This window comes from Enterococcus sp. DIV1758, assembly GCF_051711985.1.
In the GTDB taxonomy this organism is placed as follows: Bacteria; Bacillota; Bacilli; order Lactobacillales; family Enterococcaceae; genus Enterococcus; species Enterococcus faecalis.
The window spans coordinates 1,185,858-1,301,200 of the sequence record NZ_JBIOOA010000001.1 but is presented as its reverse complement, the minus strand read 5'-3'; the positions used below and the strand labels follow the sequence as shown (position 1 = coordinate 1,301,200).

Below are 115,343 nucleotides of genomic sequence, written 5' to 3'. Positions count from 1 at the left end.
CATTGGCCATTTTTGTGAGTGGTTAAAGTGTTCAATTATGCGAAACTTTCTAAGGCTATTATAAATAAAAATCTGTAGAGCAAGCGATTTTGAATTACTGGCTCTACAGACACTAATATTTTCAAAGAATACAAAAAAGGGCTGCCTTACGGCTAGCCCTTTTTTACTTTTATTTTACGGTAACATTTCCGATTACATCATTTATTGAAGTCGTTTGACCTGCTTTTTGTAAATCGTATTGAGCAACGATATCTTGATTTGTGAAAACAACAATTAAATCTGATTTTTTGCCAGCTTGTTCTAATGCGGCTAAATCAATGGTTGCAATTTTATCGCCTTGTTTTACAACTTGGCCTTCTTCAACATGTAATGTAAATGGTCCACCTTGTAACTCAACAGTATCTAGACCCATGTGTAATAATACTTCAATGCCTGAATCTGTTTGGATACCTAACGCATGTTTTGTTGGGAAAATGCTAGTAATTTTACCAGCAACGGGTGTTGAAACTTCGCTGTCTGTTGGAACGACAGCAAAACCGTCACCCATCATTTTTGCTGAGAAAACATCATCTGGTACTTCAGAAATAGGAATAACTTTCCCATTCGCTACAGAATATAATTCAGTTTCTTTCGTTGAAACTGGCGCTTTTTCTTCAACAACTGGTTTAGAAACAGGTGTTTCTTTGACTGGTGTTGCTGGCGCTTGGTGGTTATATAATCGTTGCATTTCGTCAGCAACAAATTGTACTTCCGTACCAACAATCACTTGGATATTGGTGTCATCAATGACTTTCACACCAGGAACCCCAGTTGCTTTAATTTTTGCTTGATCCACTTTGCCTGTATCTTTCACTGTTAAGCGTAAACGAGTTGTACAGTTATCAATAGAAGTTACATTAGCATCAGCGCCTAAACCATCATAAATACGACGAGCTAGAGAAGCAAATTTGTTGTCACCTTCTGCAACATCTGGCGTTTCTTCGCCATCGCCTTCTTCACGTCCTGGTGTCATTAAGTTAAACTTAGTGATTGCAAAACGGAAACCGAAGTAGTAAATTGCTGCAAAGACAAGTCCTTGAACCACCAACATCATTGGATGATTCGCGACTGGGTTTTTCAAACTTAAGAAGAAGTCTACAAAACCTGCACTAAAGGCAAAGCCAGCTGTCCAATGCATAAACGCAGCGAATGCTAAAGAAATACCTGTAAAGACCGCATGTAAAACATATAAAGGCCAAGCAACGAACATAAATGAGAATTCTAAAGGTTCAGTTACGCCTGTAAAGAAAGCCGCAAAACCAGCAGCTAACATTAATGAAGCTGTAACTTTTTTCTTCTCAGGACGTGCACATTGATAAATAGCAAACGCGCCTGCTGGTAAACCAAACATCATTACTGGGAAGAAACCAGCTTGATACATCCCTGTTTGTCCTACAATTGCTTTACCAGTATCTAACGCTTGTTGACCAGCTAAAAAGTTCCCAATATCATTGATACCAGCAACATCAAACCAGAAAACAGAATTCAAGGCATGGTGTAAGCCTGTTGGAATTAATAGTCGGTTAAAGAAACCATACAAGCCAGCTCCTACGAAACCTAAGCTAGAGATTCCTTTACCAAAAGCAACTAATCCGTTATAAACAACTGGCCAGAAGAAGAATAAGACAGCTGAGATTACTAACATCGAAATAGCTGACATAATAGGAACTAAACGTTTTCCACTAAAGAATGATAAAGCCATTGGCAATTTCACACCAGAGAAACGATTATACATTGCCGCGGCAACTAAACCAGCGACAATCCCGACAAAGACATTGTTGTCCATGCTGTTGAAGGCTGGGTTTACTTCAGCAATATCCTTGAAGCCTTTAATGGCTTGGATAGAAGCAGGCGCTAAAACAGTTTTTGGCACTAAATAAGCGACTAAACCAGCTAATGCTGCCGATCCATCTTTATCTTTTGACATTCCTAACGCTAAACCAACCGCAAATAATAATGCTAAGTTGTTTAAGATAGCCAAACCACCATTCATTAGAAAAGTTGTGGCTGGACTAGCGCCGATTGTTCCCACGATCCAGTTAGCAATACCGACTAATAAAGAAGCCGCCGGTAATACAGCAACTGGTAACATTAACGAACGTCCCATTCTTTGCATATACGCTTTCATTATACGTAACTCCTCACATAAACTATTTAATTTTTATTATTTGGTCATTCTTAATCGTTCAATGTGAATCGATAAATAACCAAGTTCTTCATTTGGTACTTGATAATGAAAATTTCTCATTAATAAGACTTGTACTTTTTTTGAGATTTCATAGCTTTCAGCATACTTTTTCTTTACGACTTCCAAAATTTCTTCATCTAAAACAGCATATTGATTTTGTTGGAAGCGATGAATAAACAAACGTAAATGATTCACCAAACGTGAATAACTGAGACTATTTTTATCATCATGAATATCAATAGCCAATTCCTGCTCGATTAAATGAATAATTTCAGAAACGATTGTAACTTCACGGATACTTTTACTATTATCAGTACGCCCGCTGCGAGCACTATGGATATGAATTGCAATATATCCCGCTTCATCATAACTAAATGGAATTTCTAAGGTTTGTGTTAAATATTCTACAGCCCATTGAGCAATAGCAAATTCTTCACTATATAAAATCTCAATTTCACTTAAAAGCTTGTTCCGAACAATAATATTATTTTGAATATTTTCAGCTGCAAAAGCAATGTGATCACTCAACCCAATATTAATATGTTCATTCAACTTTTCACCCAATACCGTTTCAGCATGTTGGATAATTTCTTCACTCGCTAAAAAGTATTTGTCTTCAATTTGTGATAGCAATACTTGAAGTTTTTTCAGTCCTTCTGGCTCCATCACAAACATCCGCTCCACCAATTGTCGAGATAAGACATCATTTTTAGTCTTATTAAACCCGACGCCTTTACCGACAGCTACTTTCTCCTGTCCTTCGTCAAGAACAAGTACAGCATTTTGATTTAGCACCTTTTTAATTTTCATAAATGACCCTCTTCTGCAGAAGTAATTCTAACATTTTCAGTGAAAACAACAAAAAAAGCATAGAACAATCCCGTTAAACATGTTGCATAACCATTGTACACCACATTGTATTACGAAATTCTTCCATGCCTAGTATTATCTAGTCACATGAAAACGCTATTCATTTGTTAACAGTGCTTATTCTAACGAGTATCATTATTTTTGTCAACCTTTTTCAATTATTTTTTTATTAATTGTTGACTATTAACAAAAAAGAAGCTCTTATCGGGAAGAGGTCGGAACAGAAGTGTTTAACTCCGAGAACCAAGTAGGTACTGTTCAACATCTATTTGCTTTGCAAATAGTGTTTTTCAGCAATAAGAAGGAATTTCCGAAAATTGTCATAAAACACAACGAGGAACGAGTTGATGTTGCATGATACACTACACTCCGTTTCGTTCGCATCAATTTCTACGCATGGAACATGCTAGAATTGAAGGACCTGGTGTTCTTTAATTTTTGGAGACCAAGTCCTTCAATTCTTAGTGATTTATCACTTAGAGATTGATGAGATCGGAGCTCTGCGAAGTAGGTATTGTTCATCATCGAATCACTACGTTCTTCGTGATTCTCAACACTTGGAAGGATTAAGATACGCCGAACACTTGTGTGAGAAAGTCAATTTCGGCTTATTGTTTTCTCGCCAAAGGCTCGTCACAGTTTTATACTTGTAAGTTCCGAAGGACCTTCACCAAGTAGGTACGATGATTTCATCTGTTCATGCTTCACAGTGAAACATCGTAACTCTTAGAGCTGTAGCTCTTTTGAAGGCTGTACTGTGACGAGACGCATGTCGAGAAAACACCTTAGAAGTTATTGAGATCGGAGCAACGCGTAGTGTTGCTTCTGTTCCCGCCGTTTATCAGTTTTTGAGCGTGGAGCAAAAATCCAAAGTGATTTTTGTCCCACGCTCGTTCACTAATTTATTCTTTATAGGCATACTTATATGTGCTCGTTGCACCGAAGTTATGATACTGAATACCTTTGACACCTGGTCGTACAAGCTGACTACGGGCCTCTTGGTATAAAGGAATTAAAGCGGCATCTTCTTCCACCAATACTTTTTCAGCTTTAATTAATGTTTGCCAACGAGTTTCAGGCTCATTTGCGTATTTAGTTGTTGCTTCTTCAATTAGTTGATCAAACGTTGGGCTAGAATAGTTCATACGGTTCCCACTAACTGAGCTTTCTAAGAAAGTCATTGGATCCTGATAATCGGGTCCCCACATGCCAACAGACAATTCATAATCCCCTTTTCTCATTAATTCAATCGCATTATTTAAAGGAACTGTTTTGACATTAATAGTGAGACCTGGCAACGTTTCTTGTAACTGGCCTTGGATAAATTCAGCAACTTTTCGGTCACTATCACCATCTCTTGAAAGAAGTTCAATGGCTACATCTCCGTTTAGCTCTGCTTTTGCTTTAGCTAAATACTCTTTGGCTTTTTTAGCATCTGTTTTGACAAGAGCGCCTGCTTCTTGACGAAAATCTTCATTCGTTTCTGGGTTATATACAAATTTTTCTGGAATGTACCCATAAATTTCTTTTGAACCATCTGCTAAAATATTATCGACTAAACTTTTTTTATCCAAAGCATAAGCTAAAGCTTTGCGGACATTCTCATTTGCAAAAATGGATGGTTTTTCGTTTCTTTTTTGGTTTAAACGTAAGGAATAGACTTTTGACCGTTCGATTGCTTCATAGTCTGGGTTGTCTCGATTTTGTTTAGCAAAATCTCCTGTTAAGACAGCCACATCTAATTCACCTGATTCGTACAAATTGTAAACGGTATTTGTTTCTTTAAGAACTTCAAAATGAATCGTTTCTGATTTTACTTTTTCTTTATCGTAATAGTCGGGATTACGCACAAAATCCCACGACATCGCTGACTGATCCCAATTTTTCATTAAAAATGGACCATTAGATACAATCATTTCACTAGAAGTGCCATAGGCTTGTCCTTTTTCTTTCACGAATGCTTCGTTTTGTGGGAAAAATGGAGAAAATGCCAATAAGGACGTAAAATATGGTACAGGCTTTTCTAAAGTAACCTCCAAAGTATAATCATCAAGCGCTTTGACACCCAATTCCTCTGGTGCTTTTTCCTCTTTTGTAATAGCTGTTCCGTTCAGAATCGTTCCCTCTAACAAGAAAAAGTAATTGGCTTGGTTTTTGGGATTCGCTAATTTACGCCAAGCAAAAACGAAATCATTGGCTGTTACAGCATCACCATTGGACCACTTGCCATCTTCTCTTAGTTTAATGGTATATCGTTTGCCATCCTCAGAAATTTCAGGCATCTCTTTAGCGGCAGCTGGTATTAGTTGATCTTTTTCATCCAATTGATATAACCCTTCAAAGACATTGGACTGTGCGTTAATACTGGCTTCATCTTGTGTAAAAATAGAATCCATTGAACCGATTTCCGAGTTCTCCATTAAATTTAAAACTTTTTTCGAGACACTGGTTTTCTCAGTTACTTTCTCGTCTATTTTTGTTTCTGCTGTTGTGCCACAACCTACCAAGACCGTACTAACAAATAACATAATCCCCATCATTTTTAACTTTTTCATACTATTCCCCCTATGTGTCAATCAAAAGGCAACTCTTCCATGGAAAGCCGTTCTTGCGAAACTATCAAGCATGCGTAGGGCAAGCCCTCATTTTCGTACTCAAATTCTCCCCGCTGGTTGTCAATTGGGTCTGCACGCAATTGCATTTTTGCCGGCTGAAAGTCTGCCTGGATTTCACTATTTGCGACCATTCTAAAAACATCTAAATTGCCGAAATAATGATTCCACCGCTGTCTATCCCCGTCTCGGTAAGCACCACCACCAAAAGATAAATCCGCAAAGAGCCAGCCGTACGGTTCTATATAAAATTGTGCCCAATCATGACAGCCTGTATAATGTGTAGAAACATATAATCCCGATTGCCATTTGGCTGGTATCCCTGTAATCCGACAAAGCGTGATAAACAAAATCGCTTGCACGCCGCAGTCACCTTTTAAATTAGTTGCAGCATACTCTGAAATATTGGAAATTGTAAAATATTCACGCATGAATGAATAATGAATCTTTGTCGTCACAAAGTCATAAATCAAGCGTGCCTTTTTTAAGGGATTACTTTCATCGCCCACAATCTCATCTGCTAAATTTCTTAAATAAGGCGTGAATCGAATATGCGGTAACTGTTCCTCTAAATCAAAGCTTGGTTGCATTTTGTCTACGTTACTTTCTTCTAACTGTTGGTAAACCATCCGATTAACATAACAATATTCAACTGTAAACGTTTGATTTTCTTTTAAGATTGTTTCAAAACACAGTGTTCGTTGAGGCGCATCTTCTGCCGCAATATAGGTTGCCTCAGGTGACGTAGCTAGGATTTCAATTTCTGATTGTTGTTGACACGCTTTGGGTAGCGGCAAATGGACACGAACACGTTCACCTGGACGCTCAAATTCTTTTTTCACCTGAATGGTGGCTTTAATTGTTGTTCTCACTTTTCTACCACCGTTTTTTTGCATTTGTTCGATGTTCTCTTTTAGTTCTTTTTTGCGGAGAATTTCTAATTGATTGCTTTCTGCTTCCCGCAAACGTGCAACATATGCCGCATTTGTTTTAATTAAATTGGCCAAAAATCGAAGTTGGAAATACGGTTCACCGTCAATATAAACCCAGTCCACTAAACCCGTTTCTTTTAAACGAATTAATTCCTCTGTTTGATAATCCTGAAAAGTATCTCTCATCATTTGATCAGCTTTTGCAAAGCTATGAGGATACTCATTCATACACATCATTTTAATGACATCTTTTTCAATTATCAAACGTTCTTTTAATGCCTGCGGAAGTTCTTTTGTCAACCAAAAATCAATGGCAGTATCCGCACTTGCAAAATCGCCAAATTCTTTCACCCTTTGAATTTCCTCAGGCAAAGGGACACTAAGATACTTTAAATCATACTTCATTAGCTTTACTCCTTTTTTAATGAGAAATGCCTAATCCAGCTACTTCTCCTAATTCCAATAATGGTTTTGCTTCTAAGGATACACCCCCATTTACGGGCGCAGTTTCTAAACCGAATGTCGCATCTAAATCTGCTCGTGTGATATTCTTTTGAGCAGCAGCTAAATGGGCAGCAGCCGTGATGCCAATGGTTGTTTCTTCTGCCATACACCCAATCATGCATTCGATACCTGCTGTTTCACAAATCTGATTAATCTTCAGCGCTTCATGAATGCCGCCACACTTCATTAATTTTATATTGATAACATCGACTGTGCCTTTTTTAACCAATTCCAACGCATCTTGGGCATCAAAACAGCTTTCATCAGCCATAATTGTCGTATTGACTTGTGAGGTAACGTATTTTAGACCTTCTAAATTGCGCCTTTTAACTGGCTGTTCCACTAATTCAATTTGATAGTCTGCCAATTCTTGAATTGCTTTAACAGCATCTTTGGGCGTCCAAGCCTGATTTGCATCTAAGCGGAGCTTGATATCAAAGCCAACTGCTTCACGAATCGCTTTTACTCTTGCAATATCAGCTTCAATTCCTGTTCCGACTTTAATTTTTAACGTATCAAAACCTAGTTTGACTTTTTCGACGGCTTTTTGTGCCATCACATTTGGTTCATCAATGCCTAGTGTAATATCCGTTATTACTTGGTTATCATAGCCACCTAACAATTGATAAAGAGGCAGTTGGGCTTTCTGACCCATCAAATCATAACAAGCAATATCGATAGCTGCTTTTGCCGCTGGAGCGAAAGCAGATATTTTATTCATCACTTCATGAATTTTCTCAATATTAAAAGGGTTTAAGCCAATGATTGCTTGGCCAAATAATTCGATCGTTTCAAGCGTGCCAGCTAACGTTTCACCGGTAATAAAAATGCCTGGGCCTCCTTCCCCATATCCAATAAGGCCCTCTTCTGTTTCAATTTCCACAATTGCACTATCCGCGGATTCAATCGTCCCCAAAGCGATTGTAAATGTTTCTTTCAGCTTGATTTTCGATGCCCTAACATGTACCTGCTTAATTTTCATAAAATCCTCCCTTTGATATTTTCAATTGATTGAAAATTCAGTTTTTTAAAAATATCCAAAAATTAAATTTAGATTGTTATCGATCATTCTAAACTCATTGTTTTCTAATGTCAACAAAATAATGAGATTTCGATTAAAATAAAATGAATTTCCAATTTTACGAGCTTTTTTATAAATCAGTAAATTCCATGACATGTGAGATACTTCTCATTTACAAACATTCTTAAAAAAGGTATGATAGTAAAGAGGCAACTTGCAAAGGAGTAGAAGACGAATGAGTGAACAACCTCAACAACGCTCAACCGAAGAAGTTGAAGCAATTAAAGAAGATATTTTAACTGCATTAGAAACAGTGATTGACCCTGAATTAGGCATCGATATTGTAAATTTAGGACTAATTTATGAAGTTGAATTTGCAGAAAAAACTGGTGATACTGTCATCAAAATGACCTTAACCACAATGGGTTGTCCGTTAGCAGATGTTTTAACAGAACAAATCCATGGTGTTTTAAAAGATATTCCTGAAGTGAATAATATCGAAGTAAAATTAGTCTGGTACCCTGCTTGGACAACGGACAAAATGAGCCGTTACGCACGAATTGCTTTGGGTATTCGCTAGTTATTTCGAGACTTTGATTAATGATAAAAACCGCCTGAAAGAACTGACTGATTAGTTTTTTTATGTGGTTTTTTGTTTAGCTAATAGTTTGCTAGTCCAACTTTATTATTTTTCTTTTTAAGCACTTTAAATTTAGCTAAACGAGTCAGACAAAAAAAAGACATGGAATCATGAAAATCCATGTCTTTTTTAGTCGGATATTATTTTTACTGCAGGACAGTTTTCTTCCAAAAATTCAAAAATACTACTGTAATAATTTTCAGGTTCGTAGACACTTGAAGATAAATGTGGTGCTTTAGCAACAATGAGACCTTTTTTTATCCCCTGAGTTGCCGCTAAATTTTCTTCAAACATTGTCATTGGAACAAAGCGATCACCTGTACCGTGAATAAAAAATGTCGGCAACGTATTTTTGTGTAATTGTCTCACGGAAGAAGCGGTTTTCAATTGAAAGCCATAGTTATTTAATGCTAATTGATTAGCAATCGTTAAAATAGGAAAAGCGGGTAAATGAAAAGATTCATGTAGGACATATTTAAATTCATCATAGACAGAAGTGTAGCCACAATCCACTATTAATCCGCGGACATTCGTTGGTAACTTTTCACCACTTGCCATCATGACAGTAGCCGCTCCCATGGAACCGCCCACTAAAATAATTTCTGCTTCCATATCAATAGCAAGAACTTCACTAATCCAACTTAATAAATCTAACCGATCCAGCCATCCCATCCCAATTTTATTCCCTGAACTTTTCCCGTGCGCACGCAAATCGGGAACTAAAACATTGTAGCCTTCTTCTGCAAAACGTAATGCAGTATATGCCATATCGCGTTTTCCGTTTGAACGATAACCATGCACACAAATCGCCCAACGATGGTTATCTGGATAAGGAGTAAAACACCGTGCATACAATGTTTCATCTTTAATTTTCAACCAACGATCTTCAGCAAAAGACTCTATCCAAAAAGCTTCGCCTTCTTGTTTTTGTTGTTCTTCTATTTTAGTATATCTTGTTTCTCGTTCTTGAAAATTATCAGGATTTAATAACCGATGCCCTTTTTTATGATACCAAGGGTTGTCTTTAAGCAACGCGATTTTCAAAAAATAATTGGCAATGTAAAAAGAAAAAACAACGCCAATCATTGCAAAAATGATCAGTAACACGAGGAGCCATTTCATCTGCAAATCACACCCTCTTCTAAAGTATTTCCTTCTTCATTTAATATACTATGGATTTTTCATTTCTGAAAGAAATCACCCTTACATTTTGTTATTTTTTGAAAAAAAAAGCAGCCGTCTCAAAAAGAGGCGGCTACTTTTAATCTATCAACAATCCAACGTTGTCATATCTTCATATGTCTCACGGCGAGCAACTAATTTTGCTTGTCCATCTTCGACAAAAACCACCGCTGGTCGAGGATTTCGGTTGTAATTACTTGCCATTGAATAACCGTAAGCCCCCGTACTACTAATGGCCAATAAATCCCCTGCTTTAACTTCTGGCAATAAAATATCTCGAAGTAAGACATCTCCTGATTCGCAATATTTACCAACCACTGTGACTTTCTTGACTGAATCATGCCCCTCACGATTCGCTAAAAATCCATCATAAACCGCTTGATACAAAGCAGGCCGTATATTATCACCCATGCCACCATCTACGGAAACAAAATGACGAACACTAGGAACCTCTTTTTGTGCGCCAACTGTATAAATCGTTGTGCCCGCTTCGGCAATTAAACTGCGGCCTGGTTCAATCCAAAGCTCAGGCAGTGGATAACCTAATTGTTCACAATGACCTTTCAAGGAATAAACAATTTTTTCAACAAATGTTGCTGGTGCTAATGGCTCATCTTGCTGCGTGTACTGCACACCAAAACCACCACCCATATTTAAAACACGTGCTGTAAATTGATGGACTTGCCGCCAGTCTTCTAAAATAGTGAACATTTTTTCAACAGCAGCTAAAAAGCCTTCCACAGCAAAAATTTGCGAGCCAATATGGCAATGGACCCCTTGTACATCAAAAGAGGGGTTTGATAAAAGGCGAACGAGCGCTTCTGTTGCCTGGCCACTTGCAACATCAAAACCAAATTTTGAATCTTCTTGGCCTGTCAAAATGTAATCATGTGTTTCTGCATCCACGCCAGGACTCACCCGAAAAAGAACTTTTTGTGTTTGGTTTCGTGTAGCTAATAATTCTTCCAACAAGTCAATTTCGTAAAAATTATCAATGACAATTGTACCTATTTTGTTATCCAAAGCATAACGTAATTCTTCAGGGGTTTTATTATTTCCATGGAACTCAATTTCCGTTGGTTCCATGCCCCCTTTTAAAGCTGTGAATAGTTCTCCACCAGAGACAACATCACAAGCAATATCTTCTTCCTTTAACACTTGATAAATAGCTAAACAACTAAATGCTTTACTTGCATAAACCACTTTATTTTTGATACCTAATTGATTTAACGTTTGTTTAAAACCACGTGCCTGCGCGCGAATATGAGCGACATCATAGACAAATAACGGCGTCCCGAATTTTTGCGCCAACATTACGGTGTCACAACCACCGATTTCTAAATGATTTTCCCGATTCATTTTTGCTGTACCAAATAACATGTTTTCCCGCCCCTTCATTTTGTTTTATTAAAAATCATAGCATAAAACCCAGTAGCTTCCTATAATTTTCCACATTTTTCTCTGACTTTCTCCTGTTGCTTTTTTTCGCCAAATAGCCTACAATAATTGGCATACGAATAAAAAACCTTTATTATCAACACTTTAATCTTTTAAATTAAAATTGGTATATACAAAAAAAGAAAGAAGGCAGATGACTTGGCTACACTGAACCGCGATCAACAAATTGAAGAAATTATTAATTTGGAAGCAATTTTGAATTTACCGAAAGGAACAGAACATTTTGTCAGTGATTTACATGGTGAATTTGAAGCTTTTGACCATATTTTAAGAAATGGTTCTGGGCGAATCCGAGAAAAAGTTCAATTTTTATTTAAACAAGAATTAAATGCCCATCAGATGGACGAGCTTTGTTTTATTATCTACTATCCAGAAGAAAAATTAACACTTTTAGAAAATGAAAGCGCCCTCTCTTATGAATGGTGGCTATTAACGATTCGCCGTCTGGTTGAAATCGTCCGTTCTTCTTCGATGAAGTACACACGTTCTAAAGTTCGCAAAGCCCTTCCTGAAACCTATGGGTATATTCTCGAAGAATTGATTTATCAATATGATGAAACAACAACCAAAAACGGTTACTATCAACAAATTATTGAAAAAATTATTTTACTAGGTGAAGCCAAACGTTTCGTGACAGAATTAGCTTATCTAATCCAACGTCTGATTATCGATCACCTACATGTTATTGGGGATATCTATGACCGGGGGCCAGCACCAGATAAAATTATGGACCGATTAATGTCCTATCACTCCTTGGATATTCAACTAGGCAATCATGATATGATTTGGCTGGCTGCTTATAGTGGTTCACTGGCTTGTTTAGCCAATGTAGTACGTATTTGTGCTCGCTATGGAAATTTAGATTTGTTAGAAGAACGTTATGCTATCGATTTAACCGCCTTAAAAAAATTTAGTTTAGAAACATATAAAGAAAATCCTGCTTTTGCACCCAAGAAAAATCCCTATCGTGCGTTAACTGAAGCTGAAAAACAAGTAGCGATGCGTGTGCAACAAGCCATTGCCATTATTCAAGAAAAACTAGAAGGGCAAATTATTGGTCGACGCCCTGATTTTAACTTGGCACATCGGCTACGCTTAGATAAGATTCAAGGGGAAACTATTACTTTTGACGAATGTCGTTATACATTAATTAACAGCTGTTTCCAAACCGTTTCTGAAGAGCAGCCTTACCAATTAACACGTGAGGAAAAACAGATAATTGATGATTTATTAACGCAATTTCAGTCTTCGCCGCGGTTAACAAAACACATGCGCTTTCTAATGGAAAAAGCTTCTCTTTACCTTGTGTATAATCAAAATTTATTGATTCATGGCTGTCTGCCTCTGAATGCGGACGGTACTTTTCAAGCTTATACATTTAAAGGCCACTCCTATTCAGGAAAAGCTTTAGTTGACTTCTTTCAGGAAATGTTAGAAGAAGCTTACGCTCAGCCTGCTATTACAGATGACTATGCGACAGATTGTTTATGTTATCTTTGGTGTGGCGAAGGCTCCTCATTATTTGGTAAACGAGCTATGAAAACCTTTGAGCGTTATTTTCTCGCTGAAAAAGAAACACATCATGAAGAAAAGAATCCTTACTACTCTTTGCGTGATACGGTTGAAGTTTGTGAAAGAATCCTAGATGAATTTGAAGTGACTGGTGAAAATCGACATATCATTAATGGCCATACACCAGTTAAACGAACAAAAGGCGAATCGCCAATCAAAGCAAATGGCACGCTTCTCGTAATTGACGGCGGCTTTTCAAAATCTTATCAGACAATTACTGGAATTGCTGGTTATACATTGTTGTACAACTCGTTCGGGTTACAACTGACCGCGCATAAATCTTTTTCTAGTAAAGAAACAGCCATTTTAAATAATCAAGACATTCATTCCATCAAACAAGTCATCGATCGCCCCTTACAGCGGCTATTAGTGAAAGATACCACTATCGGCAAAGAGCTATTAAAGCAATCGCAAGCACTCCAAAAACAAATGAAACAAAACCAGTAGTGCCATTAAAAAGACGCTTGCGCTCTTATCCGAAAAATGATTAAATGGAGGAGTTGAGAAAATATCTATTAGAGAAACGGAAAGGGTTTTACATTGAAGAAACAGCAACTCTCACTTTACGGCACCATTTTCTTTCTTTGCTTTTTCCTAATTGTGGGCTTCTTCTTCTCAAGTCGTGGCGAAGATTATGCCAAAGAATCTGAACAAAAAGTTACAATTGATTCCGCCAAACATGAGAAACATACGAAAGACAAGGAAGAAAATAATTCAGCAAATACAGTATTTTTTGATAAAATAAATGACCTGCTCGTCGCTTCTGTCAAAGAATTTGAAGGAACGGTCGGGATTAGTTATTTAGATTTGGAAACTGGCGAACAACGTTCCGTGAATGGCCAACATGAATTTTATACAGCTAGCACTATTAAAGTGCCACTGACGATGCTAGTCGCCGACACGGTTGCTTCTGGTCAAAAAAAATGGACAGACCTGATTCCCTATAACGCCGAAGAAGATTATGAAGAAGGAACTGGGATCATTGCCTATAATATCCAACCAGAATATCCATTAAAAACGTTACAAGAATATGCCATCACCTATTCTGATAATATCGCTAAAAATATGCTCTATGACACATTGGGTGGTGATGCAAAAGCAAAACGAGAAATGTATCAGCGTTATTTGCACAAGACACCTTCGATTGAAGAGCCACAATTTTCTTCGGAAGATGCGCTTGTTATTCTACAAAAATTATATACTGAAAAAGCAACAAAACCAGATTACCAAGCGATTTATGATTCTATGAAACAAAGTGTTTTCCATGAAAGAATGGAAACTCCCACAACTCAAGGAAAAGTTGCTCATAAAATTGGTTCCTATGATGAATTTATTCATGATATGGGGATTTTAGAAACACCTCACCCCTTTGCTTTAGCAATTTTTACTAAAGGACCTGATAATGCTAAGAGTGCTGCGTTTATTGCTTCAGTGACAGATAAGTTATGGCAATTACAGGTGTCTGAATATCCTAATCAATAACAGTTAAAAAATACCCTTGGTTTATTAAGACGACTTAATAAACCAAGGGTATTTTTATTGTTTGTTATTATTATCCGTTTGTACAGACAACAACTTCGTAAAACGTTCTGCCAACATTTGGTGGGCATCAATTTTTTTGGTTCCTTGTGCTTTTGTTGCAAAACTAGCAAAGTTTAAGCCAGCCCCAAATAGTTGTAACGCACCGTTGCCTAAATCTCCCTTTTTAAGAGCTTCAAGCCCATCTTCGATAAATTGGTTACTTTCATCTAAATGACACTCAGGAAGATATTTCACGCCGTGATGATATCGTTTTACATTCAGAATAATTTGCTTCGCGGCTTCTTCTGAAATAGCCGCTCCCAAGTTTAACAGTAGCTCATTGATTGGTTCCACCAAGCGAGCATAGTCACTTTCGTATTTTTGACAATTCAGTGCAATCACTTTGCGGCGTTCTTCATTTTTCATTTTTTCCACTCCCTTTTTTATTAAAAACGAGCACGAAAGCTACCAACTGGCTTCGCACTCGTTCTTTCTAACCATTAATTTTCTTTGTTCATGCTTTTAATTTTAATTAGACGTGTAATTTCGCCACGTTCATTTTCTTCTAATTTCATTTGAATGTAGTAAATTGTTTCTTCTAATTGTGGAATCGTCATATACTCTAAGGCGTTGACACGACGACGCGTTTTTTCAATTTCTTTTGATAATAATTGGCACGTCTTTTCAACATTTGCAAGTGCTAATAATTTCGGTAAAATGCTTGAAATTTTAGCAAAAGCTTGATCAAGCTCGCTGTTTGAATTTACGTAGCCATAATCTAAGGGTGCTTCTTGAACCGATTCATCGTAATCAAAAATCATTTTAGGAACTGGCACACTTAAGATGTTCTGTTCAATAATTTCTAATTCAACTTTTTCTGCTGGAATTGCCACTAACTCTTCAATAAAGGCTTCGTTCAACGTTGCGTTTGCCAATACAAAATTTGATAACGCATCCGTCACTTCTTGTTCAACCTGAATACGTAACTCATTGTTTTCTTTGACTAGAGCAATAAACCGTCGCATCAATTCATCTTGTTTGTCTTTCAGCAACTTATGACCTCTCGTGGCCGTAGTTAACTGTTTTTTCAATCGGGAAAGTTCCATACGGGTTGGATTAACATTTAATCGAGCCATTTTTCTACTTCCCTTCAGTTAAGTATTGATCGAGCATATCCTCTTTAATTCGTTTTAGTTCTGTTCTCGGTAGCATACTTAATAGTTCCCACCCAAGATCTAACGTTTCTTCAATCGAACGGTTTGTATCGAATCCTTGGTTGACATATTCTTCTTCAAAACGTTGGGCAAAAGCTGCGTAAATTTTATCGACATCGGAAAGAGCTGATTCTCCTAAAATGACAGCTAATTCTTTGGCTTGTTTCCCTTGTGCATAGGCTGAGAACAATTGATTCATCGTCGCTGCATGATCCCCGCGCGTTTTGCCTTCGCCAGTTCCTTTGTCTTTAAGACGGGAAAGTGATGGCAATACATCAATTGGTGGTTGGATACCGCTCTTATATAGTTCCCGGGACAAGATAATTTGCCCTTCTGTAATATAGCCAGTTAAATCGGGAATTGGATGTGTTTTATCCTCCTCTGGCATTGTTAAAATAGGAATCTGTGTTACGGAACCTTTTGAGCCACGAATTCGTCCTGCCCGTTCATACAACGTTGCTAAGTTCGTGTAAAGATAACCTGGGTAACCACGACGTCCTGGAACTTCACGGCGTGCTGCTGAAATTTCTCGCAACGCTTCGCAATAATTGGTCATATCCGTCATGATAACTAAGACATGCATGCCCTTTTCATAAGCTAAATATTCAGCAGCTGTCAAAGCCATTCTAGGTGTTGCAATCCGTTCAATGGCTGGATCATTCGCTAAGTTCATAAACAAGACTGAACGATCAATTGCGCCTGTTTGACGGAAATCTTCCATAAAATATTCCGCTTCTTCAAAGGTAATCCCAATGGCCGCAAAAACTACGGCAAATTCTTCTTCACTATTTAACACGTTGGCTTGTCTGGCAATTTGTGCTGCTAATTCTTTATGAGGTAAGCCAGATGCTGAAAAAACAGGTAATTTTTGACCACGAACTAAGGTATTTAAATGGTCAATCGCTGAAATCCCTGTTTGGATGAACTCATCGGGATAATCACGAGCGACTGGATTGATAACTTCGCCGTTAATATCTAATTTTTTCTCAGGTAATAATTCTGGTCCATTATCTTTTAAGCGACCTAAGCCGTCAAAAACGCGCCCCATCATATCTGGCGAAACCCCTAATTCTAAAGGATGTCCCAGAAAGCGAACTTTTGAATCACGAATATTGATGTTACTCGTTCCTTCAAATATTTGGACCATCGCTTTATCTCCATTGATTTCTAAAACTTGCCCTTGGCGAATTTCGCCATTTTGCATGCGTACTTCAATTAATTCTTCGTACTTTACGCCTGCCACTTTTTCAACAATCATCAGAGGACCAACGACTTCATTGATTGTGCGATATTCTTTAATCATTCGTCATTCCTCCTTCAGCAATGATTTCTTTTATCGTTGTTTTAATTTCTGCTTGTAAACGATCCAATTTTTCTAATTCTTCTTCTGGTAAATACTTGCTACGAGCAATGCGATCACGGATTTCAACTGTTCCCGCCATTAACTCAGAGAAATAAGTGCCTAAACTTAAGGCTTTTTGACCTTCTTCACCAAAAGTTAGAATCAATTGCAACATTTTCGCTTGTTTGGTTCGAGAAGTGAACGTATCCACGTCATCAAAAGCATTTTGTTGCAAATAGTCTTCCCGTAATGATTTGGCTGTTTCCAATGTTAAACGGTCTTTATCCGACAAGGAATCAATCCCAACCAAACGAACAATTTCTTCCAATTGAGATTCCTCTTGTAAAATCCGCATCCCTTCAGCTACCATAGCGGCCCAGTTCCCTTGCAATTCCAAGTCTAAATATTGCCCTACTTCTGTGGAGTAAAGAGAATAACTTTGCAACCAGTTAATAGAAGGAAAATGACGCTTTTGTGCTAATTGAGAATCTAAGCCCCAGAATACTTTAACAACGCGTAACGTATTTTGGGTGACAGGTTCTGATATATCCCCACCAGATGGCGAAACCGCACTAATCGCTGTAATGCTTCCTTCACGATGATCTTTTCCTAACGCGATGACTTGTCCTGCTCGTTCATAATATTCAGCTAAGCGGCTACCTAAATAGGCTGGATAGCCTTCATCACCAGGCATTTCTTCTAACCGGCCACTCATTTCTCGTAACGCTTCTGCCCAACGAGAAGTAGAATCTGCCATAATTGCGACTGAGTAACCCATATCACGGAAATATTCTGCAATGGTAATCCCTGTATAAATCGAGGCTTCCCGTGCCGCTACCGGCATATTTGACGTATTCGCAATTAAAATCGTCCGATTCATCAAAGACTCACCAGTTGTTGGATCAATTAATTCTGGAAATTCATTTAAAACATCTGTCATTTCATTCCCGCGTTCCCCACAACCAACGTAAACGACTAAGTCGACATCGGCCCACTTAGCAATTTGGTGCTGAACGACTGTTTTTCCAGCGCCAAATGGTCCTGGAACTGCTGCCGCTCCGCCTTTCGTAATTGGGAAAAAGGTATCAATTACGCGTTGTCCGGTCACCATCGGTACTTTGGGACTTAGTTTTTCTAAAATGGGACGTCCCCGCCGAACGGGCCATTTTTGCATCATGCTAAAACTTTCTGTTCCTTTAGCCGTTTCCACTGAATAAACTGTTTCATCAATGGCAAAATCCCCTGCTTTAATTTCGGCAATCGTTCCTGAAACGCCGAAAGGCACCATAATTTTATGTTGAATAATCGCTGTTTCTTGAACCACACCAACGATGTCACCTGCCGACACTTCTTCACCAACTGCCACAGTCGGTTCAAACGTCCATTTTTTCTCACGATCTAACGCATCAATTTTAACGCCACGGCCTAAAAAGTTACTGTGGGTTACTTCTTGAAATGTATCCAATGGTCGTTGAATACCATCAAACATTTCGGCAATTAAACCTGGGGCTAATTCAACAGATAATGGTTCTCCTGTTGAAATAACTGGTTCTCCTGGTCCAATGCCTGTTGTTTCTTCATATACTTGAATCGAAGCGACGTCGCCTCGCATTTCAATAATCTCTCCGATAACGCCTAAATCTCCTACATGACAAATGTCTTGGATACTAGCATCTGACATGTTTTCAGCTAAAATCAAAGGACCTGAAACTTTGACAATTTTTCCAATTTGCACGCTCATTCTCCTTTGCATTATAAAATATTTTGTCCAATTGCTTTTTCAACATTTTTTTCAATCTCACTTAAACCGATTCCGATTGTACCATTATGACTTGGGATTAAAATAATCGCTGGTGTCACTTGTTCTTTGTATCGTTCAATCGTTTCTTCTGCTAAAGTAGAGGCTTCTTCCGTTATGAAAATGACACCAAACTTATTTTTCGCCATAGTTTCAATGGATTCTCTAACTTGCATTTCTGAAATGGCATGATGGACCTCAAAGCCAAACAGTTTAAATGGTAAGATTGAATTTTTGTCTCCAATGACACCAATTTTATACCCCATTGACTTTTCGCATCCTTTCTCGAATTTTTTCATTTGAAAACCCACTATGTTTTCCGACCAAAATTAAACGTAGATTTTTCCATTCAACCTCTTTCGCATTCAAAAAGGCTAGTAATGGGAGCGGCCCAAAAGCAACCGTTCGACCGTTTTCATACATTGAGGTCAGGTAATCATCTTTGAGTTTTTCAAAAGCCAATAAATTTAATTCATTGGTTTCTTTATTGATAATCTTTTCTAATAGTTGTCCGTAATTCGTTGTTCTGACAAATGCTGTAAATTCTACAAGTGACTTTTCCGCATAGGTCAACAGTTCTTTCTTTGAGATACTGCCAGCGCTAGAAAGCACGGTTGATAAAAAGTTACTGTTTTGATGTTGAACAATCCCTCTAGCCATCGTTGATAGATTGGTTAAATCAATAAAAGCGATGACTTCCTTCGTTAACTCTTCATAGCCCAATTCATCCGCTAATTTTCGCTGTTGCTGTAAAAATGCTCGATCATAAAGGATATCAATTGCTTGTGGCAAACCGCCTTCTTCCAGATAGGCAAAAACATCACGGATCACTTCTAATAATGCTGGCTCAAGTTCGGAAGAGTTTTTTGTATGAATGGCGCTTTTGACTGTGTTTAGAGAATAACGACCATCCTCTAAATAAAGATAATCAAAATCTTTACCTGTTTGCTCAGCTTTCGTCAAAATTTTCAAGTTATGGAAGGTAAAACGCATCGTATACAACGTTACTACAGCTGGTTCTGGAGCCATTTCATATAACCAGCGATAAAGATTTCCCAGCGCTTCAGAAGAATGGTAGTCAAATTTTTCTTCAAAAGTTTCGGTTAAATAAGGTTGATAAACCGTACTTTTTAACATATTTTTAACGTCTTCAACTGTTTCCGCTTCTAAAAGTTGTTGAAACTGTTGCTCAGAAAGCAGCTCCGTTTCTTTTAAACGAATCAGCGGATTAATTTGATGATACGTTGGTTTTCTCATGCTACGTCCTCCCTTCTTAACTGAAAAGTTTTTCTGCTACTTTAAAGCCTTCTGTTTTTTGAATCTCTTCAACTAATGCTGAAAAGAGAAAATTATAATCCAAACCGTCTTTTGCAACGATAAAGCCACTTTCTTTTGGAACAACTTCCTCTGAAAGCTCCCATTGAACAGTAGCATCAGAAAGAGCGGTCAGCCATTCTTGCGTCACTTTCGTTTGAGAATACTCGCCTAAAAGAATGGTTGCTTTTCCTGTTAATTCAAGTGAGCCTAATTGTGCTTTCATAAATTGTTGAAATTCTTCCGCTGACCATTCACTCATCTTTAAGACCACTTCGTCAAATAATTGGTTAAGATATGCTTGTTTTTTATTTAATGCATCTTGACGAATTTCTAGTGTTTGCCGTTGTTGGCGTTGTTTAAATTCTTTTAATAATTGTTGTTGTCGTTTTTCTATTTCATGTTCTTGCTTCAGCAAAATTTCTTGTTGTGCTGCTTGGAATTCTTGATCGATGCGCGTTTGTTCACTGGTGACATAGGCTTCGACTTCTTGCTTTCCTTGCTGCTTAATTTCACTGATGATTTTTTCAATGGCATCCATCCATCTGCCTCCTCAATTATTTGACGTTCAATACAAGTAAGAAGGAAATTACGAACCCTAAGATGGCATAAGTTTCAACCATGGCAGCATAGATAATTCCTTTTGTTGCATGTTCTGGTTTCTTCGCTAAAATTTGGATCCCCGCAGCGGCTACACGACCTTGGGCAATCCCAGAGAACAATCCAGCAAAGGCAATTGGTAAAGCTGCTACAAAATAGTTCAATCCTTGAACCATACTCATATCGTTTCCTAAGTTAATATAAATTAAGAAAGCAATAACGAAACCGTATAGTCCTTGTGTACCTGGTAATAACTGTAAAATCAACGCTTGACCAAATTTTTCTGGCTGCTCCGTCGTTAAAGCTGCTGCTGCTTCCCCAGTAAAGCCAACACCTTTGGCTGATCCAATCCCAGCAAAAATTGTTGCCATCGCCATTCCTAATACTGCAAAAACAATTCCACCATTATTATTAATTAAGTAATCCATCATCTCTATTTTCCTCCAATAAATAATTTTCTATTTTTTCTCAACATTGACATACTTTTCTTTTGTTTTTAGCGGATTAAACGCCCGGCCACCGCCTGTGTAAAATTTTCCAAAGAACTCAACATATTGCAAACGTGCGCCATGAACATACGCACCTAATAACGATAAGAATATGTTTAACGCATGTAAAACAATTAACAGCAAGATCCCCACGCTAAAACGGGCAACTGGCGGCATGAACTCAACGAGCATATTAAACGCTGAAGCAATACTTCCCCCAGCAATTCCTAACGCCATCAAACGTGTATAACTAACTAGGTCACCGACATAACCTGTCACGCCGTATAATCCATACAGTCCTTTGGCTAAGCCTTTTAATTTGGTCTTCGATTGAATCATTGGAATCACAATAATTGCAATGGCAGAAAGGCTAGCTAAAATCGCACCTGCTGTAAATAAGCCTTCATTTTTAACCACTAATTTACCAACGACTAACAATGCTAAACCAAACAAAATCCCTAACCAAGCGTAACTTTCGTTAATGCTATCTAAATAGCGCTTTTGTTTTGATAACTGAATCCCATTAATCATTAGACCGACAACCAATTGGATAAACCCAAAAATAACCGATAAAATAAGAATCGTATTTACATCTTCGGTCGTTGATAAAATCGGAAATGGTGATTTGATTCCAAACATTGTTGGCGGTAATGCTGCACCGAAAAACGAACCGTAAATGAAGCCCCAAATAATTGTTGGAAATGATAAAATCAAGAAAAAGTCGGCAAAACGTTTCATGCCTCTCGGTAAAACAAATGCTTTCAACGCAATAATAGACAAGAGTAGCATCAGTAAGCCATAGCCAATATCCGCTACCATCATGCCAAAAAAGACTAGATAAAACGGCATCATCGCAGGTGTCGGATCAACTTCTTCATATTTTGGTAAGCTATACATCTCTGTTAACATTTCAAACGGCTGCACCAATTTATTATTCGCTAGTTTAACTGGTATATCTGTCTCAATTTCCGCCTTCGTAGGATTTTCAAAAGTAAGAGCTATTTCGTCCTTAGGAACTTTTTCTTCAATCGCTGTCAAAATATCGGCTTTTTCTTCGACTGGAATCCACGTTTGCAAGATGAAAAATGATGAAGCATTTAACAAATGTTGACGTGCTTGTTCTCTTTGGATAACCGCCAATAAGACTTCTTCAGCCAAGCAAAACGTTTCATAGAAATCATGATAAGAAGCCAGTTGTTGCTTTAAGGCTTTTTCTTCTTTTTGTAAAATTTCATATCGTTCTTTGACTTGTTGATATGCCTCTTTAGGCGGAACATCATAACGGTATTGGAGTGGTTCAAAACTATATTGGTTTAATAACTCGGTTACACTCTGCTGATGTTTCTTCAGGTAAACGAGTGTAAAATAACTATGATGCATACTTTGATAAATTTCTTCAAAATAAACCGTTGGCCATTGAGACAAAGCGCTCAAGAAACTGGCTTTATTGGCTAGATTTATCGAACCATGAACGACATGACTACTTTTTAACTGCTGTTTGTGTGGTAGAACATCCAGATATTGCCAGCGGCCTAATAATTCTTCTTCTGCTTCTAACCCTTGACGATCCGTTTGAATTTGTTTCAAAGATTCTTGAATATTCTTTAATTCCGTCAAATAGCTTTGTAATGTTTTTTCATCAAAGGTTTGTTCCAACTCTTCTAAGGTATAGACTTTTCTTTTTATCTTTAACCCTTTTCCTGAAGAGCGTGTCAAAAATAAAAGAAGCTCTTGCAATTGTTGTAGCATCGTTTCATATTTACGTAGCTGTTCAGTTGACTGTTCTGCTTGTAAAAAAGAATATTGACTCTTTAAGGCTTGTTCTTCTTCAGGCGAATGAAAAATCCGTTTTACTTCGACAATTTGCAAGCCTTGAATGGCTTGTAGAATTGCTGCTTCTTTTTCGGCAGCGGCAATTATTGTCATTTTTTCCATTTTACTAACTGCCATAAACGTCTTTCACCCTCTCAATAATTGAATCAATGACTTGTTCTTTGTTCGCTTCATAACGTTCGTGAAGCGCTTGTTCAGTGCGCTTTGTTTCATCTAAAAGTTGTTCTTTTTCAAGTTGTAACATCTTTTCTTGCGTTGCTAGTGAATCCGTCAGCACTTTTTCAACAGCTTCTTCACTCTCTTGACGTAGTTCAGCTAAACGTTCTTGCTTCTGTTCTTCATATAAACGACAATTCATCTTAGCTTGTTGCCGATGCTCTTCCACCGCATCCTCCGCTGCCTTGATTTGCTCTAGTACTTCTTGTACCATTGTCTCCACCTCCTTAGTTTTTACACCTTTAGCATATAAGAAAAAGGACTAGCGAAATAGAGATACGCTCAGCCCTTTTGTTTTAGGTATGCAAAAAGGCGCAAACTCAAAAATTGTTCTTCTCACCCCTTGAAGAACTGAATCCTTGAAGCTTTCGCCCAACCATTCTTTATTCAATACTCTACCATCTTAGCAAAGTTTTTCGCAAAATTCAATACTTACCCAAATGAATTAAAATAACAAATTTTCACTTTTATAATAGGTAATAAAAAGGCATTATTTTTTTCGCTTTATAATTATTGATCTTGAATTTTTTTCACATAGATGTGCTATACTTACGTAAACAATTAAATTTATTTGGAGGGATCTCTGATGAATATACGATATATTTCAATCTCTGGTAATACACGCTCATTTGTTCAACATTTAACAGCTTATGCCGAAGAGCAACATCAGCACAACGAAAAAAATCCTACGATTACTTTCAAAGAAATTTCGGAAAATTCTCCGTTAGAAGTAGAAACAGAACCATTTTTTACTTTTGTGCCTACCTATTTAGATGGTGGCGATGGCATCAACAACGGCAATACCGAAATTTTAACAGAAGTCATGCGAGAATATCTTACTTTTGAAAATAATTATCGTTATTGCTCTGGCGTGGTGGGCAGCGGCAATAAAAACTTTAACCACCAATACTGCCTGACAGCTAAACAGTATGCGGAACAATTTAACTTTCCCTTCTTAGCTGACTATGAATTAAGAGGTACTCAAGCGGATATTGAACGAATTTATGCTATTTTAAAGAAAAACCAATAAGCAAGTTTCATTACTAAAAAGCTCACCTATGATAGACTACATTTTGAGGTGAAAAAAATGAGAAATACATGGTTAGCAGAACAACTTCAGTCAATCAGCGAAGAACCCAATTCTTTTATTATCGAGGAAACCATCAAATATATTGAACAATTAGAAGATGATAATGAAAGTCTTCAAGTTGCATTGGAAGGAACTATTTGGAGTCCTAAAAAATGGAACGAACCATTGGAAAAATAATTTAAACAGAAGAAAAGAGCCAGAAACACTTACGTTTCTGGCTCTTTTCTTCTGTTATTTACAAATTATAGGCGTGCATTTAAATCTTTTGCTAATTCTTCAAAACCTGGTTTACCTAATAAAGCGAACATGTTGCGTTTGTAAGCTTCAACACCTGGTTGGTCAAATGGATTAACCCCATTTAAGTAACCTGAGATGCCCACCGCAATTTCGAAGAAGTACATAACATAACCTAATGAATAAGCATCCATTGTTGGCACTTTAACGATCATGTTTGGCACACCACCATCTGTGTGAGCAAGCAACGTACCTTCGAACGCTTTTGTATTGACGAAGTCGATTTCTTTTCCTTGTAAATAGCCTAGGCCATCTAGATCTTCATTTTGTTCTGGAATTGAAATGCTATGGCGTGGATTTTCAATTTTAACCACTGTTTCAAATAAGTTACGCATGCCTTCTTGAACATATTGACCCATAGAATGTAAGTCAGTTGAAAAATCTGCGGCTGCTGGGAAAATACCTTTGCCATCTTTACCTTCTGATTCACCGTATAATTGTTTCCACCATTCAGAGAAATAGTGCATGCCAGGCTCATAGTTAATTAACATTTCAGTTGTTTTGCCTTTACGATATAAAATATTACGTAACGCAGCATATTGATAGGCTTGGTTTTCTTTTAAGTCGCTCGTTGCGCCGTATTCTTTACGTGCATCATTTGCACCTTCCATTAAACGATCAATATCCGCGCCGCTAACAGCGATTGGTAAAAGACCTACTGGCGTTAAAACAGTGAAACGGCCGCCCACATCATCAGGAATCACAAATGTTTCCCAACCTTCCGCATCAGCTTCAACTTTTACTGCTCCTTTAGCACGGTCAGTTGTCGCATAAATACGTTTATTGGCTTCTTCTTTGCCATATTTATTAATTAATAACTCTTTAAAGACGCGGAAAGCAATCGCTGGTTCTGTCGTAGTTCCAGATTTTGAAATAACGTTGACAGAAAAATCACGATCACCAATCACATTGATTAAATCAGCTAAATAAGTTGAGCTGATGCTATTTCCAGCAAAGAAGATTTGTGGCGCTTTCCGTTCTTCTTTTGATAATAGATTATTAAATGAATGTGTCAAAAATTCAATTGCTGCACGGGCACCTAAATATGAACCACCGATACCAATGACTACTAATACCTCAGAGTCAGATTGAATTTTTGCTGCTGCTTTTTTAATGCGCGCGAATTCTTCTTTGTCATAGTTTTCTGGTAAATCAATCCAGCCAGTAAAATCATTACCAGCTCCTGTACCTTCACGTAATGCTTTGTCCACTGCAGTGACTTGTGTTTGCATGTATTCCAATTCATGGTCAGCAACAAATGGTGCTAATTTGGAATAATCTAATTGAATGTGTGACATTCCTTTTCCTCCTCGAAAGTAAACTTACTACATGTATACTTTACGTGTTTTTAGACATTTTTTCAAGCAAATTCTTTTGGATAGACCAATTGTTTAATTTTAACTATTTAATTAGAGATATTTATTCTCTTAATCAAACAAACCAATAAAAAATGCTAGGATTTCCTAGCATTTTTTGTTATTAAACGAGTCCTTGACTTAGCATCGCTGCCGCTACTTTTTCGAAGCCAGCAATATTCGCACCTAAAACAAAGTTATCTCGTGCCTGATATTCGTTAGCTGTATCACGACAAGTCTCATAAATATTTTGCATAATTTGATCTAGCATACCATCAACTTTTTCAAAGGACCAAGCTAAACGTTCAGCATTTTGGCTCATCTCTAATGCAGAAACCGCAACACCACCTGCATTAGCGGCTTTACCTGGACAATAAATTACAGCTGATTTAGCAAAAACGGCGACTGCTTCTAGTGTACAAGGCATATTTGCGCCTTCTGCCACGACTTTCACTCCGTTTTTCACTAAAATAGCAGCTTGCTTTTCGTTGATTTCATTTTGTGTTGCACATGGTAACGCAATGTCATACGCTGTTTCGAAATCCCAAACAGATTCTTTATCATAATAAGTTGCGCCTTTACGTGTTTCAACATATTTTGAAATGCGTTCACGATTTTTTTCTTTTAGTTCTTTTACTAACGCCACATCAATTCCTTCTGGATCATAGACAAAACCAGACGAATCGGAACATGTGATTACTGTGGCACCTAGCTCAGTTGCTTTTTCCATGGCATAAATTGCGACATTCCCGCTACCAGAAACAGCAACTTTTTTGCCTTCAAACGTATCGTTTTTATCTGCTAATAAATGTTTAACAAAATAAACCGTTCCATAACCCGTCGCTTCTGTTCTTGCTTGGCTTCCCCAGTATCCTAAAGGTTTGCCAGTCAACACTCCTGCATCATAGTTGCGCAAGCGTTTATACATGCCAAACAAATAACCAATTTCACGAGCGCCTACGCCAATATCGCCTGCTGGAACATCTGTACTTGGACCAATATGTTTTTGAAGTTCGGTCATGAAACTTTGACAAAAGCGCATCACTTCAGCATCTGACTTACCTTTTGGATCAAAATCACTACCGCCTTTGCCGCCACCGATTGGCAAACCAGTTAAACTATTTTTAAAAATTTGTTCAAAGGCCAAAAACTTCATCACACTTAAATTCACACTTGGATGAAACCGCAAACCACCTTTGTATGGTCCAATCGCTGAATTATATTGAACACGATAGCCTCTGTTCACATGCCAGTTGCCCTGGTCATCTTGCCACGGCACACGAAATTGAAAAATACGTTCAGGTTCAATCAAGACACCTAAAATATTTGCTTCAATGTATTGAGGATTTTTTTCTAAAAAACCTTCTACGGTTGGTAAAAACTCATCGACTGCTTGTAAATATTCTGTTTGACCTTGGTCTAATTGGTGAATCTTTTCTTGAATATTTTTAACATATTGTTTTGCGTCCATTTAATCATCCTCTCATTGTTATAGGTTTATTTTAACTGAAAATTCAAAAATTACCATAGTCAAACGTTTATTTTTTCCTTAAATCCAGAAAAAATCCCGTAATTATGGTACACTACCTATTGAATTGGAGGAGAACTATGAAGAAATTTGATGTAATTATTGTCGGCGCTGGGACGAGTGGTATGATGGCCACGATTGCGGCCGCAGAAGCAGGCGCTCAAGTATTATTGATTGAAAAAAATCGCCGTGTTGGGAAAAAATTATTAATGACTGGTGGCGGCCGCTGTAATGTAACCAATAATCGGCCCGCAGAAGAAATCATTTCATTTATTCCTGGGAATGGAAAATTTTTATACAGCGCATTTTCACAATTTGATAACTATGATATCATGAACTTTTTTGAATCCAATGGTATTCACTTAAAAGAAGAAGATCACGGACGCATGTTCCCTGTTACAGATAAATCGAAGTCAATTGTTGATGCGCTATTTAACCGCATTAACGAATTAGGAGTCACTGTTTTTACAAAAACACAGGTCACAAAATTACTACGAAAAGACGATCAAATAATTGGCGTTGAAACCGAACTGGAAAAAATTTATGCACCGTGTGTTGTATTAACAACTGGCGGCCGCACTTATCCTTCCACAGGAGCAACTGGTGATGGCTATAAACTAGCCAAAAAAATGGGGCATACCATCAGCCCTCTCTACCCTACCGAATCGCCTATTATTTCTGAAGAACCTTTTATCCTTGATAAAACGTTGCAAGGTCTCTCTTTACAAGATATTAATTTAACTGTTTTGAACCAAAAAGGAAAACCTTTAGTTAATCATCAAATGGATATGCTGTTTACACATTTTGGCATTTCAGGACCTGCCGCGCTCCGCTGTTCTAGTTTTATTAACCAAGAATTAACTCGCAACGGCAATCAACCTGTCACGGTAGCCTTGGATGTGTTTCCTACAAAATCTTTTGAAGAAGTGCTGAAAAACGTTGATTACATGATTGAGGAACAGCCAAATAAAGTGGCAAAAAATGCCTTTCATTCTTTAATACCAGAACGTCTGCTTACTTTTTATCTAGAGAAACTAGCAATTGAAGAAGTGCCTGCCAAACAACTGACAGAAAAGCAACGTCTTTCCTTTGTTGAACTACTGAAAGACTTTCAGTTCACTGTTACGAAAACATTGCCCTTGGAAAAATCTTTTGTCACAGGCGGTGGGATTTCCCTCAAAGAAGTGACCCCTAAAACAATGGAGAGCAAATTAGTCAATGGTTTATTTTTTGCTGGTGAACTTTTAGATATTAATGGCTATACTGGAGGCTACAATGTTACAGCTGCATTTGTCACTGGACATGTTGCTGGCTCCCATGCCGCAGAAATTGCAGAATACACCTATTTACCAATTGAAGAAGTCTAAACAAAAAGTCGCTAAAATAGCGACTTTTTGTCTACTTTTTTTATTTATCAATAATTTTCCCGTTTTCTAAATAAATAGTGCGGGTGGCTACTTTTTCCACAAACGTTTCATCATGCGATGTGAAAATTACTGTTCCTTGATAGGCACTTATAAATTCTTCAAGTGCTTGGATTGTCTCTAAATCAAGAAAATTGGTGGGTTCATCCAATAAGATGATATTATTTGGTTCTATAAATAATTGAGCCAAAGTAATTTTTATGGCTTCGCCACCACTTAGAGAAGATATCTTTGTCTGTAAATTTTCTTGTTGAAAACCTAGACGATATAAAAGTGAACGCACAATCTTTTCAGAATAATTTGTCCGCTTCAATAAATAAGTCAACAGTGGTTCATCATTTTTTAATCGATAATCTAATTGATGATACGTTCCTAACCGGACTTTGGGAGAAAAGTAAATGGCCGGGTGACGGGCTTCAATTTGTTGAAGGAAGGTACTCTTCCCAGCACCATTTTTTCCACAAAGTGCTATTTTTTCGTTTAAAGGAATTTGAACGTTCACTTGGTTAAGAATTGTTCGATTCTCATAAGCGAAAGTTAAATTTTCAATTCTAATTGGATATGGATTGTATAAAGAGAACTGATTATTAGTAGGAAAAATAATTTTTCGCTCTTGTTTTGCTTGCGCAACATCGGGTAATCTGTCAATTCTGGCATTAACCGCTTTCGCTTGTTTTTGGAGTGCTTTTTGTACGGTATCTTTTTGTTTAGAACCAGCTAAACGACTAGGTTGAATTTGCTTTTGTTTTTGTTTTTTTGAAACATGACTAGATTTTTGCGCTTGTGCTTGTTTCTTTGCGTAAGATTCCTGTAATTTTTTCTTTTCCTTTTGATATTGATGATAGACATTATATTGTGTTTGCTGTTCCAATTCTTTTTGACGACAATACGCATCGTAGTTCCCTAAATATTCTTTGACATGTCCATCCGAAACTTCCCAAATTTTCTCTGCTAATTGATTCAAGAAAAAGCGATCATGACTAACAAACAAAACGGTCCCATAATAATACGTTAAATCTGCCACTAACAACTGACGATGTTCTTTATCTAAATGTGTGGTTGGTTCATCTAAAATAACCCCGGTTGGATACTCTGAAAATAATGTTGCTAAGCGTTTTTGGACTTTTTCGCCACCACTTAGTTTTTGATTTTTCTGATTTAGCAAACAGTTTTTGTCAGTTTTCTCTGATTCATTCGTTATTTCTTCAGCTACTTGTGCCAAGTAATGAAAGTCGTTCAATCTTTGAACTTTTCCTTTATCTGATTGAATCTTACCCATAATTAAATTGAGCAGTGTTGATTTTCCTGCGCCGTTTTTACCAATAATCCCAATTTTTTCATTTTCATATACAAATAATTCATCAATTTCTAGAATTGGTTTTCCCGAAAAGTGAATACTTACTTCTTTCAGATGAATACTTAATTTTTTCATTTCGCCCTCTTCTTTCATTTCTGAAACGAAAGAATCTTGGGTACGCAAAAAAGGACAGCCTAATCGCTATCCTTGTAGTTTCGTATAAAAGTACACACGTCACCCATGAATTTTAATTTCAGACTTTTTGATAAGATTTATTCAATTTATTTTGTCAAAAAGTCAATCCAAATTCTGATAGATGCCAACATACAATTATACCTCCTCGTTTAATTACTCCCACATTAACACCTCTGCTTCCTTTTGTCAATTCTGACCCTAAAATCAGAGAATCGGACTTTAGTAGGATACAATTTTACCGAAACTATGGCAAAATAAAGACGGAGGTGAAAACCATGAAGATTACATTGACACGAAAAACATCAGCTTGGGGCGCGTTACGCTATTTTACATTTTATAAAAATGGTGTGCATCAAGGGAAACTTTTTACTAATGTACCTATTGAAATTGAGGCTGATCCTGGGGATGTTTTAACGTTCTATGAAGGCTGGTTCCAATTTTATCGGCGCATTGAAGTTACTGAAGATACCAAAGAAATCACGATTATCAATTCTAAAAAATTGCAACACGTTTTTTATACCTGTGTCGTCTTATTTTTAATTTTAACGCTATTATTCCTTTCCGCACAGAAACTTTCGACATTTATTATTGCTGAAATTTTAATTTACTCTGGTATTCAGTGGCTGTTCCGGCAACAAACCTATCATTTTACTGTCAAGAAAAAAACGGAACCCTTTGCTTCCTATTCTAAAAAAAGTATCGCACACTAAACGAATCTTTAGCGTGCGATATTTTTTAATTACTTTTCATTAATTCGGCCACATATGTGACTGTTTCTGGTTGTGTTTCTTCAATTTTATTAATCGCATCTGCAAAATTCGGTAAATGTGCTTTGTGGGCAATTAATAATTCGTCCAACAAGGTCTTCGCCATGACGCCGCCAGGAACTAATGGATTAATAGTGAAAGCATGCAATGCTGCGCCGTAATCACCATTGATGGCTGCTCGAATAACCGTTTCTTCCATAGCTTTCATATTTTGAATAATTCCTCGTGCTGCTGGCGGAAAGGCCCCCCAGTTGTAAGGTTCATGGCCATGTGCTGTTACAGGTCCAGATACTTCTACAACACAATCATACGGTAAATCAGTAATTGTCCCATTATTTTCAGTAGAAACAACCATATCCGTTCGTTTATCATTATAAATTGATGCGATCATTTCACAAGCTGCATCGCTATAGTGTGTGCCGCCCCGTTCTTCTAATTCTTTTGGTTTGTAATTTAGTTTGGGATCTTTATACAATTCAAACAGACGACCTTCCGTTTCTTTAACCACTTGTGCTCTTGTTTCGCCCCGTTCATACTCTTCGATGGAATGCTTCAACATCTCATCTTCAATATAATAATAGCGATGATAACCACATGGTAACATTCCTAAATCTTTTAACTGTTCATAATGGAACGGCGCATCAAAAATATTTTTCAAATGACTTTCTTGCTCTTGCTTAGGTCCGTAAATTAAATCAATGAGTTCTTGTGTTCGCTCTTGTCCTTCTTTGTCCCAAACGCGGTGCCAATGGAAATGATTAATTCCAGCAAATTTAAAGAATAAGTCTTCTTCTGGAATTCCCAGCATTTCGGCCGCTTGTTTTCTATGACCAATCGGCACATTACATAAGCCAACTGTTTTTTTCCAACCGCCATGTTTAATTGCGGCTTCCGTAACCATTCCAGCTGGATTGGTAAAATTCACTAACCAAGCATCTGGGCAAAGACGTTTCATATCGTCAATAATAGCTAAAATGACAGGAATCGTTCGAAATGCTTTAAACATTCCTCCCGCGCCATTTGTTTCTTGGCCTAATACTCCATGGGACAAAGGAATCCGTTCATCTTTAATGCGAGCATCTAATAATCCTACACGAAACTGTGTTGAAACAAAATCCGCCCCTTCTAAGGCTGCTTCACGGTCCAATGTTAAATGAACTTCCCAATCTAAACCAGCAGCTTTAATCATGCGCTTCGCCATTGCCCCAACGATTTCCAATTTTTCTTTACCAGCTTCAATATCGACTAACCAAATTTCCTTAATTGGCAGTTCATCTTTTCTTTTAATATATCCTTCAATTAATTCAGGTGTATAACTAGAACCGCCACCAATTGTTGCAATTTTTAATGCTCCTCTTGTCATCCGTCTTCTTCCTCCTTGATTAAATTGTTATCGTTTACATCTTTAGGATAAATTATGGGAATGTTCCCATGTCAAGCACTATTTTCAAAAAAATGTATGCTATACTTCTTATAAGAATACATTCCACTTTGGAGGTAAAAAATGACGTCTATCATTGATGTAGCAAAAGTTGCCGGTGTCTCGAAATCGACTGTTTCTCGCTTAATTTCTGGAAAAGGATATGTGAGTACCGATAGTCAAGAAAAAATTCTCAAAGCAATGAAAGAATTAAATTATACTCCGAATTATGTGGCGCGGAATTTACGAGCAGGTGCCACAAAAACCATTGGCTTTTTAGCCCCTAGTTATTTAGGTTCCTTAGGCATTTTCTTGAATCGCTTTATTTCAATTGCCAAAAATTACAATTATTCCGTAACCTTATTTTTTACAGATGGCGATCAGCAGAAAGAAATTGATGCCTTGAACCAATTAAAATACAAACAATTAGATGGCTTGTTTTTATTGACACGAACAAATGAATGGTCGGTGATTGAGCCTTACAGCGCATATGGTCCTTTAGCAACCTGGCATCGTATCGATTCACCTAATATATACTCTTCCTACATTGATCATTACTCTGGTTACTATCGTTCCTTAGAATATTTACAACAACAAGGATACCAAAAAATCGGTCATGTCCTCGGTAATCCCGAAAATTTAAACACGCAAGCACGAAAACGTGCAATGAAAGATTTTTATGAAAACACTCAGGCACCTTGGCAAGCTGAGTGGCTGATTAATGATCAGTATACTAACCATTCTGGTCGCAAAATTGCCCATTACTGGCAACAATTAACCGAAAAGCCAGAAGCTTTGGCCTTTTATAATGATCACGTAGCAGCTGAGTTTATTTCAGAACTTGAAAATCTAAATTATGCCGTTCCTCGAGATGTCGCTGTCATTGGCTTTGATAATAGTTATGTCAGTGAATTGATGCATATTACGACTGTTGATTATGCCATTCAGTATCAAGCCGAAAACTCATTTATTTACCTATACAACCAATTAAATCAGACGAACATTCCTGAAAAAAAATTAACCGTTCGTCTAGTTGAACGACGAACGGTGCCTAAAAAAAAACCGGCAGATCAGTCACTTTGACTGATTTACCGGGTCCTTTTAGAGTTAAACAAAAATTATTTATGCTTTTGTTCATTTTTTAAAATAGAAATTGACTGTTTTAAGGATTGAATCATGCCGCCTTCGCTGTATACAAGAACGTTTGATTTGTATAAACGAGCAGAGAAGATTGTTAAAATAATTCCAAAGACTGCCAAAATCACTAATGAGACAATTGCTTCCATTGTTGATGCCGTTTCGGTCGCCAAGCGTACTGGCATAATGTATGACGAAATCAGCGGAATAAAGGAAGTCACTTTCACCACGATATTTTGTGGATCATTCGTCCCAAACGTAATGCCGATCATATAACCGATTAAACCAATATACATGATGGGCTGAACTGCTTTTGCTGTATCCTCTGGTTTGGAAACAAGAGAACCACAAAGTGCTGCCAAAACAGCAAAAACGAGAATACCAATAATGAAAAAGCCTAATGTAAAAATAAAGGTTGATGAAAAAATATTTTGTGGTGAAATACCACTTAATAGACTTTTCATAAAATCAAGATTTTTCAATTGAGAATAGCCGAGAACAAACGCCACTCCGTAAATGAAAATTTGTGTTAAAGCTACTAGAATAACCCCAGTTAATTTGCCATAAAAATGGGTTTGCGCTTTTGTACTAGAGAGAATAACTTCCATGATTCTAGTGCCTTTTTCAGAAGCAATCTCTTGGGCAATAATTGAAGAATAACTGCTGATGAAGACAAATAACAAAATTGTTATCCCCATTGCTAACGCCATTTGAATCCCTGTGTTATCTTCTCCTGTTTTTATTTTGCCATTTTCATCAAAACTAATTTTGGCTTTTTTAAATGTTGCTTGTTGATTCAACATGGCAACTTGCTCAGCTGTTAGGTTTAAACGATTGGCATTCGCCATTGTTTGTAATTGGTTTAACATTTGAGGGATTAGCATCTCGGTTGCATTTCCTAAAGAGCGTTCAGAGTAAAGCTGACCAGAAATCTGATTATCTGTAGTGTCCAAAAGTAAATAGGCATCAATTTTCTCGTCTTTTAATTGTTCTTGGGCCTTTTTCTCAGAAGAAACAGCTTTAAAAGAAAAGTCCTCTGTTTTATTCTTTGTCAACTCTTTAACCAGCGCTTGATTTTCCGAAACCAGACCAATGGTAGTATCTCCTGAAAAACCGCTAGCTAGAGAGCCCGCTAAGTAAACAATTCCTACAAGAAGAAATGGCGCTAAAATCATGATTAAGAAAGACAGCGACTTCACATTTTTCTTATAGACATCAGTCGCAATAATCCAAAATTTACTCATCTCGCCCACCTACTTTCATTTTGAAAATTTCTTCCAATGTTGGTGGTTGTTGATTAAACATTGGAATGTAGCCGTTGGCTGTCGCTTTATCAAACAACACTTTGCCCACTTCAGCGTTTTCTAATGTCGCTTCTAAGACGCCATCTTGTCGCAAGTGTGCTTCTTTCACACCTGCTGTAGCAGCAACTTCCTCAACAGATAACGGTGATTCTAAAAATAATTTTGTTCGACCAAATTGTTGTCGAATTTCATGAACCTGACCATCTAAAACCATGCGTCCATTTTTTAACATGACTAAATGGTCACAGATTTTTTCCACATTGTCCATATTATGACTGGAAAAAATGACACAAGAACCTTGATTTTTCAATTCAATAATGCCGTCTTTTAATAATTCTGCATTAACTGGATCCAAGCCACTGAATGGTTCGTCTAAAATAATTAACTTCGGTTCATGAATAAGTGTCGCAATCAATTGAACTTTTTGTTGATTTCCTTTTGATAAAGATTTAACTTTATCTGTTTTTTTGCCTTTAACTTGAAATTTTTCCATCCAAAAGTCAATTTTAGGTTCAATTTCTTTTTTAGTTTTCCCCCGCAATGAAGCGAAATAAATTAGTTGGTCTTCAATCGTAATTTTAGGATATAAACCCCGTTCTTCTGGTAAATAACCAATAATATTGTATTCTTTTTCGTTTAATGGTTGACCATTCCATAAAACCGACCCGCTATCTTGTGTTAAAAAATTTAAAATCAAGCGAAACGTAGTTGTTTTTCCGGCACCATTTTGGCCAATTAATCCTAAAATTTTCCCGTCCGGTATCGTAAAGGATACATGATCAACTGCTTTAAAATCCCCAAAGGTTTTGACTAACTCTTTTACCTCTAACACATAAACGCCCCCTTCACTTTTTCTAAACCGCTGTTTAGTTACTCATATCGTATCTTTCCTGTGTTAGCTTGTCAATGACAATTGTTATGGAAAGATGTTGCACGCTTTATTTTCTGCTAAGCGAAAAAGGCCATCCGTCTCGGCAGAAATATGCACTTCATTTGCGGTCAAGCCTGTGCTTTCATAAAATTTATTTTTAAATTCCTTTGCCGATTTTGATGATTGGCAGGCCCAAATTCGACCTGTACGATTCAGCCACGTACCCAATTCATTTATTAAACGCTCATCAATCAGTAATTGATTTGGTACTTTTTTAAATTTTATTTGATAAACGGGTGTTAGTATTTTCATGATCAGACGTCCTCTCTTTTAAGTTAGTATTAGTATATCACGAAAGAAATCGTTATCATATTTTCTTGAGAGTTCAACTTTTCATGAAAAAATTGAATAAAAAAAAACAGAGCCTGGGACAAAAATCACTTTGGATTTTTGTCCCAGGCTTAAAACCTTATAAACGGCGGGAACAGAACCAACACTACGCGTTGCTCCGATCTCAACAACTTCTAAGGTGTTTTCTCGACATGCGTCTCGTCACAGTACAGCCTTCAAAAGAGCTACAGCTCTAAGAGTTGCGATGTTTCACTGTGAAGCATGAACAGATGAAATCATCGTACCTACTTGGTGAAGGTCCTTCGGAACTTACAAGGATAAAACTGTGACGAGCCTTTGGCGAGAAAACAATAAGCCGAAATTGACTTTCTCACACAAGTGTTCGGCGTATCTTAATCCTTCCAAGTGTTGAGAATCACGAAGAACGTAGTGATTCGATGATGAACAATACCTACTTCGCAGAGCTCCGATCTCATCAATCTCTAAGTGATAAATCACTAAGAATTGAAGGACTTGGTCTCCAAAAATTAAAGAACACCGGGTCCTTCAATTCTAGCATGTTCCATGCGTAGAAATTGATGCGAACGAAACGGAGTGTAGTGTATCATGCAACATCAACTCGTACCTCGTTGTGTTTTATGACAATTTTCGGAAATTTCTTCTTATTGCTGAGAAACACTATTTGCAAAGCAAATAGATGTTGAACAGTACCTACTTGGTTCTCGGAGCTAAACGTTTCTGTCCCGACCTCTGGCTTGTTTTCATTTATTTTTCTATCTCAGAGGTTGTTTCTTGGTGCAAATGACGATACACATTCTTTGCGACAGTTTCAGGTAACCCAGCTTTTCTTAATTCTTCAACACTGGCTGCCGTAATATTTTTAAGCGATTTAAATTCTTTTAAAAGATTTTTTTTGCGTTTCGGTCCCAAGCCTTCAATGTTATCTAATTTGGAAGCAAAACTATTTTTACTACGTAATTGACGATGAAATGTGATTGCAAAACGATGGACTTCATCTTGGATTCGTTGCAACAAGAAAAATTCTTGTGAGTTTCTTTCCAATGGTACAACTTCTAAGTCTGGACCAAATAAAAGTTCACTCGTTTTGTGCTTGTCGTTCTTGGCTAATCCAGCTACAGGAATATCGACTCCTAGTTGATTGGCTAACACATCTTTGGCAACATCGACTTGACCTTTACCACCATCGATTAAAATTAAATCAGGAAAAGGCAAGCCTTCTTTTAAAACTCGTGAATATCTGCGATAAATGACTTCTCTCATAGAAGCGTAATCATCAGGACCTTGCACGGTTTTTATTTTATATTTTCGATACTCATTTTTAGCTGGCCGTCCGTCAATAAACACAACCATCGCAGAAACAGGGTTTGTTCCCATAATATTTGAGTTATCAAATGCTTCAATTCGAATGGGCGCAGGTATGTTCATCGCATTGCCTAATTTTTCAACTGCGCCAATTGTTCGTTCTTGTTTCCGTACAATCAAATCGAATTTTTCATTTAAAGCAACTGCAGCATTTTTACTGGCTAATTTAACCAGTTTTTTCTTTTCTCCCCGTTGCGGCTGCAAGACTTTCGTAGCTAATAACGCTTCAACGCTTTCTTTATCAATGTCATCAGGAATCAAGACTTCTTTTGGCACAAAATGCTCATTCTCTTGATAAAATTGTCCAATAAAAGTTAAAAATGCTTCACTGGCATCATCATAAAATGGAAAAATCGATACATCACGTTCGATTAATTTTCCTTGTCTGACAAAGAATACTTGGACACACATCCAGCCTTTATCAACAGCATAACCAAACACATCACGATCAATTAAATCTACATTCGTCATTTTTTGGCGGGTCATAACTGTTTCAATCGCTTTAATTTGATCGCGAAATTCTGCAGCTTTTTCAAATTCCATATGTGCAGCTGCATAAGCCATTTTTTCTTGTAAGCGGTCCTGAATTTCTGTATGTCCACCAGAGAGAAACCCTTTAATCTCTTCCACCATATCTTTGTAGACTTGCGGATCCACATCAAAAGCATAGGGACACAGACATTGTCCTAAATGATAATACAAACAAGGTGTTTTTTGCGACGGATTACATTTTCGCAAAGGAAAAAGCCGATCTAACAGTTTCTTTGTTTCATTCGCTGCATTTACATCTGGATATGGGCCAAAATATAACGCTTTGTCTTTTAAAACCTTTCGAGTAATCATTAAACGAGGATATTTTTCGTTTGTGATTTTGATAAAAGGATAGGTTTTATCGTCTTTTAACATGATGTTATATTTGGGATTATTTTTATGGATTAAATTAATTTCTAATAAAAGTGCTTCAATATTCGATTCTGTCACAATATATTCAAAATCATCGATTTCACTGACTAATCGTTCTGTCTTAGTATCATGGCTACCACGAAAATAAGACCGGACACGGTTTTTCAAAATTTTGGCTTTCCCAACATAGATAATCGTGCCGTTTTTATCTTTCATTAAATAACAACCAGGTTGATCAGGAAGCAGTGCTAATTTATTTTTTATTCGTTCGTTCATACGATACTTCCTTTCTAACAAAATACTTCATCTATTATACACCTCTTTTTGTAATTAAACAAAAAAAGCCGCTACTTTATGTACGAAAGAAACAGCCTGAAAAGACAATCGCTAATGATTTCTCTTCAGACTGAATCAGACTATTCGTAATGACTAATCAACGTTTATAAGTGTTTGGCAATCATTGCTTGCAATTGATCTTTTGTATGAACACCGACTGCTTTTTCAACAACTTCGCCATCTTTTTTCAATAGCAATGTTGGGATGCTCATGATTCCAAAACTTGCTGGTGTTGTAGGATTTTCATCCACATCCATTTTGACGATTTTTACTTCGTCTTCATCATATTCTTCAGATAATTGTTCTAAGATGGGTGCTTGCATACGACAAGGGCCACACCAAGTTGCCCAAAAGTCGATTAAGACTAATCCTTCATCTGTTTCTGTTGCAAAATCTTTATCGGTAATTGCTTGTGTCATTTCACAAACCTCCTACTCTTTACTCTTACTACATGCTTAGTATAACACGTCATCTCTAAGATAGCGAGTGTTCTGCTTACTTATTGTAAGTCCTTGTTTATTGGAATTTCACGACAGTCGCACCATTACCGCCTTGGTTTTGTGGCGCAAATTCATAGCTTTTCACACTGCGGTGATTTTTTAAAAATTCCGTTATTCCGGTTCTTAATGCACCTGTTCCTTTACCGTGAACAATGGTTACTTGTGGATAGCCCGCTAGAATCGCAGCATCAATGTATTGGTCAACTTCTGCCAATGCTTCTTCGTAGCGTTTGCCACGTAAGTCTAGTTGTGTGCCAACATGACTGCTTTCTGCAGAACGAACCGTTGTAACTCTTGGTTTTGCTTCTTTTTGTGGAGCGACAGGCGTCATATCCTCTTCAGATACGTTCATTTTTAAAATGCCTAATTGGACTTGCCATTGTCCTTTGCCGTTGTCTTTTAATAATGTCCCTCGTTGGCCGTAGGTATTGACAATTACTTCATCGCCAGCTTTTAATTTTTTCTGCTCTTTCGCCTTCTTCAGCACTTTGTTTTTAGCAAGCTTGGTTTCTTCGTGGTGTAATTGAGAAAGTTGTGTTTTCGCATCAATTAACTGATGTTCTTTGACACCACCTTGTTGGCCACTTTCCAATTGCATTTTGCGAATATCAGAAATAATGGTTTCTGCGTTTTCTTCCGCTTCTGCAATAATTTTATTTGCTTCTTTCCGCGCTTTTTGTAATTCTTTTTCTCGTTCTTCAAAAAATACTTGATAGGCTTCTTTCAGTTCTTTATGCAAAGCGGCCGATTCATCAACATAGTGGCGAGCTTCTAAATATTCAGTTTCGGCCATTTTGCGACGGTTTTCCAAGTCTTCAATCATTTCGTTTAAATCTTGACTTTCACCGTCCATTATTTGTTTTGCAGCTTCAATAATACTATTGTCTAATCCAAGACGTTTCGAAATTTCAAAAGCATTACTTCGGCCAGGCACGCCAATTAATAAACGATAGGTTGGACTCAAGGTATCTACATCAAATTCCATACTGGCATTGATTGTTCCAGCTCGATTATAGCCATACACTTTTAATTCAGGATAATGGGTTGTTGCCATCACATAAGCTCCTTTAGCGCCCAATGAATCTAAAATGGCAATCGCTAAAGCGGCCCCTTCTTGCGGATCTGTCCCAGCACCTAATTCATCAAACAGTACTAAACTTTGATGATCGACTTTCTTTAAGACAGACACGATATTCGTCATATGTGAAGAGAAAGTACTTAAACTTTGTTCAATCGATTGTTCATCCCCGATATCCGCAAATACTTCTGTAAAAATCCCCATTTTACTCTCTTCTTCAACTGGAATAGGTAGTCCAGCTTGGCCCATTAATTGTAAAAGACCTAACGTTTTCAGAGTAATGGTTTTCCCGCCGGTATTAGGCCCTGTAATCACAATTGCTTGATATTCTTCACCAATCACAATGTCATTGGCTACAGCTTTTTCTGGATCCAATAGCGGGTGCCGAGCTTGTTTAAAAACTACATGATTTGCTTGACTAATTTCTGGAACAACTGCTTTTAGTTCTTTTCCTAGTCGCGCCTTAGCATTAATAAAATCAAGTTTACCGATTACATAAGCATTATGCGTAATTTCACGGCGATAAGGGACCAACTCGGCCGACAGTTCTGCCAAGATGCGAGTAATCTCATTTCTTTCGGCAATTTGTTGTTGTCGCAAGCGATTATTCATTTCTAAAATTTGTTTAGGTTCAATAAATAAGGTTTGACCTGAAGCACTTTGGTCGTGAACCACGCCACCAAAAACATTTTTATATTCTTGTTTGACTGGAATCACGTAGCGTTCATTTCGCATAGTAACAAGGGCATCACTTAGGTAACGTGCGTTTTTCCCACGAATAATACTATCTAGTTCTTCTCGAATGGTCTGCTCACTACGTCGAATATTTTGCCGAATTGCCTTTAAGGCTGGCGAAGCTTCATCTGTGACGTAGCCATCATCATCAATGGCTTGTTTGAGTTGGCGATTTAATTCAGGCAAAACTTCTAGTTGCTCTCGCCACATATATAAACGTTCAAAATCCACTTCATTTTCACTTAGCTCATCAAAAAAACGAGTCAGTTCTGAAGTAGTCGACAAGACACGGCCTACTTGTGCTAATTCTACACCATTTAAATCCGCACCAATTTCAATCCGTTTCATGTGTGGTTGGATATTTTCTAGTTTAGGAATAGGGATTCCACCACGTAATCGTTGAACTTTTAAACCATCCTGTGTTTCATTTAGCCATGATTGAATTTTATTTTCATCAGCAATCGGTAATAATTCCGAAACTTCGTTTGTCCCCTGAGCTGTCACAATAAATTGCAACAACTGTTGTTTTACTTTATCAAACCCTAATGTTGATAGAATGCGCTGATTCATTTTTCCACCTACTTTTCTAACTTTTTCATTTGTTGAAAAGACTGAGACATAACATAAGAAGTTTCGCTTTTGCTCACTTACTTCTTATCTCTATCTCAGTCCCATTCAGCTTTATTTCGTAATTGGTTCAACCCATAATTCATATGCTTGTTTTGTTAGAATTGGGGTATTTTTTACAATGCCTCGTGCCAAGCCACTTGACCGAAACTGATTTTGGACAATATCTGACGGAATCATTGACGCCGTAGCTAACACTAGAAAAAGACCCACGTATAATACAAGAACACTTAATACGCCACCTAATAGTCCATTTACCTGTTTCAAAACTGGAATAAATGTTAATCCATGTAAAAAGATAGCTAAAAAACGAACGACTAACCAGCCTGCAAACAGCAATAATAGAAACGCAACCGCTGAATAAAAGGCTTTGTCTAAGTCTAAAGAAATCTCTTGATTAAAAAAGACAAGCTTTGACGTTGGCGTAACCGATGGATATGGAATATACAATTCTAAATGAGAGGCGACCTCTTTGTAATAGGTTCGAGCAACAAAATATGAAATTAAGTAACCTACCGAATAGAGCACTTGTAAAATCAAGCCTCGTTTAGCTCCTGTATAAAATCCAAAGGCTAAAAGTAATAAAATAAGTATTGTTAACATCTTGTCATCCTTTCAGGAACTACTCCGAAACACCTTTATTTTGAATCTGCTGTTTTCGATTTTCATTCAAAATTTGTTGGGCTTCCACATGATTATGAATTTCTACATCTTCTTGTCCATTCTTTTTCAAAACATCTCGTGCTTCTTCTTCGATAATTTCCATTCGGCGCACACGATTCTCTAATTCAGCCAAACGAATGGTTTTCTGTTTTAAATCTGCTACTTGTTTTTCCAATTTTAAAGCATATTCTTGTTTTTTTAGTTGATCTGAAATTGCATTAATTGCTAATAAAACAGAAGCTTGTTCCGTATCAGTTTGCGGAGAAAGATGTTTAATTTCCGCCAGTTGTTCGTTGACAATTTTTGTGACTAAATCCATATGTTGTTTTGACTCTTGGCCAATAATTGTATACGTATGGTCTGCAATGATTGCTTTATATCGTGTTTTTTCATTTGATGCCATGTTGAGGTTCCCTCCTGTAAATCAATCCATTCTTGCTTATTGTACCATGAAAAAAAAAGCGAAGCGCAATTTTCGTACAAATTCTCTCTTATTATATGCCACAAAGCGAAAAATTTAAAGATTTCTTTACAAGAACTCTGGCAATTTAAGAACGAATAGAAATTGTGTAGGAGAAAAAGCGTGGAACAAAAAATCAAAGTGATTTTTGTCCCACGCTCAAAACCTGATAATCAGCTAAAAATGTTTGTTTCAGCTGTACTTTTTAAGGCTTAGTTAGTATCTTTCATCTTTTCTACACGTAAACAACGCATAGCATTTAAAACAGCGATAATAGTTACACCAACATCAGCAAAGACTGCTGCTTGCATTGAAGCCAAGCCTAATGCACCTAGTACCAAAACAATGATTTTAACAGCAATCGCAAAGATAATGTTTTGTTTAACAATTCTCAATGTTTTTCTTGATAATTTAATCGCAGAGGCGATACGACTTGGTTCATCATTCATAATCACCACATCAGCAGCTTCAATTGCCGCGTCACTTCCTAAACCACCCATGGCAATCCCAACATCAGCCCGGGCTAAAACAGGTGCATCATTCATGCCGTCACCAACAAAGGCAACTTTGTTTTTAGGTGAAGATGCTTTTAACAACTCTTCTAAACGATCCACTTTGCCATCTGGTAAAAGTTCTGCATAAACTTTGTCAACACCAACTTCTTTTGCAATAGCTTCTGCAACTTGTTGATTGTCTCCAGTCAGCATAACAGTTTGTTTGACCCCTTCAGCTTTTAATTCTTTTATTGCTGAAATGGCATCTGGTTTCAATTGATCCGCAATCACTAAGTAGCCTGCAAATTGATTATCAATAGCGACAAAAATTAAAGTTCCCGCTTCCTTCACTTCTGGTGCTTCGATACCAAATTGTTTCATTAACTTCGCATTACCGACTAAAACTGTTTTGCCTTCAATTGTGGCTTTGATACCGTGTCCGGCAACCTCTTCAATTGCTGTTGCTGGAACAGTTTCTTTGCCATAGCTTTCTTTAATAGAAATAGCAATAGGATGAGTGGATAATTGTTCTGCTGTTGCTGTTAAACGTAACAACTCTTCTTCAGGTAAAACAACACTAGTTATGTTTTGAACCACAAAATTTCCTTTTGTTAGCGTACCAGTTTTATCAAAAACAATTGTTTCCGTATTCGCTAAAATTTCTAAATAGTTACTTCCTTTAATTAAAACACCTAGTTTGCTGGCTCCGCCAATTCCACCGAAGAAACTTAAAGGAACAGAAATGACTAAGGCACATGGACAAGAAATAACCAAGAACGTTAATGCCCGATAAACCCATTCATTAATAGAAGTATCAGGGAAAATAAATGGTGGAATCACTGCCAATAAGACAGCTAAAACAACGACAACTGGTGTATAGTAACGAGCAAATTTAGAAATAAAGTTTTCTGCAGGGGCTTTTTTACTGCTAGCATTTTCAACTAAATCTAAAATTTTGCTAACTGTTGAATCCCCAAATTTTTTCGTAACATTAATGGTCAAGGCCCCATTTTTATTGATAAAACCACCTAAGATTTCATCGCCGACTTTGACCGTTCTTGGAACGGATTCACCAGTCAACGCAGAGGTATCTACCATACTTGATCCATCAATAATTTGACCATCTAATGGAACTTTTTCACCTGGTTTCACTAATATTTGTTGCCCAATTTCAATTGTATCTGGAGCGACCGCTTTTATTTGTCCATTTACTAAAAGATTTGCTGAATCCGGACGAATATCCATTAATTTGGCAATTGATTTTCTGGATTGATCAACCGCAGCACTTTGGAACCATTCGCCGACTTGGTAGAACAACATTACTGCCACAGCTTCGGGATATTCCCCAATAAAGAATGCCCCGATCGTTGCCACAGACATTAAAAAATTTTCATCAAACACTTCCCCACGAAAAATATTCGTTACCGCTCGTTTGACAATGTCGCCACCAATTAAGACATAAACGACTAAATAAGATGCCAAAGCAACCCAATTATTACTTGGTTTAATGATAATAAGTGCTAAAAATAAAACAAATGCAATAATGATACGAATTAAGCGATTATTATTTGGATTACGTCCTTCTTCTTCTTTGACATCTTTTAAAGAAATAACTTTGACATCTGGTTCTAACTTACCAATCACTGCACGCGCTTCATTTTCGACTTCTAAATCATGTCCTGATTCAACTTCCAGTGTCATTTTTTCAGCCATGAAGTCCACACGCGCTTTTTCTACTCCGTGAATTTTTTGGACAGATTTTTCAATTTTGTCAGCACAACTTGCACAATCAAGTCCTTCTAGTTTATAACTCTTTTGCATTTAAACACCTTCACTCCCTATATAATAGCGATTATTCCGTTTACATGAATAACCTTTCATGAATATATTATAAATGAAGGTGCAATCATATGTCAACCGCTTCACGTAATCTTTTTCTATTTTATAGACATAATGGCATAATTGCTGTAGGTGGAATGGATAACTGAGTAATAACTTTCGGATTGAGTCTATTGCTGCCTTTCCACCAAATTTTGGTTTGTTGGTGTTGAAACCAAGCACTTTGTTCAAAAGGTGCTGACAATGTTTGTAAGTGATGCACTTCGATTTGATTGGTTGCCTGCGGTTCTGTTGTGAAATCATGGGCCCGAATACCAATAGAATGACAAGAAATAGGAACTTCTTGTGTAACCATTAGTGTTTGTTGCCAACCAATCACTTGGACTCTGTGCGCATCTATGCGTTTAACAGGCCAAATATTTTTACAACCAGTGAGTTTAGCTGCTTCAATCGTTTGAGGTTGGTTAAATAATTGATTTGTTGCACCAAAAAGTGTTTTGCTTTTTGTGATTATCACTAAACTCTGACATAACTTATACAGTTCATCTAAACTATGACTCACAATTAAGGCATGTTGATTTAAATTACTTAATCGCTGTTGAAGTTCAATTTGCAGCTCTTCCTTTAAGGGTGCATCTAATGCGGAAAATGGCTCATCTAATAACAGGTAAGCCGGCTGAGCCGCTAGCATTCGCGCAAAAGCCACTCGTTGTCTTTGTCCTCCAGAAAGTTGACTAGGATATTGTTGTTGGACTTTAGTTAAGTGAAAAGACGCAAGCAATTGAGTGACCAATTGTAAATCTTTTGTCACGCACGTGAGATTTTCTACTACCGACAAATGAGGGAACAACGCATACTGCTGAAACAAAAGACCAATTTTTCGTTGTTGCGGCGACAAATTGATCTTTTTTTCAGCATCGAATAAGACTTGATCATTTAAAACAATCTGACCTTTATCCGCAGTCTCAACACCCGCAATACATTTTAATAACATACTCTTGCCACAACCAGAAGCACCTAAAATTCCTGTTGTTTGCGTCTTTGTTTCAAACTGAATTTGCAAAGTATGACTTTTCAATTCTTTTTGAATATCAACAATTAATCTCATTCCGACCTTCTCCAAGCGCGCTGACTAAAAAATTCCGTAAAAAATAAAATAATCAGGCAAAGTAATAACATAATCACAACATATTGATTGGCTAAGCGCCAATCCCCACTTGCTACAGCAGAGTAGATAGCTAAAGGAAGCGTTCTTGTTTTGCCAGCAATATTCCCTGCTAACATTGTCGTCGCTCCAAATTCGCCTAACCCACGGGCAAAGGCTAACACGCCACCGGCCAAGAGACCGTTCATCGACAAAGGTAGCGCAATTTTTCTAAAATATCGACTTTCCGAAAACCCAAGTGTCTGGGCTACCGCCAACAATTCACTATCCATTTGTTCAAACGCCGTTAAGGCTGAACGATACATTAAAGGAAATGAAACAGCAACGGCAGCAATAACCGTAGCTGGCCACGAAAAAACAACTTGAATGGCAAAAAAATCAAGTAAAAACTGGCCCACTGGTTGCTGAACACCAAAAATAGTTAAGAGAAAAAAACCAAAAACAGTCGGCGGTAAAACTAATGGCAACGTAAATAAACTATTCAAAAGAATTTTTAATTTACGATTTTTCAAACGAAAAACAATATACGCAACGCCTGTTCCTAAAACAAAAGTAAATAAAATGGCGATTATTGCTGTCTGAAAAGATAAAAGAATTGGTCGAACATCCATTTTCCCACCTACTTTGTTAACTTAAAGCCAATATTTTCAAAATATTTTCTGCATTGTTGACTCTGTAAAAAATTTAAAAAAGCATCCGCTGATTTTTGTTTCTTAGAGGCGGCAACTTTACCAACTGGATAGATGATTGGCTTTTTCAAAGCAGCTTCAGGCATGGCCGCAACAATCGCTACTTTTGAATTGGTTGCTGCATCTGTCGCATAAACTAAGCCAGCTTCTGCACTTGCATTAGCTACCCATTCAAGGACTTCTGTTACATTCGTGCCAAAGCTTGCGTGTTTTTCTACATAGGACCAAGCACCTAAAGCTTTTAAGCCTTCTTCGGCATATTGACCAGCTGGAACACTCGCAGGATCACCAATTGCTATCATTTGGGCCTTTTTTAAATCAGAAAAATCATGCCACTTTGCTTGATCTTGATTAGGTACGATTAGAACGAGCTGGTTTTCCAATAAAGGAACGACACTTTTCTTATTAATTAGTTTTTCTGCAACCAATGCATTCATTTGTTTTGTCGAAGCCGAGAAAAATACATCGGCTTTTAGGCCTTTTTCAATTTGCATCTGTAATTTTCCAGAACTATCATAGGTTCCAGTTACCTGAATATCTGGATGCTCTTTTTCAAAGGCAGGAATAATTTTCTTCTCCATGACTGATTCTAAGCTAGCTGCTGCCGCAAGGGTTATTTCTTCTTTTTTTGTTGAAACTGTTTCTTTTTGCGGCTGATTTGTACATGCAGCAATTAGGGCAACTAAACTGAATAAACTAAGCAGGAACACAGCCTTTTTTTGTTTAGACATTTGAACGCCTCTTTTCTTTTATAAATACCCGCCATAACTCAAGTCAATAATTTCAGATTTTTTTATCACTTCTTTGGCCATTAATCTTGGTAACAACAAATCAAAAACCGTTTTTTCTGAAAATAAAACACCGCCTGGTAAGCCAATGATCGTTTGCTCTCCTTTATAAGCTAGCAAAAACATTGAACCTGGTAAGACTGGTGTCCCATGGGTTACGATTTCAGCACCTGTCTGCTTAATTGCTAACGGTGTCAAATCATCAGGATCTACACTCATACCACCTGTACAAACAATCAGATCAAACCCTTGTGCTAACATCTTTTTGATCGCAACAGTAATTTTTTGCGGCTGATCATCGACAATTTCTTGCTTGACAATCGTAACTAAAGGATACGCGGAGAACTTGGCTTTTAACACAGGGTAAAAAGCATCCTCAACCAATCCTGTGTAAACTTCACTGCCAGTAGTTACAATCCCGACCCGTATTTTTTTGAAAGGTTTCACAGAGATTAGTGGCTCAGACGTGCTGAGCTGGCGTGCCTTTTCTAATTGGCTTTTAGAAATCGTTAGTGGAATCACTCGAAAGGCTGCAACTTTTTCATCTTTCTGAACTTCTATATTGGTAATTTTAGTTGACAAGGCAAGACCTTCAATTTCATTTAAAGCAATTAATTTTTCTCGATTGACTTTTAAAAGACCTCTCGTGCTAGCTTTAGCAACAATTTTTCCTTCATGGACTTCACTCGGCTGACATGAGTCATCTGTTAACAGGTTATACAAAAATGTCGCTGCCTCTTCTTCATGTATTTCTGCTGGATCCAAGGAAACAAACAGATGTTTTTTCCCTAATGATAAAAGAATTGGAATATCTTCTTGAACAACTATATGTCCTTTTTTAAAACACACTTCCTTGGTCTTTCCATAGTCAATTCGCGTAATATCATGACTCAACGGAAGGCCAACTGCCTGTTCTGTTCGAATTGTTTTCATGGTTTATTCCTCATCATGTATGATTTTTTTATTTGTGATTAAATCCAAAGCGTGGGGCAAAACAGGCAACAAAAAATGCAAATGTTCTGTTACACTTTTCGGGCTACCAGGCAAATTAACAATGAGCGTGCGTCCTCTTTGAACAGAAACGCCTCGACTTAACATAGCAAATGGTGTTTTTTCCAAGCTAAGTTGACGCAAGCCCTCACTGATCCCAGGAATGATTCGCTCTGCTACACGTAAGGTAGCTTCTGGGGTCCGATCCCGTTCACTCAACCCTGTGCCGCCTGTCGTTAAAATCAAATCACAGGTCTTAGACCACTCTTGCAATAGCTCTACTAATTGATTTTCTTCATCTGGTAAAATGGTTTGTTTGGTTACCTGGTAGAGCGCAGGTAACTGTTCACGAATCAAGGGACCCGATTGGTCGACAGCAAGTCCTTGAAAGCAACGATCACTTAATGTTACAATGCCCACTTTAAACAACGTCTAACTGGTCTCCTTTTTTAATATGACCTTCTGTCACAACAACTGCAAAGATTCCTTCTCTAGGCATGATGCAATCGCCCACTCGCGCATAAATCTGACAGTGTTTATGGCACTCTTTCCCAATTTGAGTAACCACCAATTCGGAATCGCCTATTTTCAATTTCGTTCCAACAGGTAATTGACGTAAATCAATCCCTGAGACGATTATGTTTTCCCCGAAAGCACCATTGCCAACCCGAGCTCCTTTTTCATTGAAAGCCGTTATTTCTTCAAAAGATAACAAACTGACTTGTCGATGCCAATTACCGCCGTGCGCATCATTTTCTAATCCAAAGCCTTTAATTAAGTTGACTTCAGGAATTTCCTTTTTCTGTGTGCCTCTTCGTGGGCTAATATTTATTGCAATAATTTCTCCTGTTTTCATACTTACCCTCCTATTTGTGACATAAATCGTTGTTCTCCTTGTTGTTCCAAGAAAAGATGTTTTTCAGGCTTACAGGCAATGCCACTCTTGATAATCCCTAACAATTCTGCTGTTTGTTCCTTAGCTAAAGCTTCCTTTAACGAGTAGCCGTCTGCAGAATGCAGGCACGTTTTTAAATGGCCGTCTGCAGTAATTCGGATTCGATTGCACGTCTCGCAAAAACAATGCCCTAATGCACTAATAAAACCTATTTTCCCTTTAAAATCTTTTAAGGCGTAATAACTAGCAGGGCCATTGCCCAATGGTTTTTGGTATGGTTGCAACATTCCATAATGTTTGGTTAAAATGGCTTCTACTTCTTCTTGCTGCTTACCCGGATGCTCCTTTCCTAATCCAATTGGCATCATTTCAATGAAACGAAGATGGACAGTCTCTTTCTTAGCGATTTCAGCCAGTTCTACAATTGTTGCTTCACTTAGCTCTTTCCTAGCTACAGTATTAATTTTGATATTAGGTAGTCCCGCATCAATCGCTTGTTCTAAGCCCGCCAGAACATTCCTTAACTGACCAACTCTTGTTATTTCTCGAAATTCTTCTGGATCCAAAGTGTCTAAGCTAATATTAACGCCGTCCAAGCCCGCCTCTTTTAATCCTTGAGCCTCACGAGCTAACTTCATGCCATTAGTCGTTAGGGTTACTTTTTCGATGCCTGAGATTTGCTTTATCCTTTTAATTAAAGAGAGTAAATTTGGTCTAACAAGCGGTTCACCACCTGTTAATTTAACTTTTTTGATGCCTTCTTTCGCTAATATCCTCAATAAAAAAATAATCTCATCATCTGTTAGAAGCTGCTCTTTTTTTAAAAAGCAAAGACCTGTTGCTGGCATGCAATACGTGCAACGTAAGTCACAACGATCTGTTAAAGACAAACGAACATAATCAATTTCACGGTTAAATGCATCTTTCATGCTGTTCACTCATCACTTTCCTTTGACTTAATTGAAGAACGAATGAAATGACCACTGCGTCCACCATTTTTCTCTAATAAACCAATGTTTGTCATTGTCATTCCTCGATCAATTGCTTTACACATGTCATAAATTGTTAAGAGTGCTGCCTGCACACCTGTTAGCGCTTCCATTTCAACGCCAGTTGAACCCACTGTTTTTGTAAAGCAACGTACTTCTAAACAAGTTTGATTGCGCCAATTAAACTGAATTTCACACTTTGTCAAAGCAACCAAATGACACAAAGGAATCCATTCAAACGTTCGTTTTGCGGCGGTAATCCCAGCGACTCTTGCTACCTGTAATACTTCACCTTTTTTAATCATTTGGGTCTGGATCGCTTCTGCTGTCGCTTCCAACATGTGAATTTCTCCATAAGCGAGGGCTGTTCTTTCAGTGTCATTTTTTTCCGAAATATCAACCATGTGCACTTCTCCTTGTGTATTCAAGTGCGTAAATTCCTTACTTTGAACCATTTCTCCACCTCACATTTGACATTTGTTAACGTTTACACAATACTTCTTTTTCAAGTGTATCACTCTTGCATCAAAAAAACAATCTGGCATCCACAATTTTTTTTAGCGAGAAATCGAAGTAAAAAAACGTTAAGCGACAAAAATTACGTGCTTCGCTTAGCCTGACCAGAGTTTTGTCTAAGTCTTAAAACTTGATAAGCAATAAGAGGTCGGGACAGAAGTGCTTAACTCCGAGAAATAAGAAGTAATTTCCGAAAATTGTTCTTTAATTTTTGGAGAATTTCGGCTTATTTCCGAAGGAGTTGCTTCTGTTCCCGCCGTTTATCAATTTTTAAGCCTGGAACAAAAATCCAAAGTGATTTTTGTTCCAGGCTCTTACTTTCATACTAATCTTAGGTCAGGTTGTCATCAAGTTTGCCAATAATAGACTTTTACAAGCGCGCCTTTTTTGAGTAGTACACCAGCTGGTTGTTCTAGCAGGCAATTTGTTTCTAAAGTATTTGATAAATTGGATGAAAGATGACTTTTTGTCACTAAATTTACTGTGCCATCTATTTCTTTCGCTCGGTAAAATCGACGTAGTCTACTGGGGGCTAATTCATGCGCTAAAATTACTGTTCGTTCCTTTAGATTTAACTCGACACAATTAAAAAAAGTAGCTAATAATGTCCAGTAAAAAAGATGTAAATTAACCATTGCCGCAAACGGATTGCCTGAAACGCTTAAAATGAGTGTTTCTTGAAATTGACTTCCCATAACTGGGGTTCCAGGTTTCATATTTACAAAATGAAACAACTCTGTTCCTCCGATACGTTTAATCGCTAAAGGTAAATTGTCCTTTTCACCTACCGAAACACCACCACAAGTAATTAATAAATCAAGTTTTGGTGAAATCTCAATCAGCCTCTTCGCTAATTCTTCAGGGTCATCTGAACAATGGTCTAGGTGGATTACTTCATTGCCACTCGCTTTGACAAAAGCTGCTAACATGTAGAGATTACTATTATAAATTTTCCCAACTGACAGCGGTTCTTCCAAAGAAACTAACTCACTACCCGTTGCTAAAATCCCCACCTTCATGCGCTTCAATACAACAACTTTATCAATCCCTTGCATTGCCAACAGACCAATCATGCGACTATTAATCTGTTGATGTTTTGCTAAAATTTTTTGCTGAAAAGCAATATCTTCTCCAATTTCCGCATAGTTTTGGCCCGCAGTGACAGAGCGAAAAATTTTAACATGGTCCTGCCCAAAATCCGTCCATTCTTGTGGCACTACAGCATCAAAATCGGTTGGAATAAAAGCACCTGTCGTTATTTTAATCGCACAGTTATTCGTCTGATTACAATAAAACATGGAATCCCCTGCCACTAAAGAACCAACGACTTTTAAACAACTTGGGCTTTCAGCAGTCGCACCTCGTGTTTCTACTGCACGAACGGCATACCCATCCATCCCGGCACGAGGAAAATGAGGAATCGCTGTCTCTGCAAAAATGGTTTCTCCGCTAATCCGCCCCAAGGAATCAAGCAGCGCCACTTCTTCTGTTTCACATTGACTCTTCATATGTTGGGTCATTTTCTCTCGTGCTTCTTCCAACTCGATCATGTTTTAACCATCCTTTTTTATTTATTCACTGGTTTAATCGCAACGGCACAAACTTTATATTCAGGAATTGTGGCGATATCATCAAATACAGCATTAGTGATTTCGTTAACATTCCCATCTGGAAAGTGGAATGTCATAAAGACTTCTTGCGGAAATACTCGATTTCCGACAGCCGCATAAGTTTCAATTTTGCCACGTCGAGAATGAACTTCCACTTTGTCACCTTCTTGGATTCCCAGAGCTTGTGCATCGACGGCATTTATCTCAATATAAGAGTGATTCGCTATTTGGTTAATCCCTTCCGTTCGTCCTGTCATTGCTCGGGTATTGTAATGGTAAAGCATTCGGCCTGTCGACATTAAATACGGGTACTCTTCATCTGGTAATTCTTGTGCTTGCTTATACGGAATTGCTTTAAATAAACCTTTCCCACGAGCAAAACTGCCCACATGCATAATCGGCGTGCCTGGATCTGTCAAGCTACGACAAGGCCATTGTAAGCTCTCCTTCTCTAAACGTTCATAATTAATTCCACCAAACGAAGGCGTCACAGCTGAAATTTCTTCCATAATTTCTTTTGCAGATTCATACGCACAAGGATAGCCCATCCGTGTCATGACTTCACAAAAAATTTCATAGTCTTCTCGCGCTTGTCCCCTTGGTTCAACAGCTTTGCGGACTCTTTGCACGCGCCGTTCTGTATTTGTAAATGTCCCATCTTTTTCTGCATAACTGATGCCAGGTAAAACAACATCTGCATAAGCAGCCGTTTCGGTCATAAATAATTCTTGAACGACTAAAAAGTCTAAACTTTCTAAAGCTTGACGAACATGTCCTGTGTCTGGATCCGTAACAATTGGATCTTCTCCAAAAATATAAAGGCCTTTGACGTTTCCTGCCGTTGCTGCTGGCAAGACTTTAGTAGAAGTTAAACCGGTGTTTCGATTTAGCGGCACATGCCAAGCTTTTTCAAATTTGTCGATTACTTCTGGATTATTGACTTTTTGATAGCCTGGGAAATCATAAGGCATACAGCCCATATCACAGGCACCTTGAACATTATTTTGACCTCGCAAAGGATTGACACCACAGCCAGGTTTTCCAACTTTACCAACCAACATTGCCAAATTAGACATACTCATAACACCCTCAGTTCCTGTCGAATGTTCCGTTACGCCTAAACAATAAATGATTGGTGCTTTCTCTGCTTTTGCATACATGCGTGCTGCTTGAATTAGATCTTCTGGATGAATATGACAAATTTCTGCGACTTTTTCCGGCGTATAATCAGCCACCATTTTTTCTAAATCTGAAAATCCTTCTGTCCGTTCTTCAATAAAGTGGCGATCTGCTAAACCTTCTTTCAAAATCACATGCATCATGCCATTAGCAAATGCGACATTCGTTCCCGCCTGAACTCGTAAATGCAGTGCACTATCCTTCACTAAGTTAATTTTCCGCGGATCAACAACAACAACTTGTGTTCCTCTTTGGATGGCTTGGCGAATTTGCGCACCAATAACTGGATGAGCTTCTTCTGGATTGGAACCTACTAATAAAATCATGTCGACATCTTCAGTGATATCAGCAATAGGATTAGTCATCGCACCAGAGCCTAAGGTTTGGGCTAAACCATGGACCGAAGCCGAATGACAAACACGGGCACAGTTATCAACGTTATTGGTACCAAAAGCAGCACGCACCATTTTTTGAAAGACATAATTATCTTCATTTGTCGCTCTAGAGCACGAAAAACCGGCAAGAGCATCCGCGCCGTTTTCTGCTTTAATTTCGTTAAATTTTGACGAAACAAGCGCTAAGGCTTCTTTCCAAGAAGCAGGTTCAAAAATCCCATTCCGTTTAATTAATGGCTCCGTTAAGCGATCTCCTGACCCAACAAATTTATATGAAGCAAATTTTCCTTTCACACAAAGTAAATTTTTATTAGCTGGTCCATCCAGGGGTTCAACACCCACCAAACGATTATTTTTAACGAGTAAATTCATCTGACAGCCTGTCCCACAATGCGGACAAGTTGTAGGGATTTTCTGGGTTTCCCATTTGCGGTACTCTTTCGTATCTTTTGCTGTTAACGCACCTGTAGGACAGGAAGAGACACAATTGCCACATGATTCACAGATAGATTGATCAAACGGCTGCCCATAACTTGGCATCATTTTTGTTTCAAAGCCACGATTAGCAATACTAAGTACATCTCTTCCCTGCCGCAATTGACAGACACGGGCACAACGACGACACATGATACACTTTTCTGGATCATAAGAGAAAAATGGATTACTGGTATCTTCTTGGTGGCAAGGCATTCTTTTCCCCTCGGTAAAGCTAGTGGCATCAATCCCATAATCTAGCGCATACTGTTGTAATTGACAATCCCCGTTTTTTCCACAAGAAAAACATTCTAATTTATGATTACTCAATAATAAATCAAGAATAAAACGTCTGGAATCAGCAACTTTTTCAGAATGCGTTGACACAACCATGTCCTCTTGACAATGTGCCGTACAAGCAGTTGTTAAGCCACCACGTCGGCCGCCTTCCACCTCAACCACGCACATCCGACAAGAACCATCAGGCGCTAATTCTTTTAAATGACAGAGCGTTGGGATTTCAACACCTAGCCCTTTCGCTGCTTCGAGAATGGTAGTCCCTTTAGGCACAGTTACTTCTTGGTTATCAATAGACAACGTAACTGTTTGCGTATGCAACTTTGTTTTCATTTTTACCAACCTCCTTTGCTGGTGGCATAGATTTCTGTTTCAGCAGTCGTTTCAAATTCTTCTGGAAACAAAGCCAATGCACTCTTCATTGAAGTTGCGACGGATTGGCCCAAACCACAAGCTGATAATCGCGTGACATGCGTGAGCATCTTTTCCAATCGTGGCAAATCACTAGCTGTTGCCTCTTTCCGATTGAATTTACTCAATAATTCCAAAATCCTAGTTGTTCCCAATCGACAAGGGGTGCATTTACCACAGGACTCATGAGCAAAAAAGGCCGCCACGTGTACTAAATAGTCCACAACATTGACTGAATCATCCATTACTACAATTGCACCAGAGCCGACAGATAAGTCATGGGCCCATAAATCTTCGTAGGAATACAAACAATCCCTTAACGTTGCGACAGCACCAATTGGACCGGATTGTCCACCGAAGTGAATAAATTTCAATGCTCGACCAGTTGCAGAGCCTCCGCCGTATTGCTCGCCATAAATTATTTCTTCTAATGGTGTTCCAAGGTTGACCTCGTATAAGCCCCGATTTTTAATATGTCCAGACAAACAAATTAGCTTTGTTCCGCCGCCATCGGCAGTACCCATCTCTAAAAAGGCTTGTCCACCTTCTCGTAAAATTACAGGAACACTTGCAAATGATTCAACATTATTCACTAATGTTGGTTGCAAATATAAGCCAACATCTGCTAAGTGTGGTGGTTTGACACGCGGCCGCCCCGTTTTTCCTTCAATTGAATTTAAAAGTGCTGAATTTTCTCCACAAATATAGGCGCCAGCACCAGAAATAATCGTAATATCATAATTAAATCCTTCAATTCCTAAAATGTTTTCCCCTAAAAAGCCAGCTTGTCGTGCATTATCGAGTGCTTCTTGAAATGTTTTTTGGATTCTGCGATATTCTCCTCGCATATAAATATAACCTGCTTTTGCTGAAAATAAATAGCCAGCAATGATCATTCCTTCAATCACACTCAATGGATCTTCAGATAAAAGTACTTTATCCTTAAAGGTCCCTGGTTCGCCTTCATCAGCATTACAAACAATGTACTTTGTGGTTCCTTTTGCATGATAAAGATGGCGCCATTTTTTTCCTAAAGGATAGGCTGCTCCACCGCGACCTCTTAAGTGCGCAATATCCAGTTCGTTTAAAATTTCTTCATCCGATAGTGAAATTGCTCTTTTTAAACCATCAAATCCATCGTATTTACAATATTCAGCAACATCGGTCGCAGATTGCATTTTCCCCATTCTCTCTAATAACATTGGTTGGTTTCTCTTAAGCATTGACTCACCTCCTACAATCCTTCATAGCAATCATTTTGCAAATGTTGAATTAATTGATAAATTTTCTCTTCTGTTAGTTGGCTAAAAACGGTGTCCTTAATTTTAATTACTGGACCTAAATCACAAGCCCCAATACAAGGAATACTGTGATACATAAATAAGCCATCTGGGGTCGGCTGATTCTCTGGCACTTCTAAAATGGTTTCTAAAACCTCTGCAACCATCGCTCCACCAGTATAATGACACGGCGTACTGTTACAAATCTTCAAGACATACTTCGCTTGCGGTTCCGTCTTTAAAATGGCATAGAAACTGACGATTTCATAGACTCGCGCTTCCGTTAAATGTAGATGCTCTGCAACTAATTGAGCTGTTTCCTGATCGATATACCCTTCCTCTGAAGCAAATTGTAATTCAATTAAAATATTTAAAATTCGTTGTGGATCAGCATCGTTTTCTAGAATAATCGCTTCTTTTTCAATTAAGCTTAATGCACACATTCCTTTTTATTCCCCCTTTTTAGTGAAACTTGAAGTTGTTCTCCTTGATAATAGATACGCAATTCTTTTGGTATTTCAGCAGATAGTAAACAAAAATCGGCTTTATCTATGACTTTTTTTGCTGATTCTTTTTGGCGATTCTGGTTATTCATCATAAGAAATAGTCCTGGCTGCACAACATTACGTAATGAATTTGATTCACAAATGATTAATGCTTGGGCCGGCACAGCTTTCAGAAATTGCTGAATGGCTTCCGCCAAATTTTCTTGAAAAACTTTCAATAGAAAAACTTTTTGACAACCTGCAGCTAATAATTTCATGGTATCTTTATTGCCAATCGTCTCTTGCTCTTCTACTAATTCATAACCAGCTGTAATACTGGTACAAATTCCGCATCCTTTTGTGCCTCGTTGACACACCCCTCGTTGACCACTAATCGTAATAATCTTCAAGCCATAAATTGGATAGACTTCTTGGTACTGTTTAATAAGGGCTTCGGCTAATGTCGTTTTGCCACTATTCCGACCGGTAGATCCAATTTGAATCATGTTTGGTACCTCAATTGCCATAGAGCTCCTCCGTCTGAATCGTTTTCTCAACTCTTGGTTTGACAGTTGCTGGTTTTGTCATAAAGATCAATGGTACGGCCATAAAAAGACTGCCCCCTACCGCATTGCCTAAAAATACCCATAGTGTATTTTGCAAATAATCCCACCAACTGATTGTGGTGCTTTGTGAAAAAATTGCCGCTGGAATAATAAATGCATTGGCGACCACGTGTTGAAACCCACAAACAACGAAAACCATGACAGGAAACCATAAGCCAAACATTTTACCTAAATATGATTTTGCCAACGCTCCGAGATAAACCGCTAAACAAACAAAAATATTACAGCCAATCCCTGAAACAAAAGCAACTAGCGGTGGATCAGCAATTTTCGCCTGAGCAACTGCGACTGTTTTATCCAGAAACGCACCTTCAGTTAACCCAACAATATGGCCAAATAAATATGCCACAAGAAATCCGCCTAGACAATTGGTCAATAAAACAACTATCCAGTTATAACAAAGAGCGCCCACTCGAACCTTTTTTTGTAATACGCCTAATGTCATTACCATCATATTGCCTGTTGCTAACTCACCACCAATAAAAGTAAGCGCTATCAATCCAACTGGAAATAAAGCTCCACCCAGAAAGTTGTTAAAACTTCCCCATTCTGTGGGGGCAGTTCCAGTGATACGAATAAACGCCAAGTAACCCAGTGCAATACAAAAACCAGCCATGATGCCTAAAATACAGAGCCGAACAAACGATAATTTCCCTTTCATTTCTGCCTTATCACCTAAGCTTGCAACTATTTCTTCACTACTGAAAAAATCCATTACGATTCCTCCTTTTTATCGATACCACTGAGACAATTCTTCTTTTCGATTGACATTTTTAAGTTGATTCTCTTTTGATAGTTGCACCGTTTTTACAGATAGATGCTCAAATTCTTGCCGAATCTGATAGTTATTTTGCGCAAGCTGTTTTTGAAATGTTGGTAAACAAGAACATCGATAAAAGCCAAATAATGGTTCTTGACGACCTTCAAAATCAAAGATTGTTACTTGATTTTGTCCACGCTTAGAGGCTAACTGATACACAAGTTTAGGAGAAAAAGTTGGTATATCACAGGCAATTACAAACACTTCAGCTTTCTGAGTATAGTTCATTGCTGTCACAATCCCACCTAATGGCCCCTTTCCAAGATACATATCTTGAATGATTGTGCATTTTCTAAACGCCTTAGGAAATTTTTGACTATCATTCGTTACTAAAATAACCTCTTCGAACAGTTCCATTAACTTTTCAGCTGTTTGCAAGATCACGTATTGGCCTTGAATTTTCAATAATGCTTTATCAAATCCCATCCGTGAACTTTTCCCGCCGCATAACAGCACTGCTGTACAATCAGCAATAATTTTCGCCACTCCTTTACCATAATTTTTATTAGTTCAAAAAAATATTTTTTAGTCATGTATTAAGTCTATTATAAGACATCCCTCGTACAAGTCAATTCCTTTTAAAAAAAAGAACGAGAAAAAGAGTCTCTCTTTTTCTCGTTCTACCTTATTCATCTGTTTGACGTTTTATTTCTTCAATCTCAATGCGTAATGATTTTCGTTTCTCAATGGCGACATAAACCAAGCCAATCAAAAAGGGTAACACAAAGCTACCAAATCGATACAGTAAAACAGATGCTACAGCATCAACATTGCCGACCAATGGTTTAAACAACAATAAGTAAACAAATTCAAATGGACCAATGCCAGCAGGTGTCGGAATAACTCCTGAAAGAATAACAGCAAAACTGGTAAAGGACATCACTAATAATAAATCAATATTCGGGTGATTTTCTACTAAAACAATGTAAGGAATAATGTACCAAAATAATAATTTAAATACATTCCATGAAAAGATTCGAAGCAACGCTGAGCGATCTTGTGTAATTGTTTGGACAGCCGCCCGCAAGGAATAGATTTGTAAATTACAATTATCCACCCAATCTCTTAGTTTTGGTCGTTTAAACCAACGATTGGCAAACTTAACCAATAAAACTTGCAACTTTAAGCTACTAGATAAAATAAGTAATGCTGCAATTATTACTAATGTTAAAATAACACCTGCTAAAATGAATGGAATCATCTTAGGCGCATTTTCATAAAACAGGGAAAATTGAATAATCAAACCAATAATTGCTAAAAAAATCACGGCTGCTTTGTACATAATCATATGTAATGCCGTTATCCCCACACTTTTAGAAACAGGAATTCCCTTTTTCTTATAAAAATAAATTTCTGAAAGCAAGGTTCCCGTGCCAAATGAAATAATCCGATAAAATGCTACATAACAAGAAGTAAAAAAACCATCCACTGTCGTAAAGTCTTTGTTAAAATAACGAGCTATTTCCTTGATTGAGCGCCCTTCTGCAAATTGATAAACTACACCAAAAAAAATAACAGCAATCAGCACCAGCCAACTTGTTTCCATCAGTTGAGCAAAAATATCACTTAATGAATTATCCATGACATAAAAGATTACGCCTAAAACGATAATCATTAACAACATATTTAAGCCAATTTTTACTTTTCCTTTCATCGCTTCTCCTTTTTTGTTCTTACTTAAACGTTAGATAGATGCAACTAATCATCGCGATTACGCCAATTGAATAACACAATGCAAAAACTGGTTTTTGGGTTTTATGATGAAATTTCTTTTGTCCCATTAGCCCACCTAAACCGCCACCGACAAGTCCTATCGTCAATAAGCGGCGTTCTGGAATACGCCAGTTCCCACGTTTTGCTTGTTTTTTATCATAACCCATCATACTAAACAATACTAAATTAATGACGAGGAGATAAATGATTACTATCCACTGAAGCATTCTTTCTGGCCTCCTAACTAGTTACTGTACTAGGATACCTTGTTCTGATTCTAATTGCAAAAAAATTTTCAATGACTCATGAAACTACAACAGGAAAGTAAGCTCTCGGTTGCCCGTTTTCTTACTTTCCTATTGAGTGCCTCATTTATTTTGCATTTAATTCAGCAATTTTAATAATCACATTGGTCGCTTTTTCCATGGCTTGTAATGAAACAAATTCAAAACGGCCATGCATATTTTCGCCACCAGCAAAGATATTTGGTGTTGGAATCCCTAAATAAGAAATTTTTGAGCCATCCGTTCCACCGCGAACAGGTTCAATAATTGGTTGAATTGACAATTCTTCCATTGCTTGTTTAGCAATTTCGACAATGGACATATCTTTTTCAATCACTTCTCGCATATTATAGTATTGATCAAATAAATCAACTTTGATTCGTTCTTCATCAAATGGTGCATTCAATGTTTGCTGAATTTCTTTAATTTTAGCTTTACGTGCTTCAAAAATCTCGCGATTGTGATCGCGAATAATATACGTCATTGTAGCTTCTTCTGGCGTTCCACCAAACGCTGCTAAATGATAAAAGCCTTCTTCACCTTCTGTTTTTTCTGGAACTTCGTCAGCAGGTAAGGCATTATGGAAATCAATTCCTAATTGTAACGCATTAATCATTGTATTTTTTGCTGTTCCTGGATGAACGTTTTTCCCTTGAATTGTAATTTCTGCTTGCGCCGCATTAAACGTTTCAAATTGTAATTCACCTACTGGTCCGCCATCCATTGTATAAGCAAAATCCACGTTAAATTGAGCGACATCAAATTTGTCGGCACCTACACCAATTTCTTCGTCAGGACCGAAAGCCACACGAATGGTGCCATGTTTAATTTCTGGGTGATTAATTAAATATTCCATGGCTGTCATTATTTCCGCAATACCTGATTTATCATCAGCCCCTAATAAAGTGGTACCATCGGTTGTGATAAGTGTTTCACCACGATAATTTTTTAAGTTAGGAAAGTCTTTCGTATTTAAAGTGAATTTGCCTTCTTTATCTAAAGGAATCGTTGATTCTCCGTCATAGTTCTCAACAATTTGCGGAGAAACATTCACTGCATTAAAATCAGCGGTATCCATATGGGCAATAAAGCCGATTGAACGAACGTCTTTCTCCACGTTACTAGGTAACGTAGCAATTACAAAACCATTTGTTTCGTTATAAATAACATCGCTCATTCCTAATTCTTCTAATTCTTTTTTTAAGGTTTGTGCAAAGGCTACTTGTGTTTGTGTTGATGGTGTCGTTGTGCTTGTTGCATCTGAGCGTGTTTCTGTTTTCACATAGCGTAAAAAACGAGGTAATAAATTTTCATACATAAAAGAACACTCCTTTAATCTTCATTTTTTATTTAAAACGAAATGGGTTGGTATTCGCTTCTGATTCAAAAATGGATACAGCCCACTCATTTTCTTGTTTCCATTGATTCATTAATTCCACAAGTTTTGGCTTACAAAGCGCTTCAATGTAATGACCAGGATCGATGACTGGTAAATCTTCAGCAATCATGTCATGTGCCGTATGATAATACACATCACCAGTAATATAGACATCGGCTTGTTTACGTAATGCATCATGATAGAATTTTTCACCACTTCCACCACAAATGGCTACCCGTTGAATCATTTTAGTATCATCTTTTGCAATGACCCGCAAGCCGTCCAATTGGAAAGCTTCCTTGACTTGCTGTACAAAATCAGAGAATCTCACAGGCTTGTCTAATACTCCAACCCGACCTAAACCAAATTCTTTTGATTGATTTTCAATGGTATAAACATCATACGCCGGTTCTTCATAAGGATGCGCTTGTAACATAGCTGCAAGAACTTGTTCCTGCTTAGTTTCAGGGAAAATCACTTCGATTTTTGCTTCTTGGACGACACTTTCTTGACCAATTTCGCCAATCGTGGGATTTGCTCCTTGTGTTGGTGTAAAACGTCCTGTTCCAATTAAAGAGTAACTTGTTTTAGAATAATCACCTTGAGCTCCAGCGCCAGCTAGACCTAAAGCTTCTCTCATTTGCGGAGCTTCATCAATTGGCACAAAAACGGCTAATTTTTTATAAGGAACAGTATGTGTTTTAGTTAAAAAGGTGGTCTGTTTAATTCCCAATAATTCACAAAACCAATCGTTTAAGCCATTGTCAATAATATCCATATTAGTATGCGCTGCGTAAACAGCAATATCGTGTTTTAATAAATCAGCGTACATTTTTTCTTGAAAATTATCTGTGGTTAATCGCTTAACTGGGCGGAAAATAGGTGGGTGTTTCGCAATAATTAAATCAACCTGCTTCTCAATTGCTTCTTCAACGACCTCAGGACGAACATCTAAGGTAACCATCACATTTTCAATTGGTTTATCTAACGTACCAATGTGCAAGCCCACAGGATCTCCCGTTTCAGCTAACCACTCGGGACAATAGTCATTGAAGCGTCGAATCAATGTCTTACCGTTCACAGCCATTGGTCAGTACCTCCTCAATTAATTGTTGGTCTTGCTGTAGTTTCGCTTGTTTTTCAATATGTTCTCCACTTGCTTTTGCTAGTTGTGCAAGAACAGTTTTGCGCTGTTTTAATTCTCGTTGCCATTTTTTAGTAAAAACCGGTCCTTGTTTTTTAATTAAAACTGGCCCAAATAGTAATTCTTGGTCCGTATAAGAAACGGATTGCTCTGTTTTTTCGGCTACGATAATTTCATACAATTTACGGTTTTCTTCCACGATTGTTTCATCAATAATACTGTAGTCGTTTACCATTAACCAGCGGCGTAAAGTTGGTTCACCAATATTCGGTTGTAAAACAAGGCGTTCCTTCCCTGTTAAACGATTTTTTTTGCGTCCAGCTTCTAAAATATCTCGGATTAATGTGCCGCCCATTCCACAAATACTAATGACGTCTATTTGATCTTCAGGTTCAATTGCATCTAGCCCATTCGCTAAACGTACGATAATTTTATCCGTCAAATTGGATTTACTGACTTGGGTTTTGGCAGATTGATAAGGGCCTTCTACCACTTCCCCAGCCACAGCAAAAGACAGTTTATTTTCTAACATTAAAGCAACTGGTAAATAAGCATGGTCTGAACCAATGTCTGCTAAGCGACTTCCTCTAGGGATTAAATCACCAACCGTTGCGAGGCGTTTTGATAATTGATTTTCATTCATATTTTTGATTCCTCCGTTGCTTATTATACCATTGTCAATTGAAGATGAAAACTTACACATTCGTGCAATCTACTGTTTTCTCTCCGTAATCACTTATAAAAAAGAACCCCCTTCAAAATCAATTTCATAACTTTGAAGAGGGCTGTCATTATTGCTATAAAGAGCATTCTCCTTATATTAATAATAGGGAAAACATTTTTAATTAGGCCTTTGCCAACCAGTTTTCAACTTCTGCTAAGGCATCCGCAATCCCTGCTGGATTTTTCCCACCAGCTTGAGCCATATCAGGACGACCACCGCCGCCACCGCCAACTTTTGGCGCAATTGCTTTGATTAAGTCACCGGCTTTTAGGCCTTTTCCGTTCATGTCTTTTGTCATAGCCGCTAACAAACTTACTTTTTCATCTTGTGCAGTTGCTAAAACTAGTACATCAGACAATTCTTTTTGTTTCCATTGGTCGGCCAATTGGCGTAATTGATTCATGTCTTTAACATTGACTTGAGCGGCAATATAACGAACACCGTTGACTTCTTTGACATCTTTGAAAATGTCACCAGCTTGTTGGTTCGCTAATTTGCCAGCCAATTGTTCGTTTTCTTTTTGTAGATCACGTAATTGTTGTTGCAATTGCTCTGTTTTCGTAACCACTTCTTTTAATTGAGGTGATTTAACTAATGTAGCAATCTCTTTCAATTGACGTTCTTCTTCTTGTAAAAGTTGATACGCTTCTTTACTCGTCACTGCCTCAATACGGCGTACTCCTGCACCAATCCCAGATTCGGAAACAATTTTGAAAATCCCGATATCTTCTGTATTAGCAACGTGTGTTCCACCACATAATTCGATAGAGTAATCCCCAATATTAACTACACGGACTTCTTTGCCATATTTTTCGCCAAATAACGCCATTGCGCCCATGTTTTTCGCTGTATCAATATCTGTTTCAATTGTGACAACAGGAATAGCTTCCCAGATTTTTTCGTTAACGATGGCTTCCATCCGCGCTAGTTCTTCTGATGTAACTTGCCCAAAATGAGTAAAGTCAAAACGTAGATGTCCTGGTGCAACTAATGAGCCTGCTTGGTTGGCATGCTCCCCTAACACATCTTTTAAAGCACGATGCAATAAATGGGTTGCCGTATGGTTTTTCAAAATACGTGTCCGCATCCGTTCGTCCACTTGCAATTGATAAATTTGGCCTTCAGCTAATGGCGCCAAAACTTCTACTTTGTGTAAAAATTGACCGTTTGGTGCTTTTTTCACATCCACCACGTTGGCAACGACTTCCCCTGCGGTATTTTTTACATAGCCGCGGTCAGCAATTTGTCCACCCATTTCAGCATAAAATGGTGTTTCAGCAAAAATTAATTCGGCTGTTCCTGCAGATGCTTCATTTACTAGTGCGTCACCTTGAATAATAACAAATAATTCACTATCATGTGTTAATTCTGTATAGCCAACAAATTTACTTTCTACTTTAATATCTGTTAATAAAGCAGATTGAACACCCATTGAAGTTTCTTTACTGCGGGCAGAACGAGCACGTTCACGCTGTGCTTCCATTTCTATTTCAAACCCAGCATGATCGACTTTCAAGCCTTCATCTTCCGCAACTTCTTCCGTTAATTCTACTGGGAAGCCAAAAGTATCATAAAGTTTGAAGATAATTTTTCCATCTAATGTATTGCCTTTTGCATCTTTAACTTCTTTAATAACCTCATTTAACATGCTTAAACCTTCATTGATGGTTTCATGGAAACGTTCTTCCTCTGTCCGAACCACTTTTTCGATGAAGTCTTTTTGTTGTAATACTTCTGGATAGTAGCTTACCATGATTTCCCCAACAACAGGCACTAATTTGTATAAAAAGGCTTCATTAATGCCTAATTTTTTCCCGTGCATTACCGCACGACGTAATAAACGACGTAACACATAGCCACGACCTTCATTTGAAGGAAGCGCACCATCACCAATTGCAAAGGATAAGGCACGAATATGGTCAGCAATCACTTTAAAGGAAACATCCGTTTGTGGTGCATCTCCATATTTTACGTTGGTTCCTAAAGCTTCTACCGCATGAATGATTGGCATAAATAAATCAGTTTCAAAATTTGTTGGTGCATCTTGAATAATAGATACAACACGTTCCAAGCCCATGCCCGTATCAATGTTTTTATGTGGTAATGGTTCATACGTATCTTCTGGTGTATGGTTAAATTCAGAGAACACTAAGTTCCAAATTTCTAAATAGCGTTCATTTTCGCCACCAGGATAATTTTCTGGATCATCTTCTGGAATATCTAAAAATTCTTCGCCGCGATCATAAAAGATTTCCGTATCCGGACCACTAGGACCAGCACCGATATCCCAGAAGTTATCTTCTACATCAATAATATGGTCTTCAGATAAACCAACTTCATCACGCCAAATGCGTTTTGCTTCTGTATCTTTCGGATAAACAGTCACATATAATTTTTCTGGGTCAAAAGCAAGCCATTCAGCACCAGTTAAAAATTCCCAAGCCCAGTGAATCGCTTCATTTTTAAAATAATCTCCAATTGAGAAGTTCCCTAACATTTCAAACATTGTATGATGACGAGCCGTTTTCCCAACATTCTCAATATCATTTGTACGAATAGATTTTTGAGCATTCGTAATTCTTGGATTTTCTGGCACAACAGAGCCATCAAAATATTTTTTCAAGGTTGCAACACCAGAGTTAATCCATAATAATGTTGGATCGTTTACTGGTACTAAAGAAGCGCTTGGTTCTACTGAATGTCCTTTAGACTTAAAGAAGTCTAAATACATTTGGCGAACTTGACTACTTGTTAATTCTTTCATTGATTTTCCTACTTTCTATTAATAATTAACTATTTATGTTTTGTACCCTCTTAAGTGGCAGATTGTGAACACAAAAAACACCATTGCAGTCAAGGACGATTGCTCGCGGTACCACCTTGATTGCAATGATGTTGGATCATTACCTCTTAAGCTCTATAACGCAGAGTCGCGTTGATATTTCTATCAAGTCCATCTAAAGGGAGCAAGTAAATTTATCTGATGCCCTTCTCTCAGCAATGAACGGCTTTCTGTGATCCAAATAAGATTCCTCATATCCTTTAGCTTATAGTCAAAAGTATAAGAAAAATCTACCGAAAAGTCAATTGTTTTCGTAGGAATCTTTCCTTACTAAGCTGTTTCAAACAACGTTTGCTCTAAATAAGGCAAAATTTTTTCATTTATTTGATACCCTTTTCCCCAAGAGGTCGTAATAATCTCTTCATTCATACCTGCATCACTAAATTTTTGTTTCACTCGTTTACATACAAAAGACAGCTGCGATTTTGTAGAAGCATCTGGTTCTTTCTGCCAAAGCAAGCGACAAATTTGATCACGATCCAACCCTTCGTGGGCATGCTGATACAAGATTTTTAAAAAGCGTTGTTCGTTTTTTGTAAAGCGAATCTTTTTTACTTGGTCATCAAGCAGCTCGGCTGTTACTTCGGCAAAACTTTGATCCACCGTGTCAATTTTTTCACGAATCTCTTCCAATGAATCTTTGAGGCCCAACCACCGGATAATGCCTCTTTCCTGCCAAATCTCCGCTTCACGTTTGTTACACATCGATTGTGAACGTCGATAAATCGGCTTCTCTAATGATGAAAGACTTCCTAATAATCTCAAGCAATCGTTCTGAGAAAGTGTTTCGCTTAACACAATTGCATCAAAATAATTAAAAAAAGTTAACTCGTGTTCTACAGTTTCTTCAAAGCAGTTTGTACAAAAGACTTCATAATTTAAATATTGTAATTGCTGCTGAAATGTTTGCTCAACTAAAATGTTCTTTGTTAATACCAAAATCCTTCTCATTTTTTCTTTCCTCCTAGAACTTCTTTCTGTTACCCATAACTAAACGCACCGATCAAAATACGTTACCAAATCGCGTGTTTCCTCCAGCGATTGATTAATAAATACCTTTTTATCTTCATCTCTCTTCGCTCCTTTATTCTTTATTTTAGTGGTTATTTATATTATATTAGAAAATGCATTTTTTTGTGTGTGAAATTTTTTTATCCTCCGTAAAAAAAAATGAATTTCCTTTAATATCAACTAATAAAGCCGATTTTTTTACAAAAAAAAGGCCGAAACTTCCTACTTTTTGCTAAAACATGCCAAAAAATCTGTAATTTTATCATTTTTTTCTTGAGAAAATATCAAAATGTTGGTTCTAAACACTAACATTTTGATGTTTTTAACAAAAATCTTTACAATTAATCGGTAAATTTCTCTACTTTTAGCAATAGTCACTTTAAAAAAAGAGTTATTTTAAAAGTGACTTAAATATTTATCATATAAAAAAGTAAGGGACGAGAATCTTAAAGATTCTCGTCCCTTACTTTAAATAATCCACAACGTTTTTAGTTAGAAGAATTCTTTTTTGCTTTTCTAGCAGAACGATCTTTCTGACGACGTTCAATTTTACGTTTTTTCTTATTGCTGTCTTCAATTGCCCAATTAATTTTTTTCTTGTATCCTGGTTTAATTTTTTTCTTTTTCTTTTTCACTAAACCAATTAACGTTGGGTCTAATTCTTCTCGAGATTTTTCTCGTTTTGTTCGACGGTTGCGATCATACGTCTCTACAATCTCACCATTTTTAATTTCTTTTGGTTTGAAAGAAACACCTAACTGCTCAATCTGAGTAATCGCTTCATCATCTGCTGGTGAATATAATGTTATGGCAGTTCCATTCAATCCATTACGTCCTGTGCGGCCAACCCGATGAATAAAGAAGTCCAATTCATGTGGAACTTCTGCATTGATGACATGTGAAACCCCTTCAATATCAATCCCACGTGCGGCTAAATCAGTAGCTACCACATATTGGTAGTCAAGATTTTGAACTTGACGCATCACACGTTTTCTTTCGCGTGGTGTGATGTCTCCATGAATTTTGGCAACTTTTAGGCCCTGATCTTTTAAGTAATCGGTGATTTCATCAACTCTTTGTTTAGTATTTGCAAAAACAATCGCTAAATAAGGATGCCCGATAGTCAATAATTGATAAATTATTTGATTGCTGTTTTTTCCTTTGGTGGAAATCAACCAATTGTCAATTGTTTCTGAAATAACTGCTTTTGGTTTGATATGTTCAATCACTGGATTTTCTAAATATTTTTTTAAAAATGGTCGTAATTTTTCTGGAATGGTTGCAGAAAAAACGAGCATTTGTAATTTTTCTGGCAAACGACCGGCAATTTGATCGACTTCTGCTAAAAAGCCCATATCTAATGTCATGTCTGCTTCATCGACAACAAAGGCAAAAGCCGTATGCACTTTCAAAGCTTGTTCATTCATCATATCTAAAATCCGCCCTGGTGTACCAATCACCACATGAGGTTGCTGATGCTTTAATTTAGTTAATTGACGTTGTTTATCTGTTCCGCCAACAAAATTTGACACGCGAATTTCTGGTTGACTGAAACGAGCCAGTTGCTGCGCTTCTTGATAAATTTGATTGGCTAATTCACGACTAGGCGCAGTAATCACAATTTGCACTTCGTCGATAGTTGGCTTAACTTTATCCATTAATGGAAGTAAAAAAGTATGCGTCTTTCCACTTCCTGTTTGCGATTGTCCAATGACACTTTTCCCTTTCTTAATGATTGGGATTAATTTTTCTTGGACTTCTGTTGGTTCTTCAAACCCTTTTTCTGCGAGTGCTTCGTTGATAAAAGGTTGAAATTGAAATTGTTTAAATGAAGGCACTTGCCTCACCTCTTCTCGTTAAATTATTTATGCACTTTGGCATTATAACACAAAAACAACTTTTACTCACCTGCTGATTCCTTTGTTTTCGCAACTTCTAATGTACTGACTGTATAAGTATGGCTGGCTTTTTCATAAAACAAACGCCGTTTTTTACGAATCAAGGTTAACAAAACGTTGATCAAAAATAGTAAATATAAAATTAAACAGAACAAATACAGAAGCAATGACACCATTTGCAACATCCGATTAGAAGAATTCAATAAATCAGCGGCATTAGCTAGATAAATACTAATTAAGCCATATACAAAATACAAATAACCGTAACGAACAAACAAAGCTTTTAAACGAATTTTTTCATGTCCTGTTTCAACCACCCGAATGCGCACAACTTTTTTCCCTAACGTTTGACCATTTGTCAGTTTCATCATGACGATAAAGACCGCAAACACCATGATAAAGAACCACATCCGATCTGAAAAAAACGGATAATTGGTTGCCAAATTTTTATAAGCTGGAATGAAATTTAGTCCAAAAACGAGCAGGCCTTGCACAAAGCCAATCACCAACCAATCAATCCCCCATGCAAAGAAACGTCTTAACAGGCTAACTGTCTGCCCTTTTTCATAAGAGGTGGCATCAATTTCTTCTCTTGTTGGCAATAAAAAGGTAAAGAGTGGCGTCAACCAATAACCGACCATGCCTCCGACGGTATTATTAATTAAATCATTGACATCCGCCAGGCGATACGAACGTGGATAAATAAAATAAAGGCCAGATAACTGTGTTAATTCAAAAAATAATGACAATAAAAAACTTGCAAGAACTGTTTTTAAAAATGAACATTTGAAATAATACCGTAAATACACACCAAAAGGTAAAACTAATAAAACATTAAACAGTGGTTCTAAAACGGCATGCTGTTTTAATGCTGGCAAATACGTACTAGGATCTTTGAGCGAAAAAACAGTTTCGTTTAAAATCCCTGAAATAAAATGAAAAGGCCGCAGTTCCATTGTTGGTCCTGTGTATTGAGCCACTTCTGCCCGAGATGGCAACGGTAAAATCACCAAGAAATAGGCACATAATAAATAAAAAACAAATGAATACAAAATCATTGCTCGTATCCAAACAAATGAACCATATTTGCGGTATTCATAGATTAATAATGCCCCAGAAATAAAAAATGCTAGAAACGGGAAAATAATGATTGCCCATTTAATTGGTTCGCTATATACTGCCATAAAAATTCCTCCAAGATAAACAATTTCAAGTATGAATGCCTCAATAACACTATACTTGTTTCTAAAAAAATGTACCAACAATAAATTTTATTTTGCAAATCCTCTCCTTTGCAGTATCATTAAGAAAAAGGAGGACGTTCTCATGTTACAGCCATATTTCGCGTTTGGAGTGCCGCTATTCTTACTTGTGCTCTACTTACTCTTTGCACTGATTCACCGTCAAACAACGATTCATTATTTACGGTTTATTTTGTTACTTATTTCAACATTTCTCATGGTTTTTAGTTTCCAAGTATTGCAAGAATCATGGACCATCAACCCTGAAACGTTAAAAGATGCCGCTTATTCTCCGCAATGGTTATGGATTCCTTTAGGTATCGGGTTAATCCTCACACTTTACAACGCTTGGCACGGCCTTCGTACAATGATAAAATACAAGACCGATAAACATTAGTAAGAGTCTAGGACGATGGTTGTGTCCTAGACTCTTACTGTCTCATCATTCAAATGAAATCTAATTTTTCTTAACAAACTCTGATTTTAACTTCATTGGACCAAAGCCATCTACCTTACAGTCGATGTTATGATCGCCTTCCACTAAACGAATGTTTTTCACTTTTGTGCCTTGTTTAATTGCGCCACTGGCACCTTTAACTTTCAAATCTTTGATTACAGTAACACTGTCACCATCTGCTAAAAGATTGCCATTTGAGTCCTTGACTACTAAGCCTTCTTCTGCAACTTCTTCTGTTGGTGACCATTCATGACCGCATTCTGGACAAATAAATAATCCGCGATCTTCATAGGCATATGCCGACCCACATTCAGGGCAGTTTGGTAATTGCTCTGTCATTAACGTTCTCCTTTGTAAAAAATAATTCTTTTTCATTTTACCTTATTTTCTAGTGAATGAAAAGTAGTCCTAATGATTTATCAACAACCGATAACTACTTTCTAATTACTTATTTATTTTTGAGCCCACTCTTGGCAAGCTGCCTGAATTTCTTGGTAAATCACTTCAATTTCAGCTGCATCACGGGCATTAGCGCCACTTGCCAAAGGATGGCCGCCGCCATGATGTTTTTTAGCAATTGTATTAATGATTGGGCCTTTGGAACGTAACCGAACGCGATAATAACCTTCCGGCTGTTCAACAAAGATTGCCCATGAGAGAACATCTTCAATTTTTCCTGGCATTGAAACAATGGCTGCCGTTTCAGAATCGACAATATCATAACTGTTTAAAATACTTTGTGGTAAAACGACACGAGCAGCGCCATTTGCGTCGATTTCTAAATTTTGATAAATATAACCCGCTAATTTAGCAACCTTTAAAGGCATTTGGTCTAACTCACGATTTAAGTCTGCGGCATTAAAGTTAAACGTACGCAATTGCGCAGCGACAGCGAGTGTATGCGCCGAAGTGGAAGGATAAAGAAAACGCCCTGTATCCCCCACAATCCCAGCATACAATAAACGAGCTGCATTATCTGTCATCGTTAATTCTGCTAAATGCTGTTGCCAAAAATCAACAATAATTTCACTACAACTACTTGCATTTGTATTCACCCAAACTAAATCTCCATAAGGTTCATCATTCGGATGATGATCGATTTTAATTAATTGATCGCCTAAAGAAAAACGCGCATCACTAATTCGTGGAGCATTTGCAGTATCTGTTACAATGACTAATGCACCTCGATAGACATCGTCAGTAATAACATCCATTTCAGCTAAAAACTCTAAACCTTCCACTGGTCCGCCTACCTGATAAATATTTTTTTCAGGAAAGCTCGCTCTTAAGAGTTCTGCTAACCCAACCTGTGAGCCAATCGCATCTGGGTCGGGCCTTTGATGTCTATGAATAATAATTGTTTCATATTGTTTAATTGCTGCCATAATTTCTTTTACTACGTCCATTCTTTGTAGCCTCCTACGTTCTCTCCATCACTTGGCAAACAACAATTGCTTTTGCCACAATGACATTTTCTAAATAAACTTCAATATCTAATTTTGCAGAGCGACGACCAATTTCTAAAATCCGTGGACGAATGTCCAATTCACTTTCCAACTGGATTAGCCGCAAATAATGTAGATTCACTTGTTCAATTAGTACATTTCTTTTTTGATTCATCAACATTGTTCGTTGTGTCACGTTAGAAATAATTTCACTTAGGACACCGAACGAGATGGTACCAACACTGTTAACCATTTGGGGCGCAACCGAAAAACGAAAACGGGTTGTTTCTTTGCCATTTTCTTCAACAGGCATCACTTCCCCGGAAATTTGATCTGAAATTGTATCTGCAATTTGTGGTTGTCGTTGCACCAATTGCATGGCTTTCATCACATCTTGGCGAGAAACAATTCCAACAAGCGCTAAATCATCTTCCACCACCGGCATGACTTCTAGACCATCCCAAATCATTTGATGACTGACACTCGCTACACTCATCATCTTTTTCACAACATTGGGATCCTTGGTCATGACTTTATCCACGGTTAAATGTTCACTTTTACCAATGACATCTTTGGCTGTGACAATCCCCACTAAACGTAATTTCTTATTTACTACTGGGAAACGAGAATGATGGGTACTTTCAGATAATGCCTGATAATCTGCAATCGTTTGAGTTGTCAACAAATAATTGGTTTTTTCAAGCGCTGTATAAATATCACTGACGAGTAAAATGTCTTTTTTAATCAGCTGATCACTTAAAGCACGGTTAATCATAGTAGCCACAGTAAATGTATCATATGTGGTTCTCAAGACAGGCATACCCAGACGATCTGCTAACTGCGCAATCTCTTCAGATGTTTCAAATCCACCTGTAATTAAAACGGCTGCCCCATTTTCTAAAGCAAGCTTTTGCACGCCTTGGCGGTTACCAACAATCATTAAGGATCCGGGAGTAATATATCGCGTCATCGCGGTTTCTGTCATCGCACCAATTACAAATTTATTAAGGACTTTGTCTAGACCAGAGCTACCGCCTAACACATCCCCTTCAATAATACGGACCACTTCACCAAATGTTAATTTTTCAATATGTTTTTTTAACTTCCGCTCAATTCGTATCGTACCAACACGTTGAATGGTGGAAACAAGCCCAATATTTTCTGCATCTTTGATGGCCCGATACGCTGTTCCTTCACTAACACTTAAACTTTTGGCAATGCTTCGAACAGAGATTCGATCGCCAATCGGTAATTCTTCAATATGTTTTAAAATTTGATCATGTTTCGTCGCCATAATTTCCTCCTAAACTAGGATCGTCTCTCCTGGGTTTAATACTTTCCCGCCAACTACTTGCTCTACGAATATTGCTGGATTTTGTTGGATAACAGGAAAGGTATTGTAATGAATTGGAATGGTTATTTCGGGATTTAAGTAAGAGACTGCTTCTAGCGCATCCTCTGGCCCCATCGTATAATTATCGCCAATTGGTAAGAACGCTACATCAATGGATTTGTCTTTTGCAAAAAGGCGCATATCTGAAAACAACGCCGTATCACCCGCGTGATAAATTTTTTTATCTTCTGCTTCTAAAATAATCCCACTTGCTTCGCCCATGTAGGTCATTACGCCGTCTATTTCATAACCGGAACTATGCAAAGCTGGCACAAATTTAACCGAACCAAAAGGAAAGACATAACGCCCACCTAGATTCATTCCATGCGCTTTTACCCCTTGCGACTGCGCATACGTAGCCACTTCAGCTATCGCAATAATTGTTGCCTTGTTGGCTTGAGCAATTGCTAGCATATCGCCAATATGATCGCTGTGTCCGTGAGTGATTAAGATGTAATCAGGGTGTAAGTCTGCAAGTGAAATGTCCGTTAAAGGGTTTCCATTAATAAAAGGATCAAATAAAAGGTTCGTGCCGTCGTTTAGACGAATTTCAATACATGAATGTCCATGTCCTATCAGTTCCATTTGTATTCCTCCTAAGGTATTTTCTACACAATCTTATGATAATTAATCGTCAAATTCATTTTTAAAAGTAGTACAGTTTAGTACAGTTTACTTTCTTTATTGTAACAGAGAATTAGAAATATACAATCGCATTTGCTTATTTTCTTAGCTAGTAAAGAAACAGACGAGAAAAATCATGAATCTTTCTCGTCTGTTTCTTTTTACTTATTTGGTTGTTTTCCGAAAACGTAAAATCGTTAATATAAAGGCCGCCACACATAATAGAAAGGCGACAAAAAAGGTTTCACGCATTCCCACAATAAATATATCTGGGCGATTAGCCAGATACGTGGTTACTCGTTCACCATAGGCTTCGCTCATGCCACGATATAAAATGGTCGTTGACAACGCAATCCCAATGACCATTCCTAAGTTTCTAGCAAAAGAATTCATACTTCCTGCTACACCTAAATCTTGCTTTTCAACACTGCTCATAACCATTGTATTGTTTGGAGACTGGAAAAGTGCATTTCCCAATCCCATAATGGCTGTTGCAATCACATAATACCAGATGGGGGAATTCATATCTAAAAACATATACATTAACGACGTACAGCACAAAAGCAACAATCCGCCAAACGTTAAAATACCTGGGCCAATCTTATCCGTCAAATAGCCACTCAGAGGAGCCCCAACCACCATCAATAACGGAAATACCATCATTAATAGACCAGCATAACTAGCACTTAGTTTGCGTGCATCCTGCAAATAAAATGGAATGACAACATTTACAAAAAAGTTTGAGGCAAAAATTAAAACGGCAGACAATAAACTTAAAGTAAAAATTTTGTTTTTAAAAATTGCGAACTTAATAAGTGGGCTTTTTCTTTTTCGTTCAACCATTATAAATAATCCTAATGCGATTACTGCAATAATGAACAATAAATAGGATTGTAACGAGCCAAACCCGCTCTCTTGTCCGAGGAAAATACCGCCGAAGAACGTCATAATCGCAATCGCAATACAAGCAAATCCTGGAAAATCGATTTTTTCTTTTGTTTTTGTAATATCTTTTGGTAGAAACTTTTCGCCAATTAAAATTGTAACTAGCCCCACAGGAACATTAATCCAAAAAATATACGACCAAGAAAAGTTTGATAAGATCAATCCACCAATCCCAGGACCAGCAATCGCGCCTAAAGAGACAAAGGCACCTACTGCACCAAGCGCCCGCCCTCTTTCATTTAAAGGGAATACTTCCGTAATAATTCCTGAATTGGTCGCCATGGTCATGCTAGCACCAATACTTTGAACGACTCGCGCAAATAATAGAAAGCTCAGCGATTGATTAAAGCCACAAAGTAACGAACCAATCGTAAAAATAACCGTGCCAATTCGATAAACTTTTATTTTTCCAAAACTGTCGCCAATTTTTCCAAATAATAATAAACAAGCACAGACAACCATTAAATAAATAGATACGACCCATTCCGCTTGATTCATGGGTACGGACATTTCTTTTGAAATAGTCGGTAAAGCAATATTTACAATGCTGGAATCTAATGTAGACATGAAGGTAAACATAGCCACAGAAACTAAGATCCACCAACGATTTTTCTGCACTTCAGAATCCTCTTGGTAACTTTTAATTTTCTCCATTGATTCATCCCCTCTCGCTCCAAAACAGTTTACTTACTAATAATAACTCTATTTCTTCTTTTTTTCATCGGAAATTTTCTAAAAAATCACTCATGAGATGTTCACCTTCTTATTACACGCTCGCAATTGACAACCATTCGCTTTTACGCTAATTTAAAATTAGCAAACGGAAAACGCAAGGAGGACTTGAAATGACCTTAATTTCTCGCATTAAACAACTAGCTCAGTCAAAGCAATTAACCCTCGCCCAATTAGAAAGAAACGTCGGCATTTCCAATGGACAAATTCGTCGTTGGGATACCTCTTCGCCTAAAGTAGAGAATCTTTTAAAAATAGCAGACTATTTTTCTGTTTCCTTGGACTATTTAATGGGCCGCACCCAACAAACAGAGATTAATCATCAGGCACCTATGACAAGCACACAAAAAGAGTTACATATTCACATTACTACGGAAGAGTTAACAGAAGAAGAAATTACTCAGTTAGAGGAAGAAGCAAATCGTTTCTTGCGGTTCCGTAAATTTGAAATGACAAATTCTTAAGTAATACGACAGTCAGCGGCTCTGTGTTGTTTGTACTTATTAATTTATTCGACAACTAGCGTATTCATTGTATAATAAACCAAATAAATGCCAGAAGGAGTCACCTTCTGGCATTTATTTGGTTTATCTTCTTTATTTATCCTTAATTATAAAATAATCGATTCACCATACTCGATAATTTTGTCTAAACTTGTGTTCAATCGTAAACCAATTAGAATTATTCGTTGTTCCCAAATACGTCCATCCATTCGCAGAATAACCATTACGCACATTGATTTTCCCATAAACATATCCATGTAAATTTGGCGCCCAGTTCCCTGTTGCTCGAGTTTGATATTGATGGAAATACCTCACGACCCAACCAACATAAGCTCTGTTTCTTGGGTTAACAGATTGACTACCAATTTCGTTTTGCAATTCAACTAACGCATCATTTTGAATGACTTCTTCTGCCTCTACTGGTGAATTAAACACCAAACTAACACCCAACAAATTTGTTAGAACACAACCATACATAACTTTCTTTTCTATTGTTTCTACTCCTAACATAATATATACTTTCACTATTTATAATTTATACCATCAAATAATCATTCGAAAAACAACCTTTCTCTTTCTTTAATTTAATGTTAACATAATCTATATAACTAATTTCTAATAAAAGGAGGGAAAAATTGAATAATTCAATAGAAATAACCAAGATCTGCGTAGCATTGAACAATAAAAACATCTTGAATAACTTGTCGCTTACATTAAATACGGGATCAATCACATGTATTGTTGCCCCAAATGGTACAGGAAAAACGACTTTTTTTAAATCAATCGTCCAACTTATCCCGCTCGAATCTGGTGAAGTAATAGTTGACAAAACATCAATCAAAAACAGAACTGACTACAATAAAAAAATCTTTTTCATAGAATCCGCGAATCAATTATTTGCAAATCTTACCGTTTACGAGAATATGCAAGTAGCGGCCAAGTTATGGAAACATGATGCTAATTTTGAATCAATCATTAACTTAGTCGGTGTTAACACGTACATAAACAAAAAAATTAAACACCTTTCTGCAGGTATGAAGCAAAAAGCCTTGCTCTCAGTCGCCATCGCTAGTGGTGCGTCTTTTCTGATTTTTGATGAGCCATTAAATGGTCTCGATATTGAAAATGTTGAGTACCTAGCAACCGTCTTTCTTACTTTAAAAGAGCAAGGAAAAACATTACTTTTGTCATCTCATAATATTTTCGAAATAAGCAAGCTTTGTGATGCAATTTATTTTTTAGATAGCGGTATTCTGAAATCAGCGTCACTAGACTATCTACAATTAAAAGAAGAATACTACGAACTATATGCAACGAAAGGTCGTGCCTAAATGATAAAATTTGAACTAATTAAAATTTTTCGAGAGAAAACCACTTATTTTCTGTTTGCATTATTCGTTCTCGATATTAGCGTTCCTTTTTTTCTAGGAAATGCCAATTTTAATTATGTAAAATATTACGAAGATAATTACTATGCCGGCATAACAACGATTGAAAGTATCAAAGATGACCCAACTGCAACAAAAATCGTTGAAGACATCAAGGAAACAAATGGTTATTTAAAAAAACTCATTGATTCTCTAAAGAAAGGAGATCAAAAAGCGATTGTTGAAAATGAGTATAACTTGGAAAAAAAAACGCTAGAAGGAATTCTAGATGGTAGTTTGCAAGCTAGATCAATTAGTGAACAAAAAAGTATAGTGGCCGTACTGGAGTATTTAAAAAACAATGGGCTAAATAAAACGAGTGATAATCCAAAAAAGATGGGCGTGATCCAATATCTAAATTTGGTTTTTTCTTCTCCTCAATTAATGCAAATTATTTTAATTCTGGTTAGTTTCCAGATTGCTTATTTATTTAATTTAGACTATAAAAAACATAATTTCATTTGGTATTGTGTTTCTCCTAACTCTTATGTACGAACATATTACACCAAACTTTTTGCCATTGTTTTGTCGCTCTTTGCAAACCTACTCAGCGCATTTCTCCTTGTACTTGCATTTGTCTTTCTGAAAAATGGACTGGGTGTGTTTAATTACCCGATTGCCACCAGTTCGAAAAATACGGAAGTCAATTTGATAGCAACAGGTGACTTTGTCGTTAAAACAATCTTCTTTTTTATATTATTTCTAGCATTTCTAGCATTGTTAAGTTTAGTATTCAGCATTCTAACAAGTAATTTAATTCTAAATCTCTCTGTTTTAATTATTCCATTAGTGATCGGACAATACGATGTACTCAATACGTTACTTAACGAGAACTTAAAACCTTACATTCTCTTAAGCTACTTGGATATGCCTCATATTCTATTAGGTGGTGACATTATGAGACCTTTGCGAAATCCATTGTTAACCTATCAAAACGGTATCTTAATAACTCTTCTCACCATTCTCGTACTTGTCATAACCTCTCTAACTATCTTGCTCTGTCCTTCTCAAAAGTTGATAGCAAAAAAACTAGAACCTAAACAAAAAAAACCACCACGACCGTCGTCTGTGGTGGAAATGAAGGTTGTTATTTACTCTTGGTAGGAGTAAGTATGAAAAAACCAATTCGGGATAATTGGCATAACGTAAGTATAGTAGTTTGTGCCTTTTTTATCATGAGTTTCAGCTATATTTTTTATAAAACTTTTATTAGAACACCATTAACAGTCCTTTATTTAGATTCTTTAAAGCGTTTTCTTTTATTGAACATATTGTTTTAAACATTCGATTTCCTGTGCTACACTTACTTTTAGAAGGGGGATTTTATTATGGCAAATCAAAAAAAAGATAGCTTATCAACATTATTTTCTGAAGAAGTTCATGGACCGTTTGTTACTTTCTTGTTTAACACCCATGTCGCTCATCAAAACGTAGAAAAAGATTCGCTTGTTTTGAAAAATTTTGCAAAAGCGGCAAAAACACGCTTTGAAAAAAAATTTCCTGAGGAAAAATGGGCTGTTTTCCAAGAAAAAATTGACGCACTTCTAGCTGATGCTTCCTTCTGGCGCAACGGCACAGCAAGTGTTTCAATCATCTTATCTCCAGAAAACACCTTTGTTCAACGATTAGATGTGCCCGTTGACGATCAATATTACGTGGACACGATTCCTTATTTACTTGGACTAGTCAAAGACAAACAATTTAACTACCATTATTACCTACTTGCTCTAAATCGTGATTCAATGAAACTTTACAAGGTTGATCATACGACTGTGACTCCTGTTGAATTGCCTAAAGACGCGCCAACAGACGTGGTCACAGCTTTAGGTGATGAATTAACGGGTGGTAATTTAAACTTTTCAACTCAAGGTAGTTCTAACGGTTCTAAAGAAGGTGTCGCTTATCATAGCATCAATACTAAAGATAAAGAAGTTGAAATTGATTGGGTGAACTACTATCAAGCAGTCGATACTTTCTTAAAAGATCAACTGGATAATCCTGAAAAATTACCGCTTTATCTTTATGCTTTACCAGAAAACCAAACACTCTTTAAAAAGATTGCTAAAAATCCTTATTATGATTGCTCAATTTCAGTTGCTGCTTCACCTGCACAAGCAACCATTCAAGATATCCGCAGCGCTAGTGAAAAAATAGCTGCAGAGTTAACAGAAAAAGAAACAGCTTCTTATAACAAATTACTAGATCGTAAATTCTTAGATCAATTTACAGATATTTCGCCAGCGGCAGCTGACGGCAAAATTTCCCATCTCTTTATTGCAACGTCACTCTTTGTTACTGAAAACAATGAAATGTCATCTGAAGAGTATGATCGTCGCAAACTTTTAAACACCATTGCTTACCAAGTTATTCAAAACGGCGGTCAAGTTTTTGTTTTAGACCAAAAAGCTGCACCAGATGAAAAGTCTTTAGCGGCTATCCTCCGTTATTAAAAACAGGCAAAAAGCCCATTGTAAGAAAGCGCCTTACAATGGGCTTTTTTTCTGAGACTTATTGAAACAGCACTATAACAGCCTTATCTTCACTTTCTAGTTTTTAAAAAACATCCGATAAAAAAGAAAATAAGATTATCGCTATACAAAAACCAGTTAGTATGCTATAGTAATAGATGTAGTTTTTGTTCGGTAATATGGGTAGCTGTTTCAAATAAACATCTTCCACATTTTTCACCTTTCAAGTAATTGCAAAATATGAATGTGTTATAACACACATCTAGGAGGATATTTATTATGGAAACAGGTACAGTAAAATGGTTTAACTCAGACAAAGGCTTTGGCTTCATCACTGCAGAAAACGGAAACGATGTATTCGTACATTTCTCAGCTATCCAAGGTGACGGCTTCAAAACTTTAGAAGAAGGTCAAGCAGTAACTTTCGAAATCGAAGAAGGTCAACGTGGCCCTCAAGCAACTAACGTTACTAAAGCTTAATTAAACAATACTGACTCAAAAACCTGACGTTAATCGTCAGGTTTTTTTTATAAAAAAAGAACAAGAAAACTTTCTGAAACTAAGTGCTTCCTCTATTTTTTTTGAAGAGTTTTCGTTATACTGAAGAGGAAAAATGTTTTAAAGGAGTTTATTTATGCAATTTTATGGTGATTTAACCTTTTTAGGTGTTTATTTATTGGGTCTCTTTTTCATTCCCTCGTGGCGGAAAAAGAAAAAAGAACACGATTGGTTGCCGTGGATGTTTGGCTGGACCGTCTTTATGTTCTTCTCATATGTTTTATATTTAGAAATCATTCGTGGCACAGCCTTCTTTTTAATTCCCATTGCTTTTTTTGGCTTGTTTGCGCTCTTCTACTTCAAAGAAAAAAGGCGTTTACTGAATGGAACATTATTTAATATTTTTCTTGTGGTTCTAGCGACTTATTTAGGGATTACTGCGATTCGTACAAACAACTACTTTCTAATCACCTTAGCAATTATTGCCCTGCTGGCAATTTTTATCGCTTTGGCTTTAGGACTCTATGCCTTAATTATTTTCCTTTATTGGAATGCGGTCGTTGTTATGAGAAAAGAAGGTCGGTCTCTAGGGAACTTGTTGACGTTGTTGCTGGCAATTGGCTTAACATTACTATTAATCTATAATTTCTTTTTTCAATCGTTGTTACCAACGTGGCTCTCCTTACCCTTAACTATTGCGCCATTTATTTTGACTTATTTCGCGTTTGTTTTTTATAATTTTTTAACTGTTTCTACGTTGTATCAATTTAATCAGCCAAAATATACACAGGATTATATTGTTGTGTTAGGTTCGGGGTTAATCAATGGTGAGATTGTGCCGCCGTTATTGCAAGCCCGCATCAACAAAGCCATTCAATTTTACAAGGCTCAAAATCGCGCAACGTTAAATCCACCAAAAATCGTCATGTCTGGTGGCCAAGGTCCCGATGAATTACTTCCTGAAAGTGTCGCGATGAAAATGTATGCTTTGACACAAGGTATTCCTGATGATGATATTTTAGTAGAAGCTCATTCAAAAAACACCCTGGAAAATATGCGTTTTTCCAAAGAAACAATGATTGAGGATTTTGGAAATGCTAATTTCCAAGCCATTTTTACTACAAACAATTATCACCTTTTCCGAGCGGGTCTTTTCGCTCGAATGGCTGGCTTAAAAGCTGATGGCATTGGTGCAAAAACCGCTTTTTATTTTTTACCTAACGCGTTTATTCGAGAGTTCATCGCCATTGTAGTGATGTACAAACGTCGCCATATTATTGTTTGCGGCCTAGCTGCCATCGGTATGGTTATGTTATTCTTAACAGGATTGATTATTCAGTAAAGAAGGAGTTTCCCCTATGAGTTTGTATCAAAAATTTATTCAAAATGAACGTTTGCGACGTTTTTGCGTCCTTGCTTTGATTATTTTTGTGCTTTATTTATCCAGAAGCATGATTACAACAATTCTTTTAACATTTATCTTTACCTATTTAGCTGTTCGTTTGGTCCATTTTGTTCAACGCTATATGAAAATCCCGACGATTGTCATCGTTCTCTTAACCTATGCATTGGTTGTTTTTCTAATCTATTTAGCGATTACTAAATATGTTCCCGTTCTAGTTAACCAAACGACTCAAATGATTAATTCTGTAGTTGATTTTTATCAAAGTCCACATACAGATACAAATCAAGTATTGCAATTTATTGATCAATACTTGGAAAAATCTAACTTACTCTCTCAACTCCAGAATGGCGCTTCAATGATTTTACGCTACATTCAAGATATTGGCGCTGTCGGTTTATCATTTGTCATGTCCTTTATTTTAAGTTTCTTCTTTATGATTGAGAAGAAGCAAATGGCTGATTTTTCTAAGTTATTTTTAAAAAGTGATTTTGATTGGTTTTTTCAGGATATCTATTATTTCGCCAACAAGTTCGTTAACACATTTGGTGTCGTAATGGAAGCTCAGTTTTTCATTGCTGTGGTGAATACAGTCATTACTACCTTGGCCTTGGCGATAATCGGCTTTACTCAGTTACCTAGTTTAGCCATTATGATCTTCATTTTGAGCTTAGTCCCAGTTGCTGGTGTGATTATTTCTTGCATTCCGCTAAGTTTCATCGCTTATTCCCAAGGTGGCTTGAACGATGTGATTTATATCTTAGCTTTAATTACAATCGTCCATTTATTTGAATCTTACGTGCTAAATCCTAAATTCATGTCTAGTAAAACAGAGTTACCAATCTTTTATACGTTTGTCATCTTATTAGTTAGTGAGCGTCTCTTTGGTGTATGGGGACTTATTGTAGGAATCCCTGTATTCACTTTCTTCTTAGATGTCTTAAAAGTAAAACCGATTCGTGGCCTGAAACGGCTACCTAATGTGAAAAAAAATAGTTCAGCAGAATAATTTCTGCTGAACTATTTTTTATTGTTTTCTTAAATCATTTAAAATAGCCAAGGCTCGGTCTTGGTTCATCGTTTTTTGACGTTTTAATTGTTGAGCGACTGCCTCAACTTCTTTACCAGTAGCTCCGACCGTCATCGCTAAAGAACGTGCTTGTAGAGCCATGTGTCCTTTTTGAATTCCTTCAGAGACTAAGGCCCGTAACGCCGCTAAATTTTGTGCCAAACCAACAGCCGCTACTACTCGACTTAGTTCTTTTGCATCCGTCACTGCTAACAAATCAGCGGCTGCTTGAGATTTAGGTAAGACTTTTGTGGCACCGCCAACCGTGGCTAAAGCAAGCGGAACTGAAATTTCACCAATTAGTTGTTCGCCATCCAGCGTCCAACTAGTCAAGCCTTGGTAGCGACCTTCCTTCACCGCAAAAGCATGACAAGAAGCGCTAACAGCGCGTGTATCATTTCCTGTAGCTAAAACTACAGCTTCAATGCCATTCATGATTCCTTTGTTATGCGTGACTGCCCGATAAGGATCTAATGAAGCATAGCGTGAAGCTAAAACAATTTTTTCAGCAATTTCCCGGCCATTGCTCCCCTTACTTAAACGTGAAACTGGAATAGCCGTTTTCATCGTAACAACCGACTCCGTGGCATAATTACTTAAAATACTGAATAAAATCTTTTGCTCCGCAAACCATTCACGGAACAACTCGGCCACACCTTCCAACATAGCGTTAACGATATTTGCCCCCATTGCATCCTTAACATCTACTAAAAAGTCGACAGATACAAACGATTCATCAAAAGCACGATATTGCAAATCTCTTAAGCCGCCGCCGCGTTTAACGATAGATGGATAACTTAACTCTGCTTGTTGAAAAATTTCCGCTTCTCTTACTTGTAGTTTATCAATCAACGACTCGGGGTCTGCAACATCGTAAAAAACGATTTGTCCACGCATTAAGCGTTGTTGACTTACTGTTTTAAATCCTTGTGCTATTTTTGCACCATTACTCAAAGCCGCAATCACTGAGGGCTCTTCTGTCGCCATTGGTACCAAATAATCAGTTTCGTCCACTGTTAAATGTAAGCCAACGCCCATCGGCACTTCTGTTTCACTGATTTGATTTTCAATCATATGATTGGCAATCTGCGAAGATAAAGCCGTATTTTCAAATTCTTTTTTTGTATCAGCAGAAATCCGGCCTTCATTAAGAAGAGAAGCTAGGCGTTCCTCAGGACTCATTTGATAAAATCGGCTGTTTTTTTTTTGCTGAGGTCTCTCTAGTAGCATAGCGAGTCCTAAGCCACCGCCGATACATAAAGAAGCCACGCCATATTTCTTTTCTTTTTGATTTAATTGATAACTTAAACTCGTTAATAAACGAGCACCTGTGGCACCAATCGCATGACCTAATGAAATACCACCACCATAAATGTTAACCTTTTCCTCTGGTAAAGCCAGTTCTCTTTGGACCACGATTGAAGTTGCTGCAAATGCTTCGTTGATTTCATACAGATCAATTTCTTCCGTAGTAAGTTGATTCCGTACTAACAGTTTTTGAATGGCTTTAATCGGCGAAATTCCCATATAGGCTGGATCAATACCGACTTCCACACTGTCTCGAATAATAGCTAAATAAGGAAGACCGTGTGCTTCGGCATATTCTTGTGAAGCAATAATCAAAGCAGAAGCCCCATCATTAATGGTTGATGCATTCCCTGCTGTCACAGTACCGTCTTCTTTAAAAACAGTTTTAAGCGTTCCTAGCTTCTCAACGCTCGAATTAGGGCGAATCCCTTCATCTTTCTCCACAAGCGTTCCTGATACTTCTAAGGGGGCTATTTCGTCAGCGAATATCCCTTCTGCTTGTGCTTGAGCTGCTTTTAATTGTGAATGTACAGAAAATTGATCTTGCTCTTCTCTGGTTACATGATACTTTTCGGCCACATTTTCAGCAGTTAAACCCATTGCTTGACCACTAAAGGCATCCGTTAACCCATCGTACATCATACTAGAAAAAGGCGCATCGTAGCTTTCTGTTTCGTAATTAAATCGTTGTAATTTAGGTGCTTGGGACATATTCTCAATCCCGCCAGCAATTAAAACTTCCGCTTCCCCTAATTGAATCAATTGTTTCGCCAAAATAACGGCCTTCATTCCTGATCCGCAGACCTCATTAACCGTCATTGCGGGAATTTCATGAGACAAACCGCTGTTTATTGCTATTTGTCGTGCGGGATTTTGCCCATTTCCAGCTTGTAAAACATTTCCAAAGATTACTTGATCAATTTCTTCAGAAATAGTGGAATGTCTTTTTAAAAGTTGTGTTGTAACATGTGTTCCTAAGTCTACGGCACTTACTTGACTTAAGCTGCCTTTATATTTTCCAATTGGTGTTCGTAATGCATCAATAATAACTACTGTTTTCAACTAAATGCACCTCCATCTTGAAATATATCATAAAATCCCAGAATCACAAGTGCCAATTACTGAATGTTAACAGACTTATAAGATATTTTTTAATAATCTATGAAGTTAATACAAAAATTCCCCATTTTGGTTCATTTCGTGCTATTTTATATAATGAATCTATTTATCGTAAAGGAGTTAAAGAAATGACAATTGGGATTGATAAAATTAGTTTTTTTGTGCCCCCTTATTATATTGATATGACGGCACTGGCTGAAGCCAGAAATGTAGACCCTGGGAAATTTCATATTGGTATTGGGCAAGACCAAATGGCGGTGAACCCAATCAGCCAAGATATTGTGACATTTGCAGCCAATGCCGCAGAAGCCATCTTGACCAAAGAAGATAAAGAGGCCATTGATATGGTGATTGTCGGGACTGAGTCCAGTATCGATGAGTCAAAAGCGGCCGCAGTTGTCTTACATCGTTTAATGGGGATTCAACCTTTCGCTCGCTCTTTCGAAATCAAGGAAGCTTGTTACGGAGCAACAGCAGGCTTACAGTTAGCTAAGAATCACGTCGCCTTACATCCAGATAAAAAAGTCTTGGTTGTCGCGGCAGATATTGCAAAATATGGCTTAAATTCTGGCGGTGAGCCTACACAAGGAGCTGGGGCGGTTGCAATGTTAGTTGCTAGTGAACCGCGCATCTTGGCTTTAAAAGAGGATAATGTGATGCTGACGCAAGATATCTATGACTTTTGGCGTCCAACAGGCCATCCGTATCCTATGGTCGATGGTCCTTTGTCAAACGAAACCTACATCCAATCTTTTGCCCAAGTCTGGGATGAACATAAAAAACGGACCGGTCTTGATTTTGCAGATTATGATGCTTTAGCGTTCCATATTCCTTACACAAAAATGGGCAAAAAAGCCTTATTAGCAAAAATCTCTGACCAAACTGAAGCAGAACAGGAACGAATTTTAGCTCGTTATGAAGAAAGTATCATCTATAGTCGTCGCGTAGGAAACTTGTATACGGGTTCACTTTATCTGGGACTCATTTCCCTTTTAGAAAATGCAACGACTTTAACCGCAGGCAATCAAATTGGGTTATTCAGTTATGGTTCTGGTGCTGTCGCTGAATTTTTCACTGGTGAATTAGTAGCTGGTTATCAAAATCATTTACAAAAAGAAACTCATTTAGCACTGCTGGATAATCGGACAGAACTTTCTATCGCTGAATATGAAGCCATGTTTGCAGAAACTTTAGACACAGACATTGATCAAACGTTAGAAGATGAATTAAAATATAGTATTTCTGCTATTAATAATACCGTTCGTTCTTATCGAAACTAAGTATTTATATCCCCCGATTCAATCAACAAAAGAGCTAGACATTCAAGTTTTTGCTTGAATGTCTAGCTCTTTTTATGAAAGCCAAACTTCTTTGACCCCGTCTGTCACTGCGATACCATCTGTCAAAGCTAAACGTTGTGAATAAGAAACGTAGCCATAATAAACATCAACACCGCCGCCATTGTTCCAAGTAACAGTGATTTTAACATTTGGAGTAATCGATTTTGTAGCTGGTTGGGTCGTCGGGCGATAATTAGTCGTATCATAACTTAAAATAGTGCCCGAAGCTCCACTTATTTCGGCTTTTCCTGTGTAAATTTCGCCATTCGTATTCGTCTGCGTGACCGCTCCATTCGCTTCAATGATCAAACCCGCTTGCTTTTGATCTCCTCGTGGATAATAAAAAAGATACGTGGTTGCCCATTTAGCAAATTCATCTGGAATTGGTTTAAGTGATTCCGTTGGTGCCGGACTCGACTTCGTTTGCTTTTCAACCGCGACTTCTTCTTGTCTTTTTAAGCCTTCATTATTTTGATTATTTAGTTTCTCAACCGTTTCTTTAACGATTGAATAATGAGGTTTCCCTAAATCGCTAACAGGAATCGTAGCTAATTTTTCTTCTGATTCTTTATATTGCCCCTCTGCCGTTAACTTTTTAGCTTCTGTAATAATGGCATCATACTTGGTTTGGTCTACGGAAGAGGATGTGCTTTGTCCCGTAGCTTCGACTTGTTTTGTGACACTGGTTTTTTCCGTGGTCACGTCTGACGAACTTCCACAAGCACTTACAAACATTGAGCTAACGATTAATAAACATCCCACAATCACATGCTTTTTCATCTTTAAATCCCCCATTTGTTTATCTTTGTTATTTTTTGTTACTTAAATTATCCCATAGATGAACAAAAGAAACCATTATTTATAAAAAAGTTTAGCAAGCGCTTCAAGAGAGGCACTTGCTAAACTTTTTTCTCACTGTTATTGATTGATTACTTTGACTAGTTCTTCAAATAATAATGCACTAGATGCTGCGCCTGGATCAATATGACCAATTGCTCGTTCCCCTAAATAAGAGGCACGTCCTTTTTTCGCCACCCAATCTTTTGTTGCTTCAGCAAATTGTTCAATTTTTTCTTCATTAAATTGTTCCGTTCCAATTACTTCAGCAACAGGTGCCCAGATATCAACCATCGTTTTATCTCCTGGTTCAGCTTTGCCACGCATCTGAATCCCAGCTAGACCTTGCTGAACAATTTCTTTTAATTGCTCTGGCGAACTGATGGTTTCCAAATCTTTTGTCGCTTTAGTCATATTCATAAACGCAGTACCATATAAAGGACCAGAAGCTCCGCCAACTTTTGAAATCAAAGCCATGGATAGGACTTTAAATGTCTCCGTGATTGTGGTTGGTACTTTTTTGTCAAACGCAATTTTGTATTCAGCCATACCACGAGCCATGTTGTTACCGTGATCCCCATCACCAATCGGCGTGTCTAATTCACTTAAATAGTCTTTTTTTTCTTCAATAACTTTTGAATAGTTGTCTAACCATGTTTGAATGTCTTTTACTGTTAATTCCATCTTTTATCACCCTTACCAAGAAATTGTTGTTACATTGCTTTCTAGCGCTGTTTGCCAGTCTTTTGTCGCCAAGTCAATCATCGTTAAAGATAATCCTTGCATGTCAATAGACGTCATATAGTTACCCACTTTATGGAAGGTCACTTGAACACCTTTATCTTCTAATAATGTTAGCACGTCGTTCATAAATACAAATTGTTCCATTAATGGCGTGCCGCCCATGCCATTGACAAGTATACCAACTGTTTGTGGTTGTTGTTCATAGCTACTTAATGTTTTTTCAACTAATTCTTTCGCTAACTCTTTCGATGGTTGGATTTTTTCACGACGATAGCCTGGTTCTCCGTGAATCCCTACGCCAAATTCAATTTCATCTTCTGGTAAAGTAAAACCTGGTTTGCCAACTTCAGGCACAGTGGCTGCTTTTAAAGCCACTCCAATTGTTTTCGTGGCTGCTACAATCTTTTCTCCTAAAGAAACGAGCTCTTCTAAAGAAGCACCTTGGCGGGCATGATGTCCTAAAATCTTATGGACAAGAACAGTCCCGGCAACGCCTCGTTTTCCAGCGGTATAGGTGCTATCTTCGACTGCAATATCGTCATCGACAACGACCATTTCTACATGAATGTCTTCCATATCAGCCATATCTTTGGCCATTTCAAAGTTCAAAATATCGCCTGTATAATTTTTTACGATTAACAGAACACCGGCCCCTTGGTCTGCCGCTTGGATTCCTGTTAAAATTTGATCTGGTGTTGGTGAAGTAAAGACATCACCTAAAACTGCGGCATTTAACATTCCATCACCAACAAACCCAGCATGTGCAGGCTCATGACCACTTCCGCCACCAGATACTAACCCAACTTGTTTGTTTGAGTCGTTGCGAGCAATCACGCGAGAATCTTCGACTTGATGAACAAGGTTTCCATAGCTTTTCACAATTCCTTGGAGCATTTCTTCGACAATTTTACCAGGTTCATTAATAATTTTTTTCATTTAGTTCCACCCTTTCTTACCAGCATTTTGAGCTTCTGCTAAAATTTGCGTCAAATCATCTGAGACACCTGCAGTAATTGCTGCCGCAAAGGCACCTTCAACCAATGGTGCATCGACTAAATGATAATGTTTCTGTTGGTCTTCTTCTAGCATATCAAAAGCTAATTCTGAACTTAAAACGGCACTGCCTAAATCGGCAAAAATTAAAAATTCTCGGTCAGAGTCCGCTTCGTTAATCGTGTCAATGATTTTCATTGGATCTGAACCTAATGAACCATCTGATGTGCCACCAAGTGAATGAATCGTAATTTCTTCACTGGCATTCATCTGTTCAATCATCTCTTTAATACCATCTGTAATCATTTTGCTATGTGAAACGAGTAAAATATCTGCTTTCATGTGGACACTTCCTTAATCTAATTTATGTTTTGTTTTATATTCTTGTCCGACTTTATCTGCAACAATGATTGCATTCGCTACTTCTTCAACGACAATTGGGAATGGCATTGAATGAATTGATTCTTCTGGAATGCAAGCAATTTTGGCTACTTCCAACGCTTCTTCATAAGTGATTTCATCGACACCAATGTCTGAAAGCGTTAATGGTAAACCTACAGAAGCGCTAAAGTCTAAAACAGCTTCTAATTCGTCTTTTGCTGCATCTTCTAATACAAGTTGTGCAATCGTTGCAAAGGCTACTTTTTCACCATGTAAATAACTGTGCGCACCAGGTAAGACTGTCATACCGTTATGAATCGCATGCGCTGCAGCTAAACCGCCACTTTCAAAACCTAAGCCTGAAAGTAAGATATTTGTTTCAATGATCTTATTCAATGATTCAGTAACCACATTTGCATCACAAGCTAATTTCGCTTTTAACCCATCTTCCTGTAGGTTTTCCCAGCAAAGTTTTGCCATAGCCAAAGCTGCATATGTGCCGCTAGCAGCAGGCGTTAAGCCTTCTCTTGAACCCATTGGCAAACTAGCATTAACCCGAGAATATGAATTGTGTGTTGCGCGTGCTTCAAAATATGTGGATAAGGCATCCCCCATTCCAGCAACTAAAAATCTAGTTGGCGCTTTGGCAACCACTTTTGTATCAACCATCACGACGCTTGGACTTTGTTTAAAGTAAGCATAATCATCAAATGAGCCATCTTCATGATATAGTACAGCTGAATGCGAAGTTGGTGCATCTTGAGCCGCAATCGTTGGTACAATAATTAAGTTTTCACCTTCTGCTACGACTTTTGAAGCATCGATTGCTTTACCGCCACCTAAACCAATGATACAGTCTGCTTGTTCTTTTTGTCCAACGTTTTGCAAGCGCTTTGTTTCTTCACGCGTTACTTCTCCACTAAAGCCACCCTCTACGAAGGTAATGTCAAACTTTTTCGCTGTTTCTTCCAATTGTGGACGTACACGATCAACGTCAGCAGGATTTGCAATTAGTAACGCTTTTTTTCCAAAAGTTGAAACGAAGTAACCTAAGTTTAGTAATTCATCTTCCCCTTGAACATATTTCGTTGGTAAAATCAATGCTTTTCTCATGTTGATAGCCTCCTATATTTTGTTTACATACATAGTATAAAACGCTTTCATCCAAAAAGCATTGAACTTTTGGTATCGTTTTCTTGCAAAAAATGATAGAATTATTTTGTGAAATAATAAAATATTATGATTTTTAAACTTTAGATTGAAGGATTGCCTTATGACTGTAGAATTAAAAAATATTTTAGATTTAGAAAAGTGGGAAAAATTGCAAGAATCATTGGCCTTAAGCACTCGCTTAGCCATTATTTTAGTCGATTATAAAGGTCGACCTGTGACGAAACATAGTCAAGTTCAACCCTTTTGCCAACTGGTACGCCACTCCCCTGAGCTCTCGAAACTTTGTGAAAAATGTGATGCTCGTGGTGGCTTGGAAGCTGTTCGCACTGGTCAGCCTTTTATCTACCGTTGTCACTTTAACATCGTTGATATGGCCATCCCCATTATTGTTGATGACCAGTATGTAGGAGCCATTATGGCTGGTGAAGTTTTGCTCGAAGATCACCAAGAAGAGTTAGAACAGGTTTTAACCATGAATGATGCCTTCATTCAAGAATTTTTAGTAACACACCACGAGCTGTATCAACAATACCCTGTTTTAGAACTAGCAGACTTAGAAAAGAGCGCGACATTAATCGCTGATCTAAGCCAATATATTATTTCTGAAGCCATCAAAAAAGATTATTTAATCAATACGTACAAACAATCCTTACAGATTAGTTCGCGAAAAGAAGAGCTGGAGCCATTGAATATGATCCAAAAAGATATTCAACAAACTTTATTAACTGCTCAATTAACTCCTTCAAGTGCCTATCAAACTAAAAATAAGCAATTACAACCGGTTTTAGATGCCCTTTGGGAAAACAAATCGCTGCGTTTAAATTTACAAGAACTGGCAGACCTTGTTCATTTGACACCGACGTATTTAAGTCGTTTATTAAAAGAGGAGTTTGGTATTCCCTTTAGTCAATTTTATCGACAATTAAAAATCACATGGGCTAAACAGCTTCTTTTGGAGACAGATAAAACGATCGCCCAAATCAGTGAAGATTTAGGATTTGTTGAAGATAGCTATTTTGTCCGTATCTTTAAACAAGAAACGGGTGAAACACCTCTTAAATACCGTAAAAGAAAGAACAGAGCATAAAAAAACAACGACTCCTAAAAGTCGTTGTTTTTTTACACCTTTTGCTCTTGCTGTGGCTAATGCAACAAGTGCAAAAGGCGCATTATATCTGTCGTGCGACAAAGTGATACTATTAAATATGAATTGGTAAACCTAAAGCCAATTCAGCTGTATCCATAGTAATTTCGCCCAATGATGGGTGTGGGTGGATTGTTAAAGCAATGTCTTCTGCATTCATGCCAGACTCAATAGCTAAAGCTAATTCAGAAATCATGTCACTTGCACCGACACCGGCAATTTGTGCACCGATGATGACATTGTCTTCTACAGTTGTAACTAAACGCATGAATCCTTCAGTTTTATCTAAAGAGATTGCACGGCCGTTACCAGCAAATGGGAATTTGTAGCCTTTTGCTTCGATTCCCGCTTCTTTTGCTTCTGCAACAGTCATACCAACGCTTGCCAATTCTGGATCAGTAAAGGCAACAGCTGGCATTGCTTTGTAATCAACTGCAACTTTCTTACCAGAAATTGCTTCAGCAGCAATTTTTGCTTCGTAGCTTGCTTTATGCGCTAACGCAGCACCTGGTACGATGTCGCCGATTGCGAAGATGTTTTTCACGTTAGTACGTCCTTGGCTGTCAACTGGGATTAAACCACGTTCGCCAATTTCAACGCCCGCTTGTTCTAAGCCTAAGTCGTCTGTGTTTGGACGACGTCCAACAGTGACCATTACGTAATCTGCTTCAACACTTTCTTCTTTTCCGTTAACTTCATATTTAACAGTGACGCTATCGCCATTGTCAACAGCTTCTTTAGCCATTGCAGAAGTCACGATTGTTACGTTTTTCTTCTTGAAGTCGTCTGTGACAACTTTAACCATATCTTTTTCATAAGTTGGTAAAATTGATGGGCTACCTTCTAAAATTGTTACTTCTGAACCTAAGTTAGCATAAGCGCCACCTAATTCAGCACCGATGACACCGCCACCGATAATAACGAATTTTTTAGGAACTTCTTTTAAGTTTAAACCACCTGTAGAATCTAACACACGTCCGCCAAATTTGAATCCTGGGATTTCAATTGGACGAGAACCTGTTGCTACAATAGCATTATTGAATGAGTAAGTTTGTGCTGAGTCTGGGTGAATAACACGCAATGTATTTTCGTCAACGAAGAATGCTTCGCCTTCAATAATTTCTACTTTGTGTTTTTTCAATAACATGCCAACGCCGCCTGTTAATGATTTAACAACTGTGTTATCTTTCCAGTCTTGTGTTTTGGCAAAGTCTAATTCGACTCCTTTAGCTGTTACACCAAAAGTTGAAGAATCTTGTGCTTCTTGGTAATGATGTCCAGCAGCAATTAAAGCTTTTGAAGGAATACATCCAACGTTTAAACAAACGCCTCCGATGTATTCACGTTCGATAATCGCAACTTTTTGACCCATTTCTGCGGCACGAATTGCAGCAACGTATCCTCCAGGTCCAGCTCCGATTACGACTGTATCTAGTTCAATGGCGAAATCTCCTACTACCATTTGTTAATCATCCTTCCATTAATAGTAATTCTGGATCAGCTAATAAGCGTTTAATGTTGTTCATTGCTTTTTGAGCAGTTGCGCCGTCAACGATACGGTGGTCAAAGCTTAATGATAATTTCATCATGCGTCCCACAACGATTTCGCCGTCTGCATTAACAACTGGTTCTTGTGCAATTGTACCAACGCCTAAAATAGCAACTTCAGGGTAGTTGATTACTGGTGTAAACCAGCCGCCACCGACTGAACCAATGTTACTAATTGTGATTGTACCATCACGCATATCTTGTGCAGTTAATTTACCTTCGATAGCCAATGCTGCTTTTTCGTTGATTTCATCAGCGATAGCAAACATGCTCTTCGTATTAGCATTTTTAACATTTGGTACATATAAGCCATGATCTGTATCAGTAGCGATACCAATGTTAAAGTAATTTTTGTAAACAATTTCTTGTGCTGCGTCATCAATTGATGCATTCAAGATTGGGAATTTTTGAACAGTTGAAGTCAATGCTTTTACAACGTATGGTAAGAATGTTAATTTTGTACCATTTGCAGCAGCAACATCTTTAAATTTCTTACGGTGATCCCATAATTTAGAAACTTCTACTTCATCATGTAATGTTACGTGAGGAGCAGTGTGTTTGCTGTTAACCATTGCTTTAGCAATTGCTTTACGTGTTGGTGTCATTTTTTCACGTGTTTCCATTTCGCCTAAATCAGAAGTAAAGGCTTTTGGCGCTGCTTTAGGTGCAGCGGCTTCCGCTTTAGGTGCTGCTTCTGTTGCAGCAGCTTCAGTAGCTGGTGCTGCTTGAGAACCACCAGAGACAAAGGCATCAATATCCGCTTTAATGACACGGCCACCTTTACCAGTTGCAGTTACTTGTGTAATATCAACGTCTTTTTCACGCGCATACTGACGAACAGATGGCATTGCTAAAACGCGTTTGTTTGGATCAGCGGCTGCAACTACGCCTGTTGAAGCGGCTGGAGCTGATGCTTCCGCTTTAGGAGCGTCAGTAGCTGGTGCTGCGGCTGCCGGTGCTGCTGAATTATGACCAGGTGCGTCAATTTCAACTAACACGTCACCCACATTGGCAACTGTTCCTTCTGGTACAACGATATTTTTTACAGTACCTGTTACTGGTGATGGAATTTCTTCTACTGATTTGTCATTTTGTACTTCTAATAATGAATCATCTTCATTAATTGTGTCGCCCGCTTTAACGAACCATTTAACGATTTCGCCTTCGGCAATTCCTTCACCGATATCTGGTAATTTGAATTGGAAAAATCCGCCAGCTGCTTCGGTTGTTGGTACAGCAGCAGGTTGTGCTGGTGTTTGTTCTTGTGCAGGGGCTGCTGGTGCTGCATCGTTATCTTCGTGACCAGGTGCGTCGATTTCGATTAACACGTCACCAACGTTTGCAACTGTTCCTTCTGGTACAACGATATTTTTTACAGTACCTGTTACTGGTGATGGAATTTCTTCCACTGATTTGTCATTTTGTACTTCTAATAACGTATCGTCTTCGTTGATTGTATCGCCAGGTTTTACAAACCATTTAACGATTTCGCCTTCGGCAATCCCTTCACCGATATCCGGTAATTTAAACTGATAAGCCATTTTTTAAGTCTTCCCTTCTTCGTTGGATCTGTCTATTTTCTTAGGAGCAAAACGCGGGGAAACGACTATAGTAGCTGAACATTTCATGCCTATAGCCGTATTCCACCTGTTTAATTCTTCGTTTATCTACTTCGAATAACTATTAAAATTCGACGATTTCTCTAGCTTTTGCTTCGATATCTTTCGCATTTGGTAACCAGATATTTTCTGCTTGTCCGAATGGGAAGATTGTATCTGGAGCAGATACACGTCCGATTGGTGCTTCTAATGATAATACGGCACGTTCAGAAATTTCAGAAACAACCATAGCGCCAACGCCAGCTTGTTTTTGTGCTTCTTGAACGACAACCACACGGCCAGTTTTTTCAACAGAGTTAATAATTGTTTCCACATCTAAAGGAGCCACTGTACGTAAGTCAATGATTTCTGCTGAAATATTGTCTTTCGCTAAGCTATCAGCTGCTTTAATCGCTTCACGAACCATAGCGCCGTAAGTGATGATTGATACGTCTGTTCCTTCACGAGTTACAGCCGCTTTATCTAAAGGCACTTCATAAGCTTCGTCTGGCACTTCCTCACGGAATGAACGGTATAATTTCATGTGCTCTAAGTAGACAACTGGATCGTTGCTGCGAATAGATGAAATTAATAGTCCTTTTGCATCGTAAGGGTTTGATGGAATAACAACACGAACACCTGGTGATTGTGCGATTAATCCTTCTAAGTTATCTGAGTGAAGTTCTGGTGTATGAACACCACCACCAAATGGGGCACGAACAGTAATTGGCATATTACGAGTTCCACCCATACGGTAACGCGTACGAGCCATTTGACCAACGATTTCGTCAAATACTTCAAAAACGAAACCAAAGAATTGGATTTCAGGAACTGGACGGTAACCTTGCAAGGCAAGACCGAAAGCCAATCCACCGATACCAGATTCAGCTAAAGGTGTATCGAAGACGCGGTCTTCACCAAATTTTTCTTGTAAACCTTCAGTTGCACGGAAAACCCCACCGTTGTTACCAACGTCTTCACCGAAGATTAAGACATTTTCGTCTTTCTCTAATTCAAGAGCTAAGGCATCTGTAATTGCTTGGATCATAGTTTTTTGTGCCATTTTTATTTCGACTCCTTCGCTTCATAAAATGCAATTTGTTCTTTAATTGTTTGAGGTTGAACTTCAAACATATTTTTCAAGAAATCAGAAACTTTTTGTTTTGGCGCTTTATCCGCTTCTGCAATCGCTACTTTGATTTCTTCTTTTGTTTTTTCAATAATTTCTTCTTCTTTTGCTTCAGACCATAAGCCTTTATCTGTTAGATATTTACGGAAACGAGTCAATGGATCTTTTTGTACCCATTCGTCATCCATTTCTTTTGAACGGTAACGTGTTGGATCGTCTCCAGATAAAGTATGTGGACCATAACGATAGGTTAATGTTTCAATTAAAACTGGACCGTTTCCTGCAGCTGACCAATCGCGTGCTTCTTTTGCAATTGCGTAAACTGCTAATGGATCCATACCATCAACTTGAATACCAGGAATTCCTGCTGCAACAGCTTTTTGAGCTAAAGTTTTAGCCGCTGTTTGTTTTTCACGAGGTGTAGAAATCGCAAAACCATTGTTTTGGATAATGAAGACACCGTTTGCTTGGTAAGCACCAGCAAAGTTAATTGCTTCATAGAAGTCCCCTTGTGAAGAACCGCCGTCACCAGTATAAGTGAAGACAACATTTTCTTTTCCACGTTTTTTCAATCCTAAAGCAACACCAGCTGCTTGGATGTATTGAGCACCAATGATAATTTGTGGTGGTAATGCATTTAAATCTTCCGCGTAGTAGTTCCCTGCTACGTGACCACGAGACCATAAGAAAGCTTCTCTTAATGGTAAACCATGTTGTACTAATTGAGGTACATCACGGTAACCTGGTAATAAGTAGTCTTCTTTTTCCATTGCAAATTGACTTGCCAATTGGCTTGCTTCTTGTCCAGCTGTTGGCGCGAAGAATCCTAAGCGTCCTTGACGGTTTAATGCAGTAGAACGTTGGTCTAACACACGAGACCAAACCATGCGTGTCATTAATTCAACTAATTCCTCATCCGATAAATCAGGTACTAAATCTTCATTCACAATTTTTCCATCTTGATCCAAGATTTGGAAAGTTGGGAAATCAGCGTCGACTTTAGCCATTAGCTCTTTAAAGTCAATAGGTTTTTGTTTCTTAGCCTTTGCCATTTTGTCACACAATCCTCTCTATTACGTTTCTTTAATTTCGATAAAAGTAAAACAGAGTGCGAAACTGTATTACTTTTTATCGACTACACTTAACAAATTATCACTAAATTCGAAAAAGCGCAAGAAAAAAACTCTAATTTCTTCATTTTTTCACAAAAGAGCAAAACCGCATGTTTTTGCGGTTTAGTGATAATCTTCACAAACAAGAAAACGGTTTCTGTTCCACACTTCTTCTGTACTATTTTCCCCCTAACTGTTATATTCTATTTTGAAAATATTATATAACAGTTCTATTAATTCGAGCCCCCCATCCCCGAGCTGGCTAGTAATCTGATTTCCGAACTTTGCTTTTTCATGAAAATTATCTTGAAAAAACCAAAAAATAAAAACCGTCAGCCGAGTAACCTACTCAGCATGCGGTTTTTTATTTTTTAGAGAACAAAGTTTTTTTCGTTAATTTTTATTTTTTTTGGCTCGTTTTTTTGCCAAATACTTTACCTTAGGTTTTATCACGAACATTCATTGCTTAAAATCACCAAATTTTCGCAAAACGAGTAATACAGCTTAGCAAATTCTTTTCTCTTTCAGTAGATTTTACTAAATCCATTCCTTGGTAATTTTAATATATAAACGTTTAGCTACTTCAACAGTTAACATGTACGCAATGATGATTCCAAAGAACCATGGCCAGTAGTTAGCCGGAAGTTTCACAAAGTCAAAAACCTCTCTTATGGGCGTTGCTACAATCAAGAAACCGAGTAAGATTGCACCTAAACTACTTAGCATCACAGGCATTGACGCACGACTTTGAATAAATGGTATTTTCCGCGTCCGGACCATATGAACAACTAACGTTTGACTAACAAGTCCCACCATAAACCAACCTGTTTGGAATAAATGTTGAGTGGCCAAACTATTGGCGCTAAACACAAACCACATGACAAGATACGTTAGAATATCGAAAATACTACTTACCGGGCCAATACATACCGTAAATTTCGCTAGTCCGTTCGTTTCCCACCGAACAGGGCTTAATAACTCTTCTTCATCAACATTATCCCAAGGAATTGTCAACTGAGCCACATCATAAATCAAATTTTGAATCAAGAGTTGTAAGGAAAGCATTGGTAGGAATGGTAAAAAGGCACTGGCTACTAAAATTGAAAAGACATTCCCAAAATTAGAACTGATAGTAATTTTAATATATTTCATCATATTGCTAAATACTTTTCGTCCTTCAATCACACCAGATTCCAGTACATTTAAGCTTTTTTCCAGTAAAATAATCGAGCTAGCATCTTTAGTAATATCAGCTGCAGTATCTACTGAAATACCCACATCAGCTTTTCGCAATGCTGGTGCATCGTTAATGCCATCCCCCATAAAACCAACCGTATGACCTTTCGCTTGTAGCAATTCAATAATTTTAGATTTTTGCATCGGATTTAATTTGGCAAATAAATTAGTTTCTTCTACTTGCGCCCGCAACTCTTCATCTGTCATTGCTTCAATTTGAGAACCTAATAACACATGGGAAACTTCAATGCCTACATCTTTACAGACTTTTTTGGCGACAATGTCATTATCGCCCGTTAGCACTTTCACGTTGACACCATGTTCATGTAAGGAGCGGATAGCGCTGACAGCTGACTCTTTTGCTGGATCAAGAAAACCCATAAACCCAATCAATGTCATCTCTTTTTCATCTTCAACTGAATAAACTGCTTCTTTATGGACATCTTTTTTTACAGCTACCGCTAACACACGCATCCCTTGTTTGTTCATTTGAACATTCACTCGGCGTAGTTCTTCTCGTACAGCAGTGCTTAATGGTACAATTTCGCCATTAATTTGCGCATGCGTGCACACTTCTTCCATTTCTTCCACGGCGCCTTTCGTAATCATCAATTGATGATCATCTGCATTTACGACAACCGTTAAGCGGCGTCTGGAAAAATCAAAAGGAATTTCATCAATTTTAGTGACATTTTTAAACGGCGTTTTCCATTGATGCTCTTCATAAAAATTAATAACGGCAATATCCATTAAATTTTTCCAACCTGTTTGATAAGAAGAATTTAAGTAGGCTAAATTTAGAACCTCGTCACTCAAATCACCTAATGGATTCAAATGTTGAACCAAAACTACACGATCTTCGGTAATCGTTCCAGTCTTATCTGTACAGAGCACATCCATACCACCTAAATTTTGGATAGCCGCTAATTCTTTAACAATGACTTTATGTTTCGATAAGGATAATGCACCCTTGGCTAAGTTACTCGTAACAATCATTGGCAACATTTCTGGTGTCAAACCAACTGCAACGGCAATCGCGAAGAAAAATGCTTCGCCCCAAGCACCTTTAGTTAAACCATTAATCAAGAAAACGATTGGAAACAAAATCATTACCATTCGTAATAAAAACTTACTGACTTTTGCTAAGCCCAAGTCAAAACTAGTTTTTCCTCGTTGCGTCGTAGCATTTTTAGCAATATCACCAAAAAATGTATGTTGCCCAGTTTTTAAAATAATCGCTTTTCCTTGTCCACTCAAGACATCTGTGCCCATAAACACTAGGTCTTGCATATCTAATGCAGAAACCTCTGTTTGTTGACGATCCACACCTGCATCCACAAATTTTTCGACAGGCATGGATTCGCCTGTTAGCGACGATTGATTAACGAATAAATCTTTGGTCCAAATCAACACGGCATCTGCAGGAATCATGTCTCCTGTAGCTAAAGTTACAATGTCTCCTGGAACAATTTCGTCCATTGGAATTTCTTTCGTAATCCCTTCCCGTGTCACTGCAGCGGTGTTTTCAATTAATTCTTTTAAATCCAAACTCGCTTTTTGCGAACGATATTCTTGTATAAAAGCAATCAAGACACTGGCTAAAATCATCACGCCCATCACGATAGCGGCTTCGAAATCTTTCGTTAAAGTTGAAACGACCATCAATAAGGCTAAGACATAGACAAATGGATCTTTGAATGCACTTAAAAATAAAATAATTGCTGGGGTTGGCTTTTGTGCAGAAACTTCGTTTGGTCCAAATTCCTCTAATCTTTTTTCGGCATCTTCATTCGAGAGTCCTTTTTCAGATGTCCGTAATTCCATCATTAATTCCCGTTCAGAAAGCAACGCCAATTTACGTAATTCTTGATCTTTGGTTGCTTTTCTCATATCCATTGTTTTTTTGTTCATCATTTTCTTTTCCTCCAAGGTTGTGGTCACCTGCCGAAAAGAGTACTAAAATCTTCTCCTTTCGTTGGTGACTGTATTTTGTTTCTCTGTTCACTTCCAGGGTCTTCCATGACAGTCATCCTTTCTTTTTCTTATTTATACTTCCAGTGAATAATTGCTTTTTTGCCAAACACACAAAAAAGGACCTACTCAACAATAGAGTACGTCCCAAAATACCATCTTTAAATAAGATTCTCTATCGTTGAGCTTTAGCACTATAGGGCGTAGATAACATGTATCAGCTACATTATGAATAACCTTCACGATTATTCCTGTTCAACCAACTAAGGGTCTCTCGATCCTTTCGCGGCAGCAGCATTTGTCCAAATAGGAGCCTCACCTAACAATTATTCAGTTTTTATCCACTTCTTATAATAGAGGAGTTTGACATTCTTGTCAAAAGATTTATGACTTTTTTGTTATAAATAAAAAATAACTACTTTAAAGTTTCCTTTATTTCTGCTTTTCGCTCAGGAATAAACCACATGACTAAAACAATCGTATCAATAATCAGGACAGCGATTGGCGCTACCATTTTACCCACAATCAACGCAATAATATTCAACACAATCGAAAGCGTTAATTTTGGATAGTGGCCAAACAAACGTTGTACTTCGGATTTGGGCCCATTTGCCTGAATCAATGCCCGCACCACTAGATAATAAGCAACATCAGCTCCTAATACTACTAAGCCATACAAAGCTTGTGGCGGCCAAGAAAACGGATGTTCACCTACCCAACCAGTAACAAACGGGAAAAACGTCAACGTCAAAATTAAAAAATTATTCATCCAAAGGACACGTCCATCAATTTTACGGACGCTTTGAAATAAATGATGATGATTGTTCCAATAAATCAATAAAGTAACAAAACTAATTAAATAAATAATGATTTTGTGTCCAGATTGGGTCAGAGCAGACCAATCTGCTTTTTCAGGAATTTTTAATTCTAAAATTAATAACGTTAAAATAATCGCAATGACTGCATCTGTAAATGCTTCTACACGTGTTTTCGGCATCATTTCTCCTACTTTCATAAAATTAAATAACTTACCCAAAGTAAGTATAACGCATTTCTGTAAAAATTCAATTATTTATGAAGTCTCTCGGTTGTTGAAGTTCCTAAAAACGAGTGCAAGAGTCCTACTTAAAAGTAAGCCTCTTACACTCGTTATAGAACAAATCAGTTATTGGAAGATTCCTGCCTGATAAGGTGCTAACTGCATTCGTTTCTCCACTGTAAAATCTTGATTCCCTAACAATTGTTGCCACTTTCTGCCTAGTAATTTATTTGGCAAGTCAAATTGGCATTTTTCTCCACTTAAATTGACAATCACTAACGCTGTTGCCTCAGTTGTTTTTCTTAAAAAAGCAAAAACAGACGGATGATTGGGCGCTAATAGTTCAAACTGTCCATCTGTAAAGACTGAATTTTCTTTCCGCAGCGCAATTAACTTTTTATAATAATTCAACACGGATTGTGCATCCGTTTCTTGGTCAGCCACATTTATTTCTTTGAAATTGGGATGAATTGCTAACCACGGATGCCCCGAGGTGAATGAACTTGCCTCTTGACTCGTCCACTGCATAGGCGTACGCGAATGGTCCCGCGTCCAATGCGCCACTTCTTTTAATGCTTGTTTCGCATCGTAGCCACTTTCTATAAGCAAACGATAATGGTTATGAGAATCTTTAGCATCTAACTCGTCAATCTGTTGAAACGGATAATTAACCATGCCGATTTCCTGTCCTTGATAAATAAACGGCGTTCCTCGCAAGAGCAAGGCGATTGTTCCAATCGCCTTAGCAGAATGAGAGGTTTCATTGCCTAAAATTGAATTGATTCTGGGATTATCATGATTTTCTACATATAATGCATTCCAGCCTTCTGTCCCTAAATGCTTTTGCCAGCGAGCCATTACTTTTTTATAGCCTAAAATGTTTAACCGTTCTTCTCCTGGCTTTCCTTCTCGAACATTGTGCTCTAATTCAAAAATCATATTCAGATAGCCCGCATCATTGGTCCATTCCACCGCTTTTTTACTTGAAACGCCACTAGCTTCCCCCACTGTCATGATGTCATACTCAGCAAAAATAGCTTTCAAATCCAGCATATAGTCTTCAATGCCTTTTACATTCATAAATGGAGCCCATGGATTCGTGGTAATTTTAAAATCCCAAGGTTCTTTTTGGATATGACTAATCGCATCCAATCGGAAACCATCAATTCCCAAATCTAACCACCAGCGAATCATCGCATAAATCTCTTCACGAACTTTAGGATTTTTCCAGTTCAAATCAGGTTGCTCTTTTGCAAACACATGAAAATATGCTTGCTTTGTACCCTCGTCATACGTCCAAGTCGAGCCACCAAAAAAGCTTTGCCATTCATTCGGCATACGTTCTGGTGTCGCATCGGCCCATAAATAATACTCACGATACGGATTATCTAAACTTTTTTTTGCTTCAACAAACCACGGATGTTGATCACTGGTATGATTGACTACCAGATCAAGAATAATCTTCAAACCTAATTGATGCGCTTGATCCAAAAGTTCTTGAAAATCTTCCATCGTACCAAATTCTGGCTGAATCCCTTGATAATCCGCAATATCATAACCATTGTCAACGTTTGGCGAAGTGTAAATCGGATTTAACCATAAAAAATCGACCCCTAGTTCTTTTAAATACGGTAATTTCTCAATAATTCCCTGCAAATCACCAATGCCATCCCCGTTGCTATCTTTAAAACTCCGAGGATAAATTTGATAACCGACAGCATTTTTCCACCATTGTTCCATCTTATTGACTCACTTTCACAACAAATACTTGCCAAGGCGCTAACGAATAGTCTGCTAAAGCAGTGACATCTGTCGGCATATTTTCAATCATTACTTGTTCTACATGAACGTCTGCAGAAAATGGCTGAACTTTGTCAGAAAAGTTCGTTACAACAAGCCAGCGTTCCTCACCATAGGTACGATAAAAACTGATCACTTCGTCCACCGTTTCCAGCAATTCAAAGTTGCCCCAAACAATTAAAGGATGTTCTTTTCTCAAACGAATCATTTCTTGGTACGTATAGAATAGTGAATTTTTATCTGCCAAAGCAGCAGCGACGTTAATCGTTTGATAATTGGAATTAACATCAATCCAAGGTGTACCAGTCGTAAAGCCCGCATTTTTTTCAGCGGTCCACTGCATAGGCCGGCGTGCATTGTCGCGACCTTTAGTATTAATTTTCAGCAAAATTTCTTCTTTAGAATATCCTTTTTCTAGATACTCATGGTACATGTTAATCGTTTCGATGTCCCGCGCTTCACGAATATCTGTAATCGGCGTATTGGTCATACCAATTTCTTCCCCTTGATAAATATAAGGTGTGCCTTTCATCATGTGCAGTAAAATAGCGAATAACTTACTACTTTCCAACCAATGTTCCTGATCATTTCCCCAACGCGAAATCATTCTCGGTAAATCATGGTTATTCCAAAATAAAGAATTCCAGCCATCATTTCCTAATTCTGTTTGCCATTTTGCAAAAACCTGTTTCAACTTGGCAACTTCCATTGGCTGAAGGTCCCATTTTTCTTTACCTGGTTGTTGATCCAAGCTCATATGTTCAAACTGAAAAATCATAGATAATTCATGACGCTCTGGACTAGAGTACATTTTTGCAATTTCAGGTGTGGCCCCCCATGTTTCACCTACAGTTAACAGCTCTTTGCCTCCAAATGTCGCGGCGTTCATTTCTTGTAAATAACGATGTAAATGAGGTCCATTCGCGGTGATCTCTTCTCCTGGAATTTTACCCACTAAGTCAATTACATCTAAACGGAAACCGCCAATTCCTTTATCAATCCAAAAATTCATCATCTCGTAAACCGACTGACGCATTTGTTGGTTTTCCCAATTTAAATCTGGTTGTTTTTTACTAAACAAATGCAAATAGTATTGCCCACTCGCTTCATCAAACGTCCACGCCGAACCCGAAAAGGCAGATTTCAATCGGTTAGGCACACCGCCATCTGAAGCAGGATCAGCCCATACATAATAGTCTCGGTAGGGGTTCTCCTTGCTTTTTTTCGCTTCAATAAACCAACGATGTTCATCTGACGTATGGTTAACAACTAAATCCATAATAATTTCAATCTTTCGCTTTTTCGCTTCCTCAATTAGACGATCCATATCCGCCATCGTCCCAAACTCTGTCATAATCGCTTCATAATCAGAAATGTCATAACCATTGTCATCATTGGGTGATTGATAAACTGGTGATAACCAAATAGCCCCAATGCCTAACGTTTCCAAATAATCCAATTTTTCAATAATTCCTGGTAAATCTCCAATGCCATCTCCATTGCTATCCTTAAAACTGCGAGGATAAATCTGATAAACCACGACTTCTTGCCACCAATGTTTTTCCATTCTTCTTCACATTCCTTTGCTTAATTATTATGCTTGATATAAAAGAAAACCTTTTGGTAAAACCATTATCTGTTCTGAAGCAATTTCGATAGAAGAACTTAGCAAAACTTCTCGATCAGTTCTATCAACAAATTGTGTCTCTTGGCCAGTATTAAAAGTCCCATAGATCGTCTGTTCCTCCAAACAACAAGCGAGTCTAATCAACCCCGTTTCAAAAGAAGTTCCTGTCCAATCGATTGTTCCACCAGAAAAAACAGCCGCATACTTTTTGCGAAGGGCAATCAATGATTTTACAAATTCCTTCAAATCCAAATCTTGCTGATTTTCCTCCCAAACCATACAACGACGACAATCAGGATCCATATCACCTGTCATACCAATTTCATCACCATAGTAAAGACAAGGGACACCTGGTTGAATATACGTAAACGCTAATACTTGGCGCATCAACTCTTTATCCTCTTTCGTTTCATGCAATAAGCGTGGTGTATCGTGGGAATCTAAAACATTAAACTGCATTTGATTCGTTTGTTGGCGATAGAGCATTAACTGGTTGTTCATTTCAGAAAGCATCTTTTCCAAGGACAGTTCTTGCTTGACAAAGTAGCCCATAATCGCATCTGTGTATGCATAATTCATCACTGCATGAAATTCGTCTCCTTGGAGCCAGCTTTGCGACGAGTGCCAAATTTCTCCTAAAATATAAAAATCTTCTTTTGCGTCATCACATGTTTGCCGGAATTTTTTCCAGAACGCATGATCCACTTCGTTTGCCACATCTAAACGCCAGGCGTCAATATCATATTCCTCAATCCAATAACGAGCAATTTCTAAAAGATAGGCTTGCACTTCTGGATTTGCTGTATTTAATTTAGGCATATGCGGAGTGAATGCAAAAGTATCATAGGTAATGTTGCTTGCTTCTTCAAAATCAGCACTTTCTTCATAGCTAGCTGGAAACTCATTTACGTGGAACCAATCGGCATAAATTGAGTCCTGGCCATTTTTTAACACATCTTGCCATTGAGGCGAAGTGTCCCCCATATGGTTAAAAACGGCGTCCAACATAATCTTGATGCCCCGTCGATGACACTCTTCGACTAAACGCTTAAAGGTAGCGCCATCACCAAAAGCTGGGTCAATTTTTAAATAATCAATCGTATCATATTTGTGATTAGAAAACGCTTCAAAAATCGGGCAAAAATATAAGCCATTAACACCTAAATCTTCAATGTAATCAAGATGATCTAGCACCCCTTGCAAATCCCCACCAAAAAAATCTTGTCGATCTGGTCTTTTAGATCCCCACGGCAACGTCCCTTCAGGATCATTGGCGGGATCACCATTTGCAAAACGCTCTGGAAATATTTGATACCAAACCGTTTCTTTTACCCATTCAGGTGCTTTAAAACGATCGATTTCATGAAAATACGGCATCCGAAAATAATTATTCGCCATCGCTAAATACTTTTCTTCTAAAGGATAAATGCCGTGTTCGCCATAAAACGCCGTCAAGCCATCCGTCCCTACTAAAGTAAAAGCATATGAAAGGCGTTTAAATTTTGCACTTAATGCAATAAACCAGTAATCATATAACTCCGTAGATACTAACTTCTCCATGGTTAACGACTGTTGGTACCACTTTTCTTTTCCTAAAAGATAAGGATCTCCTTGCATTAATTGGACAGAGGCAATGTCGCCTTTTGCCGTACGCAAACGAATATGCATGGTTTCTTCTGTATAAAGATAAGCAAATTCACTTTCTGGACGATGGTAGATTGCAGCAGTGTTCATTTAATTCTCTCCTTTAATTGTCGCTTTTCGTGTATTTTCTAATACTCGAACACATTTTAGCGCAAACGATTGCATTTGTATACCCTTTTTTATTTTTTTATTTAAAATGCTTAATTAGTGGTATACACCACTTTAAATAAACAGCATGTTATTTATAACAAAAAAACTTTTTTAACTTTCTCGATGAAAAACACTTGATTATTTCCGCAATCGGTTGCATAATAAGACTTGTAAAAAATAATTTTTGGAGGGTTCAAAAATGAAAGCGAATTGGAAAAAGATTTTAATGGGCGGTATCCTTTTAAGTGCTTCCGCGGTTTTACTTACTGCCTGTGGTGGTGCAGAAAAAACGAAAGCTGAAAATGAAAGCGGTTCAGCAAATAAAGCAGCTGGTGACGTAAAATTATGGGTTGATACTGAATATATGGGCGTCTTTAAAAAAGTTGTCGCCGATTTTGAAAAAGAAAACCCCGATATTAAAGTTAACTTAACTGCTGGAAATTCGGCAGATGCTAAAAAAGACATTGCAAAAGATCCTAAAGCTGCCGCAGATGTTTTCATGATGCCACATGATCAAATTGGTCAAATGGCAGAAGCTGGTCTGATTTACCCTAACACAAAATATGAAAAAGAAGTCAAAGAAAACAATATCGACTCAGCAGTTGCAGGGGTCACTTGGAAAGACAAAGTCTATGCCTACCCTTATGCCGTAGAGTCACAAGTTCTTTATTATAACAAAGATACGTATTCTCCAGAGGAAATCAAAACTTGGAAGTCTTTAACTGAAAAAGGCAAAATCGGTACCAATTTTGGCGAAGATGGCGCAAATTATATCTTCGGTCCTCTATTTATGAGTAACGGCGATTACTTATATGGTGAAAATGGCGAAGATCCAAAAGGTACCAACTTTAATAACCAACAAGGTATAGAAGTATTACAATGGATTGCCGATCAAAAAAATAATCCTGGTGTGATCCAATCAAATACAGAAGCATTGTCTAATCTAGGTTCTGGCAAAACGGATGCCTTCCTTTCTGGTCCTTGGTCTAAAAACGATGTAGAAAAAGCTCTTGGCGACAAAATGGGGGCTGCTGCCTATCCAACCATTGATTTTGGCAATGGAGAAAAACAAATGAAAGCTTTCTTGGGCGTTCGTAGTTTTGCTGTCAACCAACAAACACAAGCACCATTGGCCGCAATGACATTAGCAAACTATTTAACAAGTGAAAAATCACAAATGACTTACTTCAAAGAAATCGGTTTTGTCCCTTCAAACAAAAAATTACAAACAAACGAAGAAATCACACAAGATACTGTTGCAAAAGCTATCTTAGAAATGGCGCAACCAACTCACTCTGTGGTAATGCCAAAAATCCCAGAAATCGTTTCATTCTGGCCTGCGATGGATGCAGTGATCAATGATACGTACAAAGGCAATATCAAACCTGCGGATTATCAAGCAAAATTAGATAAATTAGTCCAAGACACATCAAAAGAAGCAAAAGAATAAAAAGAGTAAAGAAATGGGACGAGCTTCAATCTGCTGTCCCATTTCCTCTATCTTTTTTATTTAAGTAGAAAGTGAGTGAACGAAGATGTTCAAGAAAAAGAAAGCCCAGACGTCATTTCGAGAGGTCTTTAAAAAAGGCGACTTCGCTACAAAACTATCTTTTTTAGTTATGGGTGCTGCAAACTTCGCCAACAAGCAGTGGTTAAAGGGAATCATCTTTTTAACAGCTGAAATTGGCTTTATCTATTGGTTAATCCGTAATGGTTTCCACGCATTAATGATGCTAGGAACCCTAGGGACCCAACAGCAAGGATTAGTATATGATGATTCTTTAGGGATTGAAGTTCTAAAAGAAGGCGATAATTCAATGCTCTTATTATTATTCGGAATTGCAGCAATTTTAGTCTGTTTATCGCTAATCATTTTATATGTAATCAATTTAAAAAGCGCCCGTCACCTATATGAATTAAAGACAGCCGGCAAAAAAATTCCAACAACTATGGATGATTTACGTAGCTTGTTAAACGAACGTTTCCATGCAACTTTAATGACGATTCCCTTACTAGGCGTTCTTTTCTTTACCATCTTGCCGTTGTTATATATGATTTCCATTGCCTTTACCAACTACGACCATAACCATTTGCCACCGAAAAACCTTTTTACTTGGGTTGGATTGGCAAATTTAGGTAATGTAATCACAGGCGATATGGCTTCAACGTTCTTTCCAGTACTTGGCTGGACCTTGATTTGGGCTGTTTTTGCAACCGCAACTTGTTTCTTTTTTGGAATCATTTTAGCCTTGCTTATCAATACAAAAGGCTTAAAATATAAAGCGTTTTGGCGGACTATTTTTGTCATCACGATGGCCGTACCTCCGTTTGTTTCACTTTTAATTATGCGAAACCTCTTAAATGGTTCCGGACCTATCAACGCTCTGTTGTTAAACTGGGGCTTAATCGATTCTTCTATCCCCTTCTTAACAGATCCGAATTGGGCAAAATTAACCATTATTGTTGTCAATATGTGGATTGGTATTCCTGCTACGATGTTAATCTCTACAGGGATTATCCAAAATCTCCCTGAAGATCAAATCGAAGCTGCTAGAATTGACGGCGCCAATAAATGGCAAATTTTTAAAAGTATTACGTTTCCACAAATTCTATTTGTGATGACCCCGGCGCTGATTCAACAGTTTATTGGCAACATCAATAACTTCAATGTCATTTATCTATTAACAGGTGGTGGGCCAGCCAATTCTAACTTCTACGGTGCAGGCTCAACTGACCTTTTAGTTACCTGGTTATACAAATTGACTGTCGATACAATGGATTACAATTTAGCCTCTGTGATTGGTATTTTAATCTTCATTCTCTCCGCAGTCTTCAGTTTAATTGCCTATACACGGACGAATTCATTTAAGGAGGCGTAACTTATGGCTAAAGCAAAAAATTACCAGAAAAAACAACGTACTGCACTTACCAGCGTTTACATCATTTTAACCATTTTAGCAGTTTTTTGGATGTTCCCTATTGTGTGGATTATCTTAACAAGTTTTCGTGGCGAAGGCGGTGCATTTGTTCCCTATATCATTCCCAAAACATTCACTTTAGAAAACTATAAAGTATTATTAACAAATCAGACTGGCAACTTCCCCTTTGTCCGTTGGTTTTTGAACACCTTGTTCGTTTCCATCGCAAGCTGTCTGTTATCAACTTTTATTACAATCGCAATGGCTTATGCGCTGTCACGGTTGCGTTTCCGCTTAAGAAAACCATTTTTAAAAGTGGCGCTCGTTTTAAATATGTTCCCTGGTTTTATGAGTATGATTGCCGTTTACTATATTTTAAAAGCCTTAAATTTAACTGAAAGTTTATTCGCTTTAATTCTGGTTTACTCTGCAGGCTCGGCGCTAGGTTTTTACATCGCCAAAGGGTTCTTCGATACCATTCCGATGGCTTTAGACGAATCGGCTATGATTGACGGTGCCAACAAGTGGCAAATTTTCACAAAAATTACGTTGCCATTATCGAAACCAATTATTGTCTATACTTCTTTAACCGCCTTCATGGGTCCTTGGATGGATTTTATTTTCGCAAAAGTTATTATGGGTGATAAAGTTGAAAATTACACCGTTGCGATTGGTCTCTTTTCGATGATGACCAAATCAACAGCTAATTCACTATTCATGGCTTTTACAGCTGGATGTGTGCTAATTGCCATTCCAATTACTATTTTATTTATATTAATGCAACGTTTCTATGTAGAAGGCGTGACTTCTGGCTCTGTCAAAGGCTAGAAAAAACATCGTTTGGTTTATAGCCAAACGATGTTTTTTATTTTTTGGCGTTGTTTTCCTTACACGTTTTTCTTCGTAGCGCTTGATAATTGGACAAAATTTTCATGACCGCCAAAAAGTGTTGATTGACTTCTTGATAATCCTCTAACGAAAGAACACTAAGTGTTTCAGATAGTTGCTGTTTTACTTGATTTTCTTTTTGCTTAAAGAGCTTCTCGCCTTCTTTTGTCGTATAAACATTAACCACGCGGCGATTTTCCTGATTATGGCGACGTTGAACAATCGCTCGTTCTTCTAACCCCGCAATAGAGCGACTCACTTGAACTTTCGACGTTCCTACTTGGTTGGCTAACTCCGTCATACTAATTCCTTCATTCGTTGCCACAATTAATAAAATTAACATGTCTAACTTGGTTAATTTTAGATCCTCCAAGTCTAGGTCTTTAAAAAGCAATTGGCTCATATATGAAAAAATTTCAGTAAAGACACTAATATCTAAATTTGATGAATGCTTCTCTTTATCCATATGTTCTCCCTCGTTTCCCACCTAGTGTATACTAAATTCACTTGATTATCAAATGGTAATGATTGATTTTTGTTAACTATTATGTTACGTTATACACTAACTTAAGGTTGTGTTGTTGATAAATTGGAAGAAGGATGCGAAAAATATGCTAGAACTCAAAGAGATAAAAAAATATTATACTGTCGGCGGAACGACCACTAAAGCTTTAGATGGCGTCTCTGTCGCTTTTCGAAAACAAGAATTTGTAGCCATTCTGGGTCCCAGCGGCTCTGGTAAAACGACGATGTTGAATGTGATTGGCGGATTGGACAATTACGATTCTGGTGACTTAATCATTAACGGCAAATCAACAAAAAATTTTAAAGAAGCCGACTGGGATGCTTATCGGAATAACTCAATTGGTTTTATTTTTCAAAGTTACAACTTAATTAGTCATCAAGGGATTTTGGATAATGTCGAGCTTGGTATGACACTAAGTGGTATTTCAAAAGCAGAAAGACGCCAAAAAGCCGAAGATGCACTCATCCGTGTCGGTTTGAAGGACCATATCCATAAAAAACCTTCCCAATTATCTGGCGGTCAAATGCAACGGGTTGCCATTGCTCGTGCTTTAGCTAATGATCCCGATATTTTACTTTGTGATGAACCAACTGGTGCATTGGATTCAGAAACCAGTCTGCAAATTATGGCACTTATCCAAGAACTTTCGAAAGAAAAATTAGTCATTATGGTGACCCACAATCCTGAATTAGCTCATGAATACGCTGATCGAATTATTGAATTTTCAGATGGCCAAATTCGGCATGACTCGCGTCCTCATATTGAACATGAAAAAAAAGAACCTTTCGAATTAAAACGCACCAAAATGAAATTCACGACTGCGCTGCGTTTATCTTTTAATAATATCCGCACTAAAAAAGGGCGAACTTTTTTAACCGCCTTTGCTTCAAGTATCGGAATTATCAGTATCGCGATTGTCCTTTCTCTTTCAACAGGATTCCAAAAACAAATTGATAAAACTCAGTCGGAAACGTTAGCGCAATTTCCGATTACCATTTCTAAAATAGCGACCGATCAAGATCCAGAAAGTTTCAATAATCAGGACAAAAAAGGCACCTTCCCGAAAGAAAAAGAAGTGACTGCTAAAATTAGCGATGCGGACCGTGCGCAACACACGAATTTAATTGATCAAAAGTTTATTGACTATGTCAATCACATTGATCCTGAATTAAGTAATAATATCGGCTATACTCGTCTAGTCAATATGAACTTATTAAGAGAAATCAACGGGAAAGCACAAACTGTCAAATTTTCAAACGATGCACCCGACGGCCAATCAAACGCGATGGCTTCTATGATGGCTGCCCAAACTGGCGTCGGCGTTTCTGCTTTTCCTAAACAACTAGAAAATGGAAAAAACAATTTCTTAAAAGACAATTACTCGTTGCTTGAGGGAAATTATCCAGAAAAAGAAACCGATGTCGTTTTAATCGTCGATAGTAACAATACCACCAATATTAATGCTTTAAAAAATCTTGGCTTTGACGTGAAAGATAATCAAAAGATTGCCTTTTCAGACATTGTTGGCACAAAAATGAAATTAGCCAATAATAATGCATTTTACACCAAATTACCGACAGGCAACTTCATTCCTAACCAAGATTTGCAAGCTGTTTACGATAACCCAGAAAATACTGAATTAACAATTTCAGGGATTTTGCGAATTAAAGATTCTTCAACAATGAATCTATTAGCACCTGGAATTGCTTATAGCGATGCACTTTCAACTAATATGATTGCCAAAAACAAAACCTCTGACATTGTTAAAGCGCAAGAAGCCAGCAATACTAACGTTATGACTAACGAAACATTAGATGCTTCCGCGAAAGAAAACCTGTTGTCTTATTTAGGAGCGAATGAAATTCCTTCAAGTATTATGATTTATCCAAACGATTTCAAATCAAAAGATAAAATTCTTGATTATTTAGATGCTTATAACAAAGGAAAAGATAAAAAAGACCAAATCATCTATTCTGATTTAGCTGGAACAATGACCCGCTTAACAGGTGGTTTAATGGATGCCATCACCTATGTGCTGATTGCATTTGCTGGGATTTCCCTTGTTACAAGTATGATTATGATTGGAATCATCACCTATACTTCTGTCATTGAGCGAACCAAAGAAATCGGTATCCTGAAAGCGTTAGGAGCTCGTAAAAAAGATATTACCCGGGTGTTTGATGCCGAAACTGCTATTTTAGGTGTTGCCTCTGGCATTCTTGGTGTTGTGATTGCTTTTCTCGCAACATTTCCGATTAACGCAGTACTCTATAACCTGACTGATTTAGAAAATGTTGCCACCTTAAATCCAATTCACGGTATTATTTTGATTGTAATTAGCACAATCTTAACCATGATTGGTGGCCACATTCCTGCCCGAATGGCAGCGAAAAAAGATGCGGCAGTTGCTTTACGTGCAGAATAAATAACAAAAAAACAATCCTTTAATTTCTCTTAAAGGATTGTTTTTTATTTGTATTTCTTATAAAACCTCCGTATACTAAGTGATTGTGAATACTTAATAAAAGGAAACGAGGTAATTTCATGTTAAAAAAACCATTTTTACTATTTTTTTCACTTTTAGGAGCTATTTTTATTTTAGCTAGTTGTGGCGTAGGAAAAGATGCCGTCACGGATACAAAGTACAAAGTTAGTTTGCAGCAAGCTGCTGAAATCTACGAAAAAGAAGCCGGCAACAGTAAACCATTAGTAAATGTCCAATTTGATACAAAACCAGAAAGTGACTACAGCTATATCTTTACCAACGATACAGAAACACTCTACGTGAATCCTGAAACAGGAAAAGTCACCAAAAATACTGAAGCAAATCAACTTGGCGAAAACGAGACAGCCTTTTCAGCTGCTGAAGTCAAAGAATTAGGCGCTGTTAACGACGTCTTATCCAAAGCAAAAAAA

General features: G+C 37.6%; 99 protein-coding genes, 1 riboswitch and 1 other annotated feature (1 of these 101 only partly in view). Of the genes, 23 read left to right on the top strand and 76 right to left on the bottom strand.

All coding sequences use genetic code 11. The annotated features are described in order from the left end of the window. Nucleotides 1-169 precede the first annotated feature (169 nt). The 5 genes from nagE to IGJ52_RS06390 form a co-directional block, all read right to left on the bottom strand. The gene (gene nagE, locus IGJ52_RS06410; RefSeq protein ID WP_173975100.1) at nt 170-2,167 is read right to left on the bottom strand and encodes an N-acetylglucosamine-specific PTS transporter subunit IIBC; all 1,998 of its coding nucleotides are present in this window, start codon (nt 2,165-2,167) and stop codon (nt 170-172) included. Between the two features lie 36 nt (nt 2,168-2,203). After that, nucleotides 2,204-3,037, bottom strand: a complete 834-nt coding sequence (locus IGJ52_RS06405; RefSeq protein ID WP_002357655.1) for a PRD domain-containing protein — start codon at nt 3,035-3,037, stop codon at nt 2,204-2,206. 962 nt (nt 3,038-3,999) lie between these two features. Next, a complete protein-coding gene (locus IGJ52_RS06400; protein ID WP_002419295.1) occupies nt 4,000-5,652 on the bottom strand; it encodes a peptide ABC transporter substrate-binding protein in 1,653 nt (550 codons plus the stop codon). Between the two features lie 17 nt (nt 5,653-5,669). Next, on the bottom strand, nt 5,670-7,046 hold the full coding sequence (locus tag IGJ52_RS06395; protein WP_438791978.1) for a transglutaminase-like domain-containing protein: 1,377 nt from the start codon (nt 7,044-7,046) through the stop codon (nt 5,670-5,672). Nucleotides 7,047-7,062: 16 nt separating this feature from the next. Beyond that, nucleotides 7,063-8,127 (bottom strand): dipeptide epimerase, encoded by a 1,065-nt coding sequence (locus IGJ52_RS06390; protein ID WP_173958618.1) that lies wholly within the window; start codon nt 8,125-8,127, stop codon nt 7,063-7,065. Between the two features lie 274 nt (nt 8,128-8,401). Between IGJ52_RS06390 and IGJ52_RS06385 the strand changes: the two genes are divergently transcribed. After that, nucleotides 8,402-8,746: a metal-sulfur cluster assembly factor gene (locus tag IGJ52_RS06385; protein ID WP_010715179.1), complete on the top strand. Its 345-nt coding sequence runs from the start codon at nt 8,402-8,404 to the stop codon at nt 8,744-8,746. A 189-nt stretch (nt 8,747-8,935) separates the two neighbouring features. Here IGJ52_RS06385 and IGJ52_RS06380 read toward each other — a convergent pair whose 3' ends face one another. After that, entirely contained in the window at nt 8,936-9,928 is a 993-nt protein-coding gene (locus IGJ52_RS06380) for an alpha/beta hydrolase (protein ID WP_173958622.1), read from the bottom strand. A 147-nt stretch (nt 9,929-10,075) separates the two neighbouring features. Continuing rightward, nucleotides 10,076-11,386 carry a diaminopimelate decarboxylase gene (lysA, locus tag IGJ52_RS06375; protein ID WP_173958619.1) on the bottom strand — a complete coding sequence of 437 codons (1,311 nt, stop codon included), beginning with the start codon at nt 11,384-11,386 and terminating at the stop codon, nt 10,076-10,078. A 198-nt stretch (nt 11,387-11,584) separates the two neighbouring features. Between lysA and IGJ52_RS06370 the strand changes: the two genes are divergently transcribed. Further along, nucleotides 11,585-13,465, top strand: a complete 1,881-nt coding sequence (locus IGJ52_RS06370) for a fructose-1,6-bisphosphatase (protein ID WP_438791977.1) — start codon at nt 11,585-11,587, stop codon at nt 13,463-13,465. Between the two features lie 153 nt (nt 13,466-13,618). Then, entirely contained in the window at nt 13,619-14,500 is an 882-nt protein-coding gene (locus IGJ52_RS06365) for a serine hydrolase (protein WP_002374908.1), read from the top strand. 54 nt (nt 14,501-14,554) lie between these two features. Here the strand turns inward: IGJ52_RS06365 and IGJ52_RS06360 are convergent, their stop codons facing one another. The 10 genes from IGJ52_RS06360 to IGJ52_RS06315 all read right to left on the bottom strand — a co-directional run bounded on the left by IGJ52_RS06360 (nt 14,555) and on the right by IGJ52_RS06315 (nt 23,558). After that, entirely contained in the window at nt 14,555-14,965 is a 411-nt protein-coding gene (locus tag IGJ52_RS06360) for a hypothetical protein (protein ID WP_438791976.1), read from the bottom strand. A 74-nt stretch (nt 14,966-15,039) separates the two neighbouring features. After that, nucleotides 15,040-15,675, bottom strand: coding sequence for a V-type ATP synthase subunit D (locus IGJ52_RS06355; protein ID WP_002357673.1), 636 nt, complete (start codon nt 15,673-15,675; stop codon nt 15,040-15,042). Between the two features lie 4 nt (nt 15,676-15,679). Then, nucleotides 15,680-17,056, bottom strand: coding sequence for a V-type ATP synthase subunit B (locus IGJ52_RS06350; protein ID WP_002357674.1), 1,377 nt, complete (start codon nt 17,054-17,056; stop codon nt 15,680-15,682). Further along, a complete protein-coding gene (locus IGJ52_RS06345) occupies nt 17,049-18,830 on the bottom strand; it encodes a V-type ATP synthase subunit A (RefSeq protein ID WP_010713426.1) in 1,782 nt (593 codons plus the stop codon). Before IGJ52_RS06345 ends, IGJ52_RS06350 begins: the two co-directional genes overlap by 8 nt. Nucleotides 18,831-18,847: 17 nt before the next feature. Beyond that, nucleotides 18,848-19,159 (bottom strand): V-type ATP synthase subunit F, encoded by a 312-nt coding sequence (locus IGJ52_RS06340; protein WP_438791975.1) that lies wholly within the window; start codon nt 19,157-19,159, stop codon nt 18,848-18,850. Then, nucleotides 19,149-20,150 (bottom strand): V-type ATPase subunit, encoded by a 1,002-nt coding sequence (locus IGJ52_RS06335; protein WP_002366645.1) that lies wholly within the window; start codon nt 20,148-20,150, stop codon nt 19,149-19,151. Before IGJ52_RS06335 ends, IGJ52_RS06340 begins: the two co-directional genes overlap by 11 nt. A 16-nt stretch (nt 20,151-20,166) precedes the next feature. Continuing rightward, the gene (locus tag IGJ52_RS06330; RefSeq protein WP_002365627.1) at nt 20,167-20,748 is read right to left on the bottom strand and encodes a V-type ATP synthase subunit E; all 582 of its coding nucleotides are present in this window, start codon (nt 20,746-20,748) and stop codon (nt 20,167-20,169) included. Nucleotides 20,749-20,764: 16 nt separating this feature from the next. Continuing rightward, nucleotides 20,765-21,238, bottom strand: a complete 474-nt coding sequence (locus IGJ52_RS06325; RefSeq protein ID WP_002363905.1) for a V-type ATP synthase subunit K — start codon at nt 21,236-21,238, stop codon at nt 20,765-20,767. A 27-nt stretch (nt 21,239-21,265) separates the two neighbouring features. Further along, the gene (locus IGJ52_RS06320; protein ID WP_438791974.1) at nt 21,266-23,245 is read right to left on the bottom strand and encodes a V-type ATP synthase subunit I; all 1,980 of its coding nucleotides are present in this window, start codon (nt 23,243-23,245) and stop codon (nt 21,266-21,268) included. After that, nucleotides 23,235-23,558: a V-type ATPase subunit F gene (locus IGJ52_RS06315; RefSeq protein ID WP_002381927.1), complete on the bottom strand. Its 324-nt coding sequence runs from the start codon at nt 23,556-23,558 to the stop codon at nt 23,235-23,237. Before IGJ52_RS06315 ends, IGJ52_RS06320 begins: the two co-directional genes overlap by 11 nt. A gap of 116 nt (nt 23,559-23,674) precedes the next feature. Next, nucleotides 23,675-23,722: a sequence feature (sodium ion sensor (DUF1646 type); this cis-regulatory element may regulate processes involved in with the transportation of sodium ions), on the bottom strand. Between the two features lie 208 nt (nt 23,723-23,930). Here IGJ52_RS06315 and nrdI point away from each other — a divergent pair. Further along, nucleotides 23,931-24,374: a class Ib ribonucleoside-diphosphate reductase assembly flavoprotein NrdI gene (nrdI, locus tag IGJ52_RS06310; protein WP_010816499.1), complete on the top strand. Its 444-nt coding sequence runs from the start codon at nt 23,931-23,933 to the stop codon at nt 24,372-24,374. A 57-nt stretch (nt 24,375-24,431) separates the two neighbouring features. After that, nucleotides 24,432-24,611: a hypothetical protein gene (locus IGJ52_RS06305; RefSeq protein ID WP_002357684.1), complete on the top strand. Its 180-nt coding sequence runs from the start codon at nt 24,432-24,434 to the stop codon at nt 24,609-24,611. A gap of 65 nt (nt 24,612-24,676) precedes the next feature. Here the strand turns inward: IGJ52_RS06305 and IGJ52_RS06300 are convergent, their stop codons facing one another. After that, nucleotides 24,677-26,026 (bottom strand): glucose-6-phosphate isomerase, encoded by a 1,350-nt coding sequence (locus tag IGJ52_RS06300; RefSeq protein WP_002357685.1) that lies wholly within the window; start codon nt 26,024-26,026, stop codon nt 24,677-24,679. A gap of 181 nt (nt 26,027-26,207) precedes the next feature. Further along, a complete protein-coding gene (gdhA, locus tag IGJ52_RS06295; RefSeq protein WP_002366640.1) occupies nt 26,208-27,554 on the bottom strand; it encodes an NADP-specific glutamate dehydrogenase in 1,347 nt (448 codons plus the stop codon). A gap of 137 nt (nt 27,555-27,691) precedes the next feature. Here gdhA and IGJ52_RS06290 point away from each other — a divergent pair, with 137 nt between their 5' ends. Then, nucleotides 27,692-28,978 (top strand): NAD(P)/FAD-dependent oxidoreductase, encoded by a 1,287-nt coding sequence (locus IGJ52_RS06290; RefSeq protein ID WP_002361770.1) that lies wholly within the window; start codon nt 27,692-27,694, stop codon nt 28,976-28,978. A 40-nt stretch (nt 28,979-29,018) separates the two neighbouring features. On the opposite strand, the gene abc-f is transcribed toward IGJ52_RS06290, so the two are convergent. Continuing rightward, a complete protein-coding gene (gene abc-f, locus IGJ52_RS06285; protein WP_438792182.1) occupies nt 29,019-30,485 on the bottom strand; it encodes a ribosomal protection-like ABC-F family protein in 1,467 nt (488 codons plus the stop codon). A gap of 245 nt (nt 30,486-30,730) precedes the next feature. Between abc-f and IGJ52_RS06280 the strand changes: the two genes are divergently transcribed. Further along, a complete protein-coding gene (locus IGJ52_RS06280; RefSeq protein WP_002366637.1) occupies nt 30,731-31,237 on the top strand; it encodes a hypothetical protein in 507 nt (168 codons plus the stop codon). A 25-nt stretch (nt 31,238-31,262) separates the two neighbouring features. On the opposite strand, the gene IGJ52_RS06275 is transcribed toward IGJ52_RS06280, so the two are convergent. Then, the gene (locus tag IGJ52_RS06275) at nt 31,263-32,657 is read right to left on the bottom strand and encodes a 6-phospho-beta-glucosidase (protein ID WP_438791973.1); all 1,395 of its coding nucleotides are present in this window, start codon (nt 32,655-32,657) and stop codon (nt 31,263-31,265) included. A 141-nt stretch (nt 32,658-32,798) separates the two neighbouring features. Here IGJ52_RS06275 and IGJ52_RS06270 point away from each other — a divergent pair, with 141 nt between their 5' ends. Continuing rightward, a complete protein-coding gene (locus tag IGJ52_RS06270) occupies nt 32,799-33,797 on the top strand; it encodes a LacI family DNA-binding transcriptional regulator (RefSeq protein ID WP_016613969.1) in 999 nt (332 codons plus the stop codon). Nucleotides 33,798-33,832: 35 nt separating this feature from the next. On the opposite strand, the gene IGJ52_RS06265 is transcribed toward IGJ52_RS06270, so the two are convergent. The 33 genes from IGJ52_RS06265 to IGJ52_RS06105 form a co-directional block, all read right to left on the bottom strand. Next, nucleotides 33,833-35,095 (bottom strand): ABC transporter permease, encoded by a 1,263-nt coding sequence (locus IGJ52_RS06265; RefSeq protein WP_010715169.1) that lies wholly within the window; start codon nt 35,093-35,095, stop codon nt 33,833-33,835. Then, nucleotides 35,088-35,987, bottom strand: coding sequence for an ABC transporter ATP-binding protein (locus tag IGJ52_RS06260; RefSeq protein WP_010816496.1), 900 nt, complete (start codon nt 35,985-35,987; stop codon nt 35,088-35,090). The genes IGJ52_RS06265 and IGJ52_RS06260 overlap by 8 nt, the downstream gene beginning before the upstream one ends. Nucleotides 35,988-36,071: 84 nt before the next feature. Continuing rightward, nucleotides 36,072-36,338: a DUF3884 family protein gene (locus IGJ52_RS06255; protein WP_438791972.1), complete on the bottom strand. Its 267-nt coding sequence runs from the start codon at nt 36,336-36,338 to the stop codon at nt 36,072-36,074. A gap of 804 nt (nt 36,339-37,142) precedes the next feature. After that, on the bottom strand, nt 37,143-38,939 hold the full coding sequence (uvrC, locus tag IGJ52_RS06250; protein WP_002371199.1) for an excinuclease ABC subunit UvrC: 1,797 nt from the start codon (nt 38,937-38,939) through the stop codon (nt 37,143-37,145). Nucleotides 38,940-39,103: 164 nt separating this feature from the next. Continuing rightward, nucleotides 39,104-39,418, bottom strand: a complete 315-nt coding sequence (gene trxA, locus IGJ52_RS06245) for a thioredoxin (RefSeq protein ID WP_002419758.1) — start codon at nt 39,416-39,418, stop codon at nt 39,104-39,106. A 97-nt stretch (nt 39,419-39,515) separates the two neighbouring features. Continuing rightward, entirely contained in the window at nt 39,516-41,882 is a 2,367-nt protein-coding gene (locus tag IGJ52_RS06240; RefSeq protein WP_002374929.1) for an endonuclease MutS2, read from the bottom strand. A 111-nt stretch (nt 41,883-41,993) separates the two neighbouring features. Next, nucleotides 41,994-42,542 carry a CvpA family protein gene (locus IGJ52_RS06235; protein WP_002357705.1) on the bottom strand — a complete coding sequence of 183 codons (549 nt, stop codon included), beginning with the start codon at nt 42,540-42,542 and terminating at the stop codon, nt 41,994-41,996. A 19-nt stretch (nt 42,543-42,561) separates the two neighbouring features. Continuing rightward, nucleotides 42,562-43,005 carry a cell division protein ZapA gene (zapA, locus tag IGJ52_RS06230; protein WP_002357706.1) on the bottom strand — a complete coding sequence of 148 codons (444 nt, stop codon included), beginning with the start codon at nt 43,003-43,005 and terminating at the stop codon, nt 42,562-42,564. Between the two features lie 269 nt (nt 43,006-43,274). Further along, nucleotides 43,275-45,377, bottom strand: coding sequence for a heavy metal translocating P-type ATPase (locus IGJ52_RS06225; protein ID WP_033600561.1), 2,103 nt, complete (start codon nt 45,375-45,377; stop codon nt 43,275-43,277). A 121-nt stretch (nt 45,378-45,498) separates the two neighbouring features. Then, nucleotides 45,499-46,503: an ATP-binding cassette domain-containing protein gene (locus IGJ52_RS06220; protein WP_002419761.1), complete on the bottom strand. Its 1,005-nt coding sequence runs from the start codon at nt 46,501-46,503 to the stop codon at nt 45,499-45,501. Then, nucleotides 46,500-47,171 (bottom strand): molybdate ABC transporter permease subunit, encoded by a 672-nt coding sequence (modB, locus tag IGJ52_RS06215; RefSeq protein ID WP_002357709.1) that lies wholly within the window; start codon nt 47,169-47,171, stop codon nt 46,500-46,502. Before modB ends, IGJ52_RS06220 begins: the two co-directional genes overlap by 4 nt. A gap of 8 nt (nt 47,172-47,179) precedes the next feature. Beyond that, nucleotides 47,180-47,980 (bottom strand): molybdate ABC transporter substrate-binding protein, encoded by an 801-nt coding sequence (gene modA, locus IGJ52_RS06210; protein WP_002360416.1) that lies wholly within the window; start codon nt 47,978-47,980, stop codon nt 47,180-47,182. Nucleotides 47,981-47,998: 18 nt separating this feature from the next. After that, nucleotides 47,999-48,970 carry a molybdopterin-binding protein gene (locus tag IGJ52_RS06205; RefSeq protein WP_219259491.1) on the bottom strand — a complete coding sequence of 324 codons (972 nt, stop codon included), beginning with the start codon at nt 48,968-48,970 and terminating at the stop codon, nt 47,999-48,001. Between the two features lie 3 nt (nt 48,971-48,973). Next, nucleotides 48,974-49,456: a MogA/MoaB family molybdenum cofactor biosynthesis protein gene (locus tag IGJ52_RS06200; protein ID WP_002361756.1), complete on the bottom strand. Its 483-nt coding sequence runs from the start codon at nt 49,454-49,456 to the stop codon at nt 48,974-48,976. Beyond that, nucleotides 49,449-49,883, bottom strand: coding sequence for an MOSC domain-containing protein (locus IGJ52_RS06195; RefSeq protein WP_002410706.1), 435 nt, complete (start codon nt 49,881-49,883; stop codon nt 49,449-49,451). The genes IGJ52_RS06200 and IGJ52_RS06195 overlap by 8 nt, the downstream gene beginning before the upstream one ends. Nucleotides 49,884-49,885: 2 nt before the next feature. Further along, the gene (gene moaA / locus IGJ52_RS06190; RefSeq protein ID WP_080113401.1) at nt 49,886-50,860 is read right to left on the bottom strand and encodes a GTP 3',8-cyclase MoaA; all 975 of its coding nucleotides are present in this window, start codon (nt 50,858-50,860) and stop codon (nt 49,886-49,888) included. After that, entirely contained in the window at nt 50,857-51,366 is a 510-nt protein-coding gene (moaC, locus tag IGJ52_RS06185; protein WP_002397254.1) for a cyclic pyranopterin monophosphate synthase MoaC, read from the bottom strand. The genes moaA and moaC overlap by 4 nt, the downstream gene beginning before the upstream one ends. 408 nt (nt 51,367-51,774) lie before the next feature. Continuing rightward, complete coding sequence (locus IGJ52_RS06180) at nt 51,775-52,977, bottom strand: molybdopterin molybdotransferase MoeA (protein WP_002384572.1); 1,203 nt, start codon at nt 52,975-52,977, stop codon at nt 51,775-51,777. A gap of 17 nt (nt 52,978-52,994) precedes the next feature. Beyond that, complete coding sequence (gene fdhF / locus IGJ52_RS06175) at nt 52,995-55,715, bottom strand: formate dehydrogenase subunit alpha (protein ID WP_271852802.1); 2,721 nt, start codon at nt 55,713-55,715, stop codon at nt 52,995-52,997. Nucleotides 55,716-55,717: 2 nt separating this feature from the next. Next, nucleotides 55,718-57,016 (bottom strand): complex I 51 kDa subunit family protein, encoded by a 1,299-nt coding sequence (locus IGJ52_RS06170; RefSeq protein ID WP_002419765.1) that lies wholly within the window; start codon nt 57,014-57,016, stop codon nt 55,718-55,720. Nucleotides 57,017-57,027: 11 nt separating this feature from the next. Next, nucleotides 57,028-57,516 carry an NADH-quinone oxidoreductase subunit NuoE family protein gene (locus IGJ52_RS06165; protein WP_002357722.1) on the bottom strand — a complete coding sequence of 163 codons (489 nt, stop codon included), beginning with the start codon at nt 57,514-57,516 and terminating at the stop codon, nt 57,028-57,030. Next, complete coding sequence (locus IGJ52_RS06160) at nt 57,504-58,085, bottom strand: hypothetical protein (protein ID WP_002363879.1); 582 nt, start codon at nt 58,083-58,085, stop codon at nt 57,504-57,506. Before IGJ52_RS06160 ends, IGJ52_RS06165 begins: the two co-directional genes overlap by 13 nt. After that, a complete protein-coding gene (locus IGJ52_RS06155) occupies nt 58,075-58,899 on the bottom strand; it encodes a formate/nitrite transporter family protein (RefSeq protein WP_010816487.1) in 825 nt (274 codons plus the stop codon). Before IGJ52_RS06155 ends, IGJ52_RS06160 begins: the two co-directional genes overlap by 11 nt. A gap of 15 nt (nt 58,900-58,914) precedes the next feature. Further along, a complete protein-coding gene (mobA, locus tag IGJ52_RS06150; RefSeq protein WP_002361748.1) occupies nt 58,915-59,490 on the bottom strand; it encodes a molybdenum cofactor guanylyltransferase in 576 nt (191 codons plus the stop codon). Between the two features lie 139 nt (nt 59,491-59,629). After that, the gene (locus tag IGJ52_RS06145; RefSeq protein ID WP_002360426.1) at nt 59,630-60,658 is read right to left on the bottom strand and encodes a lysylphosphatidylglycerol synthase transmembrane domain-containing protein; all 1,029 of its coding nucleotides are present in this window, start codon (nt 60,656-60,658) and stop codon (nt 59,630-59,632) included. Nucleotides 60,659-60,677: 19 nt separating this feature from the next. Beyond that, the gene (locus IGJ52_RS06140) at nt 60,678-60,944 is read right to left on the bottom strand and encodes a DUF1294 domain-containing protein (protein ID WP_002384578.1); all 267 of its coding nucleotides are present in this window, start codon (nt 60,942-60,944) and stop codon (nt 60,678-60,680) included. 145 nt (nt 60,945-61,089) lie between these two features. Next, the gene (gene pepT, locus IGJ52_RS06135; RefSeq protein ID WP_142963591.1) at nt 61,090-62,319 is read right to left on the bottom strand and encodes a peptidase T; all 1,230 of its coding nucleotides are present in this window, start codon (nt 62,317-62,319) and stop codon (nt 61,090-61,092) included. A 28-nt stretch (nt 62,320-62,347) separates the two neighbouring features. After that, nucleotides 62,348-63,466, bottom strand: coding sequence for a Nif3-like dinuclear metal center hexameric protein (locus tag IGJ52_RS06130; protein ID WP_010715158.1), 1,119 nt, complete (start codon nt 63,464-63,466; stop codon nt 62,348-62,350). Continuing rightward, nucleotides 63,450-64,166: a tRNA (adenine(22)-N(1))-methyltransferase gene (locus tag IGJ52_RS06125; protein WP_010775808.1), complete on the bottom strand. Its 717-nt coding sequence runs from the start codon at nt 64,164-64,166 to the stop codon at nt 63,450-63,452. The genes IGJ52_RS06130 and IGJ52_RS06125 overlap by 17 nt, the downstream gene beginning before the upstream one ends. Before the next feature lie 202 nt (nt 64,167-64,368). Then, nucleotides 64,369-67,011 carry an alanine--tRNA ligase gene (gene alaS / locus IGJ52_RS06120; RefSeq protein WP_438791971.1) on the bottom strand — a complete coding sequence of 881 codons (2,643 nt, stop codon included), beginning with the start codon at nt 67,009-67,011 and terminating at the stop codon, nt 64,369-64,371. Nucleotides 67,012-67,359: 348 nt separating this feature from the next. Next, the gene (locus tag IGJ52_RS06115; RefSeq protein WP_002384584.1) at nt 67,360-68,040 is read right to left on the bottom strand and encodes a helix-turn-helix domain-containing protein; all 681 of its coding nucleotides are present in this window, start codon (nt 68,038-68,040) and stop codon (nt 67,360-67,362) included. Between the two features lie 548 nt (nt 68,041-68,588). Then, a complete protein-coding gene (locus tag IGJ52_RS06110) occupies nt 68,589-69,947 on the bottom strand; it encodes a DEAD/DEAH box helicase (protein WP_002419772.1) in 1,359 nt (452 codons plus the stop codon). A 53-nt stretch (nt 69,948-70,000) separates the two neighbouring features. Further along, nucleotides 70,001-71,182 (bottom strand): VanZ family protein, encoded by a 1,182-nt coding sequence (locus IGJ52_RS06105; protein ID WP_438791970.1) that lies wholly within the window; start codon nt 71,180-71,182, stop codon nt 70,001-70,003. A 55-nt stretch (nt 71,183-71,237) separates the two neighbouring features. Between IGJ52_RS06105 and IGJ52_RS06100 the strand changes: the two genes are divergently transcribed. After that, nucleotides 71,238-71,636 (top strand): hypothetical protein, encoded by a 399-nt coding sequence (locus IGJ52_RS06100; protein ID WP_002382283.1) that lies wholly within the window; start codon nt 71,238-71,240, stop codon nt 71,634-71,636. A gap of 60 nt (nt 71,637-71,696) precedes the next feature. On the opposite strand, the gene IGJ52_RS06095 is transcribed toward IGJ52_RS06100, so the two are convergent. The 5 genes from IGJ52_RS06095 to IGJ52_RS06075 all read right to left on the bottom strand — a co-directional run bounded on the left by IGJ52_RS06095 (nt 71,697) and on the right by IGJ52_RS06075 (nt 76,757). Next, nucleotides 71,697-72,035 (bottom strand): zinc ribbon domain-containing protein YjdM, encoded by a 339-nt coding sequence (locus IGJ52_RS06095; RefSeq protein ID WP_002357741.1) that lies wholly within the window; start codon nt 72,033-72,035, stop codon nt 71,697-71,699. Nucleotides 72,036-72,148: 113 nt separating this feature from the next. Next, a complete protein-coding gene (locus tag IGJ52_RS06090) occupies nt 72,149-73,102 on the bottom strand; it encodes a DHH family phosphoesterase (RefSeq protein WP_002357742.1) in 954 nt (317 codons plus the stop codon). Between the two features lie 13 nt (nt 73,103-73,115). After that, nucleotides 73,116-74,435: a DRTGG domain-containing protein gene (locus IGJ52_RS06085; RefSeq protein ID WP_002357743.1), complete on the bottom strand. Its 1,320-nt coding sequence runs from the start codon at nt 74,433-74,435 to the stop codon at nt 73,116-73,118. Nucleotides 74,436-74,444: 9 nt separating this feature from the next. After that, a complete protein-coding gene (locus tag IGJ52_RS06080; protein WP_192444737.1) occupies nt 74,445-75,119 on the bottom strand; it encodes a metal-dependent hydrolase in 675 nt (224 codons plus the stop codon). A gap of 204 nt (nt 75,120-75,323) precedes the next feature. Continuing rightward, the gene (locus tag IGJ52_RS06075) at nt 75,324-76,757 is read right to left on the bottom strand and encodes an MFS transporter (protein ID WP_002369482.1); all 1,434 of its coding nucleotides are present in this window, start codon (nt 76,755-76,757) and stop codon (nt 75,324-75,326) included. A 191-nt stretch (nt 76,758-76,948) separates the two neighbouring features. Here IGJ52_RS06075 and IGJ52_RS06070 point away from each other — a divergent pair, with 191 nt between their 5' ends. After that, the gene (locus IGJ52_RS06070; RefSeq protein WP_002357747.1) at nt 76,949-77,299 is read left to right on the top strand and encodes a helix-turn-helix domain-containing protein; all 351 of its coding nucleotides are present in this window, start codon (nt 76,949-76,951) and stop codon (nt 77,297-77,299) included. A gap of 162 nt (nt 77,300-77,461) precedes the next feature. On the opposite strand, the gene IGJ52_RS06065 is transcribed toward IGJ52_RS06070, so the two are convergent. Further along, nucleotides 77,462-77,848, bottom strand: a complete 387-nt coding sequence (locus tag IGJ52_RS06065) for a hypothetical protein (RefSeq protein WP_010816484.1) — start codon at nt 77,846-77,848, stop codon at nt 77,462-77,464. A gap of 125 nt (nt 77,849-77,973) precedes the next feature. On the opposite strand from IGJ52_RS06065, the gene IGJ52_RS06060 reads away from it, so the two are divergent. The 6 genes from IGJ52_RS06060 (at nt 77,974) to IGJ52_RS06035 (ending at nt 84,142) form a co-directional block, all read left to right on the top strand. After that, nucleotides 77,974-78,669, top strand: a complete 696-nt coding sequence (locus IGJ52_RS06060) for an ATP-binding cassette domain-containing protein (protein WP_010816483.1) — start codon at nt 77,974-77,976, stop codon at nt 78,667-78,669. Beyond that, nucleotides 78,670-79,869 carry a hypothetical protein gene (locus tag IGJ52_RS06055; RefSeq protein ID WP_438791969.1) on the top strand — a complete coding sequence of 400 codons (1,200 nt, stop codon included), beginning with the start codon at nt 78,670-78,672 and terminating at the stop codon, nt 79,867-79,869. Nucleotides 79,870-80,093: 224 nt separating this feature from the next. Continuing rightward, a complete protein-coding gene (locus IGJ52_RS06050) occupies nt 80,094-81,215 on the top strand; it encodes a baeRF6 domain-containing protein (protein WP_002357749.1) in 1,122 nt (373 codons plus the stop codon). A gap of 297 nt (nt 81,216-81,512) precedes the next feature. Continuing rightward, nucleotides 81,513-81,713, top strand: a complete 201-nt coding sequence (locus IGJ52_RS06045; RefSeq protein ID WP_002357750.1) for a cold-shock protein — start codon at nt 81,513-81,515, stop codon at nt 81,711-81,713. Nucleotides 81,714-81,867: 154 nt separating this feature from the next. Then, nucleotides 81,868-83,073 carry a YdcF family protein gene (locus tag IGJ52_RS06040; protein ID WP_002382277.1) on the top strand — a complete coding sequence of 402 codons (1,206 nt, stop codon included), beginning with the start codon at nt 81,868-81,870 and terminating at the stop codon, nt 83,071-83,073. 16 nt (nt 83,074-83,089) lie between these two features. After that, the gene (locus IGJ52_RS06035) at nt 83,090-84,142 is read left to right on the top strand and encodes an AI-2E family transporter (protein WP_002357754.1); all 1,053 of its coding nucleotides are present in this window, start codon (nt 83,090-83,092) and stop codon (nt 84,140-84,142) included. 18 nt (nt 84,143-84,160) lie between these two features. Here the strand turns inward: IGJ52_RS06035 and IGJ52_RS06030 are convergent, their stop codons facing one another. Continuing rightward, a complete protein-coding gene (locus tag IGJ52_RS06030) occupies nt 84,161-86,572 on the bottom strand; it encodes a hydroxymethylglutaryl-CoA reductase, degradative (protein ID WP_016614310.1) in 2,412 nt (803 codons plus the stop codon). Between the two features lie 185 nt (nt 86,573-86,757). On the opposite strand from IGJ52_RS06030, the gene IGJ52_RS06025 reads away from it, so the two are divergent. Then, on the top strand, nt 86,758-87,909 hold the full coding sequence (locus tag IGJ52_RS06025; RefSeq protein WP_002357756.1) for a hydroxymethylglutaryl-CoA synthase: 1,152 nt from the start codon (nt 86,758-86,760) through the stop codon (nt 87,907-87,909). 72 nt (nt 87,910-87,981) lie between these two features. Here IGJ52_RS06025 and IGJ52_RS06020 read toward each other — a convergent pair whose 3' ends face one another. From IGJ52_RS06020 to IGJ52_RS06000, 5 genes are all read right to left on the bottom strand, one after another. Further along, on the bottom strand, nt 87,982-88,764 hold the full coding sequence (locus tag IGJ52_RS06020) for a hypothetical protein (protein WP_033601144.1): 783 nt from the start codon (nt 88,762-88,764) through the stop codon (nt 87,982-87,984). A 123-nt stretch (nt 88,765-88,887) separates the two neighbouring features. Beyond that, on the bottom strand, nt 88,888-89,490 hold the full coding sequence (gene dhaL / locus IGJ52_RS06015; protein ID WP_033601146.1) for a dihydroxyacetone kinase subunit DhaL: 603 nt from the start codon (nt 89,488-89,490) through the stop codon (nt 88,888-88,890). 12 nt (nt 89,491-89,502) lie between these two features. Next, nucleotides 89,503-90,486: a dihydroxyacetone kinase subunit DhaK gene (gene dhaK / locus IGJ52_RS06010; protein WP_002366604.1), complete on the bottom strand. Its 984-nt coding sequence runs from the start codon at nt 90,484-90,486 to the stop codon at nt 89,503-89,505. Then, the gene (gene dhaM / locus IGJ52_RS06005; RefSeq protein ID WP_002357762.1) at nt 90,487-90,885 is read right to left on the bottom strand and encodes a dihydroxyacetone kinase phosphoryl donor subunit DhaM; all 399 of its coding nucleotides are present in this window, start codon (nt 90,883-90,885) and stop codon (nt 90,487-90,489) included. Between the two features lie 12 nt (nt 90,886-90,897). Then, nucleotides 90,898-92,037, bottom strand: coding sequence for a glycerol dehydrogenase (locus IGJ52_RS06000; protein WP_010715148.1), 1,140 nt, complete (start codon nt 92,035-92,037; stop codon nt 90,898-90,900). A 160-nt stretch (nt 92,038-92,197) separates the two neighbouring features. Between IGJ52_RS06000 and IGJ52_RS05995 the strand changes: the two genes are divergently transcribed. Beyond that, nucleotides 92,198-93,184, top strand: coding sequence for a PocR ligand-binding domain-containing protein (locus IGJ52_RS05995; protein WP_010816479.1), 987 nt, complete (start codon nt 92,198-92,200; stop codon nt 93,182-93,184). Nucleotides 93,185-93,296: 112 nt separating this feature from the next. On the opposite strand, the gene lpdA is transcribed toward IGJ52_RS05995, so the two are convergent. From lpdA to IGJ52_RS05950, 9 genes are all read right to left on the bottom strand, one after another. Further along, entirely contained in the window at nt 93,297-94,703 is a 1,407-nt protein-coding gene (gene lpdA / locus IGJ52_RS05990) for a dihydrolipoyl dehydrogenase (RefSeq protein WP_263306340.1), read from the bottom strand. Between the two features lie 7 nt (nt 94,704-94,710). Beyond that, nucleotides 94,711-96,330: a dihydrolipoyllysine-residue acetyltransferase gene (locus IGJ52_RS05985; RefSeq protein ID WP_002357766.1), complete on the bottom strand. Its 1,620-nt coding sequence runs from the start codon at nt 96,328-96,330 to the stop codon at nt 94,711-94,713. Nucleotides 96,331-96,472: 142 nt separating this feature from the next. Further along, a complete protein-coding gene (locus IGJ52_RS05980) occupies nt 96,473-97,450 on the bottom strand; it encodes an alpha-ketoacid dehydrogenase subunit beta (RefSeq protein ID WP_002357767.1) in 978 nt (325 codons plus the stop codon). Nucleotides 97,451-97,452: 2 nt separating this feature from the next. Further along, nucleotides 97,453-98,568 (bottom strand): pyruvate dehydrogenase (acetyl-transferring) E1 component subunit alpha, encoded by a 1,116-nt coding sequence (gene pdhA, locus IGJ52_RS05975; RefSeq protein WP_002357768.1) that lies wholly within the window; start codon nt 98,566-98,568, stop codon nt 97,453-97,455. A gap of 597 nt (nt 98,569-99,165) precedes the next feature. Beyond that, nucleotides 99,166-101,778, bottom strand: coding sequence for a magnesium-translocating P-type ATPase (mgtA, locus tag IGJ52_RS05970; RefSeq protein WP_002388982.1), 2,613 nt, complete (start codon nt 101,776-101,778; stop codon nt 99,166-99,168). A gap of 223 nt (nt 101,779-102,001) precedes the next feature. Further along, nucleotides 102,002-102,169, bottom strand: a riboswitch (M-box (ykoK) riboswitch). An 81-nt stretch (nt 102,170-102,250) separates the two neighbouring features. Beyond that, entirely contained in the window at nt 102,251-102,832 is a 582-nt protein-coding gene (locus tag IGJ52_RS05965; protein ID WP_010715145.1) for a TMEM175 family protein, read from the bottom strand. Nucleotides 102,833-103,000: 168 nt separating this feature from the next. Next, complete coding sequence (locus tag IGJ52_RS05960; RefSeq protein ID WP_438791968.1) at nt 103,001-104,614, bottom strand: glycoside hydrolase family 13 protein; 1,614 nt, start codon at nt 104,612-104,614, stop codon at nt 103,001-103,003. A gap of 1 nt (nt 104,615) precedes the next feature. Further along, a complete protein-coding gene (locus IGJ52_RS05955; RefSeq protein WP_438791967.1) occupies nt 104,616-106,241 on the bottom strand; it encodes a glycoside hydrolase family 13 protein in 1,626 nt (541 codons plus the stop codon). Nucleotides 106,242-106,268: 27 nt separating this feature from the next. After that, complete coding sequence (locus tag IGJ52_RS05950; protein ID WP_010816476.1) at nt 106,269-108,035, bottom strand: glycoside hydrolase family 13 protein; 1,767 nt, start codon at nt 108,033-108,035, stop codon at nt 106,269-106,271. A 259-nt stretch (nt 108,036-108,294) separates the two neighbouring features. Here IGJ52_RS05950 and IGJ52_RS05945 point away from each other — a divergent pair, with 259 nt between their 5' ends. From IGJ52_RS05945 to IGJ52_RS05935, 3 genes are all read left to right on the top strand, one after another. Further along, nucleotides 108,295-109,545: an extracellular solute-binding protein gene (locus tag IGJ52_RS05945; protein WP_002395113.1), complete on the top strand. Its 1,251-nt coding sequence runs from the start codon at nt 108,295-108,297 to the stop codon at nt 109,543-109,545. Between the two features lie 85 nt (nt 109,546-109,630). After that, nucleotides 109,631-110,974: a carbohydrate ABC transporter permease gene (locus IGJ52_RS05940; RefSeq protein ID WP_002357775.1), complete on the top strand. Its 1,344-nt coding sequence runs from the start codon at nt 109,631-109,633 to the stop codon at nt 110,972-110,974. A gap of 3 nt (nt 110,975-110,977) precedes the next feature. After that, nucleotides 110,978-111,841, top strand: a complete 864-nt coding sequence (locus IGJ52_RS05935; RefSeq protein WP_438791966.1) for a sugar ABC transporter permease — start codon at nt 110,978-110,980, stop codon at nt 111,839-111,841. Nucleotides 111,842-111,878: 37 nt separating this feature from the next. Here IGJ52_RS05935 and IGJ52_RS05930 read toward each other — a convergent pair whose 3' ends face one another. Then, entirely contained in the window at nt 111,879-112,388 is a 510-nt protein-coding gene (locus tag IGJ52_RS05930) for a MarR family winged helix-turn-helix transcriptional regulator (RefSeq protein ID WP_002365578.1), read from the bottom strand. A 124-nt stretch (nt 112,389-112,512) separates the two neighbouring features. Between IGJ52_RS05930 and IGJ52_RS05925 the strand changes: the two genes are divergently transcribed. Further along, nucleotides 112,513-114,852 carry an ABC transporter ATP-binding protein/permease gene (locus IGJ52_RS05925; protein WP_010715140.1) on the top strand — a complete coding sequence of 780 codons (2,340 nt, stop codon included), beginning with the start codon at nt 112,513-112,515 and terminating at the stop codon, nt 114,850-114,852. Nucleotides 114,853-114,971: 119 nt separating this feature from the next. Then, on the top strand, nt 114,972-115,343 hold the 5' portion of the coding sequence (locus tag IGJ52_RS05920; RefSeq protein WP_219259509.1) for a PepSY domain-containing protein. Its footprint extends 129 nt past the window's final position; 372 of the gene's 501 nt are visible here — the first part of the coding sequence; its start codon is at nt 114,972-114,974; the stop codon falls past the right edge of the window.

Excerpts from the sequence above, each read along its gene's own strand:
- nagE (WP_173975100.1), bottom strand. The coding sequence starts at position 2,167 with ATGAAAGCGTATATGCAAAGAATGGGACGTTCGTTAATGTTACCAGTT.
- IGJ52_RS06405 (WP_002357655.1), bottom strand. The coding sequence starts at position 3,037 with ATGAAAATTAAAAAGGTGCTAAATCAAAATGCTGTACTTGTTCTTGAC.
- IGJ52_RS06400 (WP_002419295.1), bottom strand. The coding sequence starts at position 5,652 with ATGAAAAAGTTAAAAATGATGGGGATTATGTTATTTGTTAGTACGGTC.
- IGJ52_RS06395 (WP_438791978.1), bottom strand. The coding sequence starts at position 7,046 with ATGAAGTATGATTTAAAGTATCTTAGTGTCCCTTTGCCTGAGGAAATT.
- IGJ52_RS06390 (WP_173958618.1), bottom strand. The coding sequence starts at position 8,127 with ATGAAAATTAAGCAGGTACATGTTAGGGCATCGAAAATCAAGCTGAAA.
- IGJ52_RS06385 (WP_010715179.1), top strand. The coding sequence starts at position 8,402 with ATGAGTGAACAACCTCAACAACGCTCAACCGAAGAAGTTGAAGCAATT.
- IGJ52_RS06380 (WP_173958622.1), bottom strand. The coding sequence starts at position 9,928 with ATGAAATGGCTCCTCGTGTTACTGATCATTTTTGCAATGATTGGCGTT.
- lysA (WP_173958619.1), bottom strand. The coding sequence starts at position 11,386 with ATGAAGGGGCGGGAAAACATGTTATTTGGTACAGCAAAAATGAATCGG.
- IGJ52_RS06360 (WP_438791976.1), bottom strand. The coding sequence starts at position 14,965 with ATGAAAAATGAAGAACGCCGCAAAGTGATTGCACTGAATTGTCAAAAA.
- IGJ52_RS06355 (WP_002357673.1), bottom strand. The coding sequence starts at position 15,675 with ATGGCTCGATTAAATGTTAATCCAACCCGTATGGAACTTTCCCGATTG.
- IGJ52_RS06350 (WP_002357674.1), bottom strand. The coding sequence starts at position 17,056 with ATGATTAAAGAATATCGCACAATCAATGAAGTCGTTGGTCCTCTGATG.
- IGJ52_RS06340 (WP_438791975.1), bottom strand. The coding sequence starts at position 19,159 with ATGGGGTATAAAATTGGTGTCATTGGAGACAAAAATTCAATCTTACCA.
- IGJ52_RS06335 (WP_002366645.1), bottom strand. The coding sequence starts at position 20,150 with ATGAGAAAACCAACGTATCATCAAATTAATCCGCTGATTCGTTTAAAA.
- IGJ52_RS06330 (WP_002365627.1), bottom strand. The coding sequence starts at position 20,748 with ATGGATGCCATTGAAAAAATCATCAGTGAAATTAAGCAGCAAGGAAAG.
- IGJ52_RS06325 (WP_002363905.1), bottom strand. The coding sequence starts at position 21,238 with ATGATGGATTACTTAATTAATAATAATGGTGGAATTGTTTTTGCAGTA.
- IGJ52_RS06320 (WP_438791974.1), bottom strand. The coding sequence starts at position 23,245 with ATGGCAGTTAGTAAAATGGAAAAAATGACAATAATTGCCGCTGCCGAA.
- IGJ52_RS06315 (WP_002381927.1), bottom strand. The coding sequence starts at position 23,558 with ATGGTACAAGAAGTACTAGAGCAAATCAAGGCAGCGGAGGATGCGGTG.
- nrdI (WP_010816499.1), top strand. The coding sequence starts at position 23,931 with ATGAATATACGATATATTTCAATCTCTGGTAATACACGCTCATTTGTT.
- IGJ52_RS06305 (WP_002357684.1), top strand. The coding sequence starts at position 24,432 with ATGAGAAATACATGGTTAGCAGAACAACTTCAGTCAATCAGCGAAGAA.
- IGJ52_RS06300 (WP_002357685.1), bottom strand. The coding sequence starts at position 26,026 with ATGTCACACATTCAATTAGATTATTCCAAATTAGCACCATTTGTTGCT.
- gdhA (WP_002366640.1), bottom strand. The coding sequence starts at position 27,554 with ATGGACGCAAAACAATATGTTAAAAATATTCAAGAAAAGATTCACCAA.
- IGJ52_RS06290 (WP_002361770.1), top strand. The coding sequence starts at position 27,692 with ATGAAGAAATTTGATGTAATTATTGTCGGCGCTGGGACGAGTGGTATG.
- abc-f (WP_438792182.1), bottom strand. The coding sequence starts at position 30,485 with ATGAAAGAAGAGGGCGAAATGAAAAAATTAAGTATTCATCTGAAAGAA.
- IGJ52_RS06275 (WP_438791973.1), bottom strand. The coding sequence starts at position 32,657 with ATGACAAGAGGAGCATTAAAAATTGCAACAATTGGTGGCGGTTCTAGT.
- IGJ52_RS06270 (WP_016613969.1), top strand. The coding sequence starts at position 32,799 with ATGACGTCTATCATTGATGTAGCAAAAGTTGCCGGTGTCTCGAAATCG.
- IGJ52_RS06265 (WP_010715169.1), bottom strand. The coding sequence starts at position 35,095 with ATGAGTAAATTTTGGATTATTGCGACTGATGTCTATAAGAAAAATGTG.
- IGJ52_RS06255 (WP_438791972.1), bottom strand. The coding sequence starts at position 36,338 with ATGAAAATACTAACACCCGTTTATCAAATAAAATTTAAAAAAGTACCA.
- uvrC (WP_002371199.1), bottom strand. The coding sequence starts at position 38,939 with ATGAACGAACGAATAAAAAATAAATTAGCACTGCTTCCTGATCAACCT.
- trxA (WP_002419758.1), bottom strand. The coding sequence starts at position 39,418 with ATGACACAAGCAATTACCGATAAAGATTTTGCAACAGAAACAGATGAA.
- IGJ52_RS06240 (WP_002374929.1), bottom strand. The coding sequence starts at position 41,882 with ATGAATCAGCGCATTCTATCAACATTAGGGTTTGATAAAGTAAAACAA.
- IGJ52_RS06235 (WP_002357705.1), bottom strand. The coding sequence starts at position 42,542 with ATGTTAACAATACTTATTTTATTACTTTTAGCCTTTGGATTTTATACA.
- zapA (WP_002357706.1), bottom strand. The coding sequence starts at position 43,005 with ATGGCATCAAATGAAAAAACACGATATAAAGCAATCATTGCAGACCAT.
- IGJ52_RS06225 (WP_033600561.1), bottom strand. The coding sequence starts at position 45,377 with ATGCAAAAGAGTTATAAACTAGAAGGACTTGATTGTGCAAGTTGTGCT.
- IGJ52_RS06220 (WP_002419761.1), bottom strand. The coding sequence starts at position 46,503 with ATGAGATTAATTGTTGATATTCAAAAAGAATTGAAAAGTCATACTTTG.
- modB (WP_002357709.1), bottom strand. The coding sequence starts at position 47,171 with ATGGATGTTCGACCAATTCTTTTATCTTTTCAGACAGCAATAATCGCC.
- modA (WP_002360416.1), bottom strand. The coding sequence starts at position 47,980 with ATGTCTAAACAAAAAAAGGCTGTGTTCCTGCTTAGTTTATTCAGTTTA.
- IGJ52_RS06205 (WP_219259491.1), bottom strand. The coding sequence starts at position 48,970 with ATGAAAACAATTCGAACAGAACAGGCAGTTGGCCTTCCGTTGAGTCAT.
- IGJ52_RS06195 (WP_002410706.1), bottom strand. The coding sequence starts at position 49,883 with ATGAAAACAGGAGAAATTATTGCAATAAATATTAGCCCACGAAGAGGC.
- moaC (WP_002397254.1), bottom strand. The coding sequence starts at position 51,366 with ATGGTTCAAAGTAAGGAATTTACGCACTTGAATACACAAGGAGAAGTG.
- IGJ52_RS06180 (WP_002384572.1), bottom strand. The coding sequence starts at position 52,977 with ATGATCGAGTTGGAAGAAGCACGAGAGAAAATGACCCAACATATGAAG.
- fdhF (WP_271852802.1), bottom strand. The coding sequence starts at position 55,715 with ATGAAAACAAAGTTGCATACGCAAACAGTTACGTTGTCTATTGATAAC.
- IGJ52_RS06170 (WP_002419765.1), bottom strand. The coding sequence starts at position 57,016 with ATGCTTAAGAGAAACCAACCAATGTTATTAGAGAGAATGGGGAAAATG.
- IGJ52_RS06165 (WP_002357722.1), bottom strand. The coding sequence starts at position 57,516 with ATGTGTGCATTAAGCTTAATTGAAAAAGAAGCGATTATTCTAGAAAAC.
- IGJ52_RS06160 (WP_002363879.1), bottom strand. The coding sequence starts at position 58,085 with ATGGCAATTGAGGTACCAAACATGATTCAAATTGGATCTACCGGTCGG.
- IGJ52_RS06155 (WP_010816487.1), bottom strand. The coding sequence starts at position 58,899 with ATGGATTTTTTCAGTAGTGAAGAAATAGTTGCAAGCTTAGGTGATAAG.
- IGJ52_RS06145 (WP_002360426.1), bottom strand. The coding sequence starts at position 60,658 with ATGAAAGGAAAAGTAAAAATTGGCTTAAATATGTTGTTAATGATTATC.
- IGJ52_RS06140 (WP_002384578.1), bottom strand. The coding sequence starts at position 60,944 with ATGCTTCAGTGGATAGTAATCATTTATCTCCTCGTCATTAATTTAGTA.
- pepT (WP_142963591.1), bottom strand. The coding sequence starts at position 62,319 with ATGTATGAAAATTTATTACCTCGTTTTTTACGCTATGTGAAAACAGAA.
- IGJ52_RS06130 (WP_010715158.1), bottom strand. The coding sequence starts at position 63,466 with ATGGCTGTGAACGGTAAGACATTGATTCGACGCTTCAATGACTATTGT.
- IGJ52_RS06125 (WP_010775808.1), bottom strand. The coding sequence starts at position 64,166 with ATGAATGAAAATCAATTATCAAAACGCCTCGCAACGGTTGGTGATTTA.
- alaS (WP_438791971.1), bottom strand. The coding sequence starts at position 67,011 with ATGAAAGAATTAACAAGTAGTCAAGTTCGCCAAATGTATTTAGACTTC.
- IGJ52_RS06115 (WP_002384584.1), bottom strand. The coding sequence starts at position 68,040 with ATGAGAAGGATTTTGGTATTAACAAAGAACATTTTAGTTGAGCAAACA.
- IGJ52_RS06105 (WP_438791970.1), bottom strand. The coding sequence starts at position 71,182 with ATGGCAGTATATAGCGAACCAATTAAATGGGCAATCATTATTTTCCCG.
- IGJ52_RS06095 (WP_002357741.1), bottom strand. The coding sequence starts at position 72,035 with ATGACAGAGCAATTACCAAACTGCCCTGAATGTGGGTCGGCATATGCC.
- IGJ52_RS06090 (WP_002357742.1), bottom strand. The coding sequence starts at position 73,102 with ATGGACGTAGTAAAAGAAATTATGGCAGCAATTAAACAATATGAAACA.
- IGJ52_RS06085 (WP_002357743.1), bottom strand. The coding sequence starts at position 74,435 with ATGGCGACGAAACATGATCAAATTTTAAAACATATTGAAGAATTACCG.
- IGJ52_RS06080 (WP_192444737.1), bottom strand. The coding sequence starts at position 75,119 with ATGGAACTGATAGGACATGGACATTCATGTATTGAAATTCGTCTAAAC.
- IGJ52_RS06075 (WP_002369482.1), bottom strand. The coding sequence starts at position 76,757 with ATGGAGAAAATTAAAAGTTACCAAGAGGATTCTGAAGTGCAGAAAAAT.
- IGJ52_RS06070 (WP_002357747.1), top strand. The coding sequence starts at position 76,949 with ATGACCTTAATTTCTCGCATTAAACAACTAGCTCAGTCAAAGCAATTA.
- IGJ52_RS06065 (WP_010816484.1), bottom strand. The coding sequence starts at position 77,848 with ATGTTAGGAGTAGAAACAATAGAAAAGAAAGTTATGTATGGTTGTGTT.
- IGJ52_RS06055 (WP_438791969.1), top strand. The coding sequence starts at position 78,670 with ATGATAAAATTTGAACTAATTAAAATTTTTCGAGAGAAAACCACTTAT.
- IGJ52_RS06050 (WP_002357749.1), top strand. The coding sequence starts at position 80,094 with ATGGCAAATCAAAAAAAAGATAGCTTATCAACATTATTTTCTGAAGAA.
- IGJ52_RS06045 (WP_002357750.1), top strand. The coding sequence starts at position 81,513 with ATGGAAACAGGTACAGTAAAATGGTTTAACTCAGACAAAGGCTTTGGC.
- IGJ52_RS06040 (WP_002382277.1), top strand. The coding sequence starts at position 81,868 with ATGCAATTTTATGGTGATTTAACCTTTTTAGGTGTTTATTTATTGGGT.
- IGJ52_RS06035 (WP_002357754.1), top strand. The coding sequence starts at position 83,090 with ATGAGTTTGTATCAAAAATTTATTCAAAATGAACGTTTGCGACGTTTT.
- IGJ52_RS06025 (WP_002357756.1), top strand. The coding sequence starts at position 86,758 with ATGACAATTGGGATTGATAAAATTAGTTTTTTTGTGCCCCCTTATTAT.
- IGJ52_RS06020 (WP_033601144.1), bottom strand. The coding sequence starts at position 88,764 with ATGGGGGATTTAAAGATGAAAAAGCATGTGATTGTGGGATGTTTATTA.
- dhaL (WP_033601146.1), bottom strand. The coding sequence starts at position 89,490 with ATGGAATTAACAGTAAAAGACATTCAAACATGGTTAGACAACTATTCA.
- dhaK (WP_002366604.1), bottom strand. The coding sequence starts at position 90,486 with ATGAAAAAAATTATTAATGAACCTGGTAAAATTGTCGAAGAAATGCTC.
- dhaM (WP_002357762.1), bottom strand. The coding sequence starts at position 90,885 with ATGAAAGCAGATATTTTACTCGTTTCACATAGCAAAATGATTACAGAT.
- IGJ52_RS06000 (WP_010715148.1), bottom strand. The coding sequence starts at position 92,037 with ATGAGAAAAGCATTGATTTTACCAACGAAATATGTTCAAGGGGAAGAT.
- IGJ52_RS05995 (WP_010816479.1), top strand. The coding sequence starts at position 92,198 with ATGACTGTAGAATTAAAAAATATTTTAGATTTAGAAAAGTGGGAAAAA.
- lpdA (WP_263306340.1), bottom strand. The coding sequence starts at position 94,703 with ATGGTAGTAGGAGATTTCGCCATTGAACTAGATACAGTCGTAATCGGA.
- IGJ52_RS05985 (WP_002357766.1), bottom strand. The coding sequence starts at position 96,330 with ATGGCTTATCAGTTTAAATTACCGGATATCGGTGAAGGGATTGCCGAA.
- IGJ52_RS05980 (WP_002357767.1), bottom strand. The coding sequence starts at position 97,450 with ATGGCACAAAAAACTATGATCCAAGCAATTACAGATGCCTTAGCTCTT.
- pdhA (WP_002357768.1), bottom strand. The coding sequence starts at position 98,568 with ATGGCAAAGGCTAAGAAACAAAAACCTATTGACTTTAAAGAGCTAATG.
- mgtA (WP_002388982.1), bottom strand. The coding sequence starts at position 101,778 with ATGATGAACAAAAAAACAATGGATATGAGAAAAGCAACCAAAGATCAA.
- IGJ52_RS05965 (WP_010715145.1), bottom strand. The coding sequence starts at position 102,832 with ATGCCGAAAACACGTGTAGAAGCATTTACAGATGCAGTCATTGCGATT.
- IGJ52_RS05960 (WP_438791968.1), bottom strand. The coding sequence starts at position 104,614 with ATGGAACAATGGTGGAAAAATGCTGTCGGTTATCAAATTTATCCTCGG.
- IGJ52_RS05955 (WP_438791967.1), bottom strand. The coding sequence starts at position 106,241 with ATGGAAAAACATTGGTGGCAAGAAGTCGTGGTTTATCAGATTTATCCT.
- IGJ52_RS05950 (WP_010816476.1), bottom strand. The coding sequence starts at position 108,035 with ATGAACACTGCTGCAATCTACCATCGTCCAGAAAGTGAATTTGCTTAT.
- IGJ52_RS05945 (WP_002395113.1), top strand. The coding sequence starts at position 108,295 with ATGAAAGCGAATTGGAAAAAGATTTTAATGGGCGGTATCCTTTTAAGT.
- IGJ52_RS05940 (WP_002357775.1), top strand. The coding sequence starts at position 109,631 with ATGTTCAAGAAAAAGAAAGCCCAGACGTCATTTCGAGAGGTCTTTAAA.
- IGJ52_RS05935 (WP_438791966.1), top strand. The coding sequence starts at position 110,978 with ATGGCTAAAGCAAAAAATTACCAGAAAAAACAACGTACTGCACTTACC.
- IGJ52_RS05925 (WP_010715140.1), top strand. The coding sequence starts at position 112,513 with ATGCTAGAACTCAAAGAGATAAAAAAATATTATACTGTCGGCGGAACG.